We start from the raw sequence: 95503 nt of genomic DNA on the forward strand, positions 1-95503 counted from the left end.
CGACACGATGAAGATCGCGGCAGCGACGAACGGATGCGTCACCACGCGCGAGAACGGCGAGTGCACCGCCCAGAGGATCCACTCCCGCCCGCCCCGCGTGCCGTCGTCGCGCTTGTGGATGGCGCGCAGCGCGAGGGTGACCGGGGCTCCCGAGACGAGCAGCAGCGGGATCGCCATCGACAGCATCATGTGGCCCAGCATGTGCACGCTGAACAGGTACTCCTGGTAGGCGTTGATCGGACCGCACGTCACCCAGATCAGCATCAGCATGCCGAGCGACCAGAAGATCGTGCGGTGGATCGGCCAACGGTCGCCCCGGCGTCGCAGGCGCAGCGCCCCCGCCAGGTAGAGGAACAGACCGAAGAGTGCGGCGACCAGCCACAGGATGTCGATGTCCCAGGCGGTGAACCAGCGATCGAGCGTGAACTCGGGAGGCACGGCCGAGCGCGTCAGCACCTCGGCGGGGGTCTGCGCGAAGGCCGCTTCCTCGCCCGTCGGCGGAGGCGTGCGGGCGAGCGCCGCTGCGGCGCCCGACGCGAGACCCATCAGCGCGAGTTCGCCCAGCACGAGCATCCAGAACCAGCCGGATGCCCGTTCACCCTCGAGCCGCGGAATGAGTCGGGCGCGGTACCACGCGCCGAGCAGTCCCATCGCGGTGAGCAGCACGGCCTTGGCGAGCAGGATCGCCCCGTACGGGGTCCACAGCTGGCTCGGGTCGCCGAGGGCCACGACCGAGCGGGCGATGCCCGAGACGGCGACCACGACAAAGGCGGCGATGGCGAGCGACGAGTAGCGGCGCACCAGCTCGGCGTCGTCGATGCCCGCGCGCCGGCGCAGGATCACGAGCATGAGCAGACCGCCGAGCCAGACCGCGGCGCCGATCGTGTGCAGGAGGATCGAGTTGACCGCCGTCGTGTGACCCGCGAGGTCGCCGGAGTGGCCCTGGGTCGCCAGCGGCAGGAACGATGCCGCAGCGAGGATCGCGGTAATGAGGGTGGGGGTCCAGCTGCGCCAAGCGAAGGCCAGCACAGTGATGATCGAACCGAAGATCGTCGTGATGAGCCAGGACTGACCCAGCGCCGTCTCGAGCAGGTAGCGGCCGAGCTGCGTGCCGAACTCCCGCTCGATGCTGAGTTGAGGGTTGAACGCGGCCATGAAGGTCAGGAATGCCGTGAAGCCGGCGGACACGGTGAACACGGCCGCGCCGATCGATGCGACGTTCAGGGCCGTGTCGAACGGCTTCTCACCGCTCTTGAGCGCGAACAGCGCCATCACGAGCGAGCCCAGCATGGCGGCCGCCGCGATGTTCATGACGAGCTTCGCGATCGGGGTGGCCCACATCACGAATGGACCCGGATCCTGCAGCAGCAGGGGCTGGGCGCCACCGCCCACGACGAGCGCCACGACGACGCCGACGATGGCCGCGCCCCCGAGGATCGCGAGGCCCGCCAGCCGGTACGCCGGTGACGGGGCGCCGGGGCCCGGTCGGGTGCTCGCGCGCGGTCCAGTGGTGGCGCGCGGTCGGGTCGCCGCGCCCGGTCGGTCGGTCACGGCGCGGGAGGTCACCCCTCCAGCCTAAGCCGCGCCCCACCCTCTCCGGCCCGCCCTCCCTCCCCCCTGCCCTCCTTCCCCCGCCCCCTCCCTCCTCCCCCTTCTGTTCCCGTCGCACTTTCTGTCGCCTGGCGCGCGGCCGAGCGACAGAAAGTGCGACGGGAGCACAGAAGGGGGCAGTAGACCCCATCGGCGCGCGGGATGCGGATGCCTCAGGCATGCAGAAGGCCGCCGTCCCGAGAGGGGCGGCGGCCTTCGAGGCGAAGCGTCTTACTTGACGGCTGCCTTCAGCTTGGAGCCGGCGGTCACCTTGACGCGCTTGCCGGCCGGGATCTTGATCTCGGCGCCAGTCTGCGGGTTGCGGCCGGTGCGAGCGGCGGTGTCGACCTGCTCGAACGAGATCCAGCCCGGGATCGAGACCTTGCTGCCCTTGGCAACAGCGTCGGAGACCGACGAGAAGAGCGCGTCGAGGACACCCGAGACGGTGGCCTGGCTCTGGCCCGTGGCGCTTGCGATGCTCGCGACGAGCTCGGTCTTCGTGATGGACTTGTCAGCCATGTCATCCTCCAGCGACGAGGATTCCGTCGCATCGTTGTGTGGATCGGGGCGGGTGCCCCTGGTCGAGTGACCGCCTCGAATGTACCAACGACCACCCTCATTTCCGCGTCATTTCGCGGGTTTTGGCCATTTATAGGGCGTGTCGGGCCACTTTTTTCACTCCAGTCACAGGTTCGGACCCTCCGACCGCCCGAAATGAGGGCGGCGCACCTACCCCGGAGACGCGGAAAGGGGCGAGGATCCGAAGATCCTCGCCCCTCTCAGACGTGCTGTCTTACCAGCTCGACTTGGTGACGCCGGGCAGCTCGCCACGGTGCGCCATGTCACGGAAGCGGACACGCGAGATGCCGAACTTCGTGAGCACGCCACGGGGGCGGCCGTCGATGACGTCGCGCGAACGCACGCGAGCCGGCGACGCGTTGCGCGGCAGCTTCTGCAGGCCGACGCGGGCGGCCTCGCGGGCCTCGTCGGTCGCGTTCGGGTCGACCAGGGTCTTCTTCAGCTCGGCGCGACGCTCGGCGTAACGCTCGACGACGACCTTGCGCTGCTCGTTGCGAGCGATCTTGCTCTTCTTCGCCATGATTAACGCTCCTCGCGGAATTCGACGTGCTTGCGAACCACCGGGTCGTACTTCTTGAGCACGAGACGGTCGGGGGTGTTACGACGGTTCTTCTTGGTCACGTAGGTGTACCCCGTGCCTGCCGTCGAACGCAGCTTGATGATCGGACGGACGTCCTGAGCCTTCTTGGCCATTAGAGCTTCACACCCTTCGCCTGGAGGTCCTTGACGACGTTCTCGATGCCGCGGACGTCGATCACCTTGATGCCCTTGGCGGACACGTTGAGCGTGATCTTACGACCCAGCGACGGGACGAAATAGGTCTTCTTCTGCACGTTCGGGTCGAAGCGGCGCTTCGTCCGGCGGTGCGAGTGCGAGACGTTGTGACCGAAGCCGGGAACAGCTCCGGTCACCTGGCACACTGCTGCCATGATGGTGACTCCTTCATTACCGTGAGGCCGGACGGCCCCACCCAAGATCCCTTGTCTGCACGCCACCTGACCCCGCAGGGCCGGACGGCACGCGAACTGCGCACAGGAGTGTGCACAGACAATCGCCTAGTCTAGCACGGCCTCGCGCGCGCCTCGGCCCCATCGGAACGGCGACACCGTCGGGTCGCCCGGCACCCAGAAGCGCCAGGGGAAGGCATCCGTCCCCGCTACTCCCGCGACGCCGACGCGCGGGCCCGTCGCGACGTCGTCGAGCGGCGCCGCCAGCCACAGCTCGGCACGCACACCGTGACGCACGGCTCCCGACACCGCGTCGATGCCGTCGTGCAGCGGATGCCTCAGCCCCACCGCCTGCCCGAGACGACCGGGTCCGCGGGCCAGGTCCCGCACGACCCGGGGCGTAAGCGCCGAGTCGACTCCGCGACGGCGGGCGACGGCATCCACCCCTCCGACCACCTCGCCGGCGCGCAGCAGCACTCCCCCGGCGACGCCCTCGGGTCCGCAGACCACGTTGACGCACGAGTGGATGCCGTGACTGAGGTACACGTACAGGTGTCCGGGTTCGCCCCACATCGTCGCGTTGCGGGCCGTGCGCCCCATGCGCGCGTGCGAGCCCGGGTCGGCGAACGGCCCCGTGCCCTGCCCGTGGTACGCCTCGACCTCGGTGATGCGCAGCCGCACCTCGGACGACGGGTCGTCGGCCGGTACCGTGCGCAGTTCGCCGCCCAGCAGGCGCGGAGCGACCTCGACCGGCAGTCCGGCGAGCTCGTCGCGCGTCGCGCGGTGCAGGGCGGCGCTCATGTCAGAAGCGCGGCGCCGTCTGGCACCACGAGGGGTCGAAACCGGTCAACGCCACCATCTCGTCGCCCGAGCGCAGGTCGTACAGATGCGTCTCCATCCTGGTGGGCAGCGGCAGCAGCATCTCGTCGTACGGGTTCTCGGTCATGTCCGGCGCAATGACGACGGCGGCGTACTGTCCGCTCGGCGACGCGCACGCCTGCAGGATCGAGTCGGTCTCGGGCACCTCGACGAGCGGCGTGGCGACGCCCTCGTCATCGACCCGGATGATGGCCTGCCCCGTGGGGATGCCGATCTCGTCGCGGGCCACGATGTGCCGCAGCGTGCCACCGGGGTACGGCGTGATCGTCGTAGCGACGCCGTAGTCGGGGGTGGATGCGGCGAGCGGCTGCTCCGACCCGTCGGCGAGGTTGAGCTCGACCACGGAGCCGTCGAGGCGTTCCACGATCGCGGTGTACGTGCCGCGGCTGATGCCCTGGATGTTTGCCGCGAGACCGAGCGACTGCACCCCGGCGTCGGTGGAGCGGTCGACGAGCGAGAGCGCGCCGTCGAAGTCGATGAACAGCAGCGCGGCGCTGTCGGGCACGAACTGCCACGAGAACACACTGACCTCGGCGTCGCCCACCTCGATCACCTGCGGGTCGGAGTCCTTGTCGTTGAGCGACTGCGTCACCAGCACGCTCGCGCGGCCCTCGGTGTCGCTGAGCTCACGGTCGGAGTAGCTGTAGCCGACGAGTCCGCCGCGCTCCGACACCTGGACCGAGGTGACGAACCCCTCGCCCGGCAGGGGCAGCTCGCGCTGGTTCGAGCCGTCTCGATCCATGACGAGCAGGTGCGAGCCGTCGTCCTCCTCGGTCGTCACGACGAGTTGCGACGAGGTCGCGCGGAAGTCGTTGATCTTGTCGGCCGCGAACACCGGCACCGCCTTCTCGCCCGTGAGGTCGGTCGCGAAGATCTTGTCGGCCTTGTCGCTGCGGTTGAGCAGGAAGATGGTGGACGCCGGGGTGGTGAAGCTCGTCGTCAAGGTGCTCGACGGACCGCCGCCCGCGCCGACGGCATCGGCGACGCTGACCGTGTAGGTGGTCTCGTCGTCGAGCGGCACGGTGAAGCGGATGCCGATGCCCCGCCCGGCGGCGTCGACGGTGAACGGCACGGCCGGCTCGACGGTCACCTGCGCGGGGTCGACGGCGGCGAGCGCCTGGTTGGCGGTGAGGATCACCCGACTGCCCGACGAGTCGATCGCGTGCGAGGGGTCGACCTGCACCGACGAGATGCGCGGACCCTGTGTGAGGCTCACGACGCCGAACCCCGCGCCGACCAGCACCAGGATGCCGAGCACCGCCGCGAGCGCGAGGGCGAACCGGCGTGAGGGAGAGGCGGGGGCGGCGGGTGCGGAGGTGGCGGATGCGCGGGTGGCGGATGCGGTCGCGTCGGTGGGGGCGGGAGAGCTCGCGGATGCGGCAGCCGCCGGGGCGCCGCCGGAGGAGATGCGCTTCGGCGCCCGCGGTGCCTTCGCCGGCCGCGGGGGCTTCGGCTCACGCGGAGGCTTGGGCGCGCGGGCGGGACGAGCGGCTCGCTCCTTCTCGGGGCGGTCGGGGCGCTCGGCGCGCTGTCGCTTCGAGCGCGGCCGCTCGTCTGCCGGGTCGGGACCCTCGAGCGCCTCGAACGACGAGCGGCGCGCGGGCCGGGCGGAGGAGTGGTCCGCGGGGGCGGCACGGTCGGCGGGCGGCGTCGGGAGGACGGGCTCGGATGCGCCCGCACGATCCGCGGGCCGCGTCGGCCGGACGGGCTCGGATGCGACCGGGGAATCGCTCGCCCGATCCACGGGCGGCGTCGGGAGGACGGGCTCGGATGCGCCCGCCTGATTCACGGGCCGCGACGGGAGGACGGACTCCGACGAGCGCGAGGACTCAGCCGCAGACGCGGGCTCGGGCGACGGCGCCGCATCCACCTCGCGGGCCGCCTCCGCCTCCCGCGCCGCTTCCGCCTCGCGGGCCGCACGGAGTTCTGCGCGGGTCCGCGCGGGGACGGCGGGCTGCTCTGCGCGCTCGTCGTCAGTACTCATACGGGTCTCCCGGCTCGTCGATCTCGACGACGTCGGTCGGCTCGATGGTGAGCGTGCCGTCGGCATCCGCCCGCACGGTGCCGGTGACCTCGATCCACTGCCCGGTGTCGTACGCGCTCGCGTCGACGTCGACGGGCAGGGTGGCGGGCTGGGCGTCGATCACGCAGTGCGTGATGACCATGCGCGTGAGGTTGACCTCGCCGTCTTTCACGGCATCCGGTGTGACGAAGCCCTGCAGGGTGACCGTCGCGCCGTCGTACGCGGCGGTGTTCGTGGCCGTCGCGAAGACGCTGGCCCAATCCCCGACACCGAAGGTCGATGTGTCGGCGACCCCGAGCGTGATGTCGTCGCTGCCGGCGAAGAGCGTGGTCTGCTCGCCGACCCGCGACATCGCGAGCTCGACCGAGAGCGATGCCGGCGGCAGCACCAGCGCGGCGACGACGACGCCCGACGCGAGCACTCCCCCGGTGATGGCCCCGGCCGCGGCGAGCGAGCGCCGCGGGGAGTGCGGAGCATCCGCCTCGTGGGCCGTGCCGTGGTCGTGACCGTGGTCGTCTTCCTCGCCGAGCGGAAGGGTGCACGACCAGATCGCTCCGACGAGCGTGACGACGGCGGCGGCGCACGCGAACCACACCGACTCGGGGCTGATGTAGAGCGTGAGCCGTCCGGTCAGACCGAGCCCGAGAGTCACGATGGACACGAAGGTGGCGAGGCCGATGCCGAGCCACCGGGTGGCGATGGCCCGACGACGGGCGCGCGCGGCGTCGCGGTGGTCGGATGCCGCGCCCTCGGCGGCCTCGACGTGCGCGGTGGATGCGTGATCAGACAAGGACGTTCACCCCGATCCCGATGGCGAAGGCGGCGGCGATGACCACGCCCACCACGCCGAGCAGGGTGCGCGTGGTGAAGGTGGTGCGCATGAGTGCGAGCATCTTCACGTCGACCAGGGGGCCGACGAGCAGGAAGGCGACGATCGCGCCCGACGAGAACGTCGAGGCGAACGACAGGGCGAAGAACGCGTCGACGTTCGAGCAGATCGCCACGACCATCGCGAGCACCATCATGGCGACGATCGACAGCACCGGGTTCGCGCCGATCGCCAGCAGCAGGTCGCGCGGGATGAGCACCTGCACTGCCCCGGCGAGGGCCGAACCGATGACGAGCGCCGGCATGACGGCCCGCAGCTCGACGAGGAACTGCGTGAGGCTGCGCTTCACCGGGGTGCCGTGCTCGTGGGTGACCCGGTCGCAGGTCTCGACGAACCGCTGCGTGAGCATGGCGTCGGGCGAGGGGTGGCGGCTGTAGATCCAGCCGATGAGGTTCGCGATCAGGTACCCGCCGACGAGGCGCGCGACGAGGATGCCGCCGTCCCACCCGAACGCGGCGTGGGTCGTGAGGATCACGATGGGGTTCACGATCGGTGCGGCGATGAGGAAGGTCATGGCCTCGGCCGGCGCGAGACCGCGCATCATGAGTCCGCGGGCGAAGGGCACGTTGCCGCACTCGCACACCGGGATGAGCATCCCGAGCAACGACAGCACCGCGCGGCGCGCCCAGGCGCGCTTCGGCAGCCACCGGTGGATGACGTCGGAGGGCAGCCACACCTGCACGACGATCGACAGCAGCACGCCGAGGATCACGAACGGCAGCGCCTCGATGAGCACGCTGAGCGCGAGGGTCAGACCGTCCTGCGCGCGCGTCGGCAGCGACGCCGGAAAGAGCGCCGGCAGGAGGGCGTCGACGAGGAAGAGCGCGACGACGATCGCCGCGCCGATGCCGACACCGATCCATGTCGAGCGGGGGGACCGCGTCGGACGATGCGTGTGCCGGGGAGGCGTGAGGAGAGTCACGCCGCGGCGGCCCTCTCGGCGTCGCGCTTGTTGGTGCACGGCGCGCACAACCCGAAGATGTCGACGACGTGCGCGGCATCGGTGAAGCCGTGCAGGGCGGCGGTGCGGTGCGCCCACTGCTCGACGTCTGTCGCCTCGATCTCGACCGTGAGTCCGCAATTGCGGCAGATCAGGTGGTGATGGTGTCCCTGCGTGCTGCAGGCGCGGTAGAGCGCCTCACCCTCGGGGCTCTGCAGCGAGTCGGCGTCGCCCGAGGCGGCGAGCCCGGCGAGCGCGCGGTAGACGGTCGCGAGACCGATGCCCGTGTTGTCGTCGCGCAGCGTGGCGTGCAGGTTCTGCGCGCTCACGAAACCGCGGGCGTCGGCGAGCGCTTCGCGCACGCGTTCGCGCTGCCAGGTGTTCCGCTGAGCCATACCGACGATCTTAGGCGGCGGGGATCAGCGAGGGCTGGGAGTGCGGCGGACAGAGAGAAAGCGAAAGCCCCGGGTCAGTTGTTGATACCGGGGCTTTCAAAGTCGCGGCCCGAGTAACGTACTGGTTCACCAGCATCGGTCATCAAGGGCTCTCGATGCTTCAATTCTAGGCGAATGGACGATTCTTGTCATCCTCTCCCGATGCTTGGGTCACGGCATGGCTATCCCCTGGCCGCTATGCAAAGTACCTGAGCGCCGCGAAGGGCGACCACGACAACGCCTTGCGCCTCTATAAATGGAACGCGCGACTCTCGGCCGCGCTGTTGCACGATCTGGGGCATCTCGAAGTCAGACTGCGGAACGCATACGATCGCGCGCTGCTCGCTCACCCCTTGGTCGCCGGGGACGATTGGCTCAGCCCGCACGTGGCGTCCTTGCTCCTCCCCGAACACCGTCGCCGGAACGCCGACGGTACAACCCAGGACAAGAACGCCACGCCTCGCAATGCGATCAGACAGGCCCGAAAGTATGCGAATTTCACCGAGGGGAACGGGGTGCATCGGGGCAAGGTGATCGCGGAGCTGATGTTCGGGTTCTGGTCCTACCTCACCGACAGCCTCCACGAGAAGACGATTTGGGTTCCCGCTTTACACAAGGCGTACGCGCCGGGCGCAGATCGAAGCAAGCTGCACGCCGCACTCGACGGCTTGCGCGACGTGCGAAACCGACTCGCCCACAACGAATCGATCTACGACCGGAATCCGGAGAACGTCCGGCGAAGCATCGTGTTCGTTGCTCGAAATCTGTCTGAGCCACTCAGACGACACATTGTCGCGCACAGCACTGTGGCCGCGGTGATCGATTCTCGATCCTGAAGGGCTGGGCGTGCATCACGCACGGACGCGGCGGACGCGGGCGCGGGCCTTCTGCACGATCCAGCACACGACGTAGATCGTGAACGAGAGCGTCGTGATGTACGGGCTCACCGGCAGGGTTCCGGCGAGCGCCAGCAGGATGCCGCCGACCGCCGACACGAAGCCGAACAGCGCCGCGAGCACCGGCACGAGCACGGGCCCAGCGGTCACGCGCATCGCCGCGGCCGCCGGGGTGACGAGCAGCGCCATCACCAGCAGGGCGCCGATGATGTGCACGCTCACGGCGACGATCAGGCCGAGCAGCACCATGAACATCAGGCTCACGGCGCGGGTGGGCACCCCGCGGGCGGCGGCCGACTCGGGGTCGAGCGAGTCGAACCGCAGCGGGTTCCACATCAGCAGCAGGCCGACGAGCACCACCACGCTGATGCCGATGAGCCACCCGAGGTCGGGACTCGACACCGACACGATCTGACCGGTGAGCAGGCTGAAGCGGTTGGCGGTGCGGCCGTCGTACAGCGACAGGAACAGGATGCCCAGGCCCAGGCCGAACGGCATGAGCACGCCGACGATCGAGTTGCGGTCGCGGGCCTTGGCGCCGAGCACCCCGATGAGCACCGCCGCGACGAGCGCGCCGGCGAGCGAGCCGAACACGACGCTGCCGCCGAAGAGCAGGGCGGCCGCCGCGCCCGCGAACGACAGCTCGCTCACGCCGTGCACGGCGAAGGCGAGGTCGCGCTGCATCACGAACACGCCGATCAGCCCGCCGACGAGGCCGAGCACCGCGCCGGCGATGATCGAGTTCGAGAGCAGTTCGACGAGCGCGCCGTAGTCCTGGAACGAGAAGACGTCGCCCCAGTCGAGCAGCGGCCTCATGCCACTCCCCCGTGCTCGTGCTCGCCGTGGTCGTGGTGGGGCTCGGCATCCGGCACACCGACGACGACCAGTCGGTCGCCGGCGCGCAGCACGAACACCGGCGTGCCGTAGAGATCGGTGAGCACGCGCGTCTGCAGCACCTCGTCGGGCGTGCCGAGCAGGAAGCGCCCTCCGGCGATGTAGAGGATGCGGTCGACCCGACCCAGGATCGGGTTGATGTCGTGGGTGACGAACATCACCGCGGCCTCGCGCTCGCGCCGCTGCCGATCGATGATGTCGGTCACGGCCAACTGGTTGGCGAGGTCGAGGTTCGACAGCGGCTCGTCGCACAGCAGCAGAGCCGGCTCGTCGGCGAGGGCCTGCCCCACGCGCAACCGCTGCTGCTCCCCTCCCGACAGCAACCCGACGCGTCGGTCGGCGAAGTGGCTCGCACCCACCGATGCGAGCAGCCGGTCGACCTTCGCGCGGTCGCCGCGGTGCGGAACCGGGAAGCCGAAGCGGCTGCCCTGCACACCGAGGGCGACCATGTCGCGCGCCCGCATGCTCGTGTCGGGGGCGAGAGATCGCTGCTGGGGCACGTACCCGATGCGGGAGTTGCCGCGGTGCACCGGTTCGCCGGCGACGCGGATGCTGCCGGACGACAGCGGCTGCAGGCCCAGGATGCTCCGCAGCAGGGTGGTCTTGCCGGAGCCCGAGGGTCCGAGCACCGCGATGAACTCGCCGGGGTGCACGGTCAGGTCGAGTCCAGACCACAGTTCACGGTCGCCACGGTGCAGCGAGGCGCCGGCGATCTCGAGCACGGGGCGCGAGGCCTCGGCGCCTCTGGTGCGTGCCAGACCCTGTCGAGGGGCCCGGCTCACGACTGGGTCGCGGCGGCGAGGCTCTGGATCGCGTCACTCATCCACTCAGAGTACGACGATCCGTCGTCGAGCAGCTCCGTGAAAGCCACGACCGGGATGCCCGCATCCTCCGCGGCCTTCTCGACGCGCTCCGTCTCGGAACCGCCGGTCTGGGCGTTGGTCAGCAGCGCCGACACCTGGCCGCCGCCGATCACGTCGAGCGCCTCGAGCAGCACGGCCGGGGCCACATCGGTGCCCTCCTCGACCGACTCGGCGAAGCCCTCGGGCGTCACATCGGTGAACCCCGCGGCCGCGGCGAGGTAGCCGGGCAGGGGCTCGGTCATGAAGACGTTCGTGCCTGAGGCATCCGTCTTCATGGCCTCGAGGTCGGCCTCGAAGCCCTCGAGCTCGGCGATGAGGGCGTCGGCGTTCGCCGCGAACTCGTCGGCTCCGTCGGGGTCGAGCTCGGACAGCTCGTCGTAGATCGCTTCGACGACATGGATCATGGTGTGTGGGTCGAACCACACGTGCTCGTTGAAGCCCTCGATGTGGTCGTGACCCTCGTGGCCGTCCTCGCCCTCGGCGTGGTCGTGGCCCTCTTCCTCGGCGTGGTCGTGCTCCTCCTCGGCCGGGGCATCCGTCGCCGGGGCGTCGTCGTCGGTGTGCGCGTCGTCGGAGTGGCCCTCGTTGCCGGGGTAGTCGTGGGCGTACTCGACGGCGGTGATGACGTGCGCGTCGGAGTCGCCGAGGAGCGTGTCGATGAACGCGTCGTAGCCGCCGCCGTTCTCGATCACGAGGTCGGCGTCCTGCACGGTGAGCCGGTCGCGGGCGCTGGCCTCGTACGAGTGAGGGTCCTGGGTGGCGGAGGTGATGATCGACTCGACCTCGATGCGGTTGCCGCCCACCGTCGCGGCGATGTCGCCGTAGACGTTCGTGCTCGCAACGACGGTGATCGCGCCGTCTTCCTGACCCTCGCCGGCCGCGGGGGCGGAGCATCCGGCCAGCGTGAGGGCGGCGACGGAGGCGAGGCTGAGAACGACGACGGGCTTCTTCATGCTCTCACTGTACGAGCTAATGAGAACCATTATCAAATCGGCGGGTCGCTGCCGCCCGCGCCCCGCGCGAAAACGGAGACGCATCGCCCCAGGGTCGGCGTGTCGACCCTCGACACGCCGACCCCGCCCACGATGGTCTCCGTTTCGCGCGGAGGCTTCGCGCAGGCAGCCGGCTCTCAGGGTCCCTTAGTCGAGGAGACCCGCTGGCGCGAGCCAGGCGGTCGCCTCTCCCGCGAGCGACGTGCCGCTCAGCGCGGCGCTCGCGAGAACCACCTCCGCGGCATCCGCACCGAGGTCGAACGGCTCCGTGCCGAAGTTCGCCACGATCTGCCACCCGTTCGGGCGCACGAAGCGCAGCACGTCGGCACGGCCGGTCTCGATCCACTCCAGCGATTCCTCGGTCTGCAGCGGATGCCGCAACCGCAGCGCCTCGCGATAGAGCGACAGGGTCGACGACGGGTCGGATGCCTCGGCATCCACCGCGTGCTCCGCGAACCAGGCCGGCTGCGGCAGATGCGCCGGAGCGCTGCCGAACCCGAACGAGACACCGTCCGCGGTCCACGGCAGCGGCACACGGCATCCGTCGCGACCCAGGCCGTCGAACTCCGCTCCGCGGAAGAACGCCGGGTCCTGCCGCTGCTCGGCGGGGATCTCCGCCACCTCGTGCAGCCCCAGCTCCTCGCCCTGGTAGAGGTACGCGCTGCCCGGCAGTCCGAGCAGCAGCAGTGACGCGGCGTGTGCGCGGCGCAGCCCTCGGTCGCGGTCGAGCATGTCGGCGGGGCCGCCCGCGGCGACCCACTCCGTGCCCTGCTTGACGGCACGACCCTGCAGCGGGGCGAGGCCGTAGCGCGTGGCATGCCGCGTCACGTCGTGGTTCGAGAGCACCCACGTGGTCGACGACCCGGTGAGCCGGGCCTGCGCGAGATTGTCGTCGATGATGCCGCGGAACTGCACGGCGTCGAAGTCGGCCTCGAGCAGGTCGAAGTTGAACGCCTGCCCCAGTCCCTCGGCCGAGGCGTAGCGCGCGCGGCGCTCGGGAGTGTCGACCCACGCCTCGGCGACGGCTGTGCGCGGCGGGTCGTACGAGTTGAAGACCTCACGCCACTCGGCGTAGATCTCGTGCACGTCGTCGCGGTCGATGAGCGGGTGCTGGCCGGTCGAGCGGTCGATGGCGTCGAGTTCGGCGCGCGACGGCAGGGGCTCGCTGAGGTCCTTCGTGAGCATGTGCGCGACATCGATGCGGAAGCCGTCGACACCGCGGTCCGACCAGAAGCGCAGAGTCTTCAGGAAGTCCTCCCGCACCTCCGGGTGGTCCCAGTTGAAGTCGGGCTGTTCCTTGGCGAAGTTGTGGAAGTACCACTGGCCGTCTTCGACGCGCTCCCAGGCGCCGCCGCCGAACACCGAGACCCAGTCGGTCGGCGGCTCCGAGCCGTCGGGGCCGGTCCCCTCCCGGAAGATGTACCGCTCGCGCGCCGCCGATCCACGCCCCGCGGCGAGCGCCTCCTGGAACCACACGTGCCGGTCGGACGAGTGGTTGGGCACGATGTCGACGATCACGTGGATGCCGCGGGCGTGCAGCGCCTCGACCATCGCGTCGAAGTCGGCCAGAGTTCCCAGGCGCGGGTCGACGTCGCGGTAGTCGGCCACGTCGTAGCCGCCGTCGGCCAGCTCCGAGGGGTAGAACGGGCTCAGCCAGACGGCGTCGATGCCGAGGTCGGCGAGGTAGTCGACCTTCGACACGATGCCGGGGATGTCGCCGAGCCCGTCGCCGTTCGCGTCGGCGAAGCTGCGGGGGTAGATCTGGTAGACGGCGGCCTGCCGCCACCATGCTGCCGTCCGGTCGTCGCGGGTCTCGGTGAGAAGCGCATCGGTCATGAGGGGTGTTGCTCCTTCTTTCCTTGCGGTGGGGGTTCTGCGTGCCCGTCGCCGGGCATCCGGTTCAGCCCTTGACGGCGCCCTGCGTGACGCCCTCCATGACGAAGCGCTGCGTGAACAGGTACGCCAGGATGGCCGGGGCCATCGCCATGAGGTACGAGGCGAATGCCACGTTGTAGTTGTTGCTGAACTGGTTCTGGAAGAGGTTCTGCCGCACCGGCAGCGTCTGCAGCGCCGGGTCGGAGATGATCAGCGACGGCATCATGAAGTCGTTCCAGGCGTAGAGGAAGGCGAAGATGCCGACCGTCGCGCTCATCGGGGCGAGCAGCGGGAAGATCAGCTTCCAGAACGTCTGCCACGTGGTCGCGCCGTCGATGCGGGCGCTCTCCTCGAGCTCGATGGGGATCGACCGCAGGAACGCCGTGAACAGCAGCACGCTGAAGCTCAGCTGGAACATCGTCGCGAGGATGATGACGCCGAACGGGTTGTCGAGTCCGACCCGGCCGGTGAGCTGGATCTGCGGCAGGGCGACCACCGGGAACGGGATGAACATCGCCGCGAGCAGGTAGAAGAACGAGTAGCGGAACAGGCGCCGGTCCCAGTTGCGCACGATCGCGTACGACGCCCACGCGGCGAGCACGATCGTGGCGATCACGGTGCCCGCCGTGACGAGCAGAGAGATGCCCGCCCCGACCGGGAACTTCGTGAGGTTCCACGCCTCGACGAAGCCGTCGATGCTGAACGGCGCCGGCAGCGAGAAGGCGTTGCCGTCGACCGCCTGGTTGGTGGTCTTGAACGCCATCGAGATGGTGACGTACAGCGGGAGCAGCACCGTGACCGTGCAGAGGATCAGGATGATCGTCGCCGACCAGTTGACTCCCTCCATGCGCTCGCGCCGCTTCTTCCCGCCCGGGGCGGTGGTGATGGTCTGCGTCGACATCAGAGTGCGTTCCTTCCGCGCGTCAGCGAGAGCTGGAGGAGCGAGATGAGCACGGCGACGATGAAGAAGATGGTCGCATTGGCCATCTGGTAGGCGTAGTCGCCGCCGTTGAAACCCGCGATGATCGTCATCGCGACGCTGCGGGTGGCGGTGCCCGGGCCGCCGTTGGTGAGGCCGACGATGATGTCGTAGGCGTTGAGGAAGCCCTTGAACCCGAGGATGACGTTGATCACGACGTAGCCCATGACGAGCGGGATCGTGATGCGGGTGAGCTGCTGCGTCTTGCTCGCCCCGTCGATGCTCGCCGCCTCGTACACCTCGCCGGGCACCGACAGCAGGCCGGCGATGTAGATGAGCAGCGTGCCGGGCACGGCCTGCCACGCGGTGACGATGACGATCGCGACCCACGCGAGGTCGGGGTTGGCGAGCAGGCTCTCCGACAGCCAGGGGATGCCGGTGGCCGCCCCCGCCGCGGGCAGCGAGTTCGAGAACAGGAAGTTGAAGACGTAGGCGATGATGATGCCCGAGATCACCATCGGGATCACGAAGACCGTGCGGAGCGCGGTCTTGAGGCGGATGCGCGAGGTGAGGCCGACCGCGAGAAGGAACGCGATCACGTTCACCACGATGACGGTCGCGATCGAGAACCCGAAGGTGAAGAGGTAGCTCTGCAGGATCGACGGGTCGCTGAACATCGCGATGTAGTTCGTGAACCCGTTGAAGCTCCACTCCCCCAGCCCGATCGAGTCGGTGAAGCTGAAGAAGATGCCCATGACGCCGGGCACGGTGATCGCGAGGGTGAAGATCACCAGGGTGGGCAGCAGGAACAGGTAGTAGATCGGTTCGACGCGGCGTCGGTGGCGGCGCAGCTCGCGCCGACCGCCCGTGACGATGACCGTCGTGCTGTCGCTGGGTGCGGTCGTGGTGCTCATGATGCGGGCTCCTCACCCGAGGCGTTGTCCTGGGTGGAGGGGATCGGCGCGCGGAACGCGATACGCGCCCAGTCGGCATCCATGGTGCGCAGGGTGGCATCGGTCGAGGCGCCCAGCACCATCGCCTGCGCATAGTTGAAGATCGGCAGCGTCTTGGGAACGAGCACCGACGGGCCCTGGTAGATCTGGCCGTTCTCGTAGTACTCGATCATCCCCGCGATGCGCGGATCCTCGGGGGCCGGGGCATCCTTCGTCGGCGTGAAACCGAGCTGCGACGCGTTGTAGGCCTCGATATTCTCGGGCAGGAAGAGGTACTCGAGGAAGTCGCGCGCGGCCTCCTGATGCGTCGATTCGACCGGGATCATGGCCGCGAGGTCCATGTTCACCCGCACGCCGAGGTCGGCGGGGTCGTCGGTCATCGGCAGCGGGAACGTGCCGAGGGCCAGGTCGGGGGCGGTCTTCGCGATCTCGCTGAACGCCCACGGGCCCTGCAGGTACATCGCGGCCTCGCCCTTGCCGAACGCCAGGTTGCCGTCGCCGTAGCCGCGGCTCGGGGCATCCGCGTTGGTGTAGTTCTCGGCGAGCTGCATCATGCGGTCCATCGGCTCGGCGAAGTCCTTCTCGAACGACACCGGCGAGTCGGGCCCGACCTCGGCGCCCTCCTCGGCGAGCGCGTCGAAGAACTCGATCGTGTCGACCGACCCACCGGCGGTGTAGTCGTACCAGCCCTGGGCGACGGTCCAGTCGTCTTTGAAGGTGCCGTAGAACGGGTCGATGCCGGCGGCCTTGAGCTGGTCGCAGACGGCGATGAGCTCGTCCCAGGTGGTGGGGACCTCGAGACCCTGCTCCTCGAAGATCTGCTGGTTGTAGATGACGGATGCCGCCATCACCGAGTACGGCAGCGCGCTCGTGCGCCCCTCGCACGAGCCGTACTGCTCCATGAGCGGCTGCAGGTCGTCGCGGATGCTAGCGGCCGCGTCGGTGCCGGAGAGGTCGGTGAGCGCGCAGCGCTGCACGAATCGGGCGACCTCGTAGTTGTAGTTCCCGAGCATGATGTCGGGCGGGTTTCCCCGCACGAAGCTGGCCGAGACCACGTCGACCCCGGAGGTGTCGATCTCGACCTTCACGTCGTCCTGCGACGCGTTGTAGTCGGCGACGAGCCCGGTCATGAACTCGATCGCCTCGCGCTTGCTGAAGGTGAAGCGGATGGTCTCCGCTTCCGAGCCGGCAGCGCAGCTCGTGAGGGCGGCGCCGACGAGCGTGAGCCCGAGGGCCCCGCCGATCAGCCGCAGCGCGCGTGTTCGTCTCCCAGACACCATCGTCCTTCCGGTTTAGATCCAGCTATTAAATCTAATGAGCGAATTTACTCCGCTGACCGGTACTCTCTCATTCGGACGGCAGGAAGGCAAGAGGAGTGACCGACATCTCGACCGGGCTCGGCACCGGACGCGCGAGCGTCGGAGCCGTGCTCGACTTCGCTTGGAACGCCGGCGAGTTCACCGCCACCGATGTGATGGGCGGCACGTCGCTCACCCGCTCCACCGCGATCGACGCCATCGACACGCTGGTGGGCGCCCAGGTGCTGCGCGAACTGCCCAACGCCCGCGTCGCCGGCAGCTACCGCTCCGGACGCCCCGCCCGCCGCTTCGCCCTCTCCTCCGATCTCGGGGTGGTCGTCGGCATCGACGCCGGTGACACGCATGTCGCCTTCACCGTCGCCGACGTGCTCGATCGCACCCTCGTGCACCATCGGGTCGAGGTCGACCAGACGCAGTCCGCCGCCGCCCGGCGTTCGCTGATCGTCGAGAACCTCGCAGCCGCCATCGACGAATCGGGCGTGCCGCGCGACCGCGTGCTCGCCATCTGCGCCGGTGTCGCGGCGCCGGTCGACCGCAACGGCATCTCCCCGCCCCACCCCGACGGGTTCTGGGAGCGCACCAACCCCGGTCTCGCCGAGGCGCTGGCCGCATGGGCGCCCGTCGTGCAGATCAAGAACGACGCGCAGCTCGCGGCGATCGCCGAGGGCGCGGTCGGCGCAGCGGTCGGATGCCGCGACTACGTGGCCCTGCTCGCCAGCGAGCGCTACGGCGGGGGTGTCGTCGTCGACGGCCACGTGCTGCACGGCGCGCACGGCGGCGTCGGCGAGGGGGTCGTGTTCGACCACATCATGGGCGTCGGGTCGGCCGTCGGACTGCCGTATGCCGTGCAGGACACCGCGCGCGAGGTCGTCGCGTCGGGCGAGGCGCCGCTCGATGGAGCACTCGGACGCCTCGTCGACACCGAGCGCGTCGATCCTCGCCTCGTGCTGACCCTCGCCGCATCGGGCGACGCGGATGCCGTGCTCGTCGCCGACCGGGTGGGAGCCGTGGTCGCGCGCATCGTGGGCGTGCTCGGCAGCATGTACGACCCCGCGCGCGTGATCGTGTGCGGCGCCGTGGCCGAGAGCATCGAGCCCGTGCTCGCCGCCGCGCGCCGCATCCTCCCCGACGAACTGCACCTGCCCGCCCCGACGATCGTCGCCTCCGAGCTGGGCGCCGAGGTCGTGTCGGTCGGCGCAGTCGCGACCGCCCGCCGCGCCGCCCGCGAGCGCGCCGTGCCACTGCTCGCGGAGCAGCGCTTGAGCGTGCCCGCGTAGACCCGCGGGCGGGCGTCAGTCGCGGGACTGAGCCATGAAGCGGTCGTCGGTCGCGCGGAGCACGCGGAGCACGTTGCCGGACCAGACCTTGCGGAGATCGGCATCCGACCAGCCCGCCGCCGACAGCGCCGCGCGCAGGCGAGGGAACCCCGTCACATCTCCGAGCCCTTCGGGGAAGGCGGGGAACCCGTCGTAGTCGCTGCCGATCCCGACGTGGTCGATGCCGGCGACCTCGCGCGCGTGCTCGAAGTGCGCCACGACGTGCTCGATGCCCACCGCGGGGGCCTCGCCCTCGCGGCCGGCCTCCCACCAGTCCGCCCAGTCGCGCGACACGAATACGGGCACGAACGAGACCATGACCACGCCCCCGTTGTCGGGCAGGCGTTCGAGCACGGCATCCGGCACGTTCCGCGGATGCTCCGTCACCGCCCGACACGACGAGTGGCTGAAGATCACGGGCGAATCGGTCACGCGCAGCGCGGCATCCATCGTCGCCTCGGAGACGTGCGACAGGTCGACGAGCATCCCGAGCGCGTTCATCTCGCGCACCACCGCCTCCCCGAACTCGCTCAGACCGCCGTGCTCGGGCTCGTCCGTCGCTGAGTCGGCCCACGGCGTGTTGTTGTTGTGAGTCAGCGTCATGTACCGCACACCGAGCCGCGCGAGCATCCGCAGGGTCGCGAGCGATCCGCCGATGCTGTGACCGCCCTCCGCTCCGAGCAGGCTGGCGATCCGGCCCTCCGCTCCGGCGCGCTCGACGTCGGCCGCCGTGCGGGCGAACGCGAGCTGGTCGGGGTATCGCCGCACCAGCCGGTGCACGTAGTCGATCTGCTCGAGCGTGTACTGCACGGCATCCACACCCGGCTCGTCTTCGGCGTAGACCGACCAGAACTGCCCGAGCACCCCGCCCTGCCGCATGCGCGGGAGGTCGGTCTGGAAGGGCGCCGGCGTCGCCTCATCGAGCCCCTCCACCGAGTACGCGGCGAGGTTCCGCGCCGCCCACGGCAGGTCGTTGTGTCCGTCGATGAGTCCGTCCCGCGCAGCATCCGTCATAGGTCGAGGCTAGAGGCACGTCCGTGCCGGGCGACATAATCAATGCGTGCGAGAACCCGAGCCGCGGCCGTCGCCGTCGTCGATCGAGCTGCTCCTCGACCCCGCCGCCGAGGCCGCGGTGCGCGCGGAGTGGGAGGCGCTCGCCGGCCGAGGAATGTCGAGCCTCGCGCGGCACACCTCGCCCACCAACCGCCCGCACCTCACCCTGTTGGCGCGGGTCGATCTCGGCGATCTCGCCCCCGACGCCCTCGAGCCGGTGGCCCCGGTGCCCCTCACGCTCGGCGCCCCCGTGCTGTTCGGCGCCGGCGACCGGCGCGTGCTCGCCCGCAGCGTCGTTGCCACCCCCGAGCTGCTCGCCCTCCACGCGTCGGCGCACCGTGCCGCAGGGGCGGGGGCGGATGCTCCGCACACCGCGCCGGGCGAATGGACACCGCACGTGACGCTCGCGCGTCGCCTGCGCCTCGCCGACCTCGAGGCAGCGCTCGACCTCGTCGGTGGGGACATCGCCGCCGAGGGCGTGGGTGTGCGGAGGTGGGATCCGGTCACCGCGACGGTGACCATGCTCGCGGAGCTTCGACCGTAACGACGGGAGTCGTTCGGCGTCCGCGTCGACCCTGCCGTGGCGACGATGTCTAGGGCGATTCCGGCGATGCCGTCGGCAGGGTGACGACGAGCTTCTCGGCGGAGACGCCGTCACGAAGGGTGTCGATCGCTCTTTGGATCGCCGGAAGACCCCCGCCCACGATGCGGGGCTCCGGGTAGAGCTGGTGAGCGCCCGACGCGAGTCTGGCCGGGAGATACCCGCCCCAGACGGCGGGGCCCACGGGCGAGGTCGCGATGGCGCTGCCCCAGATGAACGACGGCGTGATGCCGCGGACGCGACTGCGCACCTGCACGAGCGTCATCCGCATGCCGAGCGTCACGAACAGACGGATGCGCGCGAGGGAGAGGCCGCGACGACGCGGCTGGTCGTAGAACGAGACGGGAGGGCTCGCCATGGCGATCCGGGTGGCGCCGGTGGCGCGGGCGATCCGCCGGCAGGGTTCGGCAGACCCCACGGCGACGGCGAGGATGCCCGCGACCTTCGCGCCGCCGATCGCTTGGACGATCCGCGCTGCGGCGGCCGGATCGCGGTAGTCGAAGACCGCGTCGGCCCCCAACCGCCTCATCCGGTCGTGGTTCTTCGGCGAGGCCGTCGTGATGACGCGGTACCCGGCCGCTCGCGCGAGTTGGATGGCGTTGCTCCCCACGGCGGTCGCACCACCCCAGACCACGACGACCTCATCACGGGGTGCCGCGCTCCCGAGACGGGAGGAGTCCAGCCCCAGTTGGTCCTCCTCGAACAGGCCCGCCGCGGCCGTCGATAGCGCGAGGGGCAGCACGACGCCGTCTTCGAAGGCGACGGCGTCGGGCAGCGCGGCGGCCAAGCCGGCGTCGACCGCGACGTATCTCTGGAAGCCGCTCTCGGAGACGGCATCCCGCCCCTTCTCCAGACCCAGGGCGTACGCGATGACACGGTCTCCTCCGGCGAAGTCGCCCACCCCGGCACCGGTGGCCACGACGACGCCCGCGACGTCTTCCCCGAGGATCACGGGGTAGTCCAACCACCCGTACATGACCGTGCCGTTGGACTGGATGATCGCGTCGAGCGGGTTCACCGCCGCGGCGCGCACCTCCAGTAGCAGCTGCCCCGGCCCGGCCTCCGGCATCGGCGCCTCTCGAATCGTCAGATCCGCGTAAGGGGAATCGATCCACGCCGCGCTGTTGTCGCCCATCGCCATTCTCCGCTTCTGATGACATGTCGTGTCGTCAGAAGCATCCTATGACAGTTCGTGTCATCATGGATGCATGCCCCGATGGTCACCGGATGCCGCCCTGCGACTGGAGGCGGCGGCGATGACCCTATTCGCCGCCCAGGGATACGCGGGAACCACCGTTCCCCAGATCGCCGAGGCGGCGGGGCTCACCACACGAACGTTCTTCCGTCATTTCTCCGACAAGCGCGACGTGCTGTTCCTGCGCGACCGCGAGTTCCCGCACGCGGTCGCGGAGTTCATGGCATCCGTCCCGCCGGAGACCAACGGGACGGCCACGGTGCGCGCGGGGCTCGCCGCCGCGAGCCGCGGACTGCAGGACTGGCGCGAACCGATCGCGCGCCGTCGCCGCATCGTTCACGCCGAGCCCGCCCTGCAGGAACGCGATCTCCTGCGCAGCCACTCCCTCGCCCGCGCCATCGAGGAGACGTTGCACCGCCGCGGCATCGATGCTCAGGAGGCGCGCACACTGTCGGCTCTCGCCGTGACGTGCTTCGACCTCGCAATGGAGAGATGGCTGGACGGACCCGCCGACCTGCCGCTCGCAGACGTCCTGGTGTCGGCGTGGAACGACATGCGACGCAGCCTGAACGGCTGACGCCCCGTGCTACGGGAGCCGGCGACGTGGCGTCAATCGACGAGCAGCGCGGGCTCCTCGAGCACCGAGGCCACGTCGGCGATGAAGCGGCTCATCGCGTCGCCGTCGACCACGCGATGGTCGAACGAGCCGGCGACCGTGGTCACCCAGCGGGGGCGCACCTCGCCGTCGACGACCCACGGCTTCTGGCTGATCGTGCCCATGGCGAGGATGCCCGCCTGACCGGGGTTGATGATCGGGGTGCCCGCATCCATCCCGAACACGCCGATGTTGGTGATCGTGAAGGTGCCGCCCTGCTGGTCGGCCGGCGTCGTCTTGCCGTCGCGGGCCGTGAGCGTCAGGCGGTTGAGAGCGCGGGCGAGGTCCTTCATGCCGAGGTCCTGCGCATCCTTGATGTTCGGCACGAGCAGGCCCCGCGGCGTGGCGGCCGCGATGCCGAGGTTGACGTAGTGGCGCACGGCGATCTCGGCGCCGTTCTCGGTCTCGACCCACGCCGCGTTGATCATCGGAGTGCGACGGGCCGCCCAGATCACGGCGCGCGCGACGATCAGCAGCGGCGACACCTTGATGTCGGCGTACTCGGGCGCGGCCTTGAGGCGCTTGACGAGCTCCATCGTGCGGGTCGCATCCACGTCTTTCCAGACGGTGACGTGCGGGGCCGAGTAGGCGCTCTGCACCATCGCCGACGAGGTCGCCTTGCGCACACCCTTCACCGGGATCGACTCGGTGCGGTCGTCGTCGGAAGCGGATGCCTGCACCGGGGCGACGCCGCGAGCGAGGCCGACCGGCGCGGTCTGCGGTGCGGGCACGGTCTCCTCGCGCACGGCACCCCATTCGGGCGTCTCGATGTTGCGGAAGACGCTCGCCTGCGAGGCCTGCTTCATCACGTCGTCGCGGGTCACCTCGCCGTCGGCGCCCGTCGGGCTGACCGCGGTGAGGTCGACGCCGAGATCGCGGGCGAGCTTGCGGATCGGGGGCTTGGCGATGACCCCCACCGACGAGCGCACCGGGCGCTCGGCCGGGCGCTTGCGCCGCGAAGTCGCGCCGCCGCCGCTGCCGTAGCCGACGAGCACCGACCCTCCGCCCTCCTCGGGCGCGGGGGCCTCGGCGGTGACGACCTTGCCGGGGCCGGCGTCGTCACGGGCATCCGAGACGAACGTGATGATCGGCGTGCCGACCTCGACCGTCGCTCCCTCGGCGACGAGCAGCTCGGCGACCGTGCCGGCGTGCGGCGACGGCAGCTCGACGAGCGACTTGGCCGTCTCGATCTCGCAGATCACGTCGTTGATCGCGACGGTGTCACCCGGGGCGACCTTCCACGTGACGATCTCGGCTTCGGTGAGGCCCTCCCCGACGTCGGGGAGGGTGAAGTTCTGCGTGCTCATCTGCGATCCTTCCGGAACGAATCAGTAGGCGAGGGAACGGTCGACGGCCTCCAGGATGCGGTCGGCATCCGGCAGGTACTGGCCCTCGAGCTTGGCGGGCGGGAACGGCGTGTCGAAGCCCGAGACGCGCAGCACGGGCGCTTCGAGGGCGTAGAACGCGCGCTCCATGACGGTCGCGGCGACCTCGCTGCCGACGCTGGCGAAGCCCTGGGCCTCCTGCGCGTAGACCATGCGGCCGGTCTTGCGCACCGATCCGAGGATCGGCTCGTAGTCGATCGGCGAGAGCGAGCGCAGGTCGACGACCTCGCAGCTCGTGCCCTCCGACTCGGCGAGCGCGGCGGCCTGCAGCAGCGTCGTCACCATGGCACCGTGGCCGACGAGGGTGACGTCGGTGCCGGTGCGCACGACACGGGTCGCGTGCAGCGGGGCGGCGGATGCGTCGAGCTGCACCTCGCCCTTGGGCCAGTAGCGGCTCTTCGGCTCCATGAAGATCACGGGGTCGTTCGAGGCGATGGCCTCCTGGATCATCCAGTAGGCGTCGTTCGGGGTCGACGGCGACACGACCCGCAGACCGGGCGTGTGCGCGAAGTACGCCTCGGGACTCTCCTGGTGGTGCTCGACCGCGCCGATGTGCCCGCCGTACGGGATGCGGATGACGATCGGCAGGCTCAGCGATCCTTCGTGCCGGTTGGTGAGCTTCGCCAGCTGGGTGGTGATCTGGTCGAACGCCGGGAAGACGAAGCCGTCGAACTGGATCTCGATCACCGGACGGAAGCCGGCCATCGCGAGGCCGATCGCGGTGCCGACGATGCCCGACTCGGCGAGCGGGGTGTCGAGCACGCGCTTCTCGCCGAAGTCGCGCTGCAGGTGCTCGGTCACGCGGAACACGCCGCCGAGCTTGCCGATGTCCTCGCCCATGAGCAGGACCTTCGGGTCGTCTTCCATCGCCTTGCGCAGGCCGGCGTTCAGGGCCTTGCTGAACGGCATCGTCTCGAGGGTCACTGCGCTCCTCCTTCGAACGACGCTTCGTAGCGCGCGAGCCATTCCTGCTGCTCGGCGATCAACGGGTGCGGCTCGCTGTACACGTGGTCGAACATGCGGCTCACGGGCGGCGGGCCGAGCTCGACCGTGCGGGCGCGGAGGTCTTCGGCCGCATCGGCCGCCTCGGCGTCGACCTCGTCGAAGAAGGATGCCGAGGCGCCACGGTTCTCGAGGAAGGCGCGCATGCGGGCGATCGGGTCGCGCTGCGCCCACGACTGCTCCTCGTCGCTGCCGCGGTACTTCGTGGGGTCGTCGCTCGTGGTGTGCGCGCCGAGGCGGTAGGTGACGGCCTCGATGGCACGCGGCCCCTGGCCGGTGCGCGCCTCGTCGAGGGCGGCGCGCGAGACGGCGTAACTGGCGAGCACGTCGTTGCCGTCGATGCGCACGCTCGGGATGCCGTAGCCGGCGCTGCGCTGCACGAGCGGCACGCGCGACTGGGTCGTCACCGGCACCGAGATCGCCCAGTGGTTGTTCTGCAGGAAGAAGACCGTCGGCGCCTGGTAGCTGGCGGCGAAGACCATCGCCTCGTGCACGTCGCCCTGGCTCGACGCCCCGTCGCCGTAGTAGACGATGACGGCCTCGTCGCGCTCGACGTCGCCGGAGCCGGAGCGCCCGTCGAAGGCGAGGCCCATGGCGTAGCCCGCCGCGTGCAGGGTCTGCGAGCCGAGCACGAGCGTGTAGAGCCGGGTGTTGCCGTTCTTCGGGTCGGTCGGATCCCAGCCGCCGTGCGAGACACCGCGCATGAGCTTGATGATGTCGACCGGGTCGACGCCGCGGATGCGGGTCACGACGTGCTCGCGGTACGACGGGAAGATCGTGTCCTGCGCGCGGGCGGCGCGGGCCGAGCCGACCTGTGCGGCCTCCTGCCCGCGACTCGGCGGCCACAGGGCCAGCTGCCCCTGACGCTGCAGGTTGGTGGCCTGGGTGTCGATGGCGCGGATGCCGACCATGTCGCGGTAGAACTGCTCGAGCTCCGCGTCGCCGATCGCCTCGATCAACGGCAGGTATCGCTCGGCGGCGGGACTGGGCGCGAATCGGCCGTCCGCCTCCAGGACGCGGACGATTTCGTTCTCTGGCGAGCTCACCGTTCCACGCTATCCGAGGATGACCGCCTAGGGCTGGAGGGTCCGCACAACGGATTCCGCGACCTGTAGGACCTTGTCCACCGACTCATGCTCGCCCACGGATATGCGGATGCCGTCGCCCGGGAACGGCCGCACGACGATGTCGCCGGCGACGAACGCGGCGGCGACCTCTTCGGTGCGCGCACCCGCCGGGAGCCACACGAAGTTGCCCTGCGCGTCGGGCACTTCCCAGCCCTGGGCGCGCAGTCCGTCGGCGAGGCGCGTGCGACGCTCGACGATCTCGGCGACACGCTCGAGCAGCTCGGCCTCGGCGTCGAGGCTGGCGATCGCCGCATTCTCGGCCGCCGACGTGACCGACAGCGGGATGCCGGTGGTGCGGGCCGCATCGAGCACCTTCTCGTGGCCGATGGCGTAGCCGACGCGCAGGCCGGCGAGCCCGTAGGCCTTGGAGAACGTGCGGAGCACGACCACGTTCGGGTGCTGCTCGAAGATGCGCTCGGCGAGGCCGTCGACGGCGTCGGGAGCGGTGACGAACTCGGCGTACGCCTCGTCGAGGATGATGAGCACGTCGGCCGGGACGCGTGCGACGAACGCCGCGAATTCGGCACTCGTGACGACGGGTCCGGTGGGGTTGTTCGGGGTGCAGACGAGGATGGCGCGGGTGCGGTCGGTCACGGCATACGCCATGGCGTCGAGGTCGTGTCGCGCCCCCTCGGTGAGCGGCACCTGCACCCCGGTGGCCCCCGCGACGAGCGGCAGGCTGGGGTAGGCCTCGAACGAGCGCCAGGCGTAGACGACCTCGTCGCCGACGGATGCCGTCGCGAGGACGAGCTGGTGCAGGATCGACACGCTGCCGGCTGCGACGTGCACCTGATCGGGGGTGACGCCGTAGCGCGCGCCGAGGCGCTCGCGCAGGCGCAGCGCGGTGGCATCGGGGTAGCGGTTGATCGGCGTGATGCGCTGCATCGCCTCGACCACCGACGGCAGCGGATCGAACGGGTTCTCGTTGCTCGACAGCTTGAACGCGTCGGGCCCCGCCTGCTTTCCCTGCCGGTACGGCGCGAGGGCGGCGATGGCGGGGCGGATGCGCGGGAGGATGTGGTCGGTCACGAGCACGAGTCTACGATCGTCGGCCGCGCGACACGGCGGGTCGCGGGACGGACCCTGGCGGAGCGAGTAGGCGGTTGGTACCATTGTGGTATGGCTATGACGGTTCGACTTCCTGAGAACATCGACGATCAACTCGGCGCCCTCGCCGCGCGTCGCCACACCTCGAAGCATGCGCTGCTCATCGAAGCCGCGGATCGATTCCTGCGGGAGGAGATCACGACGGACGAGGCTGTGAGCACGGCCCGCGGAGTCGCCGACCGCTACGCAGACCTGTTGAAGAAGCTCGAGGACGCATGACGCGGTTCATCGAACTCCCGCACGCGGTCGGCGTGCTGGAGGCACTCGGTCTGCACGTCCGCGACATCGGCCTCCTCTCCTCGGCCCTGGCCCGCCCGGCGAGCTCCATGTTCGGAGTCGAGGCGTACCCGGAACTCGAGGTCAAGGCCGCGGCGCTGATGTCGTCGCTCAGCCAGAACCACCCGCTGTTCGATGGGAACAAACGGTTCTCCTGGGTGCTCACGCTCACCTTCCTCGAGATGAACGGTGTCATCGTCGACATGCCGACCGACACGGCTTTCGAACTCGTCCTGCGCACCGCGCAGAGCAAGGCCGAGCTCGCCGAGATCGCCGATGCGTTCCGTGCGCATCGTCGGGAACCTCGATCCGCGACCTGACGCCGTAGGTCGCCTGCGGGCCGTCCGCCGACCGACGTCGCGCCCCTGACAAGCGGGGGCGCGCGTGGGAGGATGGGCGCATCATGCGCTTCATCATCCGAGTCGTCGTCAACGCGTTCGCCCTGTGGGTCGTCACGCTGATCCCCGTGCTGCAGGTGAGCGTGATCGCGTTCCCGCCCGGAGGCGACCTGCAGCTCGTTCTCACGCTGCTCGCCGTCGCAGCGATCTTCGCGGTCGTGAACACCATCATCGGCACGGTGGTGAAGATCGTGGCGTTCCCGCTGTACATCCTGACGCTCGGTCTCATCGGCTTCGTCATCAACGGCTTCCTGCTGTGGCTGACCGCCGCGATCACCATCGGCTTCGGGTGGGGTCTGCGGGTCGAGCACTTCTGGTGGGGAGTCGTCGCGGCTCTGCTCATCTCGCTCATCAACGGCGTGTTCGGCTTCATCCTGCGCCCGCAGCGCAAGCGTCCGCGCCGCGACTGACGCCCGCGCGCCCGCCGCCTACGGTGCACGGGCGGCCCGTCAGTAGACATCGCGGCCCCGTCCGCGCGGGTCGCCACTGTCGGGCGGGAGTCCCGGCGCCTGAGTCTGCTCGGGCATGATGCGCTCGGCGTGGTACTCGACGGAGGTCACCGACTCGGCCTCCGCGAGGTCGGCCCACAGCGGGTCGAGGCCGTGCGCTCGACGGTCGCCTGAGGCCTCGAACATCTCAGCCGTCTCGATGTAGTTCTCGATGCGATGCGGCTCGAGCAGCAGGTCGTGCAGGCCCGGAGTGGGGTCGGCGACCCGTTCCACCGTGACGCTGTCGGCCGATCCGGTTCCGCCGGGCGACCCGCCGGCGGCCAGGGACGACACCACGTCATCGGTGTGACGCAACTGCACGAGGGTCTGGGAATCGTCCAGCGTGGGTTCGAGCGGGCTGCCCGCGGTGATCTGCACCCCGACGTCGTATGTGCCGTCCATCGCCAGGTACGACGCGATGCCGCCGCCCTGCGAGTACCCGACGACGTCGACCCTCTCGCCCGGCTTCGCCCCGGCGAGCTTCAGCGCATCGAGGGTCGACTGATACGACGCCGATCTGCGCCCGGAGTACAGCTCGACGTTCGACTTCATGTCCCACGGGTTCGATCCGCCGACCGCAAGCGACTGCGTGCCCGTGATGTAGGCCACATGTCGGCGCGTACCGTCGCTCATCGCATAGGTCTCCACCTTCACCTGCGCTCCCGTCGCACTCGGGAACCGGCGGAGCGCATCGGGCAGTGACGTCGGTGCGCCGGCGGGGGTCGTCGTTCGCACCGGGGTGACGACCACGGAATCGGCGCGTCCGGACAAGCGGGTCCCGTACGCGATGACCCCGGCACCGATCACAGCCGCACTGCCGCCGATCGAGCCGAACACCGACCCCCACCCGCCCGCCGACAGATCCACCTGCCGATCGAGGCCTTCGAAACGGCCCGTGACCCACTCCGCGCGCAGCCGGTCGACGAGGGGCTGTATCTGCGGGTCCGAGGCGGCGAGCGCATCCGCCCGTGTACGCAGGTCGGAGGCGGCCGCCGCATCGCTCGCTTCCAGGGCTCGGGCCTGCGCATGCAGCTCGACGACCTCGTAGGCGTCGGCCATGAGCAGCACGCCCGCCGCATCCGCCTCGATGTCGCCGCCCAGCGTTCGGAGCGCGATCGCATCGGCGGCGAGCGCGGAGTACCCGACCCACTCTCGCCCGGGTGTGGAGAGAGTCAGTTCGAGGTGTGCCGCCACCGCCCCGCCCTCAGCATCCCTCATCGAGGCGGCGGCCGACAGCATCCGCCTCCCGAGGTCTCGGAGCACCTCGGTGTCGACCGCGATCGCACCCCCGTAGTCCACATCGACGCCGCCGCTCATGCCGGTACCTCCGTCTCCCATTCGTGCTCGCGCTGGCGCAGCGCCGACAGCACGGACGCCGCCCGCTCGCGGAAGTCGAGCAGCGCCTCGTGCAGGGCCCGCAGACCCTCCGACGACCACTGCGTCTCGGCGGGGAGCGGTGTCAGCACCGCGGTCGCTGTCTCGGCGGAGAACAGCGCGCCGCGCAGGTAGACGCCCGCCTGCGCCCATCTTTCGGCATCGCCGGCGGACCATGTGTCGGGGGCGAGGGAGGTGATTGCGAAGGTCATGCGGCAAGCATCCGCGCCGGGAGCGGGTCGCGGAGGGCGGAGAGACGCGGGCTGTGGGAGAGATCCCCCCAGCGGATTCGGTGCAGGGCGGGTGCGGCGTCGGAGGGGGCCGGACCGCGGCGAACTGTGCGCGAGCGCCCACGACCGGCAGAATGGGGAGGTGACGTCCCGGGATCCCTTTCGCGTGATCTTCGTGTGCACGGGGAACATCTGCCGTTCTCCGATGGCCGAGGTCGTCTTCCGCGATCTCGCCCAGCACCAGGGCCTCGGTTCCCGCATCGTCTCGCGCAGCGCCGGCACGGGGGACTGGCACCTCGGCGAACAGGCCGACCATCGCACCATCGACGCCCTCGCCCGCCGGGGGTACGACGGCTCGCTGCACCGCGCCCGGCAGTTCACCACCGCCTCGTTCGCCGAGAACGACCTCGTCGTCGCCCTCGACCGCACCCACGAGCGCATCCTGCGGGAGTGGGCCCGCGATGAAGACGAGGAGGGCAAGGTCACGCTGCTGCTCGGCTTCGACGCCGCCGCCACCACCCTCGACGTGCCCGACCCGTACTACGCCGGGCCCGAGATGTTCGATTCGGTGCTCGGTATGATCGAGACGGCGACGCGCGGCCTGTTCCGTCAGCTCGAGCCCGCTCTGCGCCAGCCCCGCACGCCGCGCCCCTGACGGGCCCGATCAGGAGGATTCCCCTGACTTCCCAGCCTTCGCTCCCCCCGCAGCCGCTCAGCCCGCTCGACGGCCGATACCGCGCCGCCGTCGCCGGTCTCGCCGACTTCCTCTCGGAGTCGGGTCTCAACCGGGCGAGGGTCGAGGTGGAGGTCGAGTGGCTGATCGCCCTGACCGACCGCTCGCTGTTCGAGACCTCGCCGCTGTCGGCCGACGACAAGGACCGCCTGCGCGCCCTCTACCGCGACTTCGGCCAGAACGAGATCGACTGGCTCGCCGAGAAGGAGGCCGTGACGCGTCACGACGTGAAGGCCGTCGAGTACCTCGTGCGCGACCGGCTCTCGGCGCTGGGCCTCGACGCGATCTCCGAGCTCACGCACTTCGCCTGCACCAGCGAGGACATCAACTCGGTCTCGTACGCACTCACCGTGAAGCGCGCCGTCGAAGGCGTCTGGCTGCCGGCGCTGGATGCCGTCATCGCGAAGCTCCGCGAGCTCGCCGTCGAGCACGCCGACGCCCCCATGCTCTCCCGCACCCACGGGCAGCCGGCCACCCCGTCGACCATGGGCAAGGAGATCGCCGTCTTCGCCTGGCGTCTCGAGCGGGTGCGCACACAGATCGCGGCATCCGACTACCTGGCGAAGTTCTCGGGTGCGACCGGCACCTGGTCGGCGCACCTGTCGGCCGACCCCGACGCCGACTGGCCCACCATCGCCCGCGAATACGTGGAGGGCCTGGGCCTCGGATTCAACATCCTCACCACCCAGATCGAGTCGCACGACTGGCAGGTCGAGCTGTACGACCGGGTGCGCCACGCCGGCGGCATCCTGCACAACCTCGCCACCGACATCTGGACCTACATCTCGCTCGGCTACTTCGCGCAGATCCCCGTCGCCGGTGCGACCGGGTCGTCGACCATGCCGCACAAGATCAACCCCATCCGGTTCGAGAACGCCGAGGCCAACCTCGAGCTCTCGGCGGCGCTGCTCGGCTCGCTCTCGCAGACGCTCGTCACCAGTCGTCTGCAGCGCGACCTCACCGACTCGACCACGCAGCGCAACATCGGCGTCGCGTTCGGGCACTCGCTCCTCGCGCTCGACAACCTGCGCCGCGGCCTGAACGAGATCTCCCTCTCGCGCGACGTGCTGCTCGCCGACCTCGACGGCAACTGGGAGGTGCTCGCCGAGGCGATCCAGACCGTGATCCGCGCCGAGGTCGTCGCCGGTCGCTCGTCGATCACCGACCCGTACGCGCTGCTCAAGGAACTCACCCGCGGCCACCGCGTGGGCGGCGCCGAGCTGGCGGAGTTCGTCGAAGGCCTTGAGATCGGCGATGCCGCGAAGCAGCGCCTCCTCGCCCTCACCCCCGCGACCTACACGGGTATCGCCGAGCGCCTCGCGCGCTGACCTCACCCGCCCCGGAACGCACCCCCGCACCGCGCGGGGGTGCGTTTCGCGTTCCGAGGGGTGTGGACCCCGAGCACGCCTCAGGACAGGCTGCCCGGCTCGCCGGAGTGCGCGTCGACGCGGTCGCGGGGCATGAACGCCGCAGCGACGAGCGTCAGCACCGCGGTGATCGCGGCGGCCACGAACACCCACGTCGACGCCGAGACGATGGTCGCGGGGTCGTCGGGCCCGCCGCCCTGCGCGATCACGGCGTTCGAGATGGCCCCGAAGATCGCGACGCCCACGGCGCTGCCGGCCGAACGGGCGAAAGCGTTCATGCCCGTGACGGCGCCCCGTTCGCCCCAGCCGACGGATGCCTGCGCCGCGATGAGCGTCGGTGCGGCGCTCCAGCCGAGGCCGAATCCGAAGACGAACGCGATCAGCGCGATCGTGTACGGGTTGGGCCAGCTGCCGGTGATCGCGAGGGCGATCGCGGCGACCGACGTGATGCCCATGCCGATGAGTGCGGTGCGCCGGAATCCGATGCGCAGGTACAGGCGCCCGGCGTTGGCGGCCGAGACCGGCCAGCCGAGCGTGAGGGCCGCGACCGCGAGCCCGGCGAGCAGGGGCGGGATGCCGATCGACCCCTCGAGGTACGCCGGAGCGAAGCTGGTCACCCCGGTCATCAGGGCACCGATGCCCAGCGAGACGATGGTGGTGGTGAGGATCAGCGGTCGGGCTGCGAGGCGCAGGTCGACGATCGGCTCGGATGCCCGCCGCTCGACGAGCGCGAACGCGACGAGCGACAGGGCGCCGACACCGAAGCAGAGGGTGCTCTGCACCGAGATCCAGTCCCACGCGTTCCCGCCCTCGAGCATGCCGAGGATGACCCCGGTCAGCCCGACCGTGAGCAGCACCGCACCCAGGTAGTCGATGCGGTGGCGCGCCGACTGCTTCTTCTCGGTGTAGGTGCGCAGCAGCATCCATCCCGCGATGAGGCACAGCGGGATGTTCACGAAGAAGATCCACCGCCAGGCGTCGAGCTGCGCGAACAGGCCGCCGAGCGCCGGACCGACGACCGACGAGATCGCCCAGACGCTCGCGATGTACCCCTGCACCTTGGCGCGTTCGGCGACCGTGTAGATGTCGCCGACGATGGTCATCGACATCGGCGCGACGGCTCCCGCGCCCAGGCCCTGCACCACGCGGAACGCGATGAGCGCGGGCATGCTCCACGCGAAGCCGCACAGGATCGAGCCGACCAGGAACAGCGCGATACCGAGCAGGATGATGGGCTTGCGGCCGATCGTGTCGGCGAGCCGCGAGTAGATCGGCACGCTCACCGCCTGGGCCAGCAGGTAGACCGAGAACAACCACGGGAACTGCTGGTAGCTGCCGAGATCGTCGACGATGCTCGGCACGGCGGTCGCGAGGATGGTCGCGTCGATCGCGATCAGTCCGGTCGACAGCATGAGGGCGCCGAGGACGGGTCCCCTCGCCGATCGGAGTCCGATGGATGCGCGGTCGACGGGAGTGCTCACGAGAGGATCAAGCCCGCCGCGCCCGGCACTATTCCGCGCGGTTCTCGCCGCGCGCGTCGTCGGTGGGGTCGGATGCCGGGGCATCCGCCGGCTTCTCTGGCGCCGGGTCGTAGAGCACCGGGCGGTCGACGGTCTTGGTGACCTCGGCGGGATCGACCGCGAGCATGAGCATCGCGAGACCCAGCAGCGTGACGATGAACGCGCCACCGCCGACGACCAGACCGAGCGCGAACGGGGTCAACCCCTGATACGAGCCGTTGGCGATCGCGGTGTTGACGCGCAGCGTGAACGCCCCGGTGGTCACCAGGGTCACGATCATCGCGAACACGCCGCAGGCGAGGGCGATGCCCAGCAGGTGCAGCGGTCGCAGGATGTCGCGCCGGCTCGGCTTCTCGTCGGTCATCGCGCCTCCTCCGTCTCGGCCGCCGCGGGGGCCACCGCATCCGTCTTGCGGGGCGTGAGCCCGGCGATGCCGAGGAACACGGCGACGAGCGCCGCGTAGCCGCCGAACATGCCCACACCGAGGATGATGCCGGTGAGTTCGTAGGTGCCCGCGTCGGTGATCGTGTACTCGTGCGTGAACCCGGCGGGGATCGCGAGCAGCAGAACCGCGAGGAGGATGCCGAAGGCGCCGACCGTGATCGCATCGCGCGCGGTGGGGTCGCCCGCGCGGCGGGTGCGGAGCCCGGCCAGCAGCTCGACCAGGCCGGCGATCAGCGCCCAGGCCGAGACGACGACGAAGAAGAAGTCCTCGGTGCGCCACGCCGGGATGCCGCTCGCCATACCGGCGGCGACGCCGAGGATGCCGAGCACCACGGCGGGCCAGCGCGACCCCGCGGGGAACACGAGCCAGACCGAGAGCAGCAGCACGAACCCGCTCACGAGCGCGAACCCGCTGAACACCGATAGGCCGACGGCCGCGGAGTGGTCGGCGGAGAAGGTGATCATCAGCGCCGCGGTCGCCGCGAAGAGGGCGCGCAGCAGCTGCACGTGGCGCACGCTGAAGGTGCGGGCTGGGGCAGACATGACGATCCTGGGTCCTCCGGGGTTGTGGTCCCAGTCTACGCGGGGGCGGCGAGGGGCCGGACCGGCTGCGGCGTCCGCCTGCACCACCCGAGGGCGAGAATGAGTCGAGCCCTTCGCCGACGGAGGAGCGCCCCCTCGACCGAAAGCAGCCCTCGCACCATGCACTCCCTCCGAGTCGCGCCCGTACGCGACATCCCCGCCGAGACGCTCTACCGGCTGCTGTGGCTGCGGGTCACCGTGTTCGTCGTCGAGCAGCGGGCGGCCTACCCCGAACTCGACGGTCGCGATCTCGAACCCGACGCCGAGCTGCTGTGGGTCGAGGAGGACGGCGAGGTGCTCGCGACGGCACGGGTGCTGCGCGACGACGGGGCCGACCGGGCCCGCATCGGCCGGGTCGCGACGGCATCGACGGCACGCGGTCGGGGGTTCGGCGCCGAGCTGATGCGCGCGGCGGTGCAACGGATCGCGTGGCGGTGGCCGCAGGCGGCGATCGCGCTCGACGCCCAGGAGCACCTCGCCGAGTGGTACGGGCAGTTCGGGTTCGAGATCAGCGGTCCGCGGTTCGCGGAAGACGGGATCCCGCACGTGCCGATGCTCCGCCCCGCCGGCGGAGGCGGTCGCCTGTCGGATGCACGGGAATAGAACCGAGACATCGACGTTGCACCCGACATGATTGAAAGTTCAACGGCCGTCCCCGTCGCCACCGAGCGCACCCGGGTGCGCGTGCCGATGGAGTTCGCCGACGGGTACACCACCACCGCCGACGTCCTCACCTTCGACGGCCTGATCGACGGCCGCGAGCACCTGCTGCTCGGCCTGGGCGACTGGCGGGGCGCGCTCGATCGTGCGGCACAGGGTGGCGCCGCACCACTCGTGCGCCCGCACAGCGAGTGCCTCACCGGCGACGTCTTCGGATCGCAGCGCTGCGACTGCGGTCCGCAGCTGCGCGAGGCGGTCGAGCGCATCGCCGACGCGGGCGGCTTCCTGCTGTACCTGCGCCAGGAGGGCCGCGGCATCGGCCTCTACGCGAAACTCGACGCGTACGCCCTGCAAGACGCCGGACTCGACACCTACGAGGCCAACGTCGCCCTCGGCCGTGGCGAGGACGAACGCGACTACACGGTCGCCGCGCAGATGCTCGCCGCAGTCGGCGCCGACAGCATCCGTCTGCTCAGCAACAACCCCGACAAGGCGACGCAGCTCGGGCGGCTCGGCATCCGCGTGACCGAGCACGTGCCGACCGGCGTGCACCTCTCGCCCGCCAACGCCCGGTACCTCGAGGCGAAGCGCGACCACACCTCGCACACCATCGATCTCACGGCGGCGTGAGCATGGCCTCGGGCGACGACGCGGCAGACAGGCACCCCCGACGCCTCGACGACGACGAGATGCAGGCGTGGCTGCCGGTCATCCGCTTCGTGCAGTTGCTGCCGCAGGTGCTCGACCGCGCCCTGAAGGACGAGGTCGGACTCAACCACGCCCGCTACGCGATCCTCATCATGCTCGCGGGGCAGATCGACGGCGGTGCGACCACCATGACCGAGCTCGCACGCATCGCCGGCCTCAGCCGCTCGCGCCTCAGCCACGCGCTCGACTCGCTCGAGGAACGCGGCTGGGTGGAGCGCACCTCCTGCAACCGCGACAAGCGCACGCTCTCGGCGACGCTCACCCCCGCCGGTCGCGAGGTGCTCCGTTCGGCCGCGCCCGTGCACGTCGAGCAGATCCGCGAGCTGGTGCTCGATCCGCTCACCGCCGAGGAACGCGCCCAGCTCTCCGGCATCCTCCTGAAACTCCTCCCCGGAGTGACGGCGGCCCTGTGACCGCGCGGCGGTCGACGCCCTCCCCGTAACCTCCGCGACTCACGGGGTTCTTAGGCTGGAGGCATGGCGAAGCACGAAGAGAACCCCTGGTCGGAAGACGGCATCACCTTCCGCACGCGCAAGTGGGTGCGGCCCGAAGACCTCAACGCGAACGGCTCGCTGTTCGGGGGCAGCCTGCTCAAGTGGATCGACGAGGAGGCCGCGATCTACGCGATCGTCCAGCTCGGCAACTACCGGGCGGTGACGAAGCTCATCTCCGAGATCAACTTCGAGGCGTCGGCCGTGCAGGGCGACCTGATCGAGATCGGCCTCACTGCGACGCACTTCGGGCGCACGTCGCTCACGATGCGGGCGATCGCGCGCAACATGATCACCCGCAAGCGCATCCTCACGATCGAGAAGATCGTGTTCGTGAGCCTCGACGACGACGGAAACCCGACGCCGCACGGCTACACCGACATCACCTACAACCGCGACCGCATGCCCACGCAGAGCATCGCGACCGGAACGGTCACCCTGCCGAAGCTCTGAGTCGCCGGCTCCGACCGGGCCGCCCCCTCACGATCGACCGGCCCCCGTGCGGGCGTCGTGGAGCGGGGTGACCCGGTCGGAGGTCGATGCAGCGCCGAACGCGGCCGCGAGGTCGGCGATCAGGTCGTCCGCCGCCTCCAGTCCGATCGACAGGCGCAGGATGTCGGCGGCCGGGCGGGAATCCGCCGGCACGGGGCGGTGCGTCAACGCGGCCGGATGCTGGATGAGCGAGTCGACCCCGCCGAGCGACACCGCGTGGGTGAACAGGCGGGTGACCGAGGCGACGGCGGATGCCGCCGTGTACCCGCCGCGCATGCGCATCGCGACCATCGCTCCGGTGCCGCGCATCTGCCGCTCGAGCAGCCCCCGGGGATCGCCGTCGAGCCCGGGGTAGAACACCTCGGCGACCTCGGGCCGGTCGAGCAGCCACGAGACGATGCGGCGCGCGCTCTCCTGCTGGCGCTGCAGTCGCACGGGCAGCGTCGCGAGACCGCGGTGCAGCAGGTAGGCGCCGAGCGGATGCAGCAGCCCGCCGGTCACGGCCCGCACGCGACGCAGCGCCTCGGCGGTCTGCTCGCTGCATGCCACCACCCCGGCGATCACGTCGCCGTGCCCGCCGAGGTACTTCGTGGCGCTGTGCAGCGACAGCGCGGCACCGAGGTCGATCGGGTTCTGCAGGAGCGGGGTGGCGAAGGTGTTGTCGACGACGACCGGCACCGCGCCCGCCTGTGCGACGACGTCGGCGATATCCGTGAGCTCGAGGGTCGGGTTCGCCGGAGTCTCGAGCACGACCAGCCCGGTGTCGGGGCGGATGCTCGCGCCCACCTCGCGCGGACCGCAGTACGTGACCTCGGCACCGAGCAGACGCGAGCCGAGCAGGTGGTCGGTGCCGCCGTAGAGCGGTCGGACCGCGACCACGTGCCGTTTGCCGACCGCGTTCGTGTGGGCGAGGATCACCGCGGTCATCGCCGCCATGCCCGAGCCGAAGGCGACCGACGCCTCGGCGTGCTCGAGCTCGGCGAGCGCCTCTTCGAAGCGGGCGACCGTGGGGTTCCACAACCGCGCGTAGACGAGGCTGCCGTCGGCCGGCGGGCGCCCACCTGTTGCCATCGCCTCGTACGAGTCGCCGCCGCGCTCGACGTCGGGCAGCGGGTTCGTCGTCGACAGGTCGATGGGCAGGGCGTGCACGCCCAGTTCGCCGAGGTCGGAACGGCCGCTGTGCACGGCGACGGTATCGGGATGCAACGCTGCAGACATCTCTCCATGTTGCCGAGAACGCGGCGCCGGGGCGTCTGATCGACAGCATCCGTCGCGTTCTGCGGTGAGAACGCTATTCTCGGCAACGAACGGATGCCAGGGAGGACCGGACTTGCCCAAAGCACAACCATCGCCGCTCGACGAGGTAGACCTCCGCATCCTCGCCGTGCTGACGCGCGAGGCCGACATCACGAACAAGGCCCTCGCCCGTCGGCTCGATCTCGCCGAGTCGACCTGCGCGCACCGCGTGCGTGCCCTGCGGGAGCGCGGCGTCATCCGCGACACGCGCATCCGTCTCGACGAGGCCGCCGTCGGCTTCCCCCTGCAGGCGATCATCAAGGTGCGTCTCGCGAACCACACCGGACCGAAAGTCACGACCCTGTTCGATGCGCTGGCGGCGCTGCCGCGCGTGCTGCAGGTGTTCCACGTGGCCGGGGTCGACGACTTCCTCGTACACGTAGCCGTGCAGGACGCGACGGCGCTGCGCGACATCGTGCTCGAGCACATCACCACGCATCCGATCGTGCGCGGCACCGAGACGCAGCTGGTGTTCGAGCTGCGCGACGGCGCCGGCCTGCTCGCGCGCTGACGCACCGCCCTCCGGTCGCGCGAACGGTCGCCTGGGTTCGCTCCCGTCGCGCGAACGGTCGCTCTGACGCCCGAGAGGAACCACTCGCGCGACGGGAACGGATCCGTGAGAGGAACCACTCGCGTGACGGGAACGGATGCCCGCCGGCGGAGGCTGCGCGAAGATGGAGGGCATGACCCGCAGTGCCACCGCCGCCACGCACGCCATCCGCGAGATGCGCGACTTCCTGTTCGCGCACGCCACCGACTACGACGCCGCGCGCGCCGGATTCGCGTGGCCCGAGGTCGACGAGTTCAACTTCGCCCTCGAATGGTTCGACGTCGTCGCCGGGGAGAACCCCGACCGACCGGCGGTGCAGATCGTCGACGCCGACCTGTCGATGCGGTCGTGGACCTACGGCGAGCTGGCGCGTCGCTCCGACCAGGTCGCCACCTGGCTCACCGGCCTCGGCATCCGTCGCGGCGACCACGTCATCGTGATGCTCGGCAACACCATCGAGCTCTGGGAGGCGATGCTCGCGATCACCAAGATCGGCGCGGTCTCCATCCCGACCTCGACCCTGCTGTCGGCATCCGATCTGGAGTACCGCATCACCCACGGCCGCGCCAGGGCGGTCGTCACCGGGGGCTCTCTCGCCGACCGCCTCTCGGGCATCGACGCCGGCATCCTGCGCATCGGGGTGGGCGACGGCGTGCCCGCCGACTGGGTGAGCTTCGCCGACGCGGCCGACGCGCCCACCGACTTCGCGCCGGATGCCCCGACCCCGGCAACCGACACCGCCCTGCTCTACTTCACCTCGGGCACCACGAATCGACCGAAGCTCGTACAGCACACGCACGTGTCGTACCCGATCGGGCACCTCTCGACCATGTGGTGGCTGGGCGTGCAGCCCGACGACGTGCACCTCAACATCTCATCGCCGGGGTGGGCCAAGCACGCCTGGTCGAGCTTCTACGCGCCGTTCCTCGCCGAGGCGACCGTGTTCGTCTACACCTACGACCGCTTCGACGCGAACACGTTGATGGACGTCATGGAGACGCACCACGTGAGCACGTTCTGCGCGCCGCCGACGGTGTGGCGGATGCTCATCCAGGCCGACCTCGGGCGTCTCGGCCACCCTCCGCGCGAACTCGTGGGGGCCGGTGAGCCGTTGAACCCGGAGGTCATCGACCGCGTGCGCGACGCGTGGGGCGGCACGATCCGCGACGGGTTCGGCCAGACCGAGATGACGTGCTGTGTGGGCAACTCCCCGGGTCAGCCGGTGAAGGTCGGCTCGATGGGACGCGCCCTGCCCGGGTACCCCGTGGTGCTGCTCGACCCGGCGACCGGCGAGGTGACGCAGAGGGAGGGCGAGATCGCTCTCGACCTGTCGCAGCCGCCGCTCGGCCTCATGGCGGCGTACTACGACGACCCTGAGAAGACAGCGGAGTCCCGCGTCGGCGGCTACCACCACACCGGCGACATCGCCACGCGCGATGACGAGGGGTACCTCACCTACATCGGGCGGGCCGACGACGTGTTCAAGGCATCCGACTACAAGATCTCGCCGTTCGAGCTCGAGTCGGTGCTGCTCGAGCACGACCTCGTCGTCGAGGCGGCCGTCGTGCCGAGCCCCGACCCCACGCGGCTCTCGGTGCCCAAGGCGTACGTGTGCCTGCGGGCCGATGCGGGCGATGGCGACGCCGACACCGCACGGTCGATCTTCGCCCTCGCCAACGAGCGGCTGTCGTCGCACCTGTGGGTGCGGGTCATCGAGTTCGTGCCGGGGCTGCCGAAGACGATCTCGGGCAAGATCCGCCGTGTCGAGCTGCGCGCGCGCGAGGCGGCGCGCGTCGAGGCGGGCGACGAGGCCGGGCAGCACTGGGAGCGCGATCACCGCTGACCGCGGAGCCGCCTTACGCCCCGGCCCGGCCGGCGTCAGCGGACGACGGCGATGGTGCCGGTGACCGCGCGCCCTGGCCGCGCCGGCACCACGACGGTGGTCGTCGCGGGGGCGGTCTCGACGGCATCCGTCGCCCGCACGGCCGTCCGCGCCGTCGCCCGCGGGCCCGCGGCCACCGCGACGATCGCCCGCACGACGCCGCCGATGACCAGCGACGCGGCGAGCGCCACGCCGGCCACCGTCAACGGCATCCACTGGTTCGTGAACGCCGGGGTCGAGCTGAGCAGCGCCGCCGGGATCCACACCCCCACGGCTCCCCCGCTCAACCCGCCGGCGCCGCGCATGATCGCAACCCCCGCGATTACCGCGCAGATCACGGCGATCACCGCTCCCGCCACCCCGATCGGAACCAGGAATCCCGCAAGATCCCGCGCCACTGCTGCTGTCGTCATGATGACCCCCCGGTCTGCGGAACTTCCGCACTCTCGACAGTAGAAAAGCGTACGCGGATGCCCATCCGTCTCACGCATGATCTCTGTCATCCTTTCGGAGGACATCCGGCGAACTCCTCCTCAGAAGAGACGTTCGATGACCCGATTCCTTACGCGTGTTCCGTCGTATTCTTCCGCCGGATCAGCGGCGACCGGCGCGCGAAGACGACCGCGGACGACGGGCGGCGAGGCGGCGCAGTCCCTTCCGCCGCACGACGGTGACGGGCTGGGTGAACACGGCGTCGACGACCATCGATCCGTCGGTCGGGCCGACGATGGCGATCGCCGAGGTCTCGGTCGCCTCGGCGGGGTCGACGGGCATCGCCGCGAGCGACCGGTGCGCCCGCAGGTACGCGGGCACGAGCAGCAGAATCGCCCCGACCCAGGCGAGCGGGTTGCTGAGGGCGACACCCGCGAAGCCGATGAGCGCTCCGAGTGCGATCGCCGCGACCACGCGGGCGATCAGCTCGATGACTCCGGTGACGGTCGGCACGAGCGTGCGGCCGAGTCCCTGCAGCGCCCCGCGCAGCACGAAGAGCATGCCGAGCGCCCAGTACCCGCAGCCGTTGAGGATGAGCATGAGATGCGCCAGCTCGACGACGTCGTCCGACCCCTCGCCCACGAACAGGCGCACCATCGGCACGCCGAACGCGATCATCAGCCCGCCGAGCACCACGCCGGCGCCGATCGCCATGACCGTGGCCTCCTTCACCCCGCGACGGATGCGGTCGGGCCGTCGACCGCCGTGGTTCTGCGCGGTGTACATCGACACGGCCAGTCCGAGCGACGCCAGCAGCGCGACGGCGAGACTGTCGACGCGCGAGGCGGTCGTGTAGGCGGCGACGGCATCCGCGCCGAGCGTGTTCAGGGCGACCTGCACCGTCAGCGTGCCGATCGCGATGATCGACGCCTGGAATCCCATCGGCAGTCCCAGCCGTAGGTGGTCGGCGATGTCGGCGCGGGTGACGCGCCAGTCGCCGCGCCGGAGGTGCAGCATCGGCAGGCGACGGCGCACGAACTCGAGGCACAGCACGACGGAGACGCCCTGCGCGACGACCGTGGCGAGGGCGGCACCGCCGACACCCCAGTCGAGGGGGCCGACGAGCAGGATGACGAGGCCGACGTTGAGTGCGCACGAGATCGTGAGGAACACGAGCGGCGTGCGCGAGTCGCCGATGGCGCGGATGATCGCCGACAGGTAGTTGAAGAACATCGTGGCGCTCGCCCCGAGGAAGCTGATCTGCGTGAACGCGGTCGCTTCGGGCAGCAGCTCGGGCGGCGTCTGCAGGGCGACGAGCAGCGGTCCGGCGATGAGCGGGGCTCCGGCCGTGAGCAGAATGCTCGTGGTGGCGCTGAGCAGCACTCCCGTGGCGACGGAGCGCCGCACGCCGGCGTCGTCGCGGGCGCCGAAGGCCTGGGCGAGGGGGATCGCGAATCCGCTCGTGAGTCCCCAGGCGAAACCGAGCAGCAGGAACAGCAGGGGGCCGGTGGCGCCGACGGCGGCGAGCGAGGTGACGCCGAGGTGGCGTCCGACGACGATCGCGTCGGCGAACTGGTACATCTGCTGCACGACGTTGCCGAGGAGCAGCGGGATGGAGAACGAGAGGATGACGCGCCAAGGGCGGCCGGTCGTGAGGGAGGTCGGCATGGAGGAGCTCGCGGGAGGTCTGGGGCGGATGCGGGGACGGCGGCACTGCTCCGTGTCGCGGGCACCAGTCTATCGAATCGATTCGGAGTATCCGCTGAGGAGGCTCCCGTCGCACTTTCTGTCGCCTGGCCCGCGCCGCAGCGACAGAAAATGCGACGGGAGTGGAGTCGGCGGGAGGGGAGCCGGCGGGAGGGGACGAGGGGCTGGGTAGGGTGGGCGGATGGGACGGTATCCGGCGACGATCGCGGGTGCCGTCGACCACGAGCTCGTCATCAAGAAGTCGCGGTTCCTCGCGCACGTCGCGCCGGTCGGCTCAGTCGACGAGGCGGAGGCGGTGATCGCGGGCATCCGGAAGAGGGCGTGGGATGCCGCCCACAACTGCACCGCCATGGTCACGGGCGTGCTCGGCGACCAGGCCCGCTCATCGGACGACGGCGAGCCGTCCGGCACCGCTGGGGTGCCGATGCTCGAGGTGCTGCGCCGCCGCGAGCTCACCGACGTCGTCGCCGTGGTGACCCGCTACTTCGGCGGCGTGAAGCTCGGGGCGGGCGGGCTCGTGCGCGCGTACTCGTCGGCGACCTCCGAGGCGCTCGACCTCGCACGCCTCGTGCGGCGGGAGTCGCTGACCCAGGTGAGCGTCGAGGTCGACCATGCGGATGCCGGGCGCTTCGACAACCTCCTGCGCGACTGGGCCGAGCATCACGGCGCGACCCTCGGCACCCCGACCTACGGGGCGAGGGCGACCCTGGAGCTCTGGGCACCGGCCCCGTCGATCGGATCGTTGGCGGATGCCGTGGCCGCCGCATCCGCCGGCCGCGTCTCCCCCACGACCGGCGCCACCCGCATCACCGACGTCCCCGCCTGACCCCGCCCTCCCCCCTCTTCTCGACAGCTCCCGTCGCACTTTCCGTCGCCTGCGGGCACCGCGAGCGACAGAAAGTGCGACGGGAGCAGAGATACGGGGGCGGGGAGGAGACGGGGCGGGGCGGGGACGGGGCGGGGAGGAGAGGGGGCGGGGGCGGGGCGGGGCGGGGAGGAGAGGGGCGGGGGCGAGCCGTAGGCTGAGGGGATGTTCGACAGCCCGCTCTCGGCCTCGGCGTACGAGGTCCTCGGGGTGGCTCCGGACGCCGACGACGACCTGCTGCGGCGCGCGTACCGGCTGCGGTTGCGCGAGACGCACCCCGACACGGGCGGCGACGCCGCACTCTTCATCCACGTGCAGCGCGCCTGGGAGATCGTCGGAACCGCGGAGGGTCGCGCGGCCTACGACCGTTCGCGCGATCTCGACGCGGGCGGCGACGCGTGGCGCGAGCCCGACCGCCCGCACGACACCCGACCGCGTTCGAAGACCTACGGCGAGCCGGGCGCGTGGCGTCGAGCCCGCTACGCCGCCCTGCTGCAGGAGTGGGCGGGCGGCGAGGTCGACGACCCCTACTCCCCCGCACTCGTGCGGTCGGCGCCGCGCGCGCTGCGGCGGTTGCTGGCGGATGCTCTCGCCGAAGAAGCCACCGCGGTCGCCGTCTCGGGCCTCGGCATGGGCTTCACCCTGTGGCACGGGATCGCGGTCGACATCGCCGCCCCGCGCACCGGCGAGCGCGCGGCGACCGACACCTCCGACCGACTCGACCACGTGGTGCTCGGCCCCTCCGGCCTGTACGGGGTGATGTCGACCGACATCGGCGGGGTCGTGGGCTTCCGGCGCGGAGAGATCACCGGACCGAGCCTCGGGCACCGCGCCCCGGTGACCGAGCTGCTCGCCCAGATCCGCGGCGTCGCCCGCTCGGCGCACGTGCGGTTCAGCGGGGCGATCGTCGTGCTGCCCGACGACGACCTCGCCCTGCCCACCACACCGCTCGGAAGCATCCGCGGTCTGCCGGTGTTCGTCGTGCGGCGCAGCGTACTGCCGGGCCTGCTCCGGTCGGGGCCGCCCGGTACGCGGGTGATCGGCGGGACCGAGCTCTTCGACATCCGCACGCGCCTGCGTCAGAGCATCCGTCTGTCCTGACGAACGCCGGGAGAGCGGCCCACGAACGCCGGGAAGGCAGCCGAGGGTTCACCTCCGCGACACGCCAACGACACGCCGTGTTTTGAGTCATTCAAAACAACCGGGTAGGGTCGGAGACATGGAGACCACCCTCGACTCGGCGCTCCGCGGTGCCGGACTGAAGGCGACCGCGGGCCGCGTCGCCGTTCTCGGGGCACTGGACTCCATGGCCCACACCGACGCGGAGCGCGTGTACCGCGCCGTCTCCGCCGTGCTGCCGACGACGTCGATCCAGTCGGTGCACAACATCCTCGCGGACCTGACGACGGCGGGCCTCGTCCGCCGGATCGAACCGGCTGGCTCCGCGGCGCTCTACGAACGGCGCATCGGCGACAACCACCACCACATCGTCTGCACCGCCTGCGGTGCCGTGGCCGATGTGGACTGCGTCGTCGGCGAGGCGCCGTGCCTCACCCCGTCCTCCGCCGGAGGATTCACCGTCCAGACCGCCGAAGTGACCTTCTGGGGCCTCTGCCCCAGCTGCCAGAAAGCCGCGTAGGCCGAGGCATCCGCCCCTCTCCCGCACCCGCGGAAGAGCACCGTCCGTCGCGCCCGCGCGCCGAAGGAGAACACCATGACGCAGAAACCCGCCACCACGACCCAGACCGGCACGCCGGTCGCGAGCGACGCGCACTCGCTCACCGTCGGCCCCGACGGCCCCACCGTCCTGCACGACCGCTACCTGGTCGAGAAGCTCGCCTCCTTCAACCGCGAGCGCGTGCCGGAGCGCAACCCGCACGCCAAGGGCGGCGGCGCGTTCGGCGAGTTCGTCGTCACCGAAGACGTCTCGGCCTACACCCGCGCGGCCGCGTTCCAGCCGGGCGCCGTGAGCGAGACGCTGCTGCGCTTCTCGTCGGTCGCCGGCGAGCAGGGCTCCCCCGACACCTGGCGCGACGTGCGCGGCTTCGCGCTGCGCTTCTACACGAGCGAAGGCAACCTCGACATCGTCGGCAACAACACCCCGACCTTCTTCCTGCGCGACGCGATGAAGTTCCCCGACTTCATCCACTCGCAGAAGCGCCTCGGCGACTCGGGCCTGCGCGACGCCGACATGCAGTGGGACTTCTGGACCCTGTCGCCCGAGAGCGCCCACCAGGTCACGTACCTCATGGGCGACCGCGGCCTGCCGCGCAGCTGGCGCCACATGAACGGCTACGGCTCGCACACCTACCAGTGGGTCAACGCCGCGGGTGAGCGCTTCTGGGTGCAGTACCACTTCCTCTCCCACCAGGGCGTCGAGGCCATGAGCGCCGAAGAGGCCGAGAAGCTCGCCGGATCCGACGCCGACTACTACCGCCGCGACCTGTTCGACGCGATCACCCGCGGCGAGCACCCCTCGTGGGACGTGTACGTGCAGGTCATGCCGTACGACGAGGCGAAGGAGTACCGCTTCAACCCGTTCGACCTCACCAAGACCTGGTCGAAGAAGGACTACCCGCGCATCAAGGTCGGCACGTTCACGCTGAACCGGAACCCGCAGAACTTCTTCGCCGAGATCGAGCAGGCCGCCTTCTCGCCCGGCAACCAGGTACCAGGCACCGGCATCTCGCCCGACAAGATGCTCATGGCCCGCGTGTTCGCGTACTCCGACGCGCAGCGCTACCGCATCGGCGCCAACTACAACCAGCTGCCGGTCAACCAGGCGCACGCCGCCGAGACCCGCAACTACATGCACGAGGGCCAGATGCAGTACCGGTTCAACCCGGCCGAGCACCGCGTCTACACCCCGAACTCGTTCGGCGCGGCGGGTGGACCCGAGGCCGACCCGCAGGCCGGTGTCGAGGCCAGCTGGGAGACCGACGGCGAGCTCATGCGCGCCGCGGCGACCCTGCACCTCGATGACGACGACTTCGGTCAGGCCGGCACGCTGTACCGCACGGTCTTCGACGACGAGCAGCGCGCGCGCTTCCTCGACACGCTGACCGGTCAGGGTCAGGGCATCACGATCGACGCGATCCGCGAGCGCTTCTTCCAGTACTGGACGAACGTCGACGCGTCGCTCGGCGAGGCGCTGCGCGCCCGCTTCTGAGTCACGGCGACCCTTCGGGGCCCATCGCTCCGCATGCCGGGGCGGTGGGCCTCGTCGCGTACCGGCGCGGCGACAGGGAGGACAATGGATGCCGTGGCCGTCCCCCTCTCCGACATCACCCGCATGCCCGAACCGCAGCACGTGCACGCCGCAGACGGCACGCGCCTGGCGACCTACACGTGGGGCGAACCGGATGCTCCGGTCGTCACGGCCGTGCACGGGTTCGCCTCCAGCGCCCGCGACAACTGGGTGCTCACGGGGTGGGTGCGCGAGCTCACGAATGCGAGGTACCGGGTGCTCGCCCTCGACCAGCGGGGGCACGGGCACAGTGAGAAGCCGCACCTGCCCGAGGATTACAGCATCCGCACGCTCGTCACCGATGTCGAGACGGTGCTCGACGCCCACCTCGTCGACGACGCTGTCTACGTCGGCTACTCGCTCGGCGCCCGGGTGGGCTGGGAGGTCGTGAAGGAGCTGCCGCACCGCATCGGCCGAGCGGTGCTCGGCGGTGTGCCCGACGGCATCCCCCTCGCCCGCCTCGACCTCGACCAGGTGCGGACGTACATCGCCGACGGCACTCCCGTCACCGACGTCACGACGCAGAACTACATCTCGCTCGTCGAGCGGGTGCCCGGCAATGACCTCGGCGCCCTCGTCGCGCTGGCCGAGGGCATGCGGTCGTCGGGCGCGATCGACCCCGATCCCGCGGATGCCCCGACCCGCCCGATCCTCTTCGCGACCGGGTCGAAGGACGCGATCATCGAGGCTTCGCGCGCCCTGGCATCCGCCGCCCCCGACGGGCAGTTCTTCGAGATCCCCGACCGCAACCACTTCAACGCGCCCGGCTCGCGCGCGTTCAAGGACGCCGCGGTGGCGTTCCTCGCCGAGGGCTAGCGGATCTCAGGCCGTTCCCGTCGCGCGAACGGCTGCGTGGGGCCGTTCCGGTCGCGCGAGCGGCTGCTCTCAGGCCTCAGACGAGCCGTTCGTGCGACCGGAAGCGGGAGCGGGCGGCGCGGGGCGGGGGCGACGCACGAACCAGGCGATGGGGCCGAGCACGGGCACGAACCAGATCAGCAGAGCCCACAGAACGAAGGGGATGCCGGTGACCCGGCGGTCACGCAGGGCGGAGATGAATGCCACCACCGCCAAGGCCGCGACGGCGACCCAGATGCATCCGAACACGATGTCGTAGATGCTCGGGATGAGCGGATTGACGACCATGGGACTCCTCGGAAGCGCGACGGTCCCCAGCCTCCCACGCCGGGCACGCACGCGAAAGGCCCCGCCGTCACGACGACGACGGGGCCTTCTACGGATGCCGGAACGACGCCGCGGGTCAGACCGAGGTCTCGGCCCGCTTCGGCAGCACCCATCCCGCGCGCGGGAAGTGGCACGTGTATCCGTTGGGGTACTTCACCAGGTAGTCCTGGTGCTCGGGCTCGGCCTCCCAGAACGGACCCTCGGGCTCGATCGTGGTGACGGCCTTGCCCGGCCACAGGCCGGACGCGTCGACGTCGGCGATGGTGTCGCGGGCGACCTGCTCCTGCTCGGGGGTGAGCGGGAAGATCGCGGAGCGGTAGCTCGACCCGATGTCGTTGCCCTGACGGTTCAGCGTCGACGGGTCATGGATCTGGAAGAAGAACGCGAGGATGTCGCGGTACGTCGTCTTCGTCGGGTCGAACACGATCTCGACGGCCTCAGCGTGACCCGGGTGGTTGCGGTAGGTGGCGTGGTCGTTCTGGCCGCCGGTGTAGCCGACGCGGGTGTCGAGCACGCCGGGCTGGCGGCGGATGAGGTCTTCCATGCCCCAGAAGCATCCGCCGGCGAGCACGGCCGTCTCGGTGCCGGGGGTGCGGGTGATGGTTCCGGTGTCGTCGGTCATGACTGCTCCTCGGTGTCGTGGGTGGTGTCAGCGGTGCCGGTGCCGTCGAAGAGGCCGCTGTAGCGACCGTACCCCTCTTCGTCGAGCCGGTCGGCGGGGATGAAACGCAGCGCCGCCGAGTTCATGCAGTACCGCATGCCGCCGGCATCGCGCGGGCCGTCGTCGAAGACGTGACCGAGGTGGCTGTCGGCGCCCGTGGAACGCGCCTCGGTGCGCGTCATGAACAGGGTGCGGTCGGTGCGGGTGGTGACGGCATCCGCCTCGATCGGCTTCGTGAAGCTCGGCCAGCCCGTGCCGCTGTCGTACTTGTCGAGCGAGCTGAACAGGGGCTGTCCCGACACGACGTCGACGTAGATGCCGGCGTCGTGGTTGTTCCAGTAGGCATTGCGGAAGGGCGGCTCGGTGGCGTCCTCCTGAGTGACCTCGTACTGCAGATGGGTGAGGTCGCTGACGGCCTCTGGCGTCTTGCGGAAGTCGTTCGACATTGGGGTGTCTCCTCTGTTCGGCGCCGCTGGCTGCGGCGTCATCAGTCACAACCGCCGACCGGCCCGTTTTGGTCCCTCGGGACTGGGAGCGCGCTGTGAGTTTGTGCGAGATCGCGAGTACTGTGCACGCATGAACGAGGTCCGATCCGGCGCCGGATGCTCATTGGCGGTGCTGCTCGTACTGCAGCTCATACTGACCGGCGCGGCCATGGCATTCATGTGGATGTCCCAACTCAGCGTCGCCAGTTGCACGGACACGTCGTGCGACTATGACGCCTATGCCCTCGCGCTTCGCGTGTTCTTCATCGGAGCGATCGGGTTGATGTTGTTCTCCGGCGTCGCGAGTTTCGTCCTGCGGGGGCGGGCCGCGGCACTCGCGCCGATCGTTGCGAGTGCATCGATGCTCGTCTTCCTCGCCGTCACCTACGCGATGAGCAGAGCGGCCCTCGATCTTCCCCTGTTCGGCGGGCGTGTTGCGGGGTAGCTGCGCGGGTTCCGCGCCCTCGCAATCGGTAGAGTGGCTCGTCTGCACTTCACACCTGGGGGGACGCACATGTCCGTTGGACTGCTCGCCGTCGTCGACGACATCCTGAGCGCCGCGATGAAGGCCTCGGCCAAGGCCGCGGGCGTCGTGATCGATGACGCGGCCGTCACCCCGCAGTACGTGCAGGGCATCACACCGGCGCGCGAGCTGCCCGTCGTGGCGAAGATCGCCGTGGGGTCGCTCGCTAACAAGTTCGTCATCATCATCCCCGTGGCGCTGGTGCTGACCGCCTTCGCACCGTTCGTGCTGCCGTACCTGCTCATCCTCGGCGGGGCGTACCTGTGCTTCGAGGGCGCCGAGAAGGTGCTCGAGTGGTTCGGCGTGCAGCACGGGCATGCCGACGAGGGCGCCCGCAACGAGAACAAACTCGTGTGGGGTGCGGTGCGCACCGACCTCATCCTGTCGACCGAGATCATGCTCATCTCGCTGTCGAACCTCGAGGCGGGGCTCGACATCTGGACGACCCTCGCCATCCTCGCGGTGATCGCCGTCATCATGACCGTCGTCGTCTACGGAGCGGTCGCGCTGCTCGTGAAGATCGACGACATCGGCCTGAAGATGGCGAAGAACCGCGAGGCCCGCGTGCGCCACACCGGCATGCGCATCGTGCGGTCGATGCCCGCGGTCTTCCGCTTCATCAGCATCCTCGGCACGGTCGCGATGCTGTGGGTCGGCGGACACCTGCTGCTCGTCAACCTCGGCGAGGTCGGCGTGCACATCGGAGCCGACATCCTGCACGCGATCGAGCACGCACTCGAGCCCGCGGGCGCCGTCATCGTCTGGATCGGCGACACCCTCTTCTCCGCCGTCGCCGGCCTCATCGCAGGTCTCGTGATCGTCGGCATCGTGCTCGGCATCGCGAAGCTGTTCGGCCGCACGCCCAGCTTCCACGAGGGCGAGGAGTCGCCCGCCGACGTCCACGCCTGACCGTCGGGATGCCGGAGCGGTGTCACTGCTGCCGGCAGTGATACCCCTCGCACGGGAGTTTCGGGTCACGAGGCGTCACGCCGTCGGGTGCCTGCAGCAGCTGCTCCGCCCGGGCGGGCGGCACCATCTGGACGCCGGCGTCGGTCATCAGCATCCGATACGGATCGCACTGCGGATCGTACGGCGGCTGCTCGTAGTCGAAGGCACGCAGCCCCTCGACGGAGAACTGCTCGTGCAGCGAGCGCAGGTTGTCGGATGCCGCGTCGTCGCCGAGCTCGGCGTCGATCTCCATGTCGGGCACCTGCGCCTGCACGTCTGACACCTGCGCCGACAGCACGGTGGGCTGCGAGAGCAGCGGGACGCGCGGGCCCGCAACGGTGAGATCGTAGGTCACACCGGAGACCAACGGAACTGTTCGCGAAGGGTCGGCGGTGCAGACGACCTCCCGCTCGGCAGCGAAAGCGCCGCAGTCGGTGCCGATGGAGGGGAAGAAGTCCCGAGAGCGGTAGCCGCCCTGACGCTCGGAGGGGCTGGTCACCGTGCACGACGCCTGCGCGTACGCGGGTAGCAACGGGTACGCGAGCCGCACGACGGGCACAGCCACCACGAGCAGCACGACGCCCACCAGCACCCACGTCACGATCCTCCGGCGGCGCGGCCGCGCCTTCTCATCCCCCCGCATGCCACCGATCCTCGCAGATACGCGTCGATGCACGCCCGACGTCGACTCCTCTTCCGCTCGGCGCGCGGCACAACTCAGGACATCCCGCGTCGTGGACCCGTTCCGAACCGGTTGTCGGGCCTAACCGCCCGCCGACGTCCACGCCTGACCGTCGCCCTCTCGCCCTTAACCCCCGCTGCTCCGGTCGCGAAATCTGTCGCTGGCGGCGTATCGGGGCGACAGATTCTGCGACGGGAACGGGTGCCAGGCCGGCTCAGGGGCGGCGGTGATCGGGGCTGCGGAGCCAGGCGTCGAAGGTGGTCGCACCCTGCAACGCGTCGGGGCCGCCGCGCAGGGCGCCCGAGGCCAGTCCGCGGCCGTAGGCACCGGGCAGGCGGACGTCGAGCACTCGGCGACGGATGCCGTCGGCCGCCAGCTGCCGTCGCATCACGTCGGCGAGCGTCTCGTCGCGCGGACCGACGATGTCCTGCGCGCGGCCGACCGGCCCACCCTCGACCACCCGCAGCAGATGCGCCGCGACCTCGCGCGCCGCGACCGGGCGCATGAGCGTGCGCGGAGCGACCGCGAACGGACCGCTCACCAGCGACATCACCTGCCCGGCGAACTCGTGGAACTGCGCCGCGCGCACGATCGAGAACGGCACACCTCTCCCGGCGACCGCCCGTTCCTGGGCGAGCTTGGCACCGTAGTAGCCCGCGTCGATGCCGTCGATCCCGACGATCGACAGCACCACGTGGTGGCCGACGCCCGCCCGCGCCCCCGCATCGAGCAGCGTGCGCGTTCCGGTCTCGAAGAACGCCGTCGCCTTCTTCTGCGACAGCGTCATGGTGCTGGTCACGTCGATGACGGCATCCGCCCCGGCGAGCGCGGCATCGACGCCCGCGCCCGTCGACACGTCGACGCCGTGCCTGCGAGACAGCACCACGACCTCGTGCCCGGCTTCACGGGCGGTGCGGGTGATGTGCTGTCCGACGGTTCCGGTTCCTCCGGCGACGGCGATCTTCATGGCGGTCCTCTCGATGCGGGATGCTCTCTGCATCCTCTCCTCTGTTCGACGACGCAGCCCGTCGAGGTGTGAGGTCGGTAGTCTGCGAAGAGGCGCGAGACGAGGAGACCGGTGGACGACGCGCAGCATGACGTGCACGGCGAGCGGCACCGCCTGCTCGCGATGGCCTACCGGATGACCGGCACGGTCGCCGACGCGGAAGACGTCGTGCACGACGCCTTCGCCCGGTGGTACCGGCTGACGGATGCCGAGCGCTCCGAGATCCGAAATCCGGCGGCCTGGCTGACCACGGTGGCGAGCCGCATCGCCCTCGATCTGCTCACCTCGGCGCGCCACCGGCGGGAGCAGTACGTGGGCCAGTGGCTGCCCGAGCCGGTGCCCCTCGAACTGTTCGTCGCCGGGTCGCGCGTGGCCCCGGCATCCGACCTCGACGACCCTCTGGACCGGGTCGCCCGCTCCGATGCGGTCGCGACGGCGCTACTCGTGGTGATGGAGGCGATGACCCCCGCCGAGCGGGTGGCGTTCGTGCTGCACGATGTCTTCGACGTACCGTTCGCCGACATCGCCGAGGTGCTCGGGCGCTCGCCGGCCGCCGCGCGCCAGCTCGCCGCGTCTGCGCGGCGGCACGTGCAGCAGGACCGGGTGGTCGATGTGCCCCGCGCCGAGCACGACCGGGTGGTGCGGGCGTTCCATGAGGCGAGCGGCAGCGGGAGCATCCACGACCTGCTGCGGGTACTCGCCCCCGACGTCGAACTGCACAGCGACGGCGGCGGCGTCGTCAGCGCGGCGCGCAACGTCGTGACCGGTGCCGACAACGTGGCGCGCTTCCTGCTCGGCATCGCGGCGAAGCGCCCCGAGATGCAGGTCGAGATCGTCGAGACGGGCGACGGCCTGGCGTTCCTGTTCCGCGAGCACGACGCGATCGTCGCGGTCGTGAACCTCGGGGTCGTCGCGGGCGCGGTGGCGCGCGTGTGGATCGTGCTCAACCCCGAGAAGCTGACGACCTGGCGGTGACCGCCGCGTCCCGACCGTCGAGCGGACTGGTACCGTCGGCGATGCGCTTGCCCGAGCGCAGACGCAGGAGAACCCGATGCAGATCAGGGATGCCGGAATCGCCGACCTCGAGGCGATCACCACGATCCACAACCACGCCGTCGTGCACACCACGGCGATCTGGAACGAAGACCCGGTCGATGTCGACGACCGCGCCGCCTGGCTGGGCGAGCGGTCGTGCGACGGATTCCCGGTGATCGTGGCATCCGACGAGTCGGGCGTGCTCGGGTACGCGACGTTCGGGCGATGGCGGCCGCACAGCGGTTTCCGGCACACCGTCGAGCACTCCGTCTACGTGCGCGAGGGCGCCCAGGGCCGCGGCGTCGGTCGCGAGCTCATGACGGCGCTCATCGACCGTGCCCGCGAGCACGGCGTGCACGTGATGGTGGCCGCGGTCGAGAGCGGCAACGCGGCTTCGGTCGCCCTGCACGAGCGCCTCGGATTCGTCGAGGTCGGGCGGTTGCCGCAGGTGGGCGCGAAGTTCGGGCGCTGGCTCGACCTCAGCTTCCTGCAGCTCACCCTCGACGACCGGCCGACGCCGACGGCATCCTGATGGATCCGCTGACCTGGTTGGTCGACGTCTTCTCGTCGACCTGGACCCTGCCCGGCGGGCAGACGCTCCTCGTGCGCGAGGTGGTGGGCAACGCCTTCGGTCTCGCGAGCGCGATCGGCGGCATGCGACGGCGCATCTGGGCGTGGCCGGTCGGCATCGTCGGCAACGTGCTGCTGCTGACCGTCTTCCTCGGCTCAGTGCTCAGCCCCGACCATTCGCTGCCGCACCTGCTCGGTCAGGCCGGCCGGCAGATCATGTTCATCGCGGTCGCGATCTACGGCTGGGTGCGCTGGCGTCGCGCCGAGGGCGGCCGGGTGCAGCCGCGGTGGGCGCCGACGGGCGCACGCATCGGCCTCGTGCTCGGCATGGTGATTGGAACGATCGCCCTCACGCCGCTCTTCCGCGCGCTCGGTTCGTGGGAGCCGGTGTGGGCGGATGCCTGGACATTCGTGGGGTCGCTCCTCGCCACCTACGGCATGGCGAAGGGGTGGACGGAGTTCTGGCTCATCTGGATCGCCGTCGACGTGGTGGGGGTGCCGCTGCTGTTCGGCTCGGGGTACTACGCCACGGGTCTGATGTACGTGTTCTACGGCGCCTTCACGGCGGTCGGCTTCGTGGTGTGGATGCGTACGCAACGCCGGCCCGTCGATCCGATCCCGACCGCGCAGACCGGGCTCATCCCGGTGCAGCGCGACCGCGGGCGGGGCTGACCCCGCGGCCGAATGCAGGCGCCGATGCGCGTTGCAGGCGAAACCCTCTTGGTTTTGCCTGCAACTCGTCTGCGTGCCTGCATCCGGCGGCCTGACCCGGCGGCCGTGAGCCGGCGGCGGTCACCCGGCGGCCGTGCCTGCACCTGGCAGCCGACACCCGGCGGCCGGGCCTCAGACCCGCTCGCGACCCCGCAGCACCCCGGCGACGACGATCACCACGACCCCGACGACGGGGATGACGAGCAGTCCGACGCGCAGGCTCGTCGCATCGGCGAGAACGCCGACCACGGGCGGCGACAGCAGGAACCCCAGTCGCATCAGCCACGACACGAGCGTCAGCCCGGTGCCGTGGCGCAGACCAGGCAGGCGGTCGGCCTCGGCCATCGCACCCGCGACGAGCGGTGCCACGCCGAAACCGGCGGCCGCGAAGCCGAGGATCGTGCCGGGCACCGAGGGGAACGCGAGCGCGAGCCCCATGCCGAGCACCACGATGAGGCCGCCGACCCGCGCGACGGCGCGCTGTCCGAACCGGTCGACGAGGCGATCGCTCAGCAGCCGTCCGATGAACTGCGCGCCGACGAGCGCGATGAATCCGGTCGCGGCGAGCGCGGCCGGAGCGCCGAGAGACGACAGGTAGAGGGTCGCCCAGGTGTTGCCGGCGTCTTCGACGATCGTGCCCACCACGGCGATCACGACCAGCCCGATGAGCGACCACACCACGGCCGGACGGATGCCCGCGCGCACCGCCGTCGACACCTCTTCGACGTCGGCCACGGCATCCTCGTCCGCCGCCTCGTCGCGGCCCGGCAGGCAGAACCGCAGCGCGACGAGCGACACCACCGAGAACAGCACTCCCGAGATCGCGAGATGCCACCCCAGCGGCAGGCGCAGGGCGATCGCACCGGCCGCCATCGTTCCGCCGAGCACCGCGCCGATCGACCACACGGCGTGGAAGGAGTTGAGGATCGACCGTCCGTATCCCCGCTGCACACGCAGAGCGTGGGCGTTCTGTCCGACGTCGGTGATGGCATCCATCGCACCGCCGAGGAACAGGCCGAGCGCGAACAGCCACACGCTGGGTGCGAGTCCGGCGGCGAGCACGCCGACGCCCGTGAGGATCGTGCCGAACACGGCGACCTTCGCCGACCCGAACCGGCGGATGAGCGCAGCCGCCGCGAGTCCTGCAACGATGGCGCCGACGGGGAATGCGGCCACGGCGAGCCCGTAGACGGTGTTGTCGAGGCCGAGGTGGTCTTTGATCTCGGGGTAGCGCGGCAGGATGTTCGCGAACAGGGCGCCGTTCGTGAGGAACAGCGCGGCCACGGCGAGACGTGCGCGGCGGTCGGCGCGCGTGGGGGCGGTGGTGGAGGAGGTCATGGGAGTCCCGATGGTCGTGCGCGGAAGCGGTCGCGCCGGTCGATGGAGGAGCCGCGCCAGGAGGTGGCCCGGGGCGGCCCGGGGCGTGTGCGGGAGCGGGGATGCGCCGTCAGGCGGTGATGCGTGCCACGGCGAGGGCGACCTCGGCCGGGTCGCGGTCGGTGACGTCGAGGGCACGGTGGATGGAGACGCCGGTGATGATGGCGTCGACCATGTGCGCGGTCTCGGGGTCGAACCACTTCTCGAGCGCGTCGCGGCTGCGTCGCATCCACGCGCTGGTGAGTTCGCGGTACGCGGGGTCGCGGGCGGCGAGCGTGTACAGCTCGTGCGAGAGCACCAGTTCGCGCGGGTCGCCGTAGACGTCGCTGAGGATGATGGCGACCACCGCCTCTCTGGCCGATTCGAGGTCGGATGCTGCGGCCATCCGCGTCTCAAACCGCTCGCTGATCTCGGTGCCGAACCGGGTGAACGCCTCGCGCAGCAGCTCGTCGATGCCCGCGAAGTGGTAGGTCATCGAGCCGAGCGGCACACCGGCGGCCTCGGCGATGCGCCGGTGCGAGGCGCCGGCGACGCCCGACTCGGCGATCACGTCGAGGCACGCGTCGATGATGCGGTCGCGGCGGTCGGGGTCGTTCCGGCGTCCGCGCCGACTGCCCGGCTCAGGCGTCATGCTCGCCGCCGATCTCGCGGATCACCCGCGCGGGGTTGCCGACCGCGACGACGTTCGCGGGGATGTCGCGGGTGACGACGGCACCGGCGCCGATGACCGAGTTGTCGCCGATGGTGACGCCGGGGCACACGATCACTCCCCCGCCGAGCCACACGTTGTCGCCGATCGTGATGGGCAGGGCCGCTTCGAGCTTGTCGCGGCGCAGCGTCGGATCGATCGGATGCGTGGGTGTGAGCAGTTGCACATTCGGGCCGATCTGGCAGTCCTCGCCGATCGTGATCGCGGCGGTGTCGAGCGCGGTGAGACCGAAGTTGACGAAGGTGCGGGCGCCGATGCGGATGTGCTCGCCGTAGTCGACGTGCAACGGAGGCCGCACGATGACGTCTTCTCCGAGCTCGCCCAGCAGGTCCTGCAACCATCCGCGCGCGGCGGGGTCGCCCGAGATCGTCTGCCGATGGTAGAGGTCGGCGAGGCGCGCGGCGCGTGCGGTCCGGGCGACGAGTTCGGGGTCGTCGCCGATGTAGAGGTCGCCGGCGAGCATCCGCTCCCGGTGCGTGCGCGGGTCGTCTGCGAAGTGATCCGTCATGCGTACGATCGTACCACTTTATGCGTACGGTCGTACGCATCCGGCGCGCACCCCCATCCGCCACCTCCCGGACACCTCCTCGTGCACCGGAGGTCACCCGGGCGTCGCCGCGCCCCGCGAGGGTTCGGGAGGCTGCGCGACCACCCGGGTCGCGGGCCCGATCCCCCTGAAGGAGAAACGTGTCCCCCCGCCGTTTCCGCACACTGCAGCGCTGCACCGGCGCCGCCGTGATCGCGACCACCCTCGTTGCCGGACTCACCGCCGGCATCGCTCCCGCCACCGCGGCCGCCGACCCCGCGCCCGCCGAACCGCTCGCCTCCCGGTTCACGTTCGCCGTGCTCCCCGACACCCAGTTCTACTCGCGCTACTCGGTCGACCAGTTCACCCCGCGGTACGGCACCGACCCGTTCGCCACGCAGACCGCCTGGCTCGCCGACCACGCCGACGAGCTGAACATCCCGTTCGTCGCCCACCTCGGCGACGTCGTCGACCGCGCCAACGTGCAGAACGAGTGGCAGGCGGCCGACCGGGCGATGCAGACGCTCGACGACGCCGACCTGCCCTACTCGATCCTCCCGGGCAACCACGACGTGCTCGACAGCGGCAAGCGCGACACCGAGCTCGACCTCGCCAACGAACCGTTCAACCGGTGGTTCGGCGCCCCGCGCGCCGCCGAGCAGTCCACGTACGGCGGGTCCGACCCGACCGGCCTCAGCCAGTTCCACATCTTCGAGGCCGAGGGGCAGCAGTTCATGTCGCTGGCCATCAGCTGGAACTCGTCCGACGCCACGCTCGCCTGGGCGCAGAGCGTGCTCGACGCCCACCCCACCGTGCCGGTCATCCTCAGCTCCCACGCGCTGATCAACGTCGCCGCCGACCAGATGTCGCCGGTCGAGACCGCCGACAGCCAGCGCATGTGGGATCGACTGATCCGCAGCAACGATCAGATCTTCCTCACCCTCAACGGGCACTTCCACGGGGCTACCCGCCAGGTGAAGCAGAACGACTTCGGTCACGACGTGCACCAGGTGCTGATGGACTACCAGATGGCCTACGAGGGCGGGAACGGCTACCTCGGCCTGTTCGAGTTCGACCTCACGAACGGCACCCTCTCGCTCGAGACCGGGTCGCCGTGGGTCGTCGCGAAGCCGCAGGAATCGCTGACCAGCTACGACCAGCCGCTGCTCGACGGCATGCACCAGCGCTACTCGCTCGACATCGACTTTGCCGAGCGCTTCGCCGGGTTCGACCCCGGCTTCACCGCCGGCACCCCCGACGAGGGTTCCCTCTCGGCCGCGGCGCGCACGCTGCTGCTCGACGGTTTCGAGGGCCCCGACCCGATCTCGACCGAGCTGCCGGGCAACGAGCTCGACTTCGTCGAGGCCGAGGGCACGCTCGCCCACTGGCGCTTCAACGGGGAGTCGGGCGTCGTCGGCGCCGACACCGTGATCGAAGACGTCGCCGGCGACAACGATCTGACCCGCGTCGACCCGGCCGCCACCAACGCGGTGGGCGCGACCTGGGACGACGTCACGATCGAGGACGACGCCCACGGCTTCTCGTCGGACGGCGCCTCGATGTGCTTCGCCGACTCGACGGGGTCGCGCTTCAGCTACCTGACGACCGCCGCCGACGCACCGATCAACGACGTCGACCTGCGCGACGGCTACACGATCGAGACCTTCGTGAAGATGGACCCGGAGTGGAGCGTGGCCGCGAACTCGTGGTCGAAGTTCCTCACCCGCACCGGTAACCGCTCGCAGATCGGCGTGCCCGAGACGCGGTGGGACTGGACGGCCTCGCCGAGCGCCCTCGGCATCTCGAGCCTGCGCGAGTTCCAGTGGACGAGCCTCGACGCGAACGCCGCCCTCGGCGACCGCGTCAACTGGTCGGGCGAGATCATGGTCGACACCTGGGTGCACGTCGCTCTCGTGAACGACCCGGCGAAGCGCACCACGACGATGTACGTCGACGGTGCGCCGGTGCTGCGCAATGCGACCGATGTCGCGGGCATGGCCTGGCACGAGGGTCACTCGTGGATCCTCGGCGCGGACTGGGTCGACGACGCCGCCCGCAACGGCTGGAACGGATGCATCGGCGAGACGCGCATCATCGACCGGCCGACCACGCCGGACGAGTGGCTGACGCAGCGCGCGGACCTCAGTGCGTTCGCCGTGACGAGCGCGCCGCAGGGCGAGCTGCCGGCGTCGACCACGTCGGTCACCCTGCGCGGCACGGGACTCCCCGGCGCGCAGGTGAACGTCGCCGACGCGGCCGTGGCGACCCCCGCCGCGGCGGTCTCGGTGGCCGCGGCGCCGGCTTCGGCCGTCGTCGGCGAGAACGGCGAATGGACGCTCGAGGTGAGCGGCCTGACGGTCGGCGCGAACCGGCTGAGCGTCGCGCAGGCGCTCGGTACGCGCAGTTCCGCCCCGCTCGCGGTCGAGTTCGCGATCGCCGCGCCGGCTGCACCCGGGGGCTCGACCCCTGGGGGCTCGACGCCGGGCGGATCGACCCCGGGCGCGGGCGGAGCCGCCGGTGACCCGGCTGCGGGCAGCGCGGCCGACCGCGACGGGCTCGCCGCGACGGGCGCCGACGGCTCGCTGATCGCTGGCCTGTCGGCAGCGGGCCTGCTGCTCCTGCTCGCCGGTGCTGCGCCGTTCGTCGTGCGTGCTCGCCGACGGGCGATGTCGCAGAGCTGAGCTCCCGCATCCGAGAAGGGCTCCGTCGTTCCGGCGGGGCCCTTCTCCGTGTCTCCGCGACGCGAGGGCGCGTCCCGGGCTCCGCCCGTCTCGGCTCGGCTCAGCTCGGCTCGACTCAGCTCACGCGGGGGAGATCGCCCGGGTCACCGCCTCGATCGCGGCAGCGACGTTGCGATCCCGTTGCTCCGCCTCGCCCTCCGAGTCGAAGACGAACGCGGTCTCGCCGCGCTGCATCCCGCAGAAGTCGAGGATGCCGTGCGCGATCTGCGTCTCGAACGAGACGCGGTAGCCGTGCCGGTCGTAGACGTCTTCGGTGTCGCCCGCGACGGGAATCATGTGCAGGGTGAGGCGCCCGAGGTTCCGGCGGATTCCGGCATCGGCGTCGACGTCGAATGCCCACCCGTTGACGAACACGCGGTCGATCCAGCCCTTGAGCAGAGCGGGGAAGCTCCACCAGTACACCGGGAAGACGAGCACCACGTCGGTGGCCCCGTCCACCCGGGCCTGCTCGGCCGCCACGTCGGGCGGGAAGTCGGCGCCCGACGCATAGGTGATGCGGTCGGCCTCGGTGAAGCGGGGATCGAACCCCTCGGCGTGCAGGTCGGCGATGCGCACGGCATCCGCCGGGAGGGCGTCGCGCAGCCGATCGACGATCGATGCCGTGAGCGAGTCGGTCTGCGGGTGCGCGGTGACGATGAGCACGGACACGGTGGGTTGCCGCGTCAGTCGCGGGCGCGCGACGAGAACAGGCTGCGCAGCGCGAAGAACACCACGACCGCCACCACCACGACGATGGCCGCCTTGGCGATGAACCACAGGATCGAGAACAGCGCGCTCACGATCCACCAGGCGATGACGATCGCGGCGACCACGCCGAGGACGGTCCAGAGGGTGTTCTTGTTCATGCCTCCAGCCTAGGAGGGCGTCAGGCCGCGGGGATCTCTCAGCCGCGGGAGCGCTCAGACCGCGACGCGGGGAGCCAGTGTCGACAGCATCCGGAGCTTCTCGTGGCTCTCGCTGCCGGGGATCGCCGTGTAGACCAGCAGCGCCTGCGACTGCTCCGCGTCGAACAGGGTCTGGCAGGTCAGCTCGAGCGCCCCGAGATCCGGATGCACGAAGTGCTTCGTCTCACGCGGGCGGACGCCGACCTCGTGCCTCTCCCAGATCGCCCGGAACTCCGCACTCTGCGCGAGCAGGGAATCGGCGAGACCTGCCGCTCGCGACTCCGGTCCGCGCCGCGCGATGACCTCGCGCAGTCCCGACACCCATAACCGCGACAGGAAGGCGTGCTCCTCCTCGGCGTAGAGCCCGCGCGTGCGTGGAGCGCTGAACCAGCGATAGCCGAGGCTGCGCTCGGGACCGCGCAACGACGCCGTGTCCCCGGTCAGCGCGATCCCCAGCGGCGTCTGCCGCAGCGTCTCGCCGAGCTCGGTGACGATCTCGGCCGGGGTGTCGCCCAGCCGATCCAAGATGCGCAGCAATCCGGGACCGACGTGGTCGCTCGCCTCTCCGCGCGGCGGCGGCTGGTGGCCCGCGAGGCGGAACAGGTGGTCGCGCTCGTCGATCGTGAGGTGCAACCCCTGCGCGATCGACGCCAGCATCTGCTCGGACGGCAGCGGGCCATCCCCGCGTTCGAGACGCGCGTAGTAGTCGGTCGACATGTGGCTGAGCGCCGCGACCTCCTCGCGCCGCAACCCTTCGGTCCGCCGACGCTGACCCCGGTGCAACCCGACGTCCTCGGGCTGCAGACTGTCGCGGCGCAACCGCAGGAAACCCGCCAACGCCTCTCTGTCGATCGCCATTCCGAACCGTCCTTCCGCCGCACCGATCCTCGCACCCGCCACCGAGACGTATCCACTGCACGGCATGTCCTGGATGCGCCGCCGCGACCCGCGCACGCTGGAGCCAGACCACGAAGGAGCATCATGACCAGTAACAGCATCGACATCGATATCCCCGACCTCCGCGGTCGCCGCGCCGTCGTCACCGGTGGCAGCGACGGCATCGGCCTGCGCATCGCCGCCCGCCTCGCGGCCGCCGGCGCAGAGATCGTGCTGCCCGTGCGCAACCCGTCGAAGGGCGATGCCGCGGCATCCGTCATTCGCGACGCCGCACCCGGCGCCCGCGTGCGGCTCGCTGCGCTCGACCTCTCCTCGCTCGACTCGGTGGCCGCGTTCGGCGCGAGCATGCAGGCCGACGGGCACCCGATCCACCTGCTGGTCAACAACGCCGGGGTCATGACCCCGCCCGAGCGGCAGACCACCGCCGATGGCTTCGAACTGCAGTTCGGCACCAACCATCTCGGCCATTTCGCCCTCGTCGGCCATCTGCTTCCTCTGCTGCGCGCGGGGCGGGCGCGCGTCACGTCGCAGGTGAGCGTCGCCGCGAACCAGGGATCCATCAACTGGGACGACCTCGCCTGGGAGCGCTCGTACAACGGAGCCCGCGCCTACAGCCAGTCGAAGATCGCCTTCGGGATGTTCGGGCTCGAGCTCGACCGCCGCAGCGAGAGCCACGGCTGGGGCATCACCAGCAACCTCGCGCACCCCGGGGTCGCACCGACGAGCCTGCTCGCGGCCCGCCCCGAGCTGGGGCGGACCGCGGACACCGTGGGCGTGCGGGTGATCCGCTGGGCGTCGGCCCGCGGCATCCTGCTCGGCACGCCCGAGACGGCCGCGCTGCCTGCGCTGTACGCGGCGACATCATCGGAAGCCCGTGCCCGCCGCCTGTACGGGCCGAAGGGGCTCGGACACCTCGGCGGTGCGCCGGCCGAGCAGCCGATCTACTCCCGGCTGCGCAGCGAGACGAATGCCGCGCGCGTCTGGCGTCTGTCCGAGGAGCTGACCGGCGTCGTGCTCCCCGACTCGTCGATCCGTCGGTCGACCGCGGGCTGACGATCGCGTGCTTCGCGCCGGGGACGGCCGGGGCGCTCGTGGCCGGTCCGCCGGAGGGCGTCAGGCCGCGGGGATCTCGTCGATCGAGAAGTACACGGGCAGGCCGCGCTCCCGCGCGATCTCGACGTCCTTGTCGGCGCCGGCGGAGGCGCCCGGCAGGCGCAGCACGGCGTCGCAGTGCTGCAGCAGGCGGTGCGCGGTGTCGTACATGACGTCGCCGTCGACGGCATCCGCCTCGAGCGTGCGAAGGACCGGCAGCGCGACCCACTCGCCGATCATGGGCACGTGGCCGAGGCGGAAGATCGGGGCGGATGCCTGTTCGAGCCGTTCGAGGTTGGCGGCGATGCGCGCGGGGTCGCCGTCGGTGCCCGAGCGGTAGGGGCCGGCGATGAGGATGAGGAGTGGAGTGTTCATGCCGGACACTGTAACGTTAACCGTGTAAGAACGTGCAACTTCGTGAAGGAACACCATGCTCGGCGCCCAACGCAAGGCCCACCTGCTCGACGTCCTCGCCCGCGACGGGCGCATCGTCGCCAAGACCGTCGCCACCGACCTCGGCCTCTCCGAAGACTCCATCCGTCGCGATCTGCGCGAACTCGCCGACGAGGGCAGGATCATCCGCGTCTACGGCGGAGCCCTCCCGGTGCCCGCCGCCGACCGCCCGGTCGACGCCCGGGCCGACCTCGCGACGGCGAGCAAGGAGCGGGTCGCACGGCGCGCTGCCGAGAGCATCCGCCGCGGGTCGACCATCGTGCTCGACGCCGGCACCACCACCCTCGCCCTCGCTCGCCACCTGCCGCGCGACGCGGGGCTCACCGTGCTCACCCCGAGCCCCGCGGTGGCCCTGGCCGTCGCCGAGCACTCCGACGGGCGGGTCGTCATGATCGGCGGCGAGCTCTCGCGGCACTCGCTCGTCGCAAGCGGATCGCTGGCCATGGAGGCGATCCGCCACCTCGCCGCCGATGTCTTCTACCTCGGCGTCACGGGTGTGCACCCCGCGCAGGGCCTCACGACCGGTGAACTCGACGACGCCGTCACCAAGCGCGCTCTCGCCGAACGCTGCGCCGAGGTGCTCGTGCTCGCGAGTGAGGAGAAGATCGGAGCCGTGTCGCGCTACCCCGTGCTCGACCTGTCGGCGGTCACCGCGGTGATCACCGACCCCCACGACCGAAATCCCCTCATCCCCGACCTCCCCCTTCTCCCCTGACCCCCGCCCCGCCGGGCGGAAGGGCGGCGAGCTCGCGCCAGAGGTGGGCGATCGTCGCGGCGCCGCGCAGCAGCATGCGGATGTCGATGCTCTCGTCGCTCGAATGCCAGTGATCCTCGGGCAGGCCGGTGCCGAGGAAGTGCACCGTCGCGCCGAGCTCCGTCGCGAGCAGGTCGGCCGGGCCACCCCCGGCATTTCCCATACGCCCCTGCACCGGAATGCCGTAGCCGAGGGTGAGCGCACGTTCGAGCGCCGCGGTCACGGGGCCCTCGGGCGTGACGTACGGCTCCTGCGCGATGTCCTGGTCGACGGTGAACTCGTACTCGACCTCGGGCGGCACCACCCGCGCCATATGCGCCCGCAACCGGTCGGCGGTCTCGGCGATGCGCTGCCCCGGCGCGGTGCGGATGCTGAGCGACGCCGTCGCCTCGCGCGGGATCACCGACCTCTCGAATCCCTCCGGGTCGCCGGCCAGCAGGGAGATGACCTCGATGGCGGGCCGCGCCCACAGCCGTTCCAGCGGCGTGTAGCCCTCCTCGCCGATGATGCTGCGGGTCTCGCTGCGGTCGAGCCAGTCGTCGTCGTCGAAGGGCAGCGCGGCGAGCTCGCGGCGACGCTGCGCGGTGAGCGGCGGCACATCGTCGTCGAAGCCCTCGATCGCGATGCTTCCGTCGGGGGCGTGCAGCCCTGCGAGCACCGCGGCGAGCACGAGCGATGGATTCGGCGTCACGCCCGAGGCGGCACCGCTGTGCACGTCGCGCTCGGGCCCCCGGATGGTGAGCGTCGCCGTGACGGTGCCGCGCATGGAGGTGACGGGGGCCGGGGCGTCGACCCGCCACTGGATCGTGTCGGAGAACACGATCACGTCGCAGGCGAGCAGGTCGCGCTGGGTACGCAGCAGCTCGCGCAGGTTCGGCGACCCGATCTCCTCCTCGCCGTCGATGATCATCTTCACGTTGAGGGCGCCGGAACCGGCGAGCACCTCGCGGTGGGCACGGAGACCCCAGACGTGCGCGAGCGCCTGACCCTTGGCATCCGACGCGCCGCGCCCGTAGAGGCGACCGTCGCGCTCGACCGGGGTGAACGGAGCGGTGACACTCCACTCCTCGGGTTTGGCGTGACGCACGTCGTGGTGGCTGTACACGAGCACGGTCGGAGCGTCGGGGTCGACGATCGATTCGCCGTACACCGCCCACGTGTCGCCCGTCTCGAACGTGCGAGCCTGCATCCCCGCCGCTGTCATCTCGCCGACCAGCCAGTCCGCCGAGCGCCGCATCTCGTCGTGGCGGTCGGGATCGGCCGATACCGACGGAATGGAGACCCAGGCCGAGAGCCGGTCGAGCATCTCGGCGAGGTGATCGTGGAGGTAGCGGCCGACGGCGCCGCCCGGACCCGCGTCGTCGTGGGAATCGTGACTCATGCGGTCACCCTGGCCGAGCGGATACCCCCGCTCGCAGGGGCTTGACGCGGCCGTCCGCTCGCCCCACGCGCGCGACCGATTCCGGGCGCATGCTCGTCTCTTTCTCCGGTAGGTTCGACACGCGAGCCGCTGATGGGAGACGATCGATGACTTCACCCGCGACCCAACCGGGCTGGTATCCCGCGCCCGACGGCTCCGGGGCACCGTGGTGGTGGGACGGCTCGCAGTGGGTGCAGCCCACGGTCGGGGCACCGATGGGCAAGCCGGTCGGCCGCCTCGCATCCGCGGTTCAAGTGCTGCTGATCTCGACCGTCGCGCTGACCCTCGGGAGCATCGCCGTCGACGCGTTCGGAGTCATGGCCGTCTCCGCCTACCTCGATGGCGACTTCGACGCCGCGGATTCGCTCGTCAGCTACGACACCCTCGCCATGGCCGTGAACATCCCGCTGTTCGTGGCGCTTCTCGCCACGGGGGTGCTCTGGGTCATCTGGCAGCACCGCCTCGCGACGCGGGCGCACGGTCGCACGCGACGCTCGCCGGCCTGGCACGTCTGGTCATGGATCATCCCCGTCATCGCGTTCTGGTTCCCGTATCAGAACGTCTCCGATCTCTGGCGGGCTGCCGGTCGCACCCGGCCGAGCTGGCAGATCGCATGGTGGCTGCTCTGGATCGCGGGCGGTTTCTTCGGAGCGATCTCGAGCCAGATGGGGACCCGTGCCGAGACGCTCGACGAGCTGCTCGTCTCGATGCTCGTGGGGATCATCAGCTCGGTACTCACGCTCGCAGCGGCGCCCTTCGCCGTGAGACTGGTGCGTGAACTCACCCAGGCCTCCGCGTAGGCACCCCTCGGTCTGCCCGCACCCCGAGGGCTCACGCCATGCCTCAGGACCGAAGCCGCTCCCCCGCCGCTACACCCGCCGATGCCGGCAGGTCGAGCCGACACGGTCCTGAGTCATGGCACGGGCAGGCGGGCCCGCGTCAGGCGTAGAGGAGGTCGGAGGCGACGGCGGCGGGCCAGTCGGGTACGGCCAGGCGCGCGGGGTCGTCCCACTCGCCACCGGTGATCTGCGCGAACGCCCCTCGAACACCGAACAGCTTCTCGAGCGGACTCCAGTCCGACTCGCCCGGCATGGGCAAGAGGGAGCGCTCGACGAGGGCTCCCGGATGCAGTTCCTCGAGCAGCGAGAGCAGACGCACTCCGGCGTGCACGGGGCGCAGCGCCTCGGCATCCGTCACGTGCAGGATCACGCCCTCGCACGCCTCGCCCGCATGGTCGCGCACCAGCGGCGTGAAACCGTAGGGCACCGCCGCCAGGCCCGGCAGTCCGGCCGTATTGACGGCCGCGGCGTAGCGCTCCCCGTCGATGAAGGGGGCCGCGAGCACCCGGAAGGGCACGGCGGTGCTGCGGCCCTCCGAGACGTTCACGCCCTCGGCGAGGCATGTGCCCGGGTACAGCAGGGTGGTCGTGGGGCTGGGGAGGTTCGGGGAGGGCGGCATCCAGGTGCCCTCTCCCCCGCCGATCGCCCGGTCGCGGGTGAGCCCGGCGACCTCGACGACCTCCAGCTCGACGTCGATCCGTCGTGTGCGCACCCAGTGGCGGGCGAGTTCGCCGATCGTGAGGCCGTGCCGGATGGGCATCGTCCACCGGCCGACGAGCGATTGGCCGCCCTCGTCGAGCATGGGCCCCTCGGCGCGATCGAGTCGCCCGCCGAGCGGGTTCGGGCGATCGAGCACCACCACGGCGACGCCCGCGTCGGCGCAGGCCTCGAGCAGGTGGCTCATGGTCCAGATGTAGGTGTAGAAGCGCGCCCCCACGTCGGGCAGGTCGACGAGCACGGCGTCGAGCCCGGCGAGGTCGGCGGCGGCAGGGCGCACGGCGTCGCCGTACAGGCTGCGCACCGCGACGCCCGTCACGGGATCGGTGAGGTCGCCGACGTGCTCGCCCTCGCGCGCCCGCCCGCTCAGGCCGTGCTCGGGGCCGAACAGCAGCGCGAACTCCCAGCCCGACGCGGCGAGCGCCTGCCGACCCCGCACGAGATCGGAGGTCAGGGCCAGGTCGTTGGTGAGCATCCCGATCCGGCCCGATGTGAGGCGCGCGAGCAGGTCGGGGCGGATGTCGCGGGCGACGAGACGGTCGATGCCGAGGTGCAGCGGGGCCATGGGATCAGTCGATTCTGTGGTCGGTGACGGCGTTGAAGGTGCGCTGGAGGTTGTCGGAGATGGTGTCGTAGTCGGCCTGCGCGATGCGCGTGAACACGAAGTCGAGCACGGCGAGCTGCGCGATGCGGCTGGCCATGGCTCCGGAGCGGAAGGTCGACTCCGACACGGCGGTCACGAGCACGAGCTCGCACACCCGTGCCAGCGGCGAACGGGGGTTGTTGGTGATCGCGATGGTGGTGGCGCCGGCGCGCGCGGCGACCTGCGCCGACTGCACGATCTCGAGGGTGCGGCCGGAGTGCGAGATGGCGATCGCGACGTCGCGCACGTCGAGCAGCGCGGCGCCGGTGAGCGCGAGGTGCAGGTCGGTGCGGGCCTGGGCGACGAGTCCGGCGCGGTGCAGTTTCTGCTCGAGGTCATGGGCGGCGAGTCCGCTCGACGCGGTGCCGTAGATGTCGATGCGGCGAGCGCCGCGTACGGCGGCGACGCAGCGTTCGAGCACGTCGATGTCGATCTGCTGCGCGGTGCGTTCGATGGCGGATGCCTCGGCGAAGGCGATCTTGCGCACGGTGGTCAGGGCGTCGTCGTGGCGGCTGACGTCGGTCTCGGAGACCTGGAACCGTTCGCGGTCGGATGCCCGTCGGTCGAGTTCGGTGGCGAGGGCGAGTCGCATCTCGGGGTAGCCCTGGAACCCCAGGCTCTGCGTGAAGCGAGCGATGCTGGCGACCGAGGTGCCGCAGGCGGCGGCGAGCTGCGTGATGGAGTTGTCGACCGCGCTCTGCGGATCGTCGAGCACGTGGGTGGCGATGCGGCGCTCGGTGGGGGTGAGCGCCGACAGGCGCTGGTGGATGGCGGTCATCGCACTGAGGGTCACGCGAACAGGATTGCAGAATCGAATCAATATGTGAAAGGAATTTTCGGAAAGCTCTTGAGTTTCTGTAACTCTTTGCCCAAAGTGGCTTGAAGGCCCTCGGCATCCGACTGCCCCGCCTATCCCGACACCGACGTCCGAGAGGAATTCTCATGCGACACCGCACCACCCGACTCGTCTTTACCGCGGGTCTGCTCGTCACGGGGCTCGCCGTCGCCGGCTGTGCACCCTCCGCCTCCAGCGGGGAGGGCGACGCCGAGAACGTCACCCTCAAGGTCTGGTCGTGGCAGGCATCCTCGTCTCCCAAATGGGAGGCCGTGTTCGACAAGTACGAGGAGTCGCACCCCGGTGTGACGGTCGAGTTCGAGGGCTACCAGCCCACTGAGTACAACCAGATCCTCGCCACCGGGCTCGAAGGCAGCGACGGACCCGACATCGCCATGCTGCGCGCCTACGGCGGCATCCAGCCCGCGATCCAGTCGGAGCAGCTGGTGCCCATCGACGACATCGTCGACGGCCTCGACCAGTTCGATCCGACCGTGCTGCGTGCCGCCCAGGGCAAGGACGACGGCAAGACCTACGGCGTGCCCTTCGCGTACCAGACGATGCAGATGTTCTACAACAAGACGATGTTCGACGAGATGGGCCTCGAAGAGCCCACCGACTGGGACGAGTTCATCGAACTGCAGGAGACCCTGCTCGACGAGGGCGTCACGCCGATGGCCCTCGGCGCCCGCGAGGACTGGGTGCTGCCGATGTTCCACGACATCGTCGGCTCGGCCCAGTACGGCGGCGCCGAGTTCGAGGAGAAGGTGCTCGCCGGCGACGTCGACTTCACCGACCCCGCCTACGTCGCCTCGCTGCAGACCGTCAAGGACATGCAGAAGTACCTCGACAAGGACGTCAGCGCCATCGCCGTCGCGGATGCCGTGCTGCAGTTCACCTCGGGTCAGGCCGCGCAGTGGCCCGGCGGCTCGTTCGACCTGCCTACGTTCCAGAGCTCTGCGCCCGACACCGAGTGGGGCGTCTACGAGGTGCCGCCGGCACCCGACAGCGCTCTCGACCACGCCGTCACCCCCGGCTACGCCGACGGCAGCTTCGGCATCAACGCGGCCAGCGACCAGCAGGAGGCCGCGACCGAACTGCTCAACTGGATGACCACGAAGGAGTTCGGCCAGCTCGTCGCCGACGAGGTCGACCAGTTCTCGGCCCTCCCCGGCGTCGAGTACTCCGACCCGCTCATGCAGGAGATGAACGAGGCGTACAGCGAGAACCCCGCACCGTACCTGCTGCTCGTCGACTTCCGCTACGGCGACCCGACCGGCACCGCGGTGCTCGGCCCGGACATCCAGGCGATGTTCCTCGGCAGCAAGACGGCCGAGCAGCTGGGCGCCGACCTGCAGTCCGGCGTCTCCACCTGGTTCACCCCGGGATCCTGATCCGAACCGAGGGGGCGCCGTCCGCGGCGCCCCCTCGCGGAGCGAAAGACTCATCATGGCCCTGACCCTCCCCCTGCGGCGCTCGAAGCCGAACCGGCGCACCCGCACCGGCATCGCGCTCACCACCCCCACGGCGATGCTCTTCGTGCTGCCCGCCGCCGTGCTGTTCGCGGTGCTGATCCTCTACCCCATGCTCGCCGCGCTCAGCTACTCGCTGTTCGACTGGCAGGGCACGAAGCAGGGCGGGTTCGCCGGGATCGGCAACTACATCACCCTGCTCACCACCGAGCCCTACGCCTCGGAGCTGTGGAACGCGTTCGGTCACAACCTGCTGCTCTTCGCCGGCGCCGTCGTCTTCCAGAACTCGCTCGGCCTCGGCATCGCGACCCTGCTGCACCGCCGCAAGCGCACCAAGCGCTTCTTCCAGACGATCTTCGCCCTGCCGTACCTCGTCAGCCCGATGGTGATCGGCTACCTGTGGTCGCTCATGCTGTCGCCGCTGTTCGGCCCCGTCAACGCGATCCTGCGCGGCGCCGGTCTCGAAGGCCTCGCCCTGCCGTGGCTCGGCGACCCGAAGCTCGCGATCTGGGTGATCGTGCTCGTCAGTGCGTGGCAGTGGATCGGCTTCCCGATCCTGCTCTACGGGGCGGCCCTCGGCGGCATCCCCGAGGAGATCGAAGAGGCGGCGGCCCTCGACGGCGCCACCGCCGGCAAGCGGTTCCGCTACATCACGCTGCCCATGCTCACCCCGACGATCGGCATCATCACGGTGCTCACCTTCATCGGCAGCATGGAGGCGATGGCGATCCCGTTCGCCCTCGCCGGATCGAACGGAGCGCCCGCCGGCTCGACCGACGTGATGATGCTCCTCTTCTACCGCACGGCCTTCGAGTCGGGGAACCCGAACTCCATCGGCGTCTCCTCGGCACTCGCGACCGTGCTGTTCATCTTCATCATGGTGATCTCGGTCGTCATCACATCGACCATGCGCCGAGCCGAACGGAAGCTGTTCTGATGAGCACCGCCACCGACGCCCGCCCCGAGCCGACCACCGAGGCCATCGTCTCGGGCCGCTCGTCCGCCCCGCGCCGCCGCACCAGCCGCACGAACGACACCCCGTTCATCGGGCGCCTGCTCGCGAACGTGTTCCTCTGGGGATACGCGATCATCGCGATCGGCCCGCTGCTGCTCATGGTCAACAACTCGCTGCGCACGCAGCAGCAGATCGCGACCGAACCCCTCGGCCTGCCCCTGGAGCCCTCGTTCACCAGCTTCCAGAACGCGTGGATCACGGCATCCTTCGACACCTACTTCATCAACTCGATCACCGTCACCGTCGGCTCGGTCATCGTGACGACCGTCGTCTCGGTGCTCGCCGCCTACGCGTTCGCCCGGGCGCGCGCGAAGTTCTTCCGCGGTGTCGAGGCGGTGTTCCTCTCGGGGCTGATGCTGCCCGTGCACCTGGCGATCCTGCCGCTGTTCTACCTGCTCGACTCGCTGCGCATGACCAGCAACGTGTTCAGCCTCATTCTCGTGTACGGCGCCCTCGGCATCCCGTTCACGACGTTCGTGCTCACGGTGTTCTTCCGCGCGCTGCCGATCGAACTCGAAGAGGCGGCCCGCATCGACGGCGCCGGACCCTTCCGCACCTTCGTGCAGATCCTTCTGCCGCTCGTGCGGCCGGCCCTCGCGACCGTCATCGTGTTCCGATTCGTGCCGGTGTGGAACGACTTCTTCTACCCGCTCATCCTGCTGCGCGACCGCGACTCGTACACGCTGCCCGTGGGTCTGACCCGCTTCTTCGGCGAGTACTCGACCGACTGGCCGCAGCTGTTCGCCGGTCTGACGATCGCGACGATCCCGCTGGTGGTGCTGTTCCTGCTCGCGACGAAGCAGATCATCAACGGACTCACCTCCGGCATGAGCAAGTGAGCCGCGCATGGTGAACGGGGCGCCCGGGTCGGCGTGGGCGTCGCTCGTCGAGCGGGCGGGTGGGGCGGATGCTCGGGCGGATGCCGCGGATCTGCGGGTCTTCGGCACCCCGGCCGACGACGACCCGACGCCGCTCACCGACCAGCACCTGTTCGACCTCGCATCGCTCACGAAGATCTTCACGACCGTCGCGGCTCTGCGCCTGGTCGACGCGGGCTCGGTCGATCTCGACGCGCCGGTCGCCGACGCCCTCGCAGTGGGGATCGGCGACCGCGCCGGGTCGATCACGCTGCGCCAGTTGCTGACCCACACGTCGGGGCTTCCGGCCGAGGGCGGCGCCTGGCGCACGGGTCTGCGTGGTGAGGAGTTGCGGGCCGTGGTGCTGCGCAGCGCGCTGCTCGCCTACCCCGGCACCGTGCACCGATACTCCGACGTCGGTTTCATCGCGGTGGGCGAGCTGCTCGAACGGGTGTCGGGTCGGTCGCTGACGGAACTCGTCGGCGAGGTCGCCGCGCTGCTCGGAGCGACCTCGCTCACCTGGACGCCCGAGCCCGACCGCACGGTGGCCACCGAGGTGCAGCCCCACCGCGGCCTCGTGCGCGGAGAGGTGCACGACGAGCTCGCGCACGCGCTCGGCCGCCCCGCAGGGCACGCCGGGCTGTTCGGTTCGGTGCACGACGTGGCCGCGCTCGCGCGCATGGTGCGCGACGGCGGGTTCGGCGCGGACGGGCGGGTGTTGTCGGAGCGGAGCATCCGTCTGATGACCACTCCCGCCGCCCCGGCCGACGGCTTCGAGCAGGCGGTCGGCCTGCGGGTGCGCGACCGGTCGTGGATGGGCGAGGCGGACGCCGTGGGCCACACCGGCTTCACCGGCACCGCCTTCGCCGTCTCGGCCCGGTCGGGGTCGTACGGCGTGCTGCTTCTCAACCGCGTGCATCCGACCCGCGAGGGCACCGACGTCGCCGCCGTGCGCCGCTCGTTCTTCGCGTCCCTGCGCTGAGACACCACTCTCCCCGTGAGACAACACGCCTCCCGTGATGTCTCACCACGGAAGTGGTGTCTCGCGGGCTGCGGCCCGCCGCGCTTCAGCCGCGCTTCAGGCCCGACGCGCCACACTGGGAGCATGCGCATCCTGGTGGTCGACGACGAGGTGCGTCTCGCCGACGCCGTGCGCCGCGGGCTCGAGGCCGAGGGCTTCGCGGTCGACGTGGCGCACAACGGTGTCGACGGGCTGTGGCGCGCCCGCGAGACCCGGTACGACGCGATCGTGCTCGACCTGATGATGCCGGGCATGAGCGGGTGGAAGGTGTGCGAGGCGCTGCGCGCCGAGGAGAACTGGACGCCGGTACTCATGCTCACCGCGAAAGATGGCGAGTGGGATCAGGTCGAGGCGCTCGAGAGCGGCGCCGACGACTACGTCACGAAGCCCTTCTCGTTCGCGATCCTCGTGGCGCGGCTGCGCGCGCTCGTGCGGCGCGGTGCCGTGGCGCGCCCGACCGTGCTCGAGGCCGGCGATCTGCGCCTCGACCCCGCGGCGCATCGCGTGTGGCGCGGCGAGACCCCGATCACTCTCACGGCCCGCGAGTTCGCCGTGCTCGAGCACCTGATGCGCCACCGCGGCCAGGTCGTGTCGAAGCGCGCGCTCATCGAGGGCGTGTGGGACGACGATTTCGACGGCGACCCCAACATCGTCGAGGTGTATGTGGGGCATCTGCGCCGCAAGGTCGACAAGCCGTTCGGCCGCGAGGCGATCGAGACGGTCCGCGGCGCGGGCTACCGATTGGCGGCCGACGGTGGCTGAGCATCGACCCCGCCGCGCCTGGCGTTCGGTACGGGGCCGCACGACGCTCGGCGCGACGTTGGTCGTGGCCGTCGCGTTGCTGATCGGCGCGGTGTCGTTCTACGGCATCCTGAGCGCCAGCATCCACGCGGGCACCGAACGCGCGGCCGAACAGCGCCTCGACGAACTGTCGGAACGCTTCGAACAGCGCGGCGGCCCCGGACCCGCGGGGCGCAACGTCGGCGACATCGAAGACGAGATCGTGCAGGTCATCGGCCCCGACGGCGTGGTGCGGGCGGCGAGCGACGACGCCCGCGACGCCCTGGGCTCGGCGGCGCTGCCGATCGACGACGACCCCGTGACCCGACGCGTCGACGGGGAGCCGATGCTCATCGTGTCGAACGACATCGAGGGCGATCACACGCTGGTCATCGCCGTGCCGGTCGAGAACGACATCGAGACCCTGGCGACGGTGGCGGTGCTGCTCGCGGTGGCGGTGCCCCTGCTGCTGCTGCTCGTCGCGGTCACGACGTGGTTGGTCACGGGGCGCGCGCTGCGGCCGGTGACGCGCATCCGCGCGGAGGTCGACGGCATCACGGCCGAGCGGCTGCACCACCGCGTGCCTGTACCTCCGTCGGGCGACGAGATCGCGGCGCTCGCGACGACAATGAACGGCATGCTCGATCGTCTCGACGCCGCGGCGTCCGCCCAGCGTCGGTTCGTGTCGGATGCCTCGCACGAGCTGCGCTCGCCCCTCGCCGTCATCCGGCAGCACGCCGAGCTTGCACAGGCGCACCCGTCGACGACGAGCATCGGCGAACTGGCCGAGGTCGTCTCGGACGAGGGTCTGCGCCTGCAGGGCATCGTCGAGTCGCTGCTGCTGCTCGCCCGTCTCGACGAGGGCGTCGCTACCCGCGATGAGCCGATCGACCTCGACGACCAGGCCCTCGCCGAGGTGCGTCGGCTGCGGACGGCGGGGGTCGAGGTCGACGGCTCCGGCATCCGGGCCGCCCGGGTGTCGGGCGACCCGCGGTTGACGGGGCAGCTGCTGCGCAACCTCGCCGACAACGCCGCCCGGCACAGCGCGGGGCGCGTCGCGATCGGCGTGACTCCCGGTGATGGCGTCGTGCTGGTGACCGTCGAAGACGACGGCGCCGGTGTGCCGACCGCCGAGCGGGAGCGCGTGTTCGAGCGGTTCGTGCGTCTCGACGAGGCGCGCAGCCGCGATGCCGGCGGCAGTGGGTTGGGCCTCGCGATCGTGCGCGGCATCGCGACGGCGATGGGCGGCACGGTCGCGGTGGATGCCTCGCGCTGGGGCGGCGCGCGCTTCATCGTGACGCTCCCCCTCGCCGACTGAGCGGGCCCGGCGGTTCCTGAAGACGGCTTCAGGACGCTTCAGGAGGGCTTCAGCGGTCGCGCGACACCCTGGGGACATGGACGACAAGACCCCGAACAACGAGAACACGCCGCACACCGACCCCGCGTCGGCCGACCGCGCGCCGGAGTCGACGCCGGACTCCCCGACCGTGCCCTTCACGCCGACGGATGCTCCGGCTCCCGCCGCTCCTGCCGGTCCCGCTCCCCCCGGCACAACTCCCGCCGGCACAACTCCCGCCGGCGCCGCACCCCTTCCCGAGGCATCCGCCGCATACCCGGCGACGCCGGGCGAGGCCCCGAAGCGCGGACGCAAGCGCGCCCTGCTGATCGGTGGCGGGATCGCCGCCGCCGTGCTGCTCGCAGGAGGAGGCGTCGCGGTCGGTGCCGCGATGGCCGACGAGTTCGGCGATGACCACGACGACCGCCCTTCGGCGGTGGACGGACCCCGGCACGAGCAGGGCGACCGCGACGACCGCGGCGAGGGACAGCCCCCGCAGGGCGGGCCCCAGCAGGGCGGCCCGCAGCAGGGCGGTCCGCAGCAGGGCGGCCCGCAGCGAGGCGGCCCGGTAACCGGGATCGGCACCGACTCGGCCGACGAGCTCGTCGACATCGCCGACGCCGCACGCGGTGCCGCCGACGGTGACGTCACCTCGATCGACGCGAAGCGCGACGGCTCGTGGGAGGTCACGCTCGAGACCGCCGCGGGCGACGAGTCCGAGGTGCGGGTCGACGCCGACCTCGCGGCGACCGTCGTCTCGACCGAGACCGCCGACGACGGCGACACCGGACCCGCGGCGGCGCTCGACGAGGAGGCCATCCGCGCCCTGGTCGCCGCCGCGCTCGACGAGGCCGAGGGCATGATCACCGACCTCGATGTCGACGACGACTCCTCGCGCCCGTACGACGTCTCCGTCGTCACGGAGGACCGCCGGTCGATCGACATCGACCTCGACGCCTCGTTCGCGGTGGTCGCCACCGACACCGACGACTGAGCATCCGACGGCACCGCCGCGTCGAGCGACCCGGCGTCGACAACCCGCCATCGCCCACCCGCCATCGCCCATCCGCCATCGCCCATCCGCCTCGGCCCCGTGCCGACGGGTGGGCGATGCGTCTGCCCGGGCGGATACTCTGCCCGGGCGGATACGATGCAGGGATGAGCTCTCCGATCGACGACGTCTCCATCGGTGGAGACGTGATCCGTCTCGGCCAGTTCCTCAAGTTCTCGGGACTCATCGACTCGGGCGGCGACGCCAAAGAGGCGATCATCGACGGGTTCGTAAAGGTGAACGACGAGGTCGATCGCCGTCGCGGGCGGCAGCTGCACGACGGCGATCTCGTGACCTTCGAGGGCCGCACCGTCCGCGTGCGCCCCTGACCCCCGCCGGGCGCGCCCCTTCTCCGCTACCCAATCGGCATACCGGGGCACAAGCCCGTTCCGAGGATTCGCCGCGGGTGGAAGGCTGACCCTATGAAACTCGTCTCCTACGCCGGTCAGCAGTTGGTCACCACCGATGACGTCGCGGAGGCGCTGGTCGTCCTCGCCGCGGAGGTCGCGAACGAGGGCGGTTCGCAGGCGGTGCAGATCCCGATCGTCGTCGACGGGGAGACCGATGTGGCCGAACTCGTCGTGGGTCTGGGCAACGACGTGCTCGTCGGACCCCGCGCGTCGGAGGGGATCGACCCCGACTTCTCGGAGCAGGCCGCTCAGCTGCGCTCGCACCCCTTCTACCCGAAGCAGAGCGACGACGACAGCGCCGTCGCCATCGAGGACCAGCCGTACGAGGGGTGGGACCTCGATGTCGATCTCGAGGCCTCGGCCCGCACCGAGCAAGCGAGCTGACTCGTTCCTGCCGCGGTCGCCGACCCCCCGGTCTCGGGGCGGTCGGCGACCGGCAGGAAACTGTCCGGTCCTCCACCACCCGAAGATGGAGGACCGGCGAAGTCGACGAGAGGTCCGCGTAGCGTTCCGCCCCCGTGACGGGCGCCCTTGACCGAGAGAGAACAAGGGGGGCCGTCCGGTTCGACCGACGCGGAGTCGACATCGCCGACTCGTTGTGAGTCGAGCCTACGGACGGAAACGGTTTTCACAGCATCCGCCCGGAGCCGTTGACGCGACCGCTCGCGGACTGCTATCGCCCCAGCGCGGCGGCCCTCGCATGCCGCGCGATGACCCCCGCATCTCGCGCGATAGCCGTCGCTTCCCGATCGCGCAAGGCTTTTGTCGGGATGGGGTGCGAGGCGCACGATGGCGTCATGCCCTCCGCTCCCTCCGGTCGCCCCCTCGCGGCCTACGCGCCGATCGGCGACGGCCGCACCGTCGCCCTGATCGCCCAGGACGGATGCATCGACTGGCTGCCCCTTCCCGACCTCACCGACCTGCCGGTCTTCGCCCGCGTGCTCGACGAGCAGACCGGCGGATGCCTCGAGCTGCGCCCCGTCGACGAGTTCCGCTCGGAGCGCCGCTATGTGCCGGACACCAACGTGCTCGAGACGACGTTCACCACCGATGCCGGGAGCGTCCGGGTGACCGACGCCCTCGTCTCGGGGGTCGCCGGACGCCTGCCGTGGGCCGAGCTCGCCCGCCGGATCGACGGTCTCGACGGCGAGGTCGCGATGCGCTGGTGCGTGCAGCCCGGCACCTCGCTGCGCACCGCCGCCCCGTGGATCGAGCACACGCAGCACGGCGAGATCGTGCGCAGCGGCGCCACCGCCTTCGTCGTGGTGGGGTTCGAGCACGGCCCCGAGAAGCCCGACCCCGACGGCATCGCGGGTCCGCGTCTCGACGGCGCCTTCACGACATCGCCCGGCTCCCGGCACCTGATCGCCCTCGCGGCCACGCACGACGAGCCGCTGCACATCCCCGACCCGCACAACGTCGACGACGGCATCGACCGCACGATCGAGAACTGGCGGCACTGGTCGCAGGTGTTCTCGTACGACGGGCCGTGGAGCGGTCACGTGCAGCGCAACGCGCTCGCGCTCAAGCTGCTGATTCACAGCCCGACGGGCGCCATCGCGGCCGCGGCGACCACGTCGCTGCCCGAGAGTCCCGACGGGGGCAAGAACTGGGACTACCGGCACGCCTGGGTGCGCGACCTCGCCTACACGACGCACGCCCTGGTGCGCTTCGGCCTGCGCGAGGAGACCCAGGCCGCCCTCTCGTGGATGCTCGGGACCATCCGCGACCACGGCCCCGACGTGCACGTGATGTACACGCTCGCGGGCGACCTGGTGCCGCAGCCGCACGAGTACGACGTGCCCGGCTGGAGCGGCATCGGGCCCGTCGTCACGGGGAACCCGGCGGGCGGCCAGCTGCAGCTCGGCGTCTACGGCGACCTGCTGGCAATCTGCCGCACCTACGTCGAGGCGGGCAACGTGCTCGACATCGGCACGGCACGCATGCTGGCGGGCGTCGCCGACCGCACCTGCGACCTCTGGCGCAACCCCGACTCGGGCATGTGGGAGCTGCCGGAGGAGCGGCACTACGTGTCGTCGAAGATGGGCTGCTGGAAGGCCCTCGACGATGCGGTCGTGCTCGCCGAAGCCGGCGCCATTCCCGGGAGCGCCGACCGGTGGCGCGCCGAGCGCGAGCGCATCCGCCTGTGGATCGACGAGCACGGCTGGTCGGAGACCCGGGGCGCGTACCTGTTCTACGCCGACGGCGACGAGCTCGACGCCTCGGTGCTGCTGCATGCGCCGTCGGGGTTCGACCGCGGCGAGCGCATGTCGTCGACGATCGATGCGCTGGCCGACGAGCTGGGTGCCGGTCCGTTGATGTACCGCTACAGCGGCGTGGATGCCGAGGAGAAGACGTTCGTGGCGTGCGCGTTCTGGCACGCCGAGGCGCTCGCCTGCGTCGGACGCCACGACGAGGCGATCGCCCTGATGGAAGAGCTCATCGCACTCGGGAACGACGTGGGCATCTACGCCGAGATGATCGACGCCGACGACGGTTCGGCCTGGGGCAATGTGCCGCAGGCACTGAGCCACCTCGCGTTCCTCAGCGCGGCCATGACCATCCGCGACGTCGTGCCCGCCGAGAAACTGCGCGACAAGACCTGACCGACCGACCGACCGAAGACCGACAGGAAAAGGAAAGGGAGACACCATGTCCCGTGACCAGTACACCTTCACCAACCCCGCCGAGCTGTACGCCGACATCGAGCCGCAGAAGCAGAAGATGCCCGAGCCCGGTCTCGACGCCGACCTCACGCCGAAGGCCGATCTCGGCGAGGAGAGCTACCGCGGCTCCGGTCGCCTGACGGGCCGCAAGGCGCTCATCACCGGTGCCGACTCCGGCATCGGCGCCGCGACCGCGATCGCGTTCGCCCGCGAGGGCGCGCACGTCGCGATGTCGTACCTGCCCGAGGAGGAGAAGGACGCCGAGCGCATCGCCGGCATCCTCCGCGAGGCGGGTGCCACCGTGGCGACCATCCCCGGCGACCTGCGCGACCCCGAGTACTGCCGCACCCTGGTGGCGCAGGCGGTCGAGAAGCTCGGCGGCCTCGACATCCTCGTCAACAACGGCGGCAAGCAGGTCTTCCAGGAGTCGCTGACCGACATCACCGACGAGCAGTTCGACGACACCTTCAAGACCAACGTCTACGCGATGTTCTGGATCACGAAGGCGGCGCTGCCGCACCTGCCCGCGGGCTCGGCTATCATCAACACCACGTCGATCCAGGCGTACTCGCCGTCCGACATCCTGGTCGACTACGCGTCGACCAAGTCGACGATCAACGCCTTCACGAAGGGCCTCGCGCAGCAGCTCGCCCCGAAGGGCATCCGCGTGAACGCCGTCGCACCGGGTCCGATCTGGACCCCGCTGCAGCCGAGCGACGGTCAGCCGCAGGAGAAGATCGAGGAGTTCGGCAAGGACACCCCGCTGGGCCGCATGGGCCAGCCGGCCGAGCTGGCCCCCGCCTACGTGTTCCTCGCCTCGGCCGAGTCGAGCTACGTGGCCGGCGAGACGCTGAACGTGAACGGCGGCATGCCGACCCCGTAATGGGGTGAGCCCACGGGGACCGGCCGCGTTTCGCGCCGCGATCTGCAGGCACTTCTCACGGATGCAGGGAGGGACACCGTGTTCCCTCTCTGCATCCGTGTTCTGTGCCTGCAGTTCACACACCGGCGGATGCGGGAGACGGATGCTCGGGAACGGATACCCGCGCACATCCCCACCGTCAACCCCGTCGCCCCGGATCGCCGCGGCGGGCACAGTGGAACCCTCACCCACCGCCGACCCAGGAGGACCCTCATGGACGCCGACAACCGCGAGAACCACATCGTCGACAGCCCCGACGCGATCCAGCCCGTGCTCGACGGCGAGGCCACCTCGTACGCCGACCCCTCCGACGACCCGGCCCAGGCCGAGTGGGAGCGCACCGAGGCCCTCGACGCCGGTGCCGAGATCGACGACGCGACCGCCACGGGCGCCGACCCCGACGAGATCCCGTCGGAGGACGACCAGATCCCCGCCGAGGACCTGCCGTCGAGCGGCCTCCAGCCCGAGACGCAGGAGGGCGACCCGATCATCGCCGACATCGGCGAGGACGGCGAGGGAGACCTCTCGCCCAACGACATCTGAGCCGTGGCGACCCGGCTGCTCCTGCTCGCCGACACCCATGTGCCGGCGCGGGCCAGGCGGCTGCCCGATGATGTCTGGCGGGCGGTCGACGAGGCCGATGTCGTCGTGCACGCGGGCGACTGGGTCGACCTGGCCACGTTCGAGGCGCTCGAGGAACGGTCGCGCCGACTGATCGCCGTCTGGGGCAACAACGACGGCGACGAGCTGCGGGAGCGGATGCCCGAGTTCGCCGTCGCGCGCATCGAGGGCGTCAACCTCGGCGTCGTGCACGAGACGGGTGCGGCCCGCGGCCGCGAGGCCCGGATGGATGCCCGCTACCCCGACGGCGTGCTCGATCTGCTCGTGTTCGGCCACAGTCACATCCCGTGGGACTCGACGACGCCCCAGGGCATCCGCCTGCTGAATCCGGGGTCGCCCACCGACCGTCGCCGGCAGCCGGTGTGCACCCTCATGACCGCGACGATCGACGGGGACCGGGTGACGGACGTCACCGTGGTCCCCGTCGATCGCGGCTGAGGGGTTCCCCCCCGCCGCCCCGTCGACTCAGGCGGCCAGCGGCACCGCCCCGACGAGCACGCCGACCGCGAGCATCACCAGCGACACGATCGTCGCCCGCCACAGCACCTTCTTGTGGTGGTCGCCGAGGTTGACGCTCGCGAGCGAGACGAGCAGCAGGATCGCCGGCACGAGCGGGCTCTGCAGGTGCACCGGCTGCCCGGTGATCGACGCGCGCGCCATCTCGACCGGCGCGATGCCGAAGTGCTCGGCGCTCTGCGCGAGCACGGGCAGGATGCCGTAGTAGAACGCGTCGTTCGACATGAAGAACGTCAGCGGGATCGACAGCACGCCGGTGATGACGGCGAGGAACGGCCCCATCGCGTCGGGGATGGCGGTGGTGATCCAGGTGGCCATCGCGTCGACCATGCCGGTGCCGTTGAGCACGCCGACGAGCACGCCCGCCGCGAGCACCATCGACACGACGCCGACGATGCTGGGGGCGTGCGCGACGATCTCGTCGGCCTGGCTCTTCAGGCGCGGGAAGTTGATGATCAGCGCGACCGCCGCTCCGACCATGAAGACGTACGCGAGCGGGAAGATGTCGGCCACGAGCAGCACCATGACCGCGGTCGTCAGGGCGAGGTTCACCCAGATGAGCTTCGGGCGCAGAGTGGCGCGGTTCGGGTCGAGCATGGTGTCGGCCATGGCGGTGTCATCGCGGTCGAGCACCGCGGTCGCGGCGGGAAGGCGCGTCCGCCCGCCGGCGAGGGTCACGATGTTGCCGGTGCGCAGCGTGGCGCGGGCGCCGGGGGTCGCGTCGCCGCCGCGGAAGAGACGTGGCCCGGCACTCGTTCCGGTGCCCCCGCCGATGCGCTCGGGGTCGATCTGGCCGATGCGCTTGCGCTCTCCGAGGCCGAGGAACCACGCGAACAGCAGCGCGACGATGAGGCCCGCCGCGAGCGACGGCAGCATCGGCACGAACACGTCGGTGGGCTGCAGGCCGAGGGCGGTCGCCGCGCGCACGGTCGGTCCTCCCCAGGGCACGATGTTCATGGTGCCGTTCATGAGTCCGGCGACGCAGGTGAGCACCACCGGGTTCATGCCGAGCCGCAAGTAGATGGGCAGCATCGCCGACGTGGTGATGATGAAGGTCGTCGAGCCGTCGCCGTCGAGCGAGACCGCACCGGCGAGGATGGCGGTGCCGAGCACGATCTTCGCGGGGTCGTCGCCGAGCAGGCGGGTGATCAGGCGGATGAGCGGGTCGAACAGGCCGACGTCGATCATGATGCCGAAATACATGATCGCGAACATCAGCAGCGCCGCGGTGGGTGCCATGTCGGAGATCGCGTCGATGATCATGTCGCCGAGGCCGAGGCCCGCACCGGCGAACAGACCGAAGACCGTCGGCACGAGGATGAGCGCCACCATCGGGGTGAGGCGGCGGGTCATGATGAGCGCCATGAAGACGAGCACCATCGTGAACCCGAGGGCCACGAGCACGCCCTCCGGCGGGACGAACGCCGTGGCGTAGCCCTCCTCCGCGGCGAGCGGGACTGCAGCAAACACGTTCACATCGACTCCTTCGTCGTGTCGTGGTCGGACCGGAGCACCGCGGGCGGCGCATCCCGTGAGACTAGGTCGGCCGAGGTCGCGGCGCGCGCTATGTCGCATTGCCGCACGTTGTGCGCGTAGCGTGTGTTCTGCGCATTGTGCTCGTCATCGCGGCCGAGAGGAGGGACGATGCGATTCGCCACCCGTCTGCTGCTCGTGCAGCTCGCGACCGTCGTCGCGGTCGTCGGGGTGTGCACACTCGTGTTCGGCTTCCTGGGTGTGCAGCAGCTGCGCGCCGAGTCGGAGGCGACCGCGCTGAACATCGCGCGCACGATGGCCGAGGATCCCGACGTGCAGAAGCTGGTCGCGGAGTACTCCGCCGACCCCGGCACACCCGAGGCCTCGTCCCTCGTCGACGGAACGCTGCAGCGGATCGCCGTCGACGTGGCCGAGCGTACCGACGCGTTGTTCGTGGTGATCACCGACGACCACGGCATCCGCCTCGCGCATCCGAATCAGAGCCTGCTCGGGCAGGTCGTGTCGACGCCCTTCGAAGAGGTGCTGCGCGGGTCGGAGGTCGTCGATTGGGAGGTCGGCACGCTCGGCGAGTCGGCGCGGGCCAAGGTGCCGATCTACGCCGAGTCCGGTGGGGAGCCGGTCGGCGAGGTGAGCGTCGGGTTCGAGCGCGCCAGCGTGTTCGACGACCTGCCCGCCCTGCTCGCGACGATCGCGGTCGCCGCGGTGGGCGCGGTGCTGCTCGCCGGGCTGGCGACGCTGCTGCTGACGCGCCGGTTCGAACGGCAGACGCTGGGGCTGCAGCCGGAAGAGCTCGTCGCCCTCGTGCAGAACCAGGCTGCGGTGCTCGACGGCGTCGGCGACGGTGTGCTCGCGGTCGACGAGACCGGAGTCGTGCGGGTGTGCAACAGGGCGGCGGAGCGGATGCTCGCACTCACCGACCCCGTGGGGCGGAGGCTCGACGAGCTCGACGTCGGCGATGCGGTGCGGGTGCTCGTCGAGATCGGGGCCGCGACCCGGAGCGGGAACGCCACCGGCGGCGGAGCCGGGACCGGGAGCGTGGAGACCGTGGTCGGCGATCGCGTGCTCTACCTCGACGCGCGGCCGGTCGTGCGCGACGGTCGCTCGCTCGGCGTCGTGGTGGTGGTGCGCGACCGCACCGACATCGAAGCGCTGGCCGGTCGCCTCGAGACGGTGCGCGCCACGACCGAGGCGCTGCGGGCGCAGCGTCACGAGTTCGCGAACCGGCTGCACGCCGTGTCGGGGCTGCTCGACGCCGACCGGATGCCGGAGGCACGGGCATTCCTCGCCGAGTTGACCGGCCGCGGCTCAGTCGGTTCCGGGGTCGACGGGATCGAGCGGGTCCCCGATCCGTTCCTGCAGTCGTTCCTCGGGGCGACCGCCGTGGCGGCTCGCGAGCGCGGCGTCGAGGTGCGCATCGCCGACGAGACCCTCGTGCTGGGTGAAGTGGCGGCCGCGGAAGACGTGGCCGCCGTGCTCGGCAACCTGATCGACAACGCGGTCCGAGCCGCCGTCGCGGGCGATACGCCGCGGTGGGTCGAGGTCGCCCTGCTCATCGACGGCGACGCGCTCGTGCTGACCGTGGCCGACTCGGGACGCGGCATCACGCCGCGGGAGCGGGATCCGTTCGCCGCCGGGCCTCGGACGCCCGACGAGGATGCCGCCGCAGATCTCGCCCGCGTGCACGGGCACGGCTTCGGTCTCCCGCTCGCGCGCGACATCGCCCGTCGGCGCGGCGGTGACGTCTGGCTGATCGCCCCCGGCGGCGCGGATTCGTCGGATGCCGCGACCGGCGCCGTGTTCGGCGCCCGCCTCCCGGCCGCCGTGGTGCCCGGCGCATCCGCCCTGTCCGCCCCCCTGCCCCAGACCGGGCCGACTCCGGCATCCGCCCCCACCACCCGCCCTTCGGAGGAACGATGACCGACGACATCCGCGTGCTCGTGATCGACGACGACTTCCGCGTCGCCGGGCTGCACCGTGACGCGGTCGCGACGGTGCCCGGGTTCACGGCCCTCGACCCCGTGCACACCCTCGATGCGGCTCGTCAGGCCGTGCGCGTGCACCAGCCCGACCTGCTGCTCGCCGACGCCTATCTGCCCGACGGCGACGGCATCCGTTTCGTCGCCGACGCGGGGATCGACGCGTTCGTGCTGTCCGCCGCGACGGATGCTCCCACCGTGCGCCGCGCGATCCGCTCCGGCGCGCTCGCCTATCTCGTGAAGCCGTTCGATGCCGCCGTGCTCGTCGACCGGCTGCAGCGCTACGCCCGCATGCGCAACGTGCTCGGAGCCGACCGTCCGCTCGCACAGGACCAGATCGACCGGGCCCTGTCGATCCTGGCCGGAGGCGCCGAGCCCGCGAGCGTGTCGCGCTCCGCGACCGAGCAGCTTCTGCTCGACGGCCTGGGCGAGGTCGAGGAGGCCTCCGCATCGGAGATCGCCGAGCGCGTCGGCATCTCGCGGGCCACGGCGCAGCGTCACCTCGCCGCCCTCGCCACCCGTGGACAGGTCGAGGTGCGCCTGCGCTACGGCACCACCGGCCGTCCCGAGCACCGGTACGTGCGGGCGCGATAGCGCGACGGTCAGCCGGCGTCGGCTCGACCGGTCTTGCGGGCGTAGTAGGCGCGGGCGCGATTGCGGTCGCCGCAGTCCGAGGCGACGCACCACCGACGGTTTCGGCGCGGTGAGGTGTCGAGGTAGACCCACCCGCAGCGGGCGTCCTCGCACTGGTGCAGCCGGTCGAGATCGGGGCGCGCGAGCAGGGTGGGGACGGCGCGAGCGACGCGATCGACCGGCGTTCTCACGGTGAGCTCGGCGTCGCGCCACTCCCAACCCACGTCGGTTGGCGTGAGTGAGGCGTAGCGCAGGGAGCGTCGATGCGCCTCCGTCAGGTGCCGCGCGGCCTCAGCATCGCCGTCGAACAGGACCCGGTACAGCGCTTCCCGCAGCGCGATCACGGATGCGCGTTGGCGATCGGCCGCAGCGGTGTCGTCGCCGGCCGCGATGGAGAGCGCCTTCTTCTCGGATGCCGTCAGGAACCCCGCCTGAAGGCACCAGTCGAGCACGTCGTCGTAGGAGCGGAGGTCTTCGATGCGCGTCTCGTCGTCGAGCCGCCACTCGACCGTGTTCACGAGGTCGAGCACGGCGTCTCCGGCGATGCGGCTGAACTGGGGCATCACTCCTCCTCCCGGTTCATGGGTGATACGAGTATTGCGCATGAGAAGCGGTGGCTGGCATGCTTCATGGATATATCGGCGATCATCCATGAGAGGTGGCGGCATGCGCGATCCGAGCGTGCGCGTGATCCGGACCAACCCGGCGTTCGGGTGGTTCTGGCTCGGGCAGACCGTGAGCAGTGCCGGCAGTCAGGTGGCGCTCTTCGCTCTGCCGCTCGTGACCGCCGCGGCCCTCGGGGGGTCGGCGGCCGAGGTGGGTTTGGTCGCCGCAGCCGCCACGCTCCCCTATCTCCTCTTCTCGCTGCTGGCGGGCCACCTGCTCGAGGGGCGACCGCGTCGCCGCACGATGATGACCGCCGACCTGGCGCAAGCCGCGCTGATCGGCGTCATCCCGATCGCCTGGCTCTGCGGAGTGCTGTCGGTGCCGCTGGTCGCCGTGATCGCTTTCCTGTCGGGCACCGCGGCGCTCTGCTTCGGGGTGGTCGGCTTCTCGTTCGTGCCCGACCTCGTGGGTGCCGACGACCTGGCCGCGGCGAACCGGGCCATCCAGGGGTCGCGCACCGTCACCGAGGTCGTCGCCCCCGCGGGCGCGGGGGTGCTGGTGAGTGCGCTGGGCGCTCCGATCGCGATGGTCGCCACCGCCGTCGGCCACCTGGTGTCGGCCCTCGGGGTCTTCCGCGCGCGACCGGCGTCAGAGCATCCGTCGCCTCCGGGCGCCGGGCGCCCGGCTCCGGCGGGCCGGATCACCGACGGCCTGCGCATCCTCTTCACCGACCGCCACCTGCGCCCGCTGACCCTGCACGCCGCGATCTACAACCTCGCCGAGCAGATCCTCCTGCTCAACCTCGTGCTCTGGGCGGTGCAGCAGCAGCACGTGCCCGCCGCGGTCTACGGCGTGGCTCTCGGTGCGATCGGCCTGGGTGCGCTCGTCGGCACCGTCACCTCGATGCTGCTCTCCGCTCGGATCGGCCTCGGCCCCGCGTTCCTCGTCTCCCTCGTGCTCTCGTGCGGCACCCCGCTGCTCACCGCGGTCTGGCCGCTCGAAGGCCTGCCGCTCGCCATCGTCATCGCCGCGATCATGTTCGTCTCGGGCGTGGGCCTCGGCAACGCCAACGTCTACTCCCTCACCCTGCGGCAGAGCGTGATCGCGAAAGACCAGCTCACCCGCTCGGCCGGGGCATACACGCAGGTGATGTACGGGTCGATCCCCATCGGCAGCGCCCTCGCCGGCATCATCGGCCAGAGCGTCGGCAGCCGAGCCGCGGTGATGGTCGGCGCGATCGGACTCGTGCTGTCGATCGTGCCGATGCTCACCCCCGCGATGCTGCGGCTGCGCGACACCGCGTCGGTGGCGCGGGCCGGCTAACCCACTCCGCGCGACGATGCGCGCAAGCGGAATGTGCGCGACGTTATTCGACGTCGGGCCACCCGCTGGTGAGGAATGCCTCCAGCGCTCGATGACGGAAACTGTAGGGCTTGCCGCGCGTGATGATGCCGCGCACGCGATCGAGACGCTGCGACGGAGGCCCCGCGTCGGTGGACTTCAGGAATCCCGCCTCCGCAGCGATCCGGGTGAGCGTTCGTTCGCTCGGCTCCAGATCGGCCATCGCCTCGAGGAATTCGCGCTCACGCGAAGGGAGTCGGTCCAGGATGCGCTCGACGTGCGACGTCGCCTCCGTCTGCGCTTCTCGCCATCCGCGTATGACCTCGTCGTACGTGATCACATCGCCTCTGCCTGCGTACCACGCCCTCTGACCGGCAAGCTGGAAGAGGAACGGTTCGCCGCGCGAGAGATCCACGATCGCCTCGGCCGCGGATGCCTGCATCCGAATACGGGTGAGTCCTCCTTCGCCGTCCGCGACCTCCCAGCCGTCGATCACGAGGGGGCGCAACGCGGTGCGGAGGTCGTCGTCATCGAGTGGCGCCAGAACGGTGGTCGCGAACCGTCGAGTGAACGTCGCGCCCTTGCGCGACCCGGACGCCTCGTCGAACTCCGGGAGTCCGGTGAGGTAGGCGGCGATCGGCAGGGAACGCTCCAGCGACCCGACTCCCGGTACATCGACCTCGACGATCCGGGTGATCGCATCCCCGAGTGCGATGAGGAGTTGCGACAGCGTGCGCTCGTCGTCGATGTTCTGTATCTCGTCGATATGGATCAGGATGACGGCGCCTCGGCCGATCGCGACCCGTCCGACCTCGACGAGCAGTTCCGTGAGCGCGCTGTGCGGTTCCTGCCCCTCGGACGGCGACAACGCGAGAGAGACGCCGTTGATCGCAATGGACTCCACGCGCTGCAAAAGTCGCGTCAGGCGCTGTTCACGGCCCGTCGACAATCCCGCTTTGTCTGCGATGACGAGGAGTTCGGCGGCCAAGCGCTTGATGGGGTCCGAGCCGACCGCGATACGAATCTGAGGCGTGACCCAGTCTCCCTGGCGCTCCGCCTCGTTCGCGATGCGCCGCACGAGCGACGACTTGCCCAGTCCCGGCTCGCCGAGAATCGTGCGCCCTCGCTCGAAGAGTCCCGCTTCGAGCCGCGGACGCAGAACGTCGCGCCAGTCACTGAGCTGAGCCGTTCGCCCAGCCCAGATCGCTGGCACGACATCCGAGCCGGGCTGGAAGGGGTTGTTCAGAGCGTTGCGCACGTTGATAAGTTTATCAGAGCGCCTCGCGGATGGCTGATAAATTTATCTTCGGCTTTCCGCGCTTGGATGCGTCTCGATGGTCAGTGAGGCGCCGCGCTCGCGTCAACCCATCAGCGAGTCGAGTGAGCGGCTGCGCGACACCGCGTCAGTGGCGAGGGCCGGTTAGCCGGCGACGTCGGCGAGGAGCTCGCGCACCTGAGCGACGATGATCTCGGGCTGCTCCGCGGGCACGAGATGTCCGCTGTTCTCGGCGACCACGAGGTGGCTGTCGGTCGACAGCTCGAGCATCCGACGTTGCCCGTCCTGCCAGATCCGCTCGAGTTCCCTGCCCGTCTCGGCGTCGATGCCGGCAGCCGCGTAGTCCTGCGGCTCGCCGCGCGCGATGATCCGCACGGGAAGGTCACCGAGATCCTGCCCCTGCAGTGCGCGCTCGGTCGGGGCGATGAGGTCGGCTTCCTCCCGCTGGGTCGCGAAGTAGGTCGGCGACGCGGTGACGTCGAGGAACTCGCGGCGCTGCGCCGGGGGCACGAGACCGTCGAGCAGGGCATCTCCGCCCAGGCGCAGGATGCCCGTCGCCTTGAGTGCCGAAGGGAGCCACGTCGGCAGCGCCGCCGTTCCCGCGCCCCCGGGAACGAGGTCGGCCGTGCGTCGCGCATCGTCTTCGGGGCGGGCATCGACGAGCACCACTCCGGTGACCTCCTCGGGATGGAGGCGCGCGAACTCCCGCACGTACAGACCGCCGAGGCTGTGGCCGACCAGGATGTACGGGCGCGGCACGTCCAAGCGCTCCAGGGCTGTCCGCAGATCGGCCACGATGGCATCGGCGGTGCGGGGCTCGGCGGAGGGCTCGCTCCATGCCGTGCCCGCCCGGTCGTACCGCACGACGGTCGTATCGACAGCGAGCTGCGACGCGACCTCCTCCCAGCCGGAAGCGACCTCTCCGCTACCCGCTTCGAACACGACCGTCGGCCCACCCTCCCCCTCCCGCACCACATGCAGGCGATGTCCGCCGACGTCGACCAATTCCCCGGGCATCGGATGCTCCGCGCGGCCGGCAGCCGCCTGTGCGTGCTCGACGAGGAGCGACCCGCCGGTCAGGATCCCCAGGATCGCGGCGACGGCGACGAGGCGACGCAGGGCCCGTTGCTTTTTTAGTACAACCGTGTTCATAAATCGGATGCTAGCACGACTGTGTACGATAAGACGTGCCCAAACTCATCGACCACGCGGAGCGCGACCGGTTGATCGCCCGTGCGGCCTGGGTCGTCCTGCTTCGAGACGGCCTCCCCGGCTTCTCGGTGCGCAACATCGCGGCCGAGGCGGATCTCGCCACCGCGTCCCTCCGTCGCCGCTTCCCCTCGCAGGATGCGCTGCGGGTGTACTGCCTGCGACTGATCGGCGAGCGGGTGCAGGCGCGCCTCGACTCGGTCGACCGCGAGCCGGCCGAGCGCGACCCGGTGTCATACGTCGTCGCATGCCTCGAGCAGCTGCTGCCGCTCGACGCCGACCGGCGTGCCGAGATGGACGTGTTCCTCATGCTCGCGTCGCTCGCGGCGACCGACGACGCCATCCGCCTCGCGTACGACGACGCCCATTCTGCGATCGCCCTCGCCTGCCGCTCTCTCCTCGCGCTGACCGCGACCGTCGGCGACGAGGCGTCGGTCACCGCGAGCGCGCTGCGCCTTCACGCGTTGCTCGACGGCCTCGCGCTGCACCTTCTCCGGCAGCCGGCATCCGCGGAGACTTCGTGGGCCACCGATATCCTCCGTCGAGAGGTGGAGCACGCAGCCGCACCTCGCGGCTGATCCCGCCCTGCCCCCCACCCCACCTCGTTCAACGGAGAATTCATGAGCCGACGCCTTCCCGCTTTCGTCGCACTCGTCGCCCTGGCCGTGACGTCCACCGTGGGCTGCGGCAGCATCGCGGACCACTCCTCGCCTCTCGAACCGACGGCATCCGACACAGCGACCATTGCGGCTCCGTTCTCCGGGATCGCGGCGATCGAGGCGATCGAGAGGGAGCACGACGTCACCGTGGGGTTCGCGGCTCTCGGCGACGGCGGTCGGACGCTGGAGTACGCGGGCGATGATCGCTTCGCCTATGCATCCACCCTCAAGGTCTTCGTCGCGGCCGCCCTGCCGGACGCTGTACCGGCCGACGACCGCGCGGCCGATGTCCGCTGGACGCAGGCGCAGGTCGATGCGTCGGGGTACTCCCCCGTCACCTCGCAGCACATCGACGCGGGGTCGACGCTCGAGGCGCTGGCCGAGGCCGCGGTGCGCACGAGTGACAACACGGCGGCAAACCTCGTGATGGACGCCGTCGGCGGTCCCGCCGGGGTCGAGGCGTATCTGCGCGAACTCGGCGACGCCGCTTCGGTGGTCACCGATCACGAACCCGAGCTCAACACCGTTACTGCCGGGAGCGAGCGGAATACCACTAAGCCGATGGCTTTCGCCACGGCACTGCAGCAGGTGTTCGAGAGTGACTCGCTCCCCGAAGCGGAGCGGCGAATGCTCCTCGAGTGGATGAGCGACAACGCCACCGGTGATGCCCTGATCCGCGCGGGCGCACCCTCGGGCTGGACGGTGGCCGACAAGTCCGGGGGCGCCGGCGGGGTGCGCAACGACATCGCCGTCGTCACGACCCCGAAGGGCGAGAGACTCTACGTCGCGATCTTCACAGCCGAGAACGACCCCACGGCGACGTATTCGGATGCCGTCGTGGAAGAGGTCGCCCGAGTCGTCCTCGCCGAGTTCGCCCCGCCGAGCGGCTGACTCGAACGGGCCCGTCGCCTGCGGTGACGCCGCGACGCGCTCAGGGGGCGAGAACGGGGCGGACCGCCCCATACGATCCGCCCCGCGTGCCCGCGCGCGACCGGTGGTCCCCTGCACCGGTGACGCTGCGCGAGCGTGCGTCGCCGTCGCCGCCCCTTCGGCGACGCCCATATCGAGAGAGTCGATCGGGGGCGCTCCGTTATGCGAGTCGACGGGTGAACCGCGGGTGAGTTCCGCTCGAAGTCGGTTGGAGGTCAGGGGTCAGTTGAAGTCGCCACCCGGGGCCATGTCGGCGAAGCGCGAGTAGTGACCCTGGAACGCGACGGTGATCGTCGCGGTCGGGCCGTTACGGTGCTTGGCGACGATGAGGTCGGCCTCTCCCGGGCGCACGTCCTTGTCGTAGACCGAGTCGCGGTGCAGCAGGATCACCATGTCGGCGTCCTGCTCGATCGATCCCGACTCACGCAGGTCGCTGATGGCGGGCTTCTTGTCTTGCCGCTGCTCAGGGCCACGGTTCAGCTGCGAGAGCGCGATGACCGGAACGTTGAGCTCCTTGGCGATGAGCTTGAGGCTTCGCGAGAACTCCGAGACCTCCTGCTGACGCGACTCGACGCGCTTGCCCGACGTCATGAGCTGCAGGTAGTCGATGATGACCATGCGCAGCCCCGCGCGCTGCTTGAGTCGTCGGCACTTCGCACGGATCTCGACGAGCGTCATGTTGGGGCTGTCGTCGATGTAGAGCGGGGCATCGTTGATGCGACCGCGGGTCGAGGCGACGGTCGTCCAGTCGCGCGGGTCGAGCGTTCCCTTGCGCATGTTCTGCAGCGGGATCGCACCCTCGGCGCTGAGCAGACGCATCGCGATCTCGCTCTTGCCCATCTCGAGCGAGAAGAAGATCGAGGGGAAGTCGTGGCCGATGGATGCTGCGCGCGCGAAGTCGAGCGCGAGCGTCGACTTACCCATGGCGGGTCGGGCGGCGACGACGATCATCTGTCCACCGTGGAGGCCGTTGGTCAGTTCGTCGAGTTCGCGGAAGCCGGTCGGGATGCCGGTCATCGATCCGTCGCGGCCGTTGGCGGCCTCGATCTCCTCGATGGCGGCGTCGACGGCGGTCGTCAGCGGCACGTAGTCTTCGGCGGTCTCGGTGCCGGTGACCGAGTAGATCTCGGCCTGGGCGTTGTTCACGATGTCGGTGGCGTCGCCCTCGCCGGCGTAGCCGAGCTGCACGATGCGCGTGCCCGCGTCGACGAGGCGACGGAGGATCGCCCGCTCCGACACGATGCCCGCGTAGTACCCCGCGTTGGCCGCGGTCGGAACGATCGAGGTCAGCGTGTGCAGGTAGTCGGCGCCACCGGCGCGGCCGAGCTCGCCGGTCTTGATGAGCTCGTCGGTGACGGCGACCACATCGGTCGGCTCACCGTGGGAGTACAGCGACAGGATCGCCTCGAAGATTAGCTCGTGCTTGGGCACGTAGAAGTCGGCGCCCTTGAGCGTCTCGATCACATCGGCGACGGCGTCTTTCGAGAGGAGCATGCCTCCCAGGGCGCTCTGCTCGGCGAGCAGGTCATGCGGCGGGGTGCGCTCGGGTCCACGAGACGAGGATCCGCCCAGACGCTCTTGTGAGATGTCGGCGATCGACACAGTGCTCCCTTCGACGCGACGTTCCCCCGGTGGCGCTCCCCGGCCCGTCGAACGGGGTGGGGGTTCGCGATCGCCACCTGCACAGCACAGCAGGGGCTTCCGACATCGGGTCGCTGCACCACGCTACGAGCGCGCCCATCCCCCTGCAACACGGCCTGTGGATAACTCTGTGGAGAGCTTGCGGAGAAGTCTGGAGTGTCTGTGCAGAAAGGGTGTGGATAACCCGGTGGAGTACTGGAGAGCCGAACTTTTATTACGCTGCTGATCTGGTCTTTAGCGTTTCCCCACCCTGTGGACAGCAACGCGCTTCAACCGCGCGTTGAAGGTTGCGTCACACGCTGTTCACATGTGTAGAACTTGGGGAAAGTCAAGCCGGATTTCCACCGGGCGCGTCACCTCGATCCACCCGCGGAAACATGCGGGAATCGTCCTCGATTTGGCGGAAAGAGGTCTAGACAGAGCGATATACCGGGAGTATCGTCTTCGCCACGACGCAGACCGCGTCCGAACGATCGACCTTCGGGGAGGAAGTCGACGTGAACGCTCAGGCCACCCGTCGCGGCGCACCAGCCGCGATCCTCTGGGGTGGTCTCGGCGTGCTCGCGTGGGCGGCATTCACCGCGGTCGTCGGCGGAGGCAATGCCCACGCCGATGACGGGAGCGACCCGTCGCTCCTCGGCAGCGTGACCTCGGTCGTCTCCGAGACGGTCGACACGGTCGGCCAGACGGTCACCGCGGTCGCCACGCCCGTCGTTCAGCAGGTCGTGCAGCCCGTGGTCCAGCAGGTCGTGCAGCCGGTCGTCCAGCAGGTCGCGGCGCCGGTGCAGCAGGCCGCGCCCGCGGTTGTGCAGACCGTCACCGACACCGTCGCCGCCGTCCCCGTCGTGGGTGCGACGACGGCACCGGTGGTCGAGACGGTCACCGAGGTCGCCACCGGCGTCGTCGAGCCGGTCTCAGACCTGCTCGCGGATGCCCCGGTCGCGCAGATCACCCAGCCCGTGCGGGATGCCGTCTCGGCACTCCCCATCGTCGGAGATCTGCTCGTGAATCTCGGCGTCACGCCGGTCGTCGACCAGGTGATCGACATCGTCGACGAGGCCGTCTCCGTCGTGGGAGGCGTCGTCGAGACCACGGTGCCCCCGGTCCTCGACGCGGTCGCCCCGACCCCCGTGATCGCCGACTTCGCGGGCGAGACAGCGTCAGCGGCATTCGTCGTTGCGGCCCCGGTGCGCGCGGCGGGAGCATCCGTCTCCACGACCGGTTCCTCGACCGCCGCGATCGTCGACGCCACCGCGCCCATCACCGCGCACGCGTCTCCGGCTACCGCTGCGTCCGTCGAGCGCATCACCGACGGGGCCCAGGCTCCCGGCTTCGGCGCCCCCGCGATCCCGTCTTCCTCCGCCACCTCCGGCGGAGCATCCGCACTCGTCCACGCCCGTCTCAGCGGCGTGGACCTTCCCGAGCTCCGTGCCTGGGAGCTCTTCTCCGGCGCATCCGACGACGTCCTCCCGACGTCGACGGTCGCCGACACCGACGTCTCTCCTGACTGACGTCCTGTCGCGCCGTTCCTCGCGAACGGCAGATGACGTGCTGCGCGCGCACCTGATATCGCGCGCACCCCATCAGACAGTTCAGTCCAGTCAAGGAGAGACTCATCATGCGCAGTTACCTCAAGCGGGCCCTGTGGGGCACGCTCATCGCCGGCGGGGTCACCCGGCTCGGCGCGACCGCCGCCAACGCGGCGGACACCTCGGGAGACGACGGTCTTCTCTCGGGCAGCCAGGTTCAGGCACCGATCTCGGTGCCTGTCACGGTCATCGACAACGCGATCTCATTGATCGGCGACTCGACGGCGCAGGCTCCGGCGGCTCCTGCCCCGGCGCCCGCACCCGCCCCGGCACCCGCACCCGCCGCGGCTCCGGCACCGGCACCGGCACCGGCACCGGCCACCAGCGGTGACTCGGGCGTCGGCTCAGGCACGCAGGCCGTGGTCGAGGTGACCGTGCCCGTCACGGTCGACGGCAACGCGATCAGCGTGCTGGGTGACTCGAACGCCGAGCAGGGCGCTCCGGCACCCGCCCCGGCACCCGCACCCGCTCCTGCTCCGTCGGTCACGACGAGCGGTGTCGACGGACTCCTGTCGGGTTCGCAGGCGCTGATCGATGTCGAGGTGCCCGTCACCGTCACCGGCAACGCGATCTCGCTGCTGGGCGATTCCGAGTCGACCGGGGGCGCCGCAGCACCGGCGTCGTCGGCCGGCACGATGGATGCCTCCGCACCGAGCACCTCGGGTGACGACTCCGTCGCCGGCGGCACGCAGGTCGTGGCGCCTATCGCGGTTCCGGTCACGGTCGGCGGCAACGCCATCTCCCTCCTGGGCGACAGCGACTCCACCGGCACCACCACCGGCGCCCCCGCGACGGGATCCACCGGCGGCTCGACCACCGGCAGCACCACCACCGGTGACGACGGCATCCTCGGCGGCACCCAGGCGATCGCACCGATCGCAGTTCCGGTCACGGTCGGCGGGAACGCCATCTCCCTCCTGGGCGACAGCGAGTCCACCGGCACCACCACCGGCACCCCCGCCACGGGCGGCTCGACCACCGGCACCGGCAGCACCACCACCGGTGACGACAGCACCCTCGGCGGCACCCAGGTGACCGCCCCGGTCACCGCCCCTGTCACGGTCGGCGGCAACGCCATCTCCCTCACCGGAGACAGCGAGTCCACTGGAACGACCACCGGCACCAGCGCGACGGGCGGAACCAGCACCGGCACCGGCAGCACCACCACCGGTGACGACAGCACGCTCGGCGGCACCCAGGTGACCGCACCCATCACCGCCCCGGTCACCGTCGGCGGCAACGCGATCTCCCTCCTGGGCGACAGCGACTCCACCGGCACGACCACCGGCAGCCCCGCGACGGGCGGCTCGACCGGCACCGGCAGCACCACCGCCGGTGACGACGGCATCCTCGGCGGCACCCAGGTGACCGCCCCGATCACCGCCCCGGTCACCGTCGGCGGCAACGCCATCTCCCTCACCGGAGACAGCGAGACCACCGGCACCACCACCGGCACCCCCGCGACAGGCGGAACCAGCACCGGCACCGGCAGCACCACCACCGGTGACGACGGCATCCTCGGCGGCACCCAGGTGACCGCCCCGATCACCGCCCCGGTCACCGTCGGCGGCAACGCCATCTCCCTCACCGGAGACAGCGAGACCACCGGCACCACCA

General features: G+C 70.5%; 100 protein-coding genes (1 of these 100 only partly in view). 49 read left to right on the top strand and 51 right to left on the bottom strand.

All coding sequences use genetic code 11. The features are described from left to right. The 10 genes from RWS82_RS12045 to RWS82_RS12090 form a co-directional block, all read right to left on the bottom strand. Window positions 1-1452, bottom strand: the 5' portion of a protein-coding gene (locus RWS82_RS12045; RefSeq protein ID WP_314650643.1) for a cytochrome c oxidase assembly protein. 513 nt of this gene lie to the left of the window's left edge; the window shows 1452 of its 1965 coding nt (coding positions 1-1452); the start codon lies at window positions 1450-1452; its stop codon lies beyond the left edge, outside the window. A gap of 369 nt (window positions 1453-1821) precedes the next feature. Continuing rightward, window positions 1822-2109, bottom strand: a complete 288-nt coding sequence (locus RWS82_RS12050; protein ID WP_120230127.1) for an HU family DNA-binding protein — start codon at window positions 2107-2109, stop codon at window positions 1822-1824. A 274-nt stretch (window positions 2110-2383) separates the two neighbouring features. Then, window positions 2384-2689, bottom strand: a complete 306-nt coding sequence (rpsN, locus tag RWS82_RS12055) for a 30S ribosomal protein S14 (protein WP_314096482.1) — start codon at window positions 2687-2689, stop codon at window positions 2384-2386. A gap of 2 nt (window positions 2690-2691) precedes the next feature. Next, the gene (gene rpmG / locus RWS82_RS12060) at window positions 2692-2862 is read right to left on the bottom strand and encodes a 50S ribosomal protein L33 (RefSeq protein ID WP_046014935.1); all 171 of its coding nucleotides are present in this window, start codon (window positions 2860-2862) and stop codon (window positions 2692-2694) included. Further along, window positions 2862-3098, bottom strand: a complete 237-nt coding sequence (rpmB, locus tag RWS82_RS12065; protein ID WP_017203559.1) for a 50S ribosomal protein L28 — start codon at window positions 3096-3098, stop codon at window positions 2862-2864. The genes rpmG and rpmB overlap by 1 nt, the downstream gene beginning before the upstream one ends. Before the next feature lie 126 nt (window positions 3099-3224). Next, window positions 3225-3917 carry a DNA-3-methyladenine glycosylase gene (locus RWS82_RS12070; protein WP_314650461.1) on the bottom strand — a complete coding sequence of 231 codons (693 nt, stop codon included), beginning with the start codon at window positions 3915-3917 and terminating at the stop codon, window positions 3225-3227. Between the two features lies 1 nt (window position 3918). Next, entirely contained in the window at window positions 3919-5979 is a 2061-nt protein-coding gene (locus RWS82_RS12075; protein ID WP_314650463.1) for a hypothetical protein, read from the bottom strand. Continuing rightward, entirely contained in the window at window positions 5969-6808 is an 840-nt protein-coding gene (locus RWS82_RS12080) for a TIGR03943 family putative permease subunit (RefSeq protein WP_314650465.1), read from the bottom strand. The genes RWS82_RS12075 and RWS82_RS12080 overlap by 11 nt, the downstream gene beginning before the upstream one ends. Beyond that, a complete protein-coding gene (locus RWS82_RS12085) occupies window positions 6801-7829 on the bottom strand; it encodes a permease (RefSeq protein WP_314650466.1) in 1029 nt (342 codons plus the stop codon). Before RWS82_RS12085 ends, RWS82_RS12080 begins: the two co-directional genes overlap by 8 nt. Continuing rightward, a complete protein-coding gene (locus tag RWS82_RS12090; protein WP_314650468.1) occupies window positions 7826-8242 on the bottom strand; it encodes a transcriptional repressor in 417 nt (138 codons plus the stop codon). The genes RWS82_RS12085 and RWS82_RS12090 overlap by 4 nt, the downstream gene beginning before the upstream one ends. A 185-nt stretch (window positions 8243-8427) precedes the next feature. On the opposite strand from RWS82_RS12090, the gene RWS82_RS12095 reads away from it, so the two are divergent. Next, on the top strand, window positions 8428-9117 hold the full coding sequence (locus RWS82_RS12095; protein ID WP_314650469.1) for an Abi family protein: 690 nt from the start codon (window positions 8428-8430) through the stop codon (window positions 9115-9117). 15 nt (window positions 9118-9132) lie between these two features. Here RWS82_RS12095 and RWS82_RS12100 read toward each other — a convergent pair whose 3' ends face one another. From RWS82_RS12100 to RWS82_RS12130, 7 genes are all read right to left on the bottom strand, one after another. Next, window positions 9133-9993 (bottom strand): metal ABC transporter permease, encoded by an 861-nt coding sequence (locus RWS82_RS12100; protein ID WP_314650471.1) that lies wholly within the window; start codon window positions 9991-9993, stop codon window positions 9133-9135. After that, complete coding sequence (locus tag RWS82_RS12105) at window positions 9990-10793, bottom strand: metal ABC transporter ATP-binding protein (protein WP_314650473.1); 804 nt, start codon at window positions 10791-10793, stop codon at window positions 9990-9992. Before RWS82_RS12105 ends, RWS82_RS12100 begins: the two co-directional genes overlap by 4 nt. A 56-nt stretch (window positions 10794-10849) precedes the next feature. Continuing rightward, complete coding sequence (locus RWS82_RS12110) at window positions 10850-11887, bottom strand: metal ABC transporter solute-binding protein, Zn/Mn family (protein ID WP_314650475.1); 1038 nt, start codon at window positions 11885-11887, stop codon at window positions 10850-10852. A 186-nt stretch (window positions 11888-12073) separates the two neighbouring features. Next, window positions 12074-13762 carry an alpha-amylase family glycosyl hydrolase gene (locus RWS82_RS12115; RefSeq protein WP_314650476.1) on the bottom strand — a complete coding sequence of 563 codons (1689 nt, stop codon included), beginning with the start codon at window positions 13760-13762 and terminating at the stop codon, window positions 12074-12076. A 64-nt stretch (window positions 13763-13826) separates the two neighbouring features. Beyond that, the gene (locus RWS82_RS12120) at window positions 13827-14702 is read right to left on the bottom strand and encodes a carbohydrate ABC transporter permease (RefSeq protein ID WP_314650478.1); all 876 of its coding nucleotides are present in this window, start codon (window positions 14700-14702) and stop codon (window positions 13827-13829) included. After that, on the bottom strand, window positions 14702-15634 hold the full coding sequence (locus RWS82_RS12125) for a sugar ABC transporter permease (RefSeq protein ID WP_314650482.1): 933 nt from the start codon (window positions 15632-15634) through the stop codon (window positions 14702-14704). The genes RWS82_RS12120 and RWS82_RS12125 overlap by 1 nt, the downstream gene beginning before the upstream one ends. Next, window positions 15631-16953 carry an ABC transporter substrate-binding protein gene (locus RWS82_RS12130; RefSeq protein ID WP_314650484.1) on the bottom strand — a complete coding sequence of 441 codons (1323 nt, stop codon included), beginning with the start codon at window positions 16951-16953 and terminating at the stop codon, window positions 15631-15633. Before RWS82_RS12130 ends, RWS82_RS12125 begins: the two co-directional genes overlap by 4 nt. Before the next feature lie 95 nt (window positions 16954-17048). On the opposite strand from RWS82_RS12130, the gene RWS82_RS12135 reads away from it, so the two are divergent. Continuing rightward, window positions 17049-18269 (top strand): ROK family protein, encoded by a 1221-nt coding sequence (locus RWS82_RS12135; protein WP_314650486.1) that lies wholly within the window; start codon window positions 17049-17051, stop codon window positions 18267-18269. A gap of 15 nt (window positions 18270-18284) precedes the next feature. Here RWS82_RS12135 and RWS82_RS12140 read toward each other — a convergent pair whose 3' ends face one another. Then, on the bottom strand, window positions 18285-19322 hold the full coding sequence (locus tag RWS82_RS12140; RefSeq protein WP_314650487.1) for a dipeptidase: 1038 nt from the start codon (window positions 19320-19322) through the stop codon (window positions 18285-18287). Between the two features lie 46 nt (window positions 19323-19368). Here RWS82_RS12140 and RWS82_RS12145 point away from each other — a divergent pair, with 46 nt between their 5' ends. Further along, a complete protein-coding gene (locus RWS82_RS12145; RefSeq protein ID WP_314650489.1) occupies window positions 19369-19905 on the top strand; it encodes a 2'-5' RNA ligase family protein in 537 nt (178 codons plus the stop codon). 49 nt (window positions 19906-19954) lie between these two features. Here the strand turns inward: RWS82_RS12145 and RWS82_RS12150 are convergent, their stop codons facing one another. Then, the gene (locus RWS82_RS12150) at window positions 19955-21097 is read right to left on the bottom strand and encodes a zinc-binding alcohol dehydrogenase family protein (RefSeq protein ID WP_314650491.1); all 1143 of its coding nucleotides are present in this window, start codon (window positions 21095-21097) and stop codon (window positions 19955-19957) included. A gap of 73 nt (window positions 21098-21170) precedes the next feature. Between RWS82_RS12150 and RWS82_RS12155 the strand changes: the two genes are divergently transcribed. Then, window positions 21171-21734, top strand: coding sequence for a helix-turn-helix domain-containing protein (locus RWS82_RS12155; RefSeq protein ID WP_314650494.1), 564 nt, complete (start codon window positions 21171-21173; stop codon window positions 21732-21734). 32 nt (window positions 21735-21766) lie between these two features. On the opposite strand, the gene RWS82_RS12160 is transcribed toward RWS82_RS12155, so the two are convergent. The 4 genes from RWS82_RS12160 to RWS82_RS12175 are packed head-to-tail and all read right to left on the bottom strand — an operon-like array spanning window position 21767 to window position 26355. Next, window positions 21767-23119 carry a dihydrolipoamide acetyltransferase family protein gene (locus tag RWS82_RS12160; protein ID WP_314650495.1) on the bottom strand — a complete coding sequence of 451 codons (1353 nt, stop codon included), beginning with the start codon at window positions 23117-23119 and terminating at the stop codon, window positions 21767-21769. A 21-nt stretch (window positions 23120-23140) separates the two neighbouring features. Further along, window positions 23141-24106 carry an alpha-ketoacid dehydrogenase subunit beta gene (locus RWS82_RS12165; protein ID WP_314650645.1) on the bottom strand — a complete coding sequence of 322 codons (966 nt, stop codon included), beginning with the start codon at window positions 24104-24106 and terminating at the stop codon, window positions 23141-23143. A gap of 11 nt (window positions 24107-24117) precedes the next feature. Next, entirely contained in the window at window positions 24118-25245 is a 1128-nt protein-coding gene (gene pdhA, locus RWS82_RS12170) for a pyruvate dehydrogenase (acetyl-transferring) E1 component subunit alpha (protein WP_314650497.1), read from the bottom strand. 27 nt (window positions 25246-25272) lie between these two features. Further along, entirely contained in the window at window positions 25273-26355 is a 1083-nt protein-coding gene (locus RWS82_RS12175; RefSeq protein WP_314650499.1) for a histidinol-phosphate transaminase, read from the bottom strand. A gap of 90 nt (window positions 26356-26445) precedes the next feature. Here RWS82_RS12175 and RWS82_RS12180 point away from each other — a divergent pair, with 90 nt between their 5' ends. The 3 genes from RWS82_RS12180 to RWS82_RS12190 all read left to right on the top strand — a co-directional run bounded on the left by RWS82_RS12180 (window position 26446) and on the right by RWS82_RS12190 (window position 27517). Further along, a complete protein-coding gene (locus RWS82_RS12180; protein WP_314650501.1) occupies window positions 26446-26652 on the top strand; it encodes a ribbon-helix-helix protein, CopG family in 207 nt (68 codons plus the stop codon). Continuing rightward, window positions 26649-27029, top strand: coding sequence for a type II toxin-antitoxin system death-on-curing family toxin (locus RWS82_RS12185; RefSeq protein ID WP_314650503.1), 381 nt, complete (start codon window positions 26649-26651; stop codon window positions 27027-27029). The genes RWS82_RS12180 and RWS82_RS12185 overlap by 4 nt, the downstream gene beginning before the upstream one ends. A gap of 83 nt (window positions 27030-27112) precedes the next feature. After that, a complete protein-coding gene (locus RWS82_RS12190; RefSeq protein WP_314650505.1) occupies window positions 27113-27517 on the top strand; it encodes a phage holin family protein in 405 nt (134 codons plus the stop codon). Window positions 27518-27556: 39 nt separating this feature from the next. On the opposite strand, the gene RWS82_RS12195 is transcribed toward RWS82_RS12190, so the two are convergent. Together RWS82_RS12195 and RWS82_RS12200 are read right to left on the bottom strand one after the other, a co-directional pair. Next, window positions 27557-28912 (bottom strand): hypothetical protein, encoded by a 1356-nt coding sequence (locus tag RWS82_RS12195; protein ID WP_314650507.1) that lies wholly within the window; start codon window positions 28910-28912, stop codon window positions 27557-27559. Beyond that, entirely contained in the window at window positions 28909-29181 is a 273-nt protein-coding gene (locus RWS82_RS12200; RefSeq protein WP_314650508.1) for a hypothetical protein, read from the bottom strand. Before RWS82_RS12200 ends, RWS82_RS12195 begins: the two co-directional genes overlap by 4 nt. A 223-nt stretch (window positions 29182-29404) precedes the next feature. Between RWS82_RS12200 and RWS82_RS12205 the strand changes: the two genes are divergently transcribed. Beyond that, window positions 29405-29854, top strand: a complete 450-nt coding sequence (locus RWS82_RS12205; RefSeq protein WP_400190091.1) for a low molecular weight protein-tyrosine-phosphatase — start codon at window positions 29405-29407, stop codon at window positions 29852-29854. Between the two features lie 23 nt (window positions 29855-29877). Then, window positions 29878-31260, top strand: coding sequence for an adenylosuccinate lyase (gene purB, locus RWS82_RS12210; RefSeq protein ID WP_314650647.1), 1383 nt, complete (start codon window positions 29878-29880; stop codon window positions 31258-31260). 80 nt (window positions 31261-31340) lie between these two features. Here purB and RWS82_RS12215 read toward each other — a convergent pair whose 3' ends face one another. The 3 genes from RWS82_RS12215 to RWS82_RS12225 are packed head-to-tail and all read right to left on the bottom strand — an operon-like array spanning window position 31341 to window position 33806. After that, the gene (locus RWS82_RS12215) at window positions 31341-32780 is read right to left on the bottom strand and encodes an MFS transporter (RefSeq protein ID WP_314650512.1); all 1440 of its coding nucleotides are present in this window, start codon (window positions 32778-32780) and stop codon (window positions 31341-31343) included. A 28-nt stretch (window positions 32781-32808) separates the two neighbouring features. Continuing rightward, window positions 32809-33183 (bottom strand): hypothetical protein, encoded by a 375-nt coding sequence (locus RWS82_RS12220; protein ID WP_314650514.1) that lies wholly within the window; start codon window positions 33181-33183, stop codon window positions 32809-32811. Continuing rightward, window positions 33180-33806 carry an acyl-CoA synthetase gene (locus RWS82_RS12225; protein ID WP_314650516.1) on the bottom strand — a complete coding sequence of 209 codons (627 nt, stop codon included), beginning with the start codon at window positions 33804-33806 and terminating at the stop codon, window positions 33180-33182. Before RWS82_RS12225 ends, RWS82_RS12220 begins: the two co-directional genes overlap by 4 nt. A gap of 159 nt (window positions 33807-33965) precedes the next feature. Here RWS82_RS12225 and RWS82_RS12230 point away from each other — a divergent pair, with 159 nt between their 5' ends. The 4 genes from RWS82_RS12230 (at window position 33966) to RWS82_RS12245 (ending at window position 36157) form a co-directional block, all read left to right on the top strand. Further along, the gene (locus RWS82_RS12230) at window positions 33966-34448 is read left to right on the top strand and encodes a GNAT family N-acetyltransferase (protein WP_314650518.1); all 483 of its coding nucleotides are present in this window, start codon (window positions 33966-33968) and stop codon (window positions 34446-34448) included. A gap of 27 nt (window positions 34449-34475) precedes the next feature. Beyond that, a complete protein-coding gene (gene ribA, locus RWS82_RS12235) occupies window positions 34476-35135 on the top strand; it encodes a GTP cyclohydrolase II (protein ID WP_314650520.1) in 660 nt (219 codons plus the stop codon). A gap of 2 nt (window positions 35136-35137) precedes the next feature. Then, on the top strand, window positions 35138-35626 hold the full coding sequence (locus RWS82_RS12240; RefSeq protein WP_314650648.1) for a MarR family transcriptional regulator: 489 nt from the start codon (window positions 35138-35140) through the stop codon (window positions 35624-35626). A 63-nt stretch (window positions 35627-35689) separates the two neighbouring features. Next, window positions 35690-36157 carry a hotdog domain-containing protein gene (locus RWS82_RS12245; protein ID WP_314650521.1) on the top strand — a complete coding sequence of 156 codons (468 nt, stop codon included), beginning with the start codon at window positions 35690-35692 and terminating at the stop codon, window positions 36155-36157. Window positions 36158-36184: 27 nt separating this feature from the next. Here the strand turns inward: RWS82_RS12245 and RWS82_RS12250 are convergent, their stop codons facing one another. Continuing rightward, on the bottom strand, window positions 36185-37414 hold the full coding sequence (locus tag RWS82_RS12250; protein ID WP_314650523.1) for a PLP-dependent aspartate aminotransferase family protein: 1230 nt from the start codon (window positions 37412-37414) through the stop codon (window positions 36185-36187). Between the two features lie 112 nt (window positions 37415-37526). On the opposite strand from RWS82_RS12250, the gene RWS82_RS12255 reads away from it, so the two are divergent. Then, window positions 37527-38003: an Lrp/AsnC family transcriptional regulator gene (locus tag RWS82_RS12255; protein WP_314650525.1), complete on the top strand. Its 477-nt coding sequence runs from the start codon at window positions 37527-37529 to the stop codon at window positions 38001-38003. A 172-nt stretch (window positions 38004-38175) separates the two neighbouring features. Further along, window positions 38176-39885: an AMP-binding protein gene (locus RWS82_RS12260; RefSeq protein WP_314650527.1), complete on the top strand. Its 1710-nt coding sequence runs from the start codon at window positions 38176-38178 to the stop codon at window positions 39883-39885. Between the two features lie 35 nt (window positions 39886-39920). Here RWS82_RS12260 and RWS82_RS12265 read toward each other — a convergent pair whose 3' ends face one another. Together RWS82_RS12265 and RWS82_RS12270 are read right to left on the bottom strand one after the other, a co-directional pair. Next, a complete protein-coding gene (locus tag RWS82_RS12265; RefSeq protein ID WP_314650529.1) occupies window positions 39921-40337 on the bottom strand; it encodes a hypothetical protein in 417 nt (138 codons plus the stop codon). 181 nt (window positions 40338-40518) lie between these two features. After that, entirely contained in the window at window positions 40519-42024 is a 1506-nt protein-coding gene (locus RWS82_RS12270; RefSeq protein ID WP_314650531.1) for an MATE family efflux transporter, read from the bottom strand. A 220-nt stretch (window positions 42025-42244) separates the two neighbouring features. Between RWS82_RS12270 and RWS82_RS12275 the strand changes: the two genes are divergently transcribed. The 5 genes from RWS82_RS12275 (at window position 42245) to RWS82_RS12295 (ending at window position 46991) form a co-directional block, all read left to right on the top strand. Then, window positions 42245-42889, top strand: coding sequence for a YigZ family protein (locus RWS82_RS12275; protein WP_314650533.1), 645 nt, complete (start codon window positions 42245-42247; stop codon window positions 42887-42889). A gap of 204 nt (window positions 42890-43093) precedes the next feature. Next, on the top strand, window positions 43094-44029 hold the full coding sequence (locus tag RWS82_RS12280) for a DnaJ domain-containing protein (protein ID WP_314650535.1): 936 nt from the start codon (window positions 43094-43096) through the stop codon (window positions 44027-44029). Between the two features lie 118 nt (window positions 44030-44147). After that, on the top strand, window positions 44148-44567 hold the full coding sequence (locus tag RWS82_RS12285; RefSeq protein WP_314650537.1) for a Fur family transcriptional regulator: 420 nt from the start codon (window positions 44148-44150) through the stop codon (window positions 44565-44567). A gap of 75 nt (window positions 44568-44642) precedes the next feature. After that, window positions 44643-46097, top strand: a complete 1455-nt coding sequence (locus tag RWS82_RS12290) for a catalase (RefSeq protein ID WP_314650538.1) — start codon at window positions 44643-44645, stop codon at window positions 46095-46097. An 84-nt stretch (window positions 46098-46181) separates the two neighbouring features. Continuing rightward, entirely contained in the window at window positions 46182-46991 is an 810-nt protein-coding gene (locus RWS82_RS12295) for an alpha/beta fold hydrolase (RefSeq protein ID WP_400190092.1), read from the top strand. Window positions 46992-47060: 69 nt separating this feature from the next. On the opposite strand, the gene RWS82_RS12300 is transcribed toward RWS82_RS12295, so the two are convergent. The 3 genes from RWS82_RS12300 to msrB all read right to left on the bottom strand — a co-directional run bounded on the left by RWS82_RS12300 (window position 47061) and on the right by msrB (window position 48464). Next, window positions 47061-47318 (bottom strand): PLDc N-terminal domain-containing protein, encoded by a 258-nt coding sequence (locus tag RWS82_RS12300; protein WP_314650541.1) that lies wholly within the window; start codon window positions 47316-47318, stop codon window positions 47061-47063. 115 nt (window positions 47319-47433) lie between these two features. Then, window positions 47434-47979 carry a peptide-methionine (S)-S-oxide reductase MsrA gene (gene msrA, locus RWS82_RS12305; protein ID WP_314650543.1) on the bottom strand — a complete coding sequence of 182 codons (546 nt, stop codon included), beginning with the start codon at window positions 47977-47979 and terminating at the stop codon, window positions 47434-47436. Beyond that, window positions 47976-48464 carry a peptide-methionine (R)-S-oxide reductase MsrB gene (gene msrB, locus RWS82_RS12310; RefSeq protein ID WP_314650545.1) on the bottom strand — a complete coding sequence of 163 codons (489 nt, stop codon included), beginning with the start codon at window positions 48462-48464 and terminating at the stop codon, window positions 47976-47978. The genes msrA and msrB overlap by 4 nt, the downstream gene beginning before the upstream one ends. 130 nt (window positions 48465-48594) lie before the next feature. On the opposite strand from msrB, the gene RWS82_RS12315 reads away from it, so the two are divergent. Both RWS82_RS12315 and RWS82_RS12320 read left to right on the top strand, forming a co-directional pair. Then, entirely contained in the window at window positions 48595-48948 is a 354-nt protein-coding gene (locus RWS82_RS12315; protein ID WP_314650547.1) for a hypothetical protein, read from the top strand. Window positions 48949-49017: 69 nt separating this feature from the next. After that, window positions 49018-49935, top strand: coding sequence for a DUF808 domain-containing protein (locus RWS82_RS12320; RefSeq protein ID WP_314650549.1), 918 nt, complete (start codon window positions 49018-49020; stop codon window positions 49933-49935). Between the two features lie 22 nt (window positions 49936-49957). On the opposite strand, the gene RWS82_RS12325 is transcribed toward RWS82_RS12320, so the two are convergent. Both RWS82_RS12325 and RWS82_RS12330 read right to left on the bottom strand, forming a co-directional pair. Next, window positions 49958-50617: a hypothetical protein gene (locus RWS82_RS12325; protein WP_314650551.1), complete on the bottom strand. Its 660-nt coding sequence runs from the start codon at window positions 50615-50617 to the stop codon at window positions 49958-49960. Window positions 50618-50870: 253 nt separating this feature from the next. After that, entirely contained in the window at window positions 50871-51623 is a 753-nt protein-coding gene (locus RWS82_RS12330) for an NAD(P)H-binding protein (protein ID WP_314650552.1), read from the bottom strand. 111 nt (window positions 51624-51734) lie between these two features. Between RWS82_RS12330 and sigJ the strand changes: the two genes are divergently transcribed. The 3 genes from sigJ (at window position 51735) to pnuC (ending at window position 53939) form a co-directional block, all read left to right on the top strand. Next, on the top strand, window positions 51735-52637 hold the full coding sequence (sigJ, locus tag RWS82_RS12335) for an RNA polymerase sigma factor SigJ (protein WP_314650554.1): 903 nt from the start codon (window positions 51735-51737) through the stop codon (window positions 52635-52637). 76 nt (window positions 52638-52713) lie between these two features. Then, on the top strand, window positions 52714-53229 hold the full coding sequence (locus RWS82_RS12340; RefSeq protein WP_314650556.1) for a GNAT family N-acetyltransferase: 516 nt from the start codon (window positions 52714-52716) through the stop codon (window positions 53227-53229). Continuing rightward, complete coding sequence (gene pnuC / locus RWS82_RS12345) at window positions 53229-53939, top strand: nicotinamide riboside transporter PnuC (RefSeq protein ID WP_314650558.1); 711 nt, start codon at window positions 53229-53231, stop codon at window positions 53937-53939. Before RWS82_RS12340 ends, pnuC begins: the two co-directional genes overlap by 1 nt. Window positions 53940-54110: 171 nt before the next feature. On the opposite strand, the gene RWS82_RS12350 is transcribed toward pnuC, so the two are convergent. From RWS82_RS12350 to RWS82_RS12360, 3 genes are all read right to left on the bottom strand, one after another. Further along, window positions 54111-55316 carry an MFS transporter gene (locus tag RWS82_RS12350; RefSeq protein WP_314650560.1) on the bottom strand — a complete coding sequence of 402 codons (1206 nt, stop codon included), beginning with the start codon at window positions 55314-55316 and terminating at the stop codon, window positions 54111-54113. A gap of 109 nt (window positions 55317-55425) precedes the next feature. After that, window positions 55426-55986, bottom strand: coding sequence for a TetR family transcriptional regulator (locus tag RWS82_RS12355; RefSeq protein ID WP_314650562.1), 561 nt, complete (start codon window positions 55984-55986; stop codon window positions 55426-55428). Continuing rightward, the gene (locus RWS82_RS12360) at window positions 55976-56572 is read right to left on the bottom strand and encodes a sugar O-acetyltransferase (protein ID WP_314650564.1); all 597 of its coding nucleotides are present in this window, start codon (window positions 56570-56572) and stop codon (window positions 55976-55978) included. The genes RWS82_RS12355 and RWS82_RS12360 overlap by 11 nt, the downstream gene beginning before the upstream one ends. A 179-nt stretch (window positions 56573-56751) precedes the next feature. On the opposite strand from RWS82_RS12360, the gene RWS82_RS12365 reads away from it, so the two are divergent. Next, complete coding sequence (locus tag RWS82_RS12365) at window positions 56752-59271, top strand: LamG-like jellyroll fold domain-containing protein (protein ID WP_314650566.1); 2520 nt, start codon at window positions 56752-56754, stop codon at window positions 59269-59271. Window positions 59272-59391: 120 nt separating this feature from the next. On the opposite strand, the gene RWS82_RS12370 is transcribed toward RWS82_RS12365, so the two are convergent. From RWS82_RS12370 to RWS82_RS12380, 3 genes are read right to left on the bottom strand one after another with little or no spacing between them, the layout of a single operon-like run. Continuing rightward, complete coding sequence (locus RWS82_RS12370; RefSeq protein WP_314650568.1) at window positions 59392-59979, bottom strand: NAD(P)H-dependent oxidoreductase; 588 nt, start codon at window positions 59977-59979, stop codon at window positions 59392-59394. Between the two features lie 14 nt (window positions 59980-59993). Then, entirely contained in the window at window positions 59994-60176 is a 183-nt protein-coding gene (locus tag RWS82_RS12375; RefSeq protein ID WP_314650570.1) for a hypothetical protein, read from the bottom strand. 54 nt (window positions 60177-60230) lie between these two features. Continuing rightward, complete coding sequence (locus RWS82_RS12380; RefSeq protein WP_314650571.1) at window positions 60231-61073, bottom strand: helix-turn-helix transcriptional regulator; 843 nt, start codon at window positions 61071-61073, stop codon at window positions 60231-60233. A 123-nt stretch (window positions 61074-61196) separates the two neighbouring features. Between RWS82_RS12380 and RWS82_RS12385 the strand changes: the two genes are divergently transcribed. Next, window positions 61197-62165, top strand: coding sequence for an SDR family oxidoreductase (locus RWS82_RS12385; RefSeq protein ID WP_314650573.1), 969 nt, complete (start codon window positions 61197-61199; stop codon window positions 62163-62165). 60 nt (window positions 62166-62225) lie between these two features. Here the strand turns inward: RWS82_RS12385 and RWS82_RS12390 are convergent, their stop codons facing one another. After that, entirely contained in the window at window positions 62226-62579 is a 354-nt protein-coding gene (locus tag RWS82_RS12390; protein WP_314650575.1) for a DUF4406 domain-containing protein, read from the bottom strand. Window positions 62580-62634: 55 nt separating this feature from the next. Between RWS82_RS12390 and RWS82_RS12395 the strand changes: the two genes are divergently transcribed. Further along, window positions 62635-63372, top strand: coding sequence for a DeoR/GlpR family DNA-binding transcription regulator (locus tag RWS82_RS12395; RefSeq protein ID WP_314650577.1), 738 nt, complete (start codon window positions 62635-62637; stop codon window positions 63370-63372). Here RWS82_RS12395 and RWS82_RS12400 read toward each other — a convergent pair. Continuing rightward, window positions 63344-64792, bottom strand: a complete 1449-nt coding sequence (locus RWS82_RS12400; RefSeq protein WP_314650579.1) for a M20/M25/M40 family metallo-hydrolase — start codon at window positions 64790-64792, stop codon at window positions 63344-63346. The genes RWS82_RS12395 and RWS82_RS12400 overlap by 29 nt on opposite strands. Before the next feature lie 146 nt (window positions 64793-64938). On the opposite strand from RWS82_RS12400, the gene RWS82_RS12405 reads away from it, so the two are divergent. Next, window positions 64939-65631 carry a DUF4328 domain-containing protein gene (locus RWS82_RS12405; protein ID WP_314650581.1) on the top strand — a complete coding sequence of 231 codons (693 nt, stop codon included), beginning with the start codon at window positions 64939-64941 and terminating at the stop codon, window positions 65629-65631. A gap of 139 nt (window positions 65632-65770) precedes the next feature. On the opposite strand, the gene RWS82_RS12410 is transcribed toward RWS82_RS12405, so the two are convergent. After that, a complete protein-coding gene (locus RWS82_RS12410; protein WP_314650583.1) occupies window positions 65771-66952 on the bottom strand; it encodes a DUF1343 domain-containing protein in 1182 nt (393 codons plus the stop codon). A gap of 4 nt (window positions 66953-66956) precedes the next feature. Continuing rightward, on the bottom strand, window positions 66957-67823 hold the full coding sequence (locus tag RWS82_RS12415; protein ID WP_314650585.1) for a MurR/RpiR family transcriptional regulator: 867 nt from the start codon (window positions 67821-67823) through the stop codon (window positions 66957-66959). A gap of 149 nt (window positions 67824-67972) precedes the next feature. On the opposite strand from RWS82_RS12415, the gene RWS82_RS12420 reads away from it, so the two are divergent. The 13 genes from RWS82_RS12420 to RWS82_RS12480 all read left to right on the top strand — a co-directional run bounded on the left by RWS82_RS12420 (window position 67973) and on the right by RWS82_RS12480 (window position 80454). Beyond that, window positions 67973-69259 (top strand): extracellular solute-binding protein, encoded by a 1287-nt coding sequence (locus RWS82_RS12420; RefSeq protein WP_314650587.1) that lies wholly within the window; start codon window positions 67973-67975, stop codon window positions 69257-69259. 55 nt (window positions 69260-69314) lie between these two features. After that, window positions 69315-70274 (top strand): sugar ABC transporter permease, encoded by a 960-nt coding sequence (locus RWS82_RS12425; RefSeq protein WP_314650588.1) that lies wholly within the window; start codon window positions 69315-69317, stop codon window positions 70272-70274. Further along, window positions 70274-71191: a carbohydrate ABC transporter permease gene (locus RWS82_RS12430; protein ID WP_314650590.1), complete on the top strand. Its 918-nt coding sequence runs from the start codon at window positions 70274-70276 to the stop codon at window positions 71189-71191. Before RWS82_RS12425 ends, RWS82_RS12430 begins: the two co-directional genes overlap by 1 nt. A gap of 7 nt (window positions 71192-71198) precedes the next feature. Next, window positions 71199-72191, top strand: coding sequence for a serine hydrolase domain-containing protein (locus RWS82_RS12435; protein ID WP_314650592.1), 993 nt, complete (start codon window positions 71199-71201; stop codon window positions 72189-72191). Between the two features lie 123 nt (window positions 72192-72314). Next, the gene (locus RWS82_RS12440) at window positions 72315-72992 is read left to right on the top strand and encodes a response regulator transcription factor (protein WP_314650593.1); all 678 of its coding nucleotides are present in this window, start codon (window positions 72315-72317) and stop codon (window positions 72990-72992) included. Continuing rightward, window positions 72985-74328 (top strand): HAMP domain-containing sensor histidine kinase, encoded by a 1344-nt coding sequence (locus RWS82_RS12445; RefSeq protein WP_314650595.1) that lies wholly within the window; start codon window positions 72985-72987, stop codon window positions 74326-74328. Before RWS82_RS12440 ends, RWS82_RS12445 begins: the two co-directional genes overlap by 8 nt. 76 nt (window positions 74329-74404) lie before the next feature. After that, window positions 74405-75340 carry a hypothetical protein gene (locus RWS82_RS12450; RefSeq protein ID WP_314650597.1) on the top strand — a complete coding sequence of 312 codons (936 nt, stop codon included), beginning with the start codon at window positions 74405-74407 and terminating at the stop codon, window positions 75338-75340. A gap of 164 nt (window positions 75341-75504) precedes the next feature. Next, window positions 75505-75726, top strand: a complete 222-nt coding sequence (locus tag RWS82_RS12455; RefSeq protein ID WP_314650599.1) for an RNA-binding S4 domain-containing protein — start codon at window positions 75505-75507, stop codon at window positions 75724-75726. A gap of 93 nt (window positions 75727-75819) precedes the next feature. Next, on the top strand, window positions 75820-76191 hold the full coding sequence (locus tag RWS82_RS12460; protein WP_314650601.1) for a hypothetical protein: 372 nt from the start codon (window positions 75820-75822) through the stop codon (window positions 76189-76191). A gap of 413 nt (window positions 76192-76604) precedes the next feature. Continuing rightward, on the top strand, window positions 76605-78413 hold the full coding sequence (locus RWS82_RS12465; RefSeq protein WP_314650603.1) for a glycoside hydrolase family 15 protein: 1809 nt from the start codon (window positions 76605-76607) through the stop codon (window positions 78411-78413). A gap of 46 nt (window positions 78414-78459) precedes the next feature. Then, window positions 78460-79356, top strand: coding sequence for an SDR family oxidoreductase (locus RWS82_RS12470; RefSeq protein WP_314650605.1), 897 nt, complete (start codon window positions 78460-78462; stop codon window positions 79354-79356). Between the two features lie 252 nt (window positions 79357-79608). Beyond that, window positions 79609-79938 (top strand): sugar ABC transporter ATPase, encoded by a 330-nt coding sequence (locus RWS82_RS12475; RefSeq protein WP_314650606.1) that lies wholly within the window; start codon window positions 79609-79611, stop codon window positions 79936-79938. Window positions 79939-79941: 3 nt separating this feature from the next. Continuing rightward, window positions 79942-80454 carry a metallophosphoesterase gene (locus RWS82_RS12480; protein WP_314650608.1) on the top strand — a complete coding sequence of 171 codons (513 nt, stop codon included), beginning with the start codon at window positions 79942-79944 and terminating at the stop codon, window positions 80452-80454. Between the two features lie 27 nt (window positions 80455-80481). On the opposite strand, the gene RWS82_RS12485 is transcribed toward RWS82_RS12480, so the two are convergent. Further along, the gene (locus RWS82_RS12485; RefSeq protein WP_400190094.1) at window positions 80482-81912 is read right to left on the bottom strand and encodes a CitMHS family transporter; all 1431 of its coding nucleotides are present in this window, start codon (window positions 81910-81912) and stop codon (window positions 80482-80484) included. A gap of 264 nt (window positions 81913-82176) precedes the next feature. On the opposite strand from RWS82_RS12485, the gene RWS82_RS12490 reads away from it, so the two are divergent. Then, complete coding sequence (locus RWS82_RS12490) at window positions 82177-83943, top strand: sensor histidine kinase (RefSeq protein WP_314650612.1); 1767 nt, start codon at window positions 82177-82179, stop codon at window positions 83941-83943. Next, entirely contained in the window at window positions 83940-84596 is a 657-nt protein-coding gene (locus RWS82_RS12495) for a response regulator (protein WP_314650614.1), read from the top strand. Before RWS82_RS12490 ends, RWS82_RS12495 begins: the two co-directional genes overlap by 4 nt. An 8-nt stretch (window positions 84597-84604) precedes the next feature. On the opposite strand, the gene RWS82_RS12500 is transcribed toward RWS82_RS12495, so the two are convergent. Continuing rightward, the gene (locus tag RWS82_RS12500; RefSeq protein ID WP_314650616.1) at window positions 84605-85198 is read right to left on the bottom strand and encodes a CGNR zinc finger domain-containing protein; all 594 of its coding nucleotides are present in this window, start codon (window positions 85196-85198) and stop codon (window positions 84605-84607) included. A 103-nt stretch (window positions 85199-85301) separates the two neighbouring features. Between RWS82_RS12500 and RWS82_RS12505 the strand changes: the two genes are divergently transcribed. Next, window positions 85302-86564: an MFS transporter gene (locus tag RWS82_RS12505; RefSeq protein ID WP_314650617.1), complete on the top strand. Its 1263-nt coding sequence runs from the start codon at window positions 85302-85304 to the stop codon at window positions 86562-86564. Window positions 86565-86607: 43 nt separating this feature from the next. Here the strand turns inward: RWS82_RS12505 and RWS82_RS12510 are convergent, their stop codons facing one another. Together RWS82_RS12510 and RWS82_RS12515 are read right to left on the bottom strand one after the other, a co-directional pair. Then, entirely contained in the window at window positions 86608-87840 is a 1233-nt protein-coding gene (locus tag RWS82_RS12510; protein WP_314650619.1) for an AAA family ATPase, read from the bottom strand. A gap of 162 nt (window positions 87841-88002) precedes the next feature. Then, a complete protein-coding gene (locus tag RWS82_RS12515) occupies window positions 88003-89010 on the bottom strand; it encodes an alpha/beta hydrolase (protein ID WP_314650620.1) in 1008 nt (335 codons plus the stop codon). 35 nt (window positions 89011-89045) lie between these two features. On the opposite strand from RWS82_RS12515, the gene RWS82_RS12520 reads away from it, so the two are divergent. Continuing rightward, entirely contained in the window at window positions 89046-89645 is a 600-nt protein-coding gene (locus RWS82_RS12520) for a TetR family transcriptional regulator C-terminal domain-containing protein (protein WP_314650621.1), read from the top strand. Between the two features lie 42 nt (window positions 89646-89687). After that, window positions 89688-90617 carry a class A beta-lactamase gene (gene bla / locus RWS82_RS12525; RefSeq protein ID WP_314650623.1) on the top strand — a complete coding sequence of 310 codons (930 nt, stop codon included), beginning with the start codon at window positions 89688-89690 and terminating at the stop codon, window positions 90615-90617. 261 nt (window positions 90618-90878) lie between these two features. Here bla and dnaB read toward each other — a convergent pair whose 3' ends face one another. Beyond that, entirely contained in the window at window positions 90879-92258 is a 1380-nt protein-coding gene (gene dnaB / locus RWS82_RS12530) for a replicative DNA helicase (protein WP_314650625.1), read from the bottom strand. Window positions 92259-92794: 536 nt separating this feature from the next. Between dnaB and RWS82_RS12535 the strand changes: the two genes are divergently transcribed. Both RWS82_RS12535 and RWS82_RS12540 read left to right on the top strand, forming a co-directional pair. Beyond that, a complete protein-coding gene (locus RWS82_RS12535; RefSeq protein WP_314650626.1) occupies window positions 92795-93808 on the top strand; it encodes a hypothetical protein in 1014 nt (337 codons plus the stop codon). A 107-nt stretch (window positions 93809-93915) separates the two neighbouring features. Then, window positions 93916-95503, top strand: a 1588-nt coding sequence (locus tag RWS82_RS12540) for a chaplin family protein (RefSeq protein WP_314650628.1), incomplete at its 3' end; no start/stop codon positions are given.

It is taken from the genome of uncultured Microbacterium sp. (assembly GCF_963528945.1).
GTDB lineage: Bacteria > Actinomycetota > Actinomycetes > Actinomycetales > Microbacteriaceae > Microbacterium.

Excerpts from the sequence above, each read along its gene's own strand:
- RWS82_RS12050 (WP_120230127.1), bottom strand. The coding sequence starts at position 2,109 with ATGGCTGACAAGTCCATCACGAAGACCGAGCTCGTCGCGAGCATCGCA.
- rpsN (WP_314096482.1), bottom strand. The coding sequence starts at position 2,689 with ATGGCGAAGAAGAGCAAGATCGCTCGCAACGAGCAGCGCAAGGTCGTC.
- rpmG (WP_046014935.1), bottom strand. The coding sequence starts at position 2,862 with ATGGCCAAGAAGGCTCAGGACGTCCGTCCGATCATCAAGCTGCGTTCG.
- rpmB (WP_017203559.1), bottom strand. The coding sequence starts at position 3,098 with ATGGCAGCAGTGTGCCAGGTGACCGGAGCTGTTCCCGGCTTCGGTCAC.
- RWS82_RS12070 (WP_314650461.1), bottom strand. The coding sequence starts at position 3,917 with ATGAGCGCCGCCCTGCACCGCGCGACGCGCGACGAGCTCGCCGGACTG.
- RWS82_RS12075 (WP_314650463.1), bottom strand. The coding sequence starts at position 5,979 with ATGAGTACTGACGACGAGCGCGCAGAGCAGCCCGCCGTCCCCGCGCGG.
- RWS82_RS12090 (WP_314650468.1), bottom strand. The coding sequence starts at position 8,242 with ATGGCTCAGCGGAACACCTGGCAGCGCGAACGCGTGCGCGAAGCGCTC.
- RWS82_RS12100 (WP_314650471.1), bottom strand. The coding sequence starts at position 9,993 with ATGAGGCCGCTGCTCGACTGGGGCGACGTCTTCTCGTTCCAGGACTAC.
- RWS82_RS12110 (WP_314650475.1), bottom strand. The coding sequence starts at position 11,887 with ATGAAGAAGCCCGTCGTCGTTCTCAGCCTCGCCTCCGTCGCCGCCCTC.
- RWS82_RS12115 (WP_314650476.1), bottom strand. The coding sequence starts at position 13,762 with ATGACCGATGCGCTTCTCACCGAGACCCGCGACGACCGGACGGCAGCA.
- RWS82_RS12120 (WP_314650478.1), bottom strand. The coding sequence starts at position 14,702 with ATGTCGACGCAGACCATCACCACCGCCCCGGGCGGGAAGAAGCGGCGC.
- RWS82_RS12125 (WP_314650482.1), bottom strand. The coding sequence starts at position 15,634 with ATGAGCACCACGACCGCACCCAGCGACAGCACGACGGTCATCGTCACG.
- RWS82_RS12130 (WP_314650484.1), bottom strand. The coding sequence starts at position 16,953 with ATGGTGTCTGGGAGACGAACACGCGCGCTGCGGCTGATCGGCGGGGCC.
- RWS82_RS12140 (WP_314650487.1), bottom strand. The coding sequence starts at position 19,322 with ATGACGGATGCTGCGCGGGACGGACTCATCGACGGACACAACGACCTG.
- RWS82_RS12150 (WP_314650491.1), bottom strand. The coding sequence starts at position 21,097 with ATGGGCGACAACAGCGCGGCGTGGATCGATTCCCCTTACGCGGATCTG.
- RWS82_RS12155 (WP_314650494.1), top strand. The coding sequence starts at position 21,171 with ATGCCCCGATGGTCACCGGATGCCGCCCTGCGACTGGAGGCGGCGGCG.
- RWS82_RS12160 (WP_314650495.1), bottom strand. The coding sequence starts at position 23,119 with ATGAGCACGCAGAACTTCACCCTCCCCGACGTCGGGGAGGGCCTCACC.
- RWS82_RS12165 (WP_314650645.1), bottom strand. The coding sequence starts at position 24,106 with ATGCCGTTCAGCAAGGCCCTGAACGCCGGCCTGCGCAAGGCGATGGAA.
- RWS82_RS12180 (WP_314650501.1), top strand. The coding sequence starts at position 26,446 with ATGGCTATGACGGTTCGACTTCCTGAGAACATCGACGATCAACTCGGC.
- RWS82_RS12185 (WP_314650503.1), top strand. The coding sequence starts at position 26,649 with ATGACGCGGTTCATCGAACTCCCGCACGCGGTCGGCGTGCTGGAGGCA.
- RWS82_RS12190 (WP_314650505.1), top strand. The coding sequence starts at position 27,113 with ATGCGCTTCATCATCCGAGTCGTCGTCAACGCGTTCGCCCTGTGGGTC.
- RWS82_RS12195 (WP_314650507.1), bottom strand. The coding sequence starts at position 28,912 with ATGAGCGGCGGCGTCGATGTGGACTACGGGGGTGCGATCGCGGTCGAC.
- RWS82_RS12200 (WP_314650508.1), bottom strand. The coding sequence starts at position 29,181 with ATGACCTTCGCAATCACCTCCCTCGCCCCCGACACATGGTCCGCCGGC.
- RWS82_RS12205 (WP_400190091.1), top strand. The coding sequence starts at position 29,405 with ATGGCCGAGGTCGTCTTCCGCGATCTCGCCCAGCACCAGGGCCTCGGT.
- RWS82_RS12220 (WP_314650514.1), bottom strand. The coding sequence starts at position 33,183 with ATGACCGACGAGAAGCCGAGCCGGCGCGACATCCTGCGACCGCTGCAC.
- RWS82_RS12225 (WP_314650516.1), bottom strand. The coding sequence starts at position 33,806 with ATGTCTGCCCCAGCCCGCACCTTCAGCGTGCGCCACGTGCAGCTGCTG.
- RWS82_RS12230 (WP_314650518.1), top strand. The coding sequence starts at position 33,966 with ATGCACTCCCTCCGAGTCGCGCCCGTACGCGACATCCCCGCCGAGACG.
- ribA (WP_314650520.1), top strand. The coding sequence starts at position 34,476 with ATGATTGAAAGTTCAACGGCCGTCCCCGTCGCCACCGAGCGCACCCGG.
- RWS82_RS12240 (WP_314650648.1), top strand. The coding sequence starts at position 35,138 with ATGGCCTCGGGCGACGACGCGGCAGACAGGCACCCCCGACGCCTCGAC.
- RWS82_RS12245 (WP_314650521.1), top strand. The coding sequence starts at position 35,690 with ATGGCGAAGCACGAAGAGAACCCCTGGTCGGAAGACGGCATCACCTTC.
- RWS82_RS12250 (WP_314650523.1), bottom strand. The coding sequence starts at position 37,414 with ATGTCTGCAGCGTTGCATCCCGATACCGTCGCCGTGCACAGCGGCCGT.
- RWS82_RS12260 (WP_314650527.1), top strand. The coding sequence starts at position 38,176 with ATGACCCGCAGTGCCACCGCCGCCACGCACGCCATCCGCGAGATGCGC.
- RWS82_RS12265 (WP_314650529.1), bottom strand. The coding sequence starts at position 40,337 with ATGACGACAGCAGCAGTGGCGCGGGATCTTGCGGGATTCCTGGTTCCG.
- RWS82_RS12270 (WP_314650531.1), bottom strand. The coding sequence starts at position 42,024 with ATGCCGACCTCCCTCACGACCGGCCGCCCTTGGCGCGTCATCCTCTCG.
- RWS82_RS12275 (WP_314650533.1), top strand. The coding sequence starts at position 42,245 with ATGGGACGGTATCCGGCGACGATCGCGGGTGCCGTCGACCACGAGCTC.
- RWS82_RS12280 (WP_314650535.1), top strand. The coding sequence starts at position 43,094 with ATGTTCGACAGCCCGCTCTCGGCCTCGGCGTACGAGGTCCTCGGGGTG.
- RWS82_RS12285 (WP_314650537.1), top strand. The coding sequence starts at position 44,148 with ATGGAGACCACCCTCGACTCGGCGCTCCGCGGTGCCGGACTGAAGGCG.
- RWS82_RS12290 (WP_314650538.1), top strand. The coding sequence starts at position 44,643 with ATGACGCAGAAACCCGCCACCACGACCCAGACCGGCACGCCGGTCGCG.
- RWS82_RS12295 (WP_400190092.1), top strand. The coding sequence starts at position 46,182 with ATGGATGCCGTGGCCGTCCCCCTCTCCGACATCACCCGCATGCCCGAA.
- RWS82_RS12300 (WP_314650541.1), bottom strand. The coding sequence starts at position 47,318 with ATGGTCGTCAATCCGCTCATCCCGAGCATCTACGACATCGTGTTCGGA.
- msrA (WP_314650543.1), bottom strand. The coding sequence starts at position 47,979 with ATGACCGACGACACCGGAACCATCACCCGCACCCCCGGCACCGAGACG.
- msrB (WP_314650545.1), bottom strand. The coding sequence starts at position 48,464 with ATGTCGAACGACTTCCGCAAGACGCCAGAGGCCGTCAGCGACCTCACC.
- RWS82_RS12315 (WP_314650547.1), top strand. The coding sequence starts at position 48,595 with ATGAACGAGGTCCGATCCGGCGCCGGATGCTCATTGGCGGTGCTGCTC.
- RWS82_RS12320 (WP_314650549.1), top strand. The coding sequence starts at position 49,018 with ATGTCCGTTGGACTGCTCGCCGTCGTCGACGACATCCTGAGCGCCGCG.
- RWS82_RS12325 (WP_314650551.1), bottom strand. The coding sequence starts at position 50,617 with ATGCGGGGGGATGAGAAGGCGCGGCCGCGCCGCCGGAGGATCGTGACG.
- RWS82_RS12330 (WP_314650552.1), bottom strand. The coding sequence starts at position 51,623 with ATGAAGATCGCCGTCGCCGGAGGAACCGGAACCGTCGGACAGCACATC.
- RWS82_RS12340 (WP_314650556.1), top strand. The coding sequence starts at position 52,714 with ATGCAGATCAGGGATGCCGGAATCGCCGACCTCGAGGCGATCACCACG.
- pnuC (WP_314650558.1), top strand. The coding sequence starts at position 53,229 with ATGGATCCGCTGACCTGGTTGGTCGACGTCTTCTCGTCGACCTGGACC.
- RWS82_RS12350 (WP_314650560.1), bottom strand. The coding sequence starts at position 55,316 with ATGACCTCCTCCACCACCGCCCCCACGCGCGCCGACCGCCGCGCACGT.
- RWS82_RS12355 (WP_314650562.1), bottom strand. The coding sequence starts at position 55,986 with ATGACGCCTGAGCCGGGCAGTCGGCGCGGACGCCGGAACGACCCCGAC.
- RWS82_RS12360 (WP_314650564.1), bottom strand. The coding sequence starts at position 56,572 with ATGACGGATCACTTCGCAGACGACCCGCGCACGCACCGGGAGCGGATG.
- RWS82_RS12375 (WP_314650570.1), bottom strand. The coding sequence starts at position 60,176 with ATGAACAAGAACACCCTCTGGACCGTCCTCGGCGTGGTCGCCGCGATC.
- RWS82_RS12380 (WP_314650571.1), bottom strand. The coding sequence starts at position 61,073 with ATGGCGATCGACAGAGAGGCGTTGGCGGGTTTCCTGCGGTTGCGCCGC.
- RWS82_RS12385 (WP_314650573.1), top strand. The coding sequence starts at position 61,197 with ATGACCAGTAACAGCATCGACATCGATATCCCCGACCTCCGCGGTCGC.
- RWS82_RS12390 (WP_314650575.1), bottom strand. The coding sequence starts at position 62,579 with ATGAACACTCCACTCCTCATCCTCATCGCCGGCCCCTACCGCTCGGGC.
- RWS82_RS12395 (WP_314650577.1), top strand. The coding sequence starts at position 62,635 with ATGCTCGGCGCCCAACGCAAGGCCCACCTGCTCGACGTCCTCGCCCGC.
- RWS82_RS12400 (WP_314650579.1), bottom strand. The coding sequence starts at position 64,792 with ATGAGTCACGATTCCCACGACGACGCGGGTCCGGGCGGCGCCGTCGGC.
- RWS82_RS12405 (WP_314650581.1), top strand. The coding sequence starts at position 64,939 with ATGACTTCACCCGCGACCCAACCGGGCTGGTATCCCGCGCCCGACGGC.
- RWS82_RS12410 (WP_314650583.1), bottom strand. The coding sequence starts at position 66,952 with ATGGCCCCGCTGCACCTCGGCATCGACCGTCTCGTCGCCCGCGACATC.
- RWS82_RS12420 (WP_314650587.1), top strand. The coding sequence starts at position 67,973 with ATGCGACACCGCACCACCCGACTCGTCTTTACCGCGGGTCTGCTCGTC.
- RWS82_RS12425 (WP_314650588.1), top strand. The coding sequence starts at position 69,315 with ATGGCCCTGACCCTCCCCCTGCGGCGCTCGAAGCCGAACCGGCGCACC.
- RWS82_RS12430 (WP_314650590.1), top strand. The coding sequence starts at position 70,274 with ATGAGCACCGCCACCGACGCCCGCCCCGAGCCGACCACCGAGGCCATC.
- RWS82_RS12435 (WP_314650592.1), top strand. The coding sequence starts at position 71,199 with ATGGTGAACGGGGCGCCCGGGTCGGCGTGGGCGTCGCTCGTCGAGCGG.
- RWS82_RS12440 (WP_314650593.1), top strand. The coding sequence starts at position 72,315 with ATGCGCATCCTGGTGGTCGACGACGAGGTGCGTCTCGCCGACGCCGTG.
- RWS82_RS12450 (WP_314650597.1), top strand. The coding sequence starts at position 74,405 with ATGGACGACAAGACCCCGAACAACGAGAACACGCCGCACACCGACCCC.
- RWS82_RS12455 (WP_314650599.1), top strand. The coding sequence starts at position 75,505 with ATGAGCTCTCCGATCGACGACGTCTCCATCGGTGGAGACGTGATCCGT.
- RWS82_RS12460 (WP_314650601.1), top strand. The coding sequence starts at position 75,820 with ATGAAACTCGTCTCCTACGCCGGTCAGCAGTTGGTCACCACCGATGAC.
- RWS82_RS12465 (WP_314650603.1), top strand. The coding sequence starts at position 76,605 with ATGCCCTCCGCTCCCTCCGGTCGCCCCCTCGCGGCCTACGCGCCGATC.
- RWS82_RS12470 (WP_314650605.1), top strand. The coding sequence starts at position 78,460 with ATGTCCCGTGACCAGTACACCTTCACCAACCCCGCCGAGCTGTACGCC.
- RWS82_RS12475 (WP_314650606.1), top strand. The coding sequence starts at position 79,609 with ATGGACGCCGACAACCGCGAGAACCACATCGTCGACAGCCCCGACGCG.
- RWS82_RS12485 (WP_400190094.1), bottom strand. The coding sequence starts at position 81,912 with ATGGTGCTCGTCTTCATGGCGCTCATCATGACCCGCCGCCTCACCCCG.
- RWS82_RS12490 (WP_314650612.1), top strand. The coding sequence starts at position 82,177 with ATGCGATTCGCCACCCGTCTGCTGCTCGTGCAGCTCGCGACCGTCGTC.
- RWS82_RS12495 (WP_314650614.1), top strand. The coding sequence starts at position 83,940 with ATGACCGACGACATCCGCGTGCTCGTGATCGACGACGACTTCCGCGTC.
- RWS82_RS12500 (WP_314650616.1), bottom strand. The coding sequence starts at position 85,198 with ATGCCCCAGTTCAGCCGCATCGCCGGAGACGCCGTGCTCGACCTCGTG.
- RWS82_RS12505 (WP_314650617.1), top strand. The coding sequence starts at position 85,302 with ATGCGCGATCCGAGCGTGCGCGTGATCCGGACCAACCCGGCGTTCGGG.
- RWS82_RS12515 (WP_314650620.1), bottom strand. The coding sequence starts at position 89,010 with ATGAACACGGTTGTACTAAAAAAGCAACGGGCCCTGCGTCGCCTCGTC.
- bla (WP_314650623.1), top strand. The coding sequence starts at position 89,688 with ATGAGCCGACGCCTTCCCGCTTTCGTCGCACTCGTCGCCCTGGCCGTG.